Source organism: Halomonas sp. 11-S5 (assembly GCF_029889825.1).
Classification (GTDB): Bacteria; Pseudomonadota; Gammaproteobacteria; order Pseudomonadales; family Halomonadaceae; genus Halomonas.
Genome location: NZ_JARANW010000012.1, coordinates 1 through 81,928 on the forward strand (window position 1 = coordinate 1; position 81,928 = coordinate 81,928).

General features: G+C 66.5%; 79 protein-coding genes, 2 tRNA genes and 1 pseudogene. 29 read left to right on the top strand and 53 right to left on the bottom strand.

Annotated features, from left to right (window positions below; translation table 11 throughout):
• The first annotated feature begins 216 nt into the window (after positions 1–216).
• The 4 genes from OP497_RS10015 (at position 217) to OP497_RS10030 (ending at position 3,363) form a co-directional block, all read left to right on the top strand.
• Entirely contained in the window at positions 217–1,275 is a 1,059-nt protein-coding gene (locus OP497_RS10015) for a methionine ABC transporter ATP-binding protein (protein ID WP_280548072.1), read from the top strand.
• The gene (locus tag OP497_RS10020) at positions 1,256–1,909 is read left to right on the top strand and encodes a methionine ABC transporter permease (RefSeq protein WP_280548073.1); all 654 of its coding nucleotides are present in this window, start codon (positions 1,256–1,258) and stop codon (positions 1,907–1,909) included. The genes OP497_RS10015 and OP497_RS10020 overlap by 20 nt, the downstream gene beginning before the upstream one ends.
• Positions 1,910–2,008: 99 nt before the next feature.
• On the top strand, positions 2,009–2,818 hold the full coding sequence (locus tag OP497_RS10025) for a MetQ/NlpA family ABC transporter substrate-binding protein (RefSeq protein WP_280548074.1): 810 nt from the start codon (positions 2,009–2,011) through the stop codon (positions 2,816–2,818).
• Positions 2,819–2,904: 86 nt separating this feature from the next.
• Positions 2,905–3,363, top strand: a complete 459-nt coding sequence (locus tag OP497_RS10030; protein ID WP_280548075.1) for a GAF domain-containing protein — start codon at positions 2,905–2,907, stop codon at positions 3,361–3,363.
• Positions 3,364–3,409: 46 nt separating this feature from the next.
• Here OP497_RS10030 and OP497_RS10035 read toward each other — a convergent pair.
• From OP497_RS10035 to glpK, 3 genes are all read right to left on the bottom strand, one after another.
• Positions 3,410–3,486, bottom strand: a tRNA-Val gene (locus OP497_RS10035).
• Positions 3,487–3,517: 31 nt separating this feature from the next.
• Positions 3,518–3,594: transfer RNA gene (locus OP497_RS10040), tRNA-Val, on the bottom strand.
• A 218-nt stretch (positions 3,595–3,812) separates the two neighbouring features.
• A complete protein-coding gene (gene glpK, locus OP497_RS10045) occupies positions 3,813–5,297 on the bottom strand; it encodes a glycerol kinase GlpK (protein WP_280548076.1) in 1,485 nt (494 codons plus the stop codon).
• 388 nt (positions 5,298–5,685) lie between these two features.
• Between glpK and OP497_RS10050 the strand changes: the two genes are divergently transcribed.
• Together OP497_RS10050 and glpD are read left to right on the top strand one after the other, a co-directional pair.
• Positions 5,686–6,444, top strand: a complete 759-nt coding sequence (locus tag OP497_RS10050; RefSeq protein WP_280548077.1) for a DeoR/GlpR family transcriptional regulator — start codon at positions 5,686–5,688, stop codon at positions 6,442–6,444.
• Between the two features lie 97 nt (positions 6,445–6,541).
• Complete coding sequence (gene glpD, locus OP497_RS10055) at positions 6,542–8,119, top strand: glycerol-3-phosphate dehydrogenase (protein ID WP_280548078.1); 1,578 nt, start codon at positions 6,542–6,544, stop codon at positions 8,117–8,119.
• Positions 8,120–8,151: 32 nt separating this feature from the next.
• Here the strand turns inward: glpD and OP497_RS10060 are convergent, their stop codons facing one another.
• The gene (locus OP497_RS10060) at positions 8,152–8,739 is read right to left on the bottom strand and encodes a histidine phosphatase family protein (protein WP_280548080.1); all 588 of its coding nucleotides are present in this window, start codon (positions 8,737–8,739) and stop codon (positions 8,152–8,154) included.
• Between the two features lie 102 nt (positions 8,740–8,841).
• Between OP497_RS10060 and phnD the strand changes: the two genes are divergently transcribed.
• From phnD to phnE (OP497_RS10080), 4 genes are all read left to right on the top strand, one after another.
• Positions 8,842–9,846 carry a phosphate/phosphite/phosphonate ABC transporter substrate-binding protein gene (gene phnD / locus OP497_RS10065; protein WP_280548082.1) on the top strand — a complete coding sequence of 335 codons (1,005 nt, stop codon included), beginning with the start codon at positions 8,842–8,844 and terminating at the stop codon, positions 9,844–9,846.
• Positions 9,847–9,929: 83 nt separating this feature from the next.
• Positions 9,930–10,745, top strand: a complete 816-nt coding sequence (phnC, locus tag OP497_RS10070; RefSeq protein WP_280548083.1) for a phosphonate ABC transporter ATP-binding protein — start codon at positions 9,930–9,932, stop codon at positions 10,743–10,745.
• Positions 10,732–11,547, top strand: a complete 816-nt coding sequence (phnE, locus tag OP497_RS10075; RefSeq protein WP_280548084.1) for a phosphonate ABC transporter, permease protein PhnE — start codon at positions 10,732–10,734, stop codon at positions 11,545–11,547. Before phnC ends, phnE (OP497_RS10075) begins: the two co-directional genes overlap by 14 nt.
• The gene (gene phnE / locus OP497_RS10080) at positions 11,541–12,350 is read left to right on the top strand and encodes a phosphonate ABC transporter, permease protein PhnE (RefSeq protein ID WP_280548086.1); all 810 of its coding nucleotides are present in this window, start codon (positions 11,541–11,543) and stop codon (positions 12,348–12,350) included. Before phnE (OP497_RS10075) ends, phnE (OP497_RS10080) begins: the two co-directional genes overlap by 7 nt.
• A 36-nt stretch (positions 12,351–12,386) precedes the next feature.
• Here phnE (OP497_RS10080) and OP497_RS10085 read toward each other — a convergent pair whose 3' ends face one another.
• Positions 12,387–13,766, bottom strand: a complete 1,380-nt coding sequence (locus OP497_RS10085) for a class II fumarate hydratase (protein WP_280548087.1) — start codon at positions 13,764–13,766, stop codon at positions 12,387–12,389.
• 252 nt (positions 13,767–14,018) lie between these two features.
• Here OP497_RS10085 and OP497_RS10090 point away from each other — a divergent pair, with 252 nt between their 5' ends.
• The 3 genes from OP497_RS10090 (at position 14,019) to ehuB (ending at position 16,247) form a co-directional block, all read left to right on the top strand.
• The gene (locus OP497_RS10090; protein WP_280548088.1) at positions 14,019–14,387 is read left to right on the top strand and encodes a phasin family protein; all 369 of its coding nucleotides are present in this window, start codon (positions 14,019–14,021) and stop codon (positions 14,385–14,387) included.
• A gap of 126 nt (positions 14,388–14,513) precedes the next feature.
• On the top strand, positions 14,514–15,068 hold the full coding sequence (locus OP497_RS10095) for a carboxypeptidase-like regulatory domain-containing protein (protein ID WP_280548089.1): 555 nt from the start codon (positions 14,514–14,516) through the stop codon (positions 15,066–15,068).
• A gap of 312 nt (positions 15,069–15,380) precedes the next feature.
• Entirely contained in the window at positions 15,381–16,247 is an 867-nt protein-coding gene (gene ehuB, locus OP497_RS10100; protein ID WP_280548090.1) for an ectoine/hydroxyectoine ABC transporter substrate-binding protein EhuB, read from the top strand.
• An 87-nt stretch (positions 16,248–16,334) separates the two neighbouring features.
• On the opposite strand, the gene hda is transcribed toward ehuB, so the two are convergent.
• Positions 16,335–17,036, bottom strand: a complete 702-nt coding sequence (hda, locus tag OP497_RS10105; protein ID WP_280548091.1) for a DnaA regulatory inactivator Hda — start codon at positions 17,034–17,036, stop codon at positions 16,335–16,337.
• Positions 17,033–18,112 carry an AI-2E family transporter gene (locus OP497_RS10110; RefSeq protein WP_280548092.1) on the bottom strand — a complete coding sequence of 360 codons (1,080 nt, stop codon included), beginning with the start codon at positions 18,110–18,112 and terminating at the stop codon, positions 17,033–17,035. The genes hda and OP497_RS10110 overlap by 4 nt, the downstream gene beginning before the upstream one ends.
• Positions 18,113–18,243: 131 nt before the next feature.
• Here OP497_RS10110 and purM point away from each other — a divergent pair, with 131 nt between their 5' ends.
• Complete coding sequence (purM, locus tag OP497_RS10115; protein ID WP_280548093.1) at positions 18,244–19,317, top strand: phosphoribosylformylglycinamidine cyclo-ligase; 1,074 nt, start codon at positions 18,244–18,246, stop codon at positions 19,315–19,317.
• Positions 19,314–20,054, top strand: coding sequence for a phosphoribosylglycinamide formyltransferase (purN, locus tag OP497_RS10120; RefSeq protein WP_280548094.1), 741 nt, complete (start codon positions 19,314–19,316; stop codon positions 20,052–20,054). The genes purM and purN overlap by 4 nt, the downstream gene beginning before the upstream one ends.
• A gap of 145 nt (positions 20,055–20,199) precedes the next feature.
• Here the strand turns inward: purN and dcd are convergent, their stop codons facing one another.
• The 5 genes from dcd to OP497_RS10145 form a co-directional block, all read right to left on the bottom strand.
• Entirely contained in the window at positions 20,200–20,766 is a 567-nt protein-coding gene (dcd, locus tag OP497_RS10125; RefSeq protein ID WP_280548095.1) for a dCTP deaminase, read from the bottom strand.
• Between the two features lie 269 nt (positions 20,767–21,035).
• Complete coding sequence (apbC, locus tag OP497_RS10130; protein ID WP_280548096.1) at positions 21,036–21,839, bottom strand: iron-sulfur cluster carrier protein ApbC; 804 nt, start codon at positions 21,837–21,839, stop codon at positions 21,036–21,038.
• 149 nt (positions 21,840–21,988) lie between these two features.
• Positions 21,989–23,047, bottom strand: coding sequence for a kinesin (locus tag OP497_RS10135; RefSeq protein WP_280548097.1), 1,059 nt, complete (start codon positions 23,045–23,047; stop codon positions 21,989–21,991).
• Positions 23,048–23,184: 137 nt separating this feature from the next.
• Positions 23,185–23,598: an alternative ribosome rescue aminoacyl-tRNA hydrolase ArfB gene (arfB, locus tag OP497_RS10140; RefSeq protein ID WP_280548098.1), complete on the bottom strand. Its 414-nt coding sequence runs from the start codon at positions 23,596–23,598 to the stop codon at positions 23,185–23,187.
• A gap of 47 nt (positions 23,599–23,645) precedes the next feature.
• Complete coding sequence (locus OP497_RS10145) at positions 23,646–24,320, bottom strand: hypothetical protein (protein ID WP_280548099.1); 675 nt, start codon at positions 24,318–24,320, stop codon at positions 23,646–23,648.
• Between the two features lie 302 nt (positions 24,321–24,622).
• On the opposite strand from OP497_RS10145, the gene OP497_RS10150 reads away from it, so the two are divergent.
• Entirely contained in the window at positions 24,623–25,552 is a 930-nt protein-coding gene (locus OP497_RS10150; protein WP_280548100.1) for a YihY/virulence factor BrkB family protein, read from the top strand.
• Between the two features lie 53 nt (positions 25,553–25,605).
• On the opposite strand, the gene OP497_RS10155 is transcribed toward OP497_RS10150, so the two are convergent.
• The 17 genes and pseudogenes from OP497_RS10155 to OP497_RS10235 all read right to left on the bottom strand — a co-directional run bounded on the left by OP497_RS10155 (position 25,606) and on the right by OP497_RS10235 (position 41,925).
• On the bottom strand, positions 25,606–27,036 hold the full coding sequence (locus OP497_RS10155; RefSeq protein WP_280548101.1) for a phospholipase D-like domain-containing protein: 1,431 nt from the start codon (positions 27,034–27,036) through the stop codon (positions 25,606–25,608).
• A gap of 161 nt (positions 27,037–27,197) precedes the next feature.
• Entirely contained in the window at positions 27,198–27,374 is a 177-nt protein-coding gene (locus OP497_RS10160; protein ID WP_280548102.1) for a hypothetical protein, read from the bottom strand.
• A gap of 88 nt (positions 27,375–27,462) precedes the next feature.
• Positions 27,463–28,110: an urease accessory protein UreG gene (ureG, locus tag OP497_RS10165; RefSeq protein WP_280548103.1), complete on the bottom strand. Its 648-nt coding sequence runs from the start codon at positions 28,108–28,110 to the stop codon at positions 27,463–27,465.
• 9 nt (positions 28,111–28,119) lie between these two features.
• Entirely contained in the window at positions 28,120–28,836 is a 717-nt protein-coding gene (locus OP497_RS10170; RefSeq protein ID WP_280548156.1) for an urease accessory UreF family protein, read from the bottom strand.
• Complete coding sequence (ureE, locus tag OP497_RS10175) at positions 28,826–29,329, bottom strand: urease accessory protein UreE (protein ID WP_280548104.1); 504 nt, start codon at positions 29,327–29,329, stop codon at positions 28,826–28,828. The genes OP497_RS10170 and ureE overlap by 11 nt, the downstream gene beginning before the upstream one ends.
• Before the next feature lie 9 nt (positions 29,330–29,338).
• Positions 29,339–31,042 carry an urease subunit alpha gene (ureC, locus tag OP497_RS10180; RefSeq protein ID WP_280548105.1) on the bottom strand — a complete coding sequence of 568 codons (1,704 nt, stop codon included), beginning with the start codon at positions 31,040–31,042 and terminating at the stop codon, positions 29,339–29,341.
• A gap of 86 nt (positions 31,043–31,128) precedes the next feature.
• Positions 31,129–31,431: pseudogene (locus tag OP497_RS10185) on the bottom strand (urease subunit beta); the annotation flags it as partial.
• 10 nt (positions 31,432–31,441) lie between these two features.
• Positions 31,442–31,744 carry an urease subunit gamma gene (locus tag OP497_RS10190; protein ID WP_280548108.1) on the bottom strand — a complete coding sequence of 101 codons (303 nt, stop codon included), beginning with the start codon at positions 31,742–31,744 and terminating at the stop codon, positions 31,442–31,444.
• 212 nt (positions 31,745–31,956) lie between these two features.
• Positions 31,957–32,841: an urease accessory protein UreD gene (locus OP497_RS10195; protein WP_280548109.1), complete on the bottom strand. Its 885-nt coding sequence runs from the start codon at positions 32,839–32,841 to the stop codon at positions 31,957–31,959.
• Entirely contained in the window at positions 32,838–33,536 is a 699-nt protein-coding gene (gene urtE / locus OP497_RS10200; RefSeq protein ID WP_280548110.1) for an urea ABC transporter ATP-binding subunit UrtE, read from the bottom strand. Before urtE ends, OP497_RS10195 begins: the two co-directional genes overlap by 4 nt.
• Positions 33,536–34,381 carry an urea ABC transporter ATP-binding protein UrtD gene (urtD, locus tag OP497_RS10205; protein WP_280548111.1) on the bottom strand — a complete coding sequence of 282 codons (846 nt, stop codon included), beginning with the start codon at positions 34,379–34,381 and terminating at the stop codon, positions 33,536–33,538. The genes urtE and urtD overlap by 1 nt, the downstream gene beginning before the upstream one ends.
• On the bottom strand, positions 34,378–35,532 hold the full coding sequence (gene urtC / locus OP497_RS10210) for an urea ABC transporter permease subunit UrtC (protein WP_280548112.1): 1,155 nt from the start codon (positions 35,530–35,532) through the stop codon (positions 34,378–34,380). Before urtC ends, urtD begins: the two co-directional genes overlap by 4 nt.
• A gap of 3 nt (positions 35,533–35,535) precedes the next feature.
• Complete coding sequence (gene urtB / locus OP497_RS10215) at positions 35,536–37,134, bottom strand: urea ABC transporter permease subunit UrtB (RefSeq protein ID WP_280548113.1); 1,599 nt, start codon at positions 37,132–37,134, stop codon at positions 35,536–35,538.
• 189 nt (positions 37,135–37,323) lie between these two features.
• Entirely contained in the window at positions 37,324–38,637 is a 1,314-nt protein-coding gene (urtA, locus tag OP497_RS10220; protein ID WP_280548114.1) for an urea ABC transporter substrate-binding protein, read from the bottom strand.
• 323 nt (positions 38,638–38,960) lie between these two features.
• Complete coding sequence (locus tag OP497_RS10225; RefSeq protein ID WP_280548115.1) at positions 38,961–40,487, bottom strand: tripartite tricarboxylate transporter permease; 1,527 nt, start codon at positions 40,485–40,487, stop codon at positions 38,961–38,963.
• A complete protein-coding gene (locus OP497_RS10230) occupies positions 40,487–40,939 on the bottom strand; it encodes a tripartite tricarboxylate transporter TctB family protein (protein WP_280548116.1) in 453 nt (150 codons plus the stop codon). Before OP497_RS10230 ends, OP497_RS10225 begins: the two co-directional genes overlap by 1 nt.
• Positions 40,939–41,925 (bottom strand): tripartite tricarboxylate transporter substrate-binding protein, encoded by a 987-nt coding sequence (locus OP497_RS10235; protein WP_280548117.1) that lies wholly within the window; start codon positions 41,923–41,925, stop codon positions 40,939–40,941. The genes OP497_RS10230 and OP497_RS10235 overlap by 1 nt, the downstream gene beginning before the upstream one ends.
• 207 nt (positions 41,926–42,132) lie before the next feature.
• On the opposite strand from OP497_RS10235, the gene OP497_RS10240 reads away from it, so the two are divergent.
• From OP497_RS10240 to OP497_RS10255, 4 genes are read left to right on the top strand one after another with little or no spacing between them, the layout of a single operon-like run.
• Entirely contained in the window at positions 42,133–42,753 is a 621-nt protein-coding gene (locus OP497_RS10240) for a helix-turn-helix domain-containing protein (protein WP_280548118.1), read from the top strand.
• Positions 42,750–43,412 carry a response regulator transcription factor gene (locus OP497_RS10245; protein WP_280548119.1) on the top strand — a complete coding sequence of 221 codons (663 nt, stop codon included), beginning with the start codon at positions 42,750–42,752 and terminating at the stop codon, positions 43,410–43,412. The genes OP497_RS10240 and OP497_RS10245 overlap by 4 nt, the downstream gene beginning before the upstream one ends.
• A complete protein-coding gene (locus OP497_RS10250; RefSeq protein ID WP_280548120.1) occupies positions 43,409–44,782 on the top strand; it encodes a sensor histidine kinase in 1,374 nt (457 codons plus the stop codon). Before OP497_RS10245 ends, OP497_RS10250 begins: the two co-directional genes overlap by 4 nt.
• A complete protein-coding gene (locus tag OP497_RS10255) occupies positions 44,779–45,867 on the top strand; it encodes an ABC transporter substrate-binding protein (RefSeq protein WP_280548121.1) in 1,089 nt (362 codons plus the stop codon). Before OP497_RS10250 ends, OP497_RS10255 begins: the two co-directional genes overlap by 4 nt.
• A gap of 37 nt (positions 45,868–45,904) precedes the next feature.
• Here the strand turns inward: OP497_RS10255 and OP497_RS10260 are convergent, their stop codons facing one another.
• From OP497_RS10260 to OP497_RS10270, 3 genes are all read right to left on the bottom strand, one after another.
• Positions 45,905–46,291: a septal ring lytic transglycosylase RlpA family protein gene (locus OP497_RS10260; RefSeq protein WP_280548124.1), complete on the bottom strand. Its 387-nt coding sequence runs from the start codon at positions 46,289–46,291 to the stop codon at positions 45,905–45,907.
• Positions 46,292–46,340: 49 nt separating this feature from the next.
• The gene (gene cobA, locus OP497_RS10265) at positions 46,341–47,222 is read right to left on the bottom strand and encodes a uroporphyrinogen-III C-methyltransferase (RefSeq protein WP_280548125.1); all 882 of its coding nucleotides are present in this window, start codon (positions 47,220–47,222) and stop codon (positions 46,341–46,343) included.
• 133 nt (positions 47,223–47,355) lie between these two features.
• Positions 47,356–47,661: an MTH1187 family thiamine-binding protein gene (locus OP497_RS10270; protein ID WP_280548126.1), complete on the bottom strand. Its 306-nt coding sequence runs from the start codon at positions 47,659–47,661 to the stop codon at positions 47,356–47,358.
• A 138-nt stretch (positions 47,662–47,799) separates the two neighbouring features.
• Between OP497_RS10270 and cfa the strand changes: the two genes are divergently transcribed.
• Positions 47,800–48,951, top strand: coding sequence for a cyclopropane fatty acyl phospholipid synthase (cfa, locus tag OP497_RS10275; RefSeq protein ID WP_280548127.1), 1,152 nt, complete (start codon positions 47,800–47,802; stop codon positions 48,949–48,951).
• A gap of 203 nt (positions 48,952–49,154) precedes the next feature.
• On the top strand, positions 49,155–50,069 hold the full coding sequence (locus tag OP497_RS10280) for a sensor domain-containing diguanylate cyclase (protein WP_280548128.1): 915 nt from the start codon (positions 49,155–49,157) through the stop codon (positions 50,067–50,069).
• On the opposite strand, the gene OP497_RS10285 is transcribed toward OP497_RS10280, so the two are convergent.
• Positions 50,066–50,233: a hypothetical protein gene (locus OP497_RS10285; protein ID WP_280548129.1), complete on the bottom strand. Its 168-nt coding sequence runs from the start codon at positions 50,231–50,233 to the stop codon at positions 50,066–50,068. The two genes, OP497_RS10280 and OP497_RS10285, sit on opposite strands and share 4 nt — an antisense overlap.
• A 14-nt stretch (positions 50,234–50,247) precedes the next feature.
• Here OP497_RS10285 and OP497_RS10290 point away from each other — a divergent pair, with 14 nt between their 5' ends.
• From OP497_RS10290 to OP497_RS10300, 3 genes are all read left to right on the top strand, one after another.
• Entirely contained in the window at positions 50,248–52,209 is a 1,962-nt protein-coding gene (locus OP497_RS10290; RefSeq protein ID WP_280548130.1) for an ATP-dependent DNA helicase RecQ, read from the top strand.
• A 127-nt stretch (positions 52,210–52,336) separates the two neighbouring features.
• Positions 52,337–52,675 (top strand): 4a-hydroxytetrahydrobiopterin dehydratase, encoded by a 339-nt coding sequence (locus tag OP497_RS10295; protein WP_280548131.1) that lies wholly within the window; start codon positions 52,337–52,339, stop codon positions 52,673–52,675.
• Entirely contained in the window at positions 52,676–53,863 is a 1,188-nt protein-coding gene (locus tag OP497_RS10300; protein WP_280548132.1) for an amino acid aminotransferase, read from the top strand.
• Between the two features lie 124 nt (positions 53,864–53,987).
• Here the strand turns inward: OP497_RS10300 and OP497_RS10305 are convergent, their stop codons facing one another.
• Entirely contained in the window at positions 53,988–55,286 is a 1,299-nt protein-coding gene (locus OP497_RS10305; protein ID WP_280548158.1) for an MATE family efflux transporter, read from the bottom strand.
• Between the two features lie 118 nt (positions 55,287–55,404).
• A complete protein-coding gene (locus OP497_RS10310; RefSeq protein ID WP_280548133.1) occupies positions 55,405–57,231 on the bottom strand; it encodes an EAL domain-containing protein in 1,827 nt (608 codons plus the stop codon).
• A 294-nt stretch (positions 57,232–57,525) separates the two neighbouring features.
• Between OP497_RS10310 and OP497_RS10315 the strand changes: the two genes are divergently transcribed.
• On the top strand, positions 57,526–58,320 hold the full coding sequence (locus tag OP497_RS10315) for a 2OG-Fe dioxygenase family protein (protein WP_280548134.1): 795 nt from the start codon (positions 57,526–57,528) through the stop codon (positions 58,318–58,320).
• Positions 58,321–58,408: 88 nt separating this feature from the next.
• On the opposite strand, the gene OP497_RS10320 is transcribed toward OP497_RS10315, so the two are convergent.
• From OP497_RS10320 to OP497_RS10390, 15 genes are all read right to left on the bottom strand, one after another.
• Positions 58,409–58,993: a YceI family protein gene (locus tag OP497_RS10320; RefSeq protein ID WP_280548159.1), complete on the bottom strand. Its 585-nt coding sequence runs from the start codon at positions 58,991–58,993 to the stop codon at positions 58,409–58,411.
• Positions 58,994–59,033: 40 nt separating this feature from the next.
• Entirely contained in the window at positions 59,034–59,588 is a 555-nt protein-coding gene (locus tag OP497_RS10325; protein WP_280548135.1) for a cytochrome b, read from the bottom strand.
• Between the two features lie 159 nt (positions 59,589–59,747).
• Positions 59,748–60,944 carry an O-succinylhomoserine sulfhydrylase gene (locus OP497_RS10330; RefSeq protein WP_280548136.1) on the bottom strand — a complete coding sequence of 399 codons (1,197 nt, stop codon included), beginning with the start codon at positions 60,942–60,944 and terminating at the stop codon, positions 59,748–59,750.
• A gap of 10 nt (positions 60,945–60,954) precedes the next feature.
• On the bottom strand, positions 60,955–62,478 hold the full coding sequence (gene purF / locus OP497_RS10335) for an amidophosphoribosyltransferase (protein ID WP_280548137.1): 1,524 nt from the start codon (positions 62,476–62,478) through the stop codon (positions 60,955–60,957).
• An 83-nt stretch (positions 62,479–62,561) separates the two neighbouring features.
• Positions 62,562–63,155, bottom strand: a complete 594-nt coding sequence (locus OP497_RS10340; protein ID WP_280548138.1) for a CvpA family protein — start codon at positions 63,153–63,155, stop codon at positions 62,562–62,564.
• A gap of 2 nt (positions 63,156–63,157) precedes the next feature.
• A complete protein-coding gene (locus tag OP497_RS10345) occupies positions 63,158–63,772 on the bottom strand; it encodes an SPOR domain-containing protein (RefSeq protein ID WP_280548139.1) in 615 nt (204 codons plus the stop codon).
• 8 nt (positions 63,773–63,780) lie between these two features.
• The gene (folC, locus tag OP497_RS10350) at positions 63,781–65,124 is read right to left on the bottom strand and encodes a bifunctional tetrahydrofolate synthase/dihydrofolate synthase (protein ID WP_280548140.1); all 1,344 of its coding nucleotides are present in this window, start codon (positions 65,122–65,124) and stop codon (positions 63,781–63,783) included.
• 9 nt (positions 65,125–65,133) lie between these two features.
• Entirely contained in the window at positions 65,134–66,171 is a 1,038-nt protein-coding gene (gene accD, locus OP497_RS10355) for an acetyl-CoA carboxylase, carboxyltransferase subunit beta (RefSeq protein ID WP_280548141.1), read from the bottom strand.
• Between the two features lie 78 nt (positions 66,172–66,249).
• Positions 66,250–67,053: a tryptophan synthase subunit alpha gene (gene trpA, locus OP497_RS10360; protein ID WP_280548142.1), complete on the bottom strand. Its 804-nt coding sequence runs from the start codon at positions 67,051–67,053 to the stop codon at positions 66,250–66,252.
• A gap of 15 nt (positions 67,054–67,068) precedes the next feature.
• On the bottom strand, positions 67,069–68,283 hold the full coding sequence (gene trpB, locus OP497_RS10365) for a tryptophan synthase subunit beta (protein WP_280548143.1): 1,215 nt from the start codon (positions 68,281–68,283) through the stop codon (positions 67,069–67,071).
• 60 nt (positions 68,284–68,343) lie between these two features.
• Positions 68,344–68,988 carry a phosphoribosylanthranilate isomerase gene (locus tag OP497_RS10370; RefSeq protein ID WP_280548144.1) on the bottom strand — a complete coding sequence of 215 codons (645 nt, stop codon included), beginning with the start codon at positions 68,986–68,988 and terminating at the stop codon, positions 68,344–68,346.
• Positions 68,989–69,072: 84 nt separating this feature from the next.
• Entirely contained in the window at positions 69,073–69,984 is a 912-nt protein-coding gene (truA, locus tag OP497_RS10375; protein WP_280548145.1) for a tRNA pseudouridine(38-40) synthase TruA, read from the bottom strand.
• A 6-nt stretch (positions 69,985–69,990) separates the two neighbouring features.
• The gene (locus OP497_RS10380; RefSeq protein ID WP_280548146.1) at positions 69,991–72,786 is read right to left on the bottom strand and encodes a FimV/HubP family polar landmark protein; all 2,796 of its coding nucleotides are present in this window, start codon (positions 72,784–72,786) and stop codon (positions 69,991–69,993) included.
• A 265-nt stretch (positions 72,787–73,051) separates the two neighbouring features.
• On the bottom strand, positions 73,052–74,164 hold the full coding sequence (gene asd, locus OP497_RS10385) for an aspartate-semialdehyde dehydrogenase (protein WP_280548147.1): 1,113 nt from the start codon (positions 74,162–74,164) through the stop codon (positions 73,052–73,054).
• A 128-nt stretch (positions 74,165–74,292) separates the two neighbouring features.
• Positions 74,293–74,739, bottom strand: coding sequence for a universal stress protein (locus OP497_RS10390; protein WP_280548148.1), 447 nt, complete (start codon positions 74,737–74,739; stop codon positions 74,293–74,295).
• Between the two features lie 144 nt (positions 74,740–74,883).
• Between OP497_RS10390 and slyA the strand changes: the two genes are divergently transcribed.
• Genes slyA through OP497_RS10405 form a run of 3 tightly spaced genes read left to right on the top strand, consistent with a single transcriptional unit; the run spans position 74,884 to position 78,118 of the window.
• A complete protein-coding gene (gene slyA / locus OP497_RS10395) occupies positions 74,884–75,366 on the top strand; it encodes a transcriptional regulator SlyA (RefSeq protein WP_280548149.1) in 483 nt (160 codons plus the stop codon).
• 3 nt (positions 75,367–75,369) lie between these two features.
• A complete protein-coding gene (locus OP497_RS10400) occupies positions 75,370–76,560 on the top strand; it encodes an HlyD family secretion protein (protein ID WP_280548151.1) in 1,191 nt (396 codons plus the stop codon).
• The gene (locus tag OP497_RS10405) at positions 76,553–78,118 is read left to right on the top strand and encodes a DHA2 family efflux MFS transporter permease subunit (protein WP_280548152.1); all 1,566 of its coding nucleotides are present in this window, start codon (positions 76,553–76,555) and stop codon (positions 78,116–78,118) included. The genes OP497_RS10400 and OP497_RS10405 overlap by 8 nt, the downstream gene beginning before the upstream one ends.
• Positions 78,119–78,141: 23 nt before the next feature.
• Here the strand turns inward: OP497_RS10405 and leuB are convergent, their stop codons facing one another.
• The 3 genes from leuB to leuC form a co-directional block, all read right to left on the bottom strand.
• On the bottom strand, positions 78,142–79,221 hold the full coding sequence (leuB, locus tag OP497_RS10410; protein WP_280548153.1) for a 3-isopropylmalate dehydrogenase: 1,080 nt from the start codon (positions 79,219–79,221) through the stop codon (positions 78,142–78,144).
• 174 nt (positions 79,222–79,395) lie between these two features.
• A complete protein-coding gene (gene leuD, locus OP497_RS10415) occupies positions 79,396–80,049 on the bottom strand; it encodes a 3-isopropylmalate dehydratase small subunit (RefSeq protein ID WP_280548154.1) in 654 nt (217 codons plus the stop codon).
• A gap of 3 nt (positions 80,050–80,052) precedes the next feature.
• A complete protein-coding gene (leuC, locus tag OP497_RS10420) occupies positions 80,053–81,516 on the bottom strand; it encodes a 3-isopropylmalate dehydratase large subunit (RefSeq protein ID WP_280548155.1) in 1,464 nt (487 codons plus the stop codon).
• Positions 81,517–81,928 lie beyond the last annotated feature (412 nt).

Here is an 81,928-nt window from a genome sequence, read left to right on the forward strand (position 1 = left end):
GCGAGGTGTATACCAGACACAAATTTTTTTGTATCCTTTTTGACCAGTGCGTGGGGGCGCGTTGTTGGCGGACTGCCTCCCGAGGCAGTCCGCGACGTGAAGTGCAGCTAAAAGGGTGTGTCCAGCGTTGATGGCCACCCACCAGGGTGGCCTTTTTTATGCCGGCCCACTGCCCCGCCCGCCCAACCCTCGACCGGCGCCCCACCGGCGGCTGCGATGATTCGACTCCACGACGTTTCCAAGACCTACTACTCCAAAGGCCGGCGCAGCACCGCCTCGGCCGTGACGGCCCTCAAGCATGCCGACCTCCACGTGCCCCAGGGCCAGATCCATGGCGTGATCGGCCTCTCCGGTGCCGGCAAGTCCACCCTGATCCGCTGCGTCAACCTGCTCGAGCGCCCCACGACCGGCACCGTCACCGTGGACGGCCAGGAGCTTACCGCCCTCTCCGGGCCGGCGCTCAACCAGGCTCGCCATCGCATGGGCATGATCTTCCAGCACTTCAACTTGCTGACCTCGCGCACCGTCTTCGCCAACGTGGCGCTGCCGCTGGAGTTGATGGGCATGAAGCGGGGCGAGATCCGCGAGCGGGTCACGCCACTGCTTGACCTGGTGGGCCTGGCCGACAAGGCGAACCAGTACCCGGCACAGCTCTCGGGCGGCCAGAAACAGCGCGTGGCCATCGCCCGGTCGCTGGCCAGCCGCCCCAAGGTGTTGCTCTGCGACGAGGCCACCTCGGCACTGGACCCCCATACCACCGGTTCGATCCTGGACCTGCTGCGTGACATCAACCACAAGCTCGGCTTGACCATCCTGCTGATCACCCACGAGATGGAGGTGGTCAAGTCGATCTGCCACCGGGTCAGTCTGATCTCCGACGGCGAACTGGTCGAGGAGGCCGACGTGGGCGACTTCTTCACCGCCCCGCGCACCCGTCTGGGACGCGATTTTCTCAATGACTTCCTGGAGCTCGACCCGCCGCGCGCCCTGATCGAGCGCCTCGAGGAGACTCCCGGGCCACAAAGCCACCCGGTGGTTCGCCTGGCCTTCTCGGGCGATGCCGTCTCGACCCCGCTGATCTCGCGACTGGCCCGGGAGTGCGGCGTGGACGTCAGCATCCTCCAGGCCAAGGTGGAATCGATCCAGGAGCGCACCCTGGGGCTGATGATCGCCGAACTGATGGGCCCGGCGGAGAAGACCCGCGAAGCCCTCGACTATCTCGAATCCCACGACCTGCAGGTGGAGGTGCTCGGCCATGTCCAGCGCGATGATTGACCTGATCCTCAAGGCCACCCTGGATACGCTCTACATGGTGGGCGTGTCGGGGGTGATCTCGGCCCTGGTGGGCATCCCCCTGGGCGTGCTCCTCTATGTCACCCGGCCGCGACAGATACTGGCCGAGCCGACGCTCAACCGGGTGCTGGGGGCGATTACCAACATCGGTCGCTCGATCCCCTTCATCATCCTGATGGTGGCGATCATCCCCTTTACGCGGATGCTGGTCGGCTCGTCGATCGGCACCAATGCCGCCGCCGTGCCCCTGACCATCGCCGCCATCCCCTTCGTGGCGCGCCTGGTGGAGGGCGCCCTCAACGAGATCCCCCCGGGCCTGGTCGAGGCCGCCCAGTCCATGGGTGCCACGCCGTGGCAGATCATCACCAAGGTGCTGGTCCCCGAGGCACGCGGCGGCATCTTCACGGCGCTCACGGTGACGGCGGTCACCCTGGTCAGCTACTCGGCCATGGCCGGCGCCGTGGGCGGCGGCGGCCTGGGTGACCTGGGCATCCGCTATGGCTACAACCGCTTCAACCCCACCATCATGCTGATCACCGTGGTGATCCTTGTGGTGATGGTCCAGGGCTTTCAGAGCCTGGGGGATTATCTGGTCCGCAAGAGCGACCACAAGTGAGGCTTTCGGCTTGATAACCAGAATGCATTATAATTTTACTGGTTATTCCACTATCATCAGCCTTGAGTCTGCGACATCTTCAACGAGGAGAACCACGACATGCGCAAGAGCCTGATCGGCACCCTGGCGGCTTCCGCCCTTATTCTGCCCACCCTGGCCCTCTCCGCCGGCACCGCCTTGGCCGAGGAGCATTCCCTCAAGGTCGGCACCGTGGCCGGCCCCGAGACCGACGTCATGCAGGTGGCCGCCGAGATTGCCGAGCGTGAGTACGGCCTCGAGGTCGAGATCATCGAGTTCACCGACTACGTGACACCCAACGCCGCCCTGGCCGACGGTAGCCTCGACGCCAATGCCTACCAGCACGAGCCCTACATGCGCTCCATGGTCGAGGACCGGGGCTACGACTTCGCCATCGCCGGCTACACCTTCGTCTACCCGATCGGCGCCTACTCCGAGAAATACGACAGCATCGAGGCGCTACCGGAGGGCGCCACCATCGCCCTGCCCAACGATCCCTCCAACGAGGGACGGTCCCTGATCCTGATGCACAACGAGGGGCTGATCACGCTCGAGGACCCGACGTTCCTGGAAGCCACCCCGCTGGACATCGCCGAGAACCCCCACGACTTCGACTTCCGCGAGATCGAGGCCGCCCAGCTGCCCCGGGTGCTGCCCGACGTGGACATGGCCTTCATCAACAATACCTTCGCCCAGCCAGCCGGCCTGAGCCTGGACGACGCTCTGATCAAGGAAGGCCCGGAGTCTCCCTACGTCAACCTGATCGTGGTGCGCGGCGGCGACGAGGACCGCGAGGCCATCCAGCAGCTGGTCGAGGCCTACCAGACCGAGGAGGTCGAGGCCAAGGCGGAAGAACTCTTCGGGCCGCAGGCGGTGCCCGGCTGGAAGTGAAATAATTTCCCTATCCAGCTATCTGAAGATTCATGAGTTCGGGGCCGGCCGCTGTGCCGGCCCCTTTCGTTAAAGGAGCCGCCGCCATGACCCCGGACTATCCCCTGCTGGCCCGCCAGCTCGAGGCCCTGCTCGACAGCCGCGACTGGCTGACCAACAGCGCCCAGACCTGTGCCTTCCTGATGCAGGAACTGCCCGACCTCAACTGGGTCGGCTTCTACCTGCACCGCCAGCCCGACCTGCTCTGCCTGGGCCCCTTCCAGGGCAAGCCGGCCTGCCACCCCATTCCCTTCTCGAAGGGCGTCTGTGGGGCCGCCGCCCGCACGCGCGAGACCCAGCGCGTGGCGGACGTGCATGCCGTCGCCGACCATATCGCCTGCGATGCGGACTCCCGGGCCGAACTGGTGGTGCCCATCGTGGTGAATGACCGACTGTGGGGCGTACTGGACCTGGACAGCCCGAGGCGGGACCGCTTCAGCGACACCGACCATGCGGGCATCGAGCGGCTGGTGGCGGTGTTCATCGCGAAAACCGACACCCAATAAAGAAAAATGCCCCCGCAGCCAAGGGCTGCGGGGGCATTTCGGTATCTGGTAGGACCAGGCGGATTTGAACCGCCGACCTCCACGATGTCAACGTGGCGCTCTAACCAACTGAGCTATGGTCCTGAAGCTGGCGTCACCGGGCGGGATCTGGATCTGGTAGGACCAGGCGGATTTGAACCGCCGACCTCCACGATGTCAACGTGGCGCTCTAACCAACTGAGCTATGGTCCTGCCTCACCGCTGCGGCATCACTTCGCCGTGGCAACGGATGCGCATTTTACGCATCCGCCCCGGAAATGCAAGCTCTGATGGCTGCTGCGAGAGCTCGGCGTAGCCCTTGGGGTCTGACCCCCAAGTCGTTTACTGCTCAGTAGTATCAGAGGGTTGGCGTAATATGCATCTTCGGGGTCAGACCCCAAGGGCGCGGCACCGTGCCTGAAGCCCAAGGGCTACTGGGTGCGAACCCGCTCGACGGCCTCCTTCCAGCCGCTGTAGAGCCGCTCGCGCTCCGTCTCGTCCATCTGCGGCGTAAAACGCCGCTCGCAGCGCCACAGCTCGGCGATCTCCTCGAGGTCGCGATACCAGCCAAGCCTGAGACCGGCCAGGTAGGCCGCCCCCAGGGCCGTCGTCTCCAGCACCGTAGGCCGATCCACCTGGACGCCCAGCATGTCGGCGAGAAACTGCATCACCCAGTTGTTCGCCACCATGCCACCGTCGACCCTCAAAATGCCCGGCGATGCCGACATGTCATCATCCATGCAGACCTGCAGATCGCGGGTCTGGTAGCAGACCGCCTGGAGGCCGGCGGCGACGATCTCGGCGATACCGGTGTCGCGGGTCAGACCGAAGATGGCACCGCGCGCCTTGGGGTCCCAGTGCGGTGCCCCGAGACCGGTAAAGGCCGGCACCAGATAGACACTGTGACCGCTGCGCGTCTGGCATGCCAGGGCTTCGGTCTCGGCGGCATCGGCAAACAGCTTCAGGCCATCGCGCAGCCACTGCACCGTGGCCCCGGCCACGAAGATGCTGCCCTCCATGGCGTAGGTCGGCTTGCCGTTCAGCCGATAGGCCACCGTGGTCAGCAGGCGATTACGGGAAGTCTCGGCGGTCTCCCCGGTGTTGACGATCATGAAGCAGCCGGTGCCGTAGGTGCTCTTGCCCATGCCGGGCGAGAAGCAGGCCTGCCCGACCAGTGCGGCCTGCTGGTCACCGGCCACCCCGGCGATGGGCAACTCGCTCCCCAGCCAGCGGGCATCGACGTGGCCGAAGTCATCGCTGGAATCCTTGACCTCGGGCAACAGGCTTGCCGGGATGTCGAACAGGGCCAGCAACGCCTCGTCCCAGCGCTGCTCATGGATATTGAACAAGGCGGTGCGCGAGGCATTGGTGGCATCAGTGGCGTGGACCCGGCCGCCGGTCAACCGCCAGATCAGGAAGCTGTCCACGGTGCCGAAGGCCAGTTCTCCCCGCTCGGCCCGCGCCCGGGCATCGGGCACCTCTTCGAGCAGCCAGGCCAGCTTGGTGGCCGAGAAGTAGGGGTCGATCAACAGCCCTGTCCGCGCCTGGACGCCCTCCAGGTGGCCCGCCTCGCGCAGCTGCCGGCAGGCCTCGTCGGTGCGACGATCCTGCCAGACGATGGCGTTGTGCAATGGCTCCCCGGTGGCCCGATCCCACAGCACCGTGGTCTCGCGCTGGTTGGTAATGCCGACCCCGGCGATCTCCTCGGGCGCCACGCCCGTCTCCTCGAGCACTGCACGGCAGGTGGTAAGCACGGTTTCCCAGATATCCTCCGGGTCATGCTCGATCCAGCCATCATGAGGAAAGTGCTGCGGGAATTCGCGCTGCGCCGAGGCGACGCTGCGCCCCTGGCGATCGAAGAGGATGGCGCGGGAACTGGTGGTGCCCTGGTCGATGGCCAGAAGGTATGAAGCCATGGCAAGCATCCTGTTGTGGTTGTAGTGGCGTGCGGATTTCGCTTTTAAACGCTAATGTTCGTTTATGATCATCCAGACTACTCCAGCCGATCGCCCCGCTCAAACATCCGCACGCCGGAGCCACTACGACTTTGGATGGAGAAGTAGGCACCGCAGAGCCATTGCAGTTAGCTCTTTGGGCTCGGAGCTGATCTGGGAACAAGCCTCCAGGAGGCGCTGTGAACCCCTCCCTGGGCGCTACCGACGCCATCCCTGGCGTAGGACCTCCTATACGGCTTGTTCCCAGCGCTCCTCTAGGTCCTGCAAGTTCAACAGCCCTGAGATGCACGGCCCCATTCCTGCATCGGCCGAAACGATGTCGTAGAATCCGGGAAGCCAAGGAGATCCCATGAACCAGCAGCAACGCCAGGACGCCATCATCGAACTGGTGCGTCGCCAGGGCTATGCCAGCATCGAGCAGCTCACCGAGCACTTCACGGTCACCCCCCAGACCATCCGTCGCGACCTCAACACCCTCTCCGCCGAAGGGCGCATCCGCCGGGTTCATGGTGGCGCGGGCCTGGAGTCGAGCACGGTGAACACCGCCTACTCGACCCGCAAGACCCTCAACCTCGAGGCCAAGCAGCGCATCGCCGCCCTGCTCGCTCGTCACATTCCCGACCACTCGTCGCTGTTCATCAACATCGGGACCAGCAACGAGGTGATCGCCGAGGCGCTGCTCGACCACCAGGGGCTGGAGGTGATCACCAACAACCTCAATGTGGCGGCGATCCTCCAGCACAAGGAGGACTTCAACGTGATCATCGCCGGCGGCCAGGTCCGCTCTCGCGATGGCGGCATCATCGGCGAGGCGACCATCGACTTCATCAACCAGTTCAAGGTCGACTACGGCATCATCGGCATCAGCGGCATCGACGAGGATGGCTCCCTGCTGGAGTTCGACTACCAGGAAGTACGGGTCGCCCAGGCCATCATCCGCAATTCCCGCAAGGTCTTCCTGGCCACCGACCACTCCAAGTTCCAGCGCAACCCGGTAGTCCGCCAGGGCAACCTGGCGCAGCTCGACGCCCTGTTCACCGACCGCGAGCCACCCGAGGCCATCCTGCGTCAGCTGACGCAGCACGATGTGGCGCTGCATATCGCCTGATGTCGCGCCACGCCGGCGCCTTGATGTTCGTTTTGTTTTCGTCTATTTTCGATATCAAACATCATCGAGGCCCGGGAGAGCCGGGCGGGGAGATTCCATGAGCGACGAGTCGAACGGGGTCCTCGACCTCTTCGTGATCGGCGGCGGCATCAATGGCACCGGCATCGCCAACGATGCTGCCGGGCGTGGCCTGTCGGTCGGCCTGTGCGAGCAGGGGGATCTCGCGGGCGCCACCTCCTCGGCCAGCAGCAAGCTGATCCACGGCGGCCTGCGCTACCTGGAACACCATGAATTCCGCCTGGTGCGTGAGGCACTGCGCGAGCGCGAGGTGCTGCTCGCCAAGGCCCCCCACATCATCTGGCCGCTGCGCTTCATCCTCCCCTACCGTGCCCACCTGGGTCCGGCCTGGATGCTGCGTGCCGGCCTGTTCCTCTATGACCATCTCGGCAAGCGCGAGAAGCTTCCCGGATCACGAAGTATCAGGCTCACCGCGAACCAGGGCCTGGCCCCCGGCATCACCCGTGGCTTCGAGTACTCGGACTGCTGGGTGGATGACGCCCGCCTGGTGGTGCTCAACGCTATCCAGGCCCGCGACAACGGGGCCGAGATCCGGGTCCGCACACGCTGTATCGGCGCCCGCGAGGTCGACGACCAGTGGGAAGTGGAACTCGAAGAGGTCGATTCCGGCCAACGCCTGACCCGCCGCTGCCGGACACTGGTCAACGCCGCCGGCCCCTGGGTGGAGCAGGTGGTGCGCCGCCAGGCCAAGAGGCCATCGCGGTATGGCGTGCGCCTGATCCAGGGCAGCCATCTGGTCGTGCCTCGCCTGAACCACGACGAGCGAGCCTACATCCTCCAGAACACCGACCAGCGCATCGTCTTCGTGCTGCCCTACGAGGAAGACTTCAGCCTGATCGGCACCACCGACCGGCGCTACACGGGCGATCCGTCGCGCGTCGAGGCCAGCGAGGAGGAGATCGATTACCTGCTCTCGGTCGTCAACGCCCACTTCCGCACCCAACTCTCGCGGGACGCCGTGATCCGCACCTTCTCCGGCGTGCGCCCGCTGTGCGACGACGAATCGGCCGACCCCTCGGCGATGACGCGCGACTACACCCTCGACCTGGATACCCGTGGTGCCCCCTTGCTGTCGGTCTTTGGCGGCAAGATCACCACCTACCGCAAGCTCGCCGAGGCCGCCCTGGCGGCGCTCGAACCCCACCTGCCGACGATGGCCAAGCCCTGGACCGCCGAGACACCGCTGCCGGGCGGCGACATCGGTGACCCGGCCACCTTCGAGACGCAACTGCTGGAGGCCTATCCCTTCCTGGATGCCGCCCAGGCCCGGCGCTTTGCCCGCACCTATGGCTCGCTATGCCGGGAATTCCTGGATGGCAGAGACTCCCAGGCGGCCCTGGGCCAGGCGTTCGGCGCCGGACTGACCGCTGCCGAGGTGGTCTACCTGGTCGAGCAGGAATGGGCGCGCTCCCTCGAGGACATCCTGTGGCGGCGCACCAAGTTGGCCCTGCGCCTCACCACCGCCGAGACGCGGCACCTGGCGGTGTACCTGGACGAGCGGCTCGGCCATCCGGGGAGCCAATCCGCTCATCCTGTGGAAGCGCCCGCCAGAGTGCGTCCCGACGCGGCTCGATCCCAAACGCGACGCACCGCCTGAGCTGACGGGTCAAGCGTCACTCTCACACATGATCACAGGACAGTGATGCTGGCCGGCGCGAGCGGCGCCCGATCGCGGTGCCGGCTCAGCTCGCGGCCTTCCAGGGCCGTCAGCAGGATCTGCAACGGATCCCCGTGACTGACCAGCAGGATCGTTTCCCCCGCATGGCGCTGCTCCAGATCATCGACCAGACCCGCCATGCGTGCAGCCACATCAACCACGGCCTCGACGCCGGCATGCCGGTGCGCCGGATCATCGGCATCCCGAGCCCAGACCTCAGCATAGCGGTCGTCTCCCTCACCCTCGAACGCCCCGAAGTGGCGCTCCCTCAGTCGTGGTTCGGTCTCGAGCCAAAGGCCGAAGTGCCGCGCGATGCGTTCGGCCGTCTCGGTGGTGCGACGAAAGTCCGAGTGCAGGACCCGTCCGGGCGTCGCCCAGCACCAGTCGGCCAGCAGCCCGTCGAGTTGTTCGCGGCCAATGGCCGAGAGACCGAAGCCAGCCAGCCCACGTTCCGGCGAGCCGATGATCAGCCCCTGCTGGTTGGCCTGGCTGTGACCGTGGCGCATCAACAGGTAGCGGTTGTGTCGATGGCCTGACGCGGCGGGGAAAGTGTTTGACATGGTTTTGTCACGAACTCTAGATTGGAAAGAGTTATTCGGATTCGAGCATCGTCATGTCGAGATCCGAACGCCCTGCACAATAATAATCTCACGAGGCACGCCATGATCCATCATGCCATTCGTTCTAGAAAGCACCCGCTCACCACCCTCGCCCTCTCCTCGCTGCTGCCCCTTGCCCTGCTTACCGCAAGCCAGGTCCAGGCTCAGGACGACTGCGAGCGCGGCGCCCTGGACGACATCTACTGTGACGCGAACGGCGACATGGTCGCCGACCGCCCGACCGACGAATCCGAGTGGGTCGACCCCGACACCCTGATCTTCGCCTACACACCGGTAGAAGACCCTGCCATCTATTCCGATATCTGGCAGCCGTTCATCGACCATCTCGAAGAAGTGACCGGAAAAGACGTGCGCTTCTTCGCCGTACAGTCCAACTCGGCCCAGGTCGAGGCGATGCGCAGCGGTCGCCTGCACATCGCCGGCTTTTCCACCGGCCCGACGCCCTTCGCCGTCAACCTGGCCGGTGCCGTGCCCTTCGCGCTGATGGGCTCGGATGATGGACGTTTCGGTTACACCCTTCAGCTCTATACCCATGTCGATTCCGGCATCGACGAGATGAAAGACCTCAAGGGCAAGCGGGTCGCTCACACCTCGCCCACCTCCAACTCCGGCAACCAGGCGCCGCGAGCCCTCTTCCCCGAAATGGGCATCGTCCCCGGCGAGGACTACGAGGTGGTCTACTCCGGTAGCCACGACCAGTCCATGCTCGGGGTGGTGGCACAGGACTATGACGCCGCCCCGGTGGCCTCGGAAGTGGTCGAGCGCATGGCCGCTCGTGGCCTGTATGACCCGGAGGATGTAAAGATCATCTACGAGTCCGACAGCTTCCCGACCACCTCCTACAACTACGCCTATAACCTGCATCCGGACCTGGTCGAGAAGATCGAGGAAGCCTTCTTCAGCTTCGAATTCGCCGGCACCAAACTGGGGGAGGAGTTCGAGGGGGTCGAGAAGTTCATCCCCATCAACTATCAGGACAACTGGAAGGTCATCCGTACCATCCAGAATGCCAACGGGGTCAAGTACACTCCCGACAACCTCGAGTAATCCATGTTTGACAGCACGATGCCGGCCTTCGAGGGAAGGCCGGCATCGCTGTCTCGTTGACCCTCGCCCGCCTGGACCCACCGATGCTAGAAATATCCAACCTGATCAAGCGCTACGGTCACGATGAACCCGTGCTCAAGGGGCTCGACCTGAGCGTCGAGGACAACAGCGTGGTGGCCATCGTCGGTGCTTCGGGCGCCGGCAAGAGCACCATGCTGCGTTGCATCAACCGCCTCGTGGAACCCACCTCGGGGTCGATCAAACTCAACGGCACCGAACTCGTCAGTCTTCGTCACCGTGACCTGCGCCGAGCCCGGCGCAAGATCGGCATGGTCTTCCAGGGCTTCAACCTGATCGATCGCCTCACCGTGATGGAGAACGTGCTGGCCGGCCGGCTCGGCTACGTCAGCCTCTTCCAGGCCATCACCCGCCGCTATCCGGCCTCGGATATCGAGCGAGCCTTCGTGCTGATGGAGCGGGTGGGGATCGCCCACTATGCCAACAAGCGTGCCGATGAGCTCTCCGGTGGCGAGCGCCAGCGGGTCGGCGTTGTGCGCGCCCTGATGCAGGAACCGGAAGTCCTGCTCGCCGACGAGCCCACGGCCTCGCTGGACCCGCGCACCTCCGAGCAGATCATGGTGCTGCTGCAGAGCCTGGCCAGCGAACTGTCGCTGCCAGTGCTGATCAATATCCACAATGTGGCCCAGGCCAGGACCTACACCGAGCGCATCGTCGGACTGCGCCACGGCACCATGATCTTCGATGGCGCCCCCGCCGACTTCGACAAGGAGGCGCTGGACGCCATCTATGGCGGCATCGAGTCGCCGGAGGACGAGACCCCCACCCCGCAGGCTGAACATGGAAAGGCTGAAGGGGAGGTCCGCCATGACGCGACCTGACAGCCCCGCCACGCCATCGCCACGGACCTGGCGCAAGCCGCCCTTCATCGCCAACCCCCTGCTGCGCTACGGCCTGCTGGCGGTGCTGGTGGCCTATCTGGCCTGGGCCTTCGCCACCCTGCCCTTCAACTGGGAGCGCATCAGCGAAGGGTTGCCCCGCGCGGCGCGGATCTTCGGCGGCGGCTTTCCGCCGAACTTTTCGCGCTTCGACCTGCTGCTGACCGGCTTCACGGAGAGCCTGCAGATCGCCATCCTGGCGACCCTGCTCGGGGTGCTGCTGTCGATCCCCTTCGCGGTGATGGCGGCGCGCAACATCGCGCCCCTACCCGTCTATCTGCTGGGGCGTGCGGTGATCATCGTCTCGCGAAGCTTCCATCCGGTGATCGTCGCCATCCTCTTCGTCGCCGCGGTGGGCTTCGGTCCCCTGGCCGGCATCCTGACCCTGACCCTCTACTCCATCGGCTTCGTCGGCAAGCTGCTCGCCGAGGAGATCGAGGAAATCGACTGGGGCCAGGTGGAGGCCATGCGCGCCACGGGCGCGGGCTACCTGGCCACGCTCTACTATGCGGTCTTCCCGCAGATCCTGCCGCGCCAGGTGGGGCTCTCCATGTACCAGCTCGACAGCAACCTGCGCGCCTCGGCGGTGGTGGGGATCGTCGGGGCGGGGGGGATCGGCAGCACCCTGATGAATGCCTTCGGGCGCTACGACTATGACTTCGCCTTCGCCATCCTGCTGGTGATCATCGCGGTGATCCTGCTCAGCGAGGGCGTCAGCGGCTGGGTAAGGAAGAAGATATGGTAAAGGACGCCGACCTGCTGGCCGAGCGTATCTGGCGACGCCACAACCCCCGGGAGCAGCTCATCCGCTACGGCGTGCTGCTGGTATCACTGATGCTGGTCGTCTGGGCGGTGCGCGACATCGACATCTTCTGGCCCTGGGTATGGGATGCCCCCAACCAGATCTCGAGCCTGGGGGCACGCATGTGGCCGCCGGACCCGAGCCGCCTCGGCGAGATCGTCAATGCCATGCTCGAGACCGTGCATATCGCCACGCTCGCCACCATGCTGACCGTCTTCATCGCCCTGCCGGTCTCCTACATCGCCGCCCAGAACACCACGCCCAACCGTGCCTGCCTGTGGCTGGGGCGCTTCATCCTGGTCTCGAGCCGCTCGGTGAACACCATCATCTGGGCATTGCTGTTCGTGGCGATCTTCGGGCCCGGGGTGCTGGCCGGCATACTCGCCATCATGTTCCGCTCGGTGGGCTTCATCGGCAAGCTGATGGGCGAGGCCATCGAGGAGATCGACCGTCGTCCGGTGGAGGCCATGGAAGCCACCGGCGCCTCCAAGGCCAAGGTGATCGCCTATGCCGTCGTCCCCCAGGTGATGCCGGCCTTCTTCGCCATCGTCATCCTGCGTTGGGATATCAACATCCGCGAATCCACGGTGCTGGGGCTGGTCGGGGCCGGCGGCATCGGCGTGATCCTGCAGGGTTCCATCGATACCTTCGCCTGGCAGGCGGTAGCCACCATCCTGATCGCCATCATCGTGCTGGTGCTGATCGGCGAGGCGCTCACCGGCCTGCTGCGCCGCAAGGCGCTCTAGCACCCACGCTGACACGGGCCGGGCGCGGCATGCGCCCTACTCCGGGACGCCGCCTCGCGTCAGCGTGGCGGGATCGAGAAGGCGTTCGAGCTCCGCGCGGGACAGGTCGGTCTGCTCCTCGGCTACCTCGATGATTGACCGCCCCGCCTGGTAGGCGTGCTTGGCGATGGCCGCCGCGGCGTCGTAGCCGATCACCGAGTTCAGCGCCGTGACCAGGATGGGGTTGCGTGCCAGCGGCCCCGCGAGGTGGTCATCACGCACCTTGAAGGTGGCGATGGCGCGATCGGCCAGCAACCGCGTGGTGTTGGTCATCAGGGTGATCGAGGTCAGCAGGTTGCTGGCCACCAGCGGCAACATCACGTTGAGCTGGAAGTTGCCGCTCTGCCCGGCCACCGTGACCGCCGTGTCGAGCCCGATCACCTGGGCGGCGGCCTGGGCAGCCGATTCGGGGATCACCGGATTGACCTTGCCGGGCATGATCGAGCTGCCGGGCTGCAGGGCCTCGAGCTCGATCTCGCCGAGGCCGGCCAGGGGCCCGGAGTTCATCCAGCGCAGGTCGTTGGCGATCTTCATCACCACGCACGCCAGGCCCCTGAGCTGTCCGGAGAGTTCCACCGCCGCATCCTGAGAGGCAAGGCTCGCGAAGAAGCTGTCGTTGGGCGAGAACGACAGTCCCGTCTGCTCGCTCAGGTCGCTCGCCATGCGCTCGGCGAACTCGGGATGCGCATTGATGCCGGTCCCGACCGCCGTGCCGCCCTGGGCGAGGCGACAGAGCCGCACCAGGGCGCTGTCCAGGCGCTCGATGGCCTGACCTACCTGGCTCGACCAGCCACCCAGTTCCTGGCTCATGCGCAGCGGCATGGCGTCCATCAGATGGGTACGACCGGTCTTGACCACGTCATCGAGCTCCGCGGCGCGCGTGTCGATGGTCTCGCGCAGGTGCTCGAGTGCCGGACGCAGCTGGCTGGTCACCGCCAGCGCGGCGGACACATGGATCGCCGTGGGTATCACGTCGTTGCTCGACTGCCCCATGTTGACGTGGTCGTTGGCACCGACCTCCACCCCGTCGCGGCTGGCCCGCCTGGCGATCACCTCGTTGACGTTCATGTTGCTGGAAGTGCCGGAGCCGGTCTGGAACACGTCCACCGGGAACTGGTCGTCGAGATGCCCCGCGAGGATCGCCTCGGCGGCCGCGACGATCTCTCGAGACCGGGCGGCGTCGAGAAGGCCCAGCTCACGGTTGACCCGAGCCGCCGCCAGCTTGATGCGGGCGATGGCGTGGATGAAGGCCGTCGGCATCGGCTGGCCGGAGACCGGGAAGTTGTTGACGGCCCGCTGGGTCTGGGCTCCGTAGAGGGCCTCCCTCGGCACCTCTAGCTCGCCCATGCTGTCACGCTCGATGCGATGGTCGCTCATGTCGGGCTCCTCGTGTTCGGGATGGATGCTGCTCTCCTCAACATGGCGTCCGGCGGACGCCCTTGCAAGAGACCTCCTCTTCGGCCTGCCCCCGGCGGCCCTCGCTCGGGGCAACTTCAATAGAGATGACATAGAAAGAATGTTGCACTGCACAAACTGCTCTGCTATTGTGCATTGCAACAGAGACGCAGAAGGCATCGGCAGACCGCCACGGCCTTCGAATTGATCCGAAATCCCTGGGAGGGACTTACGATGCAAAACTTCGACACCAAGCAGTTCACTGAACAGTTCGAATCCATGTTCTTCGGCCCGGCTCGCACCTATGCTGCCCTGTCCGTGGACTACACCGAGAAGCTGGTCAACGCCCAGCTGGACGCCGGCAAGGCCTACACCGACACTGGCATGGCGCAGCTGCGCAGCCTGATGAACGTGAAAGATGCCGAAGGCCTGCGCACCTACATGGAAGGCCAGCAGAAGGTCGCCAAGGACCTGACCGAGCGCCTGAAGGGCGACGCCGAGAAGGTCGTCTCCCTGCAGCAGGACTTCGTCCAGCAGAGCCAGAAGCTGACCGAAGACAACGTCAAGCAGGCAACCGAGACTGCCACCAAGGCAGCCAAGTAAGCCTGATGGCGCCGGCCCTGCCGGCGCTTGCTTGAACGTATGAAGGGCCGCCGATCGATGATCGGCGGCCCTTTTGCGTTATGCTCACCGGGCACGGGGCATCGTCCACTACCCGGGAGACTGCAGATGACACGTTGGATACTTCCCGCCCTGCTGGGACTCTCGCTGGCCGGCTGTCAGATCATCGAGCCGCCCTATCCCGCCGGTGAGCGTCAGCGCGTCGAGGTGATCGAGCGCGGCATGGAGGCGCCACGCGAGACCCAACGGGCCGATCGCCCTGCCACGACCGGACGGGTGGCCCGCCAGGTGGCCTTCCCCGCCGAGGAGTATGCCGCGCTGGAGAAGAGCGGCAGCGGTGCAATCCGTGGTCGCCTGCTGCTGGGAGGACGCCCGGTGGCGAATGCGGGCGTCTCGGTCGCGCCGGTGACCACCTACTCGGCCGAGGCCGCGGAGCAGGCCCTGGCGGGCCGCGCCGTGGAGCCCGCCGATCCCCGGGCCCGCGCATACACCCACACCACCCGCACCGACGGCAATGGCGACTTCCGCCTCGAGGGCCTGCCCGCCGGAGAGTTCTATGTCTCGGGCAGCGGGCAAGATCCCTCCACCGGCAAGACCCGCGTGGTCATTCACCAGGTCAGCCTGGGCAACGGCCAGTCACGCAGCATCGAGCTCAGTCGTTGAGTTTCCTGCCACTTAGATCATGAGACGTACCCGTCGCTTGTAAGACATCGCCGACAGTCGTTGTCCGAGATCTTCGACAGAGACCGTCGGTGGCCAGCATCCTCTCAACGTCAGTTCTACGCTGAATGAGCCGCCATCGAGAAATGGCAGGCATATCACCATGATGGCGTCAATACGCAAACGCCATGGATCCTGGCCCATCACACACCGCTCCGACCCAACGGCTGCGGCACCACGGCCGATACCCGGGTGATCGTGACGCGACACGAGTCGGAACGACGCTATACGGGACTGACAACAATGACAGCAAATATGTATTCACTGGGCAGATCGTCCCTACTGGCCGGCGCTCTTGCCACCCTGCTGGCCATCCCCGGGCTGCAGGCCGATACGCTCGAGGAGATCCAGCAGCGCGGCGTGATCCGCATCGCCGTTGCCAACGAGAGGCCCTATGGCTACCTGAACGAGGAGGGTGAGGCGCTCGGCGTCGGCCCCGAGATCGCTCGGCGCATCCTCGAGGATCTCGGCATCGAGGAGATCGAGTGGGTGGAGACGGAATTCAAGAACCTCATCCCGGGGCTGGCAGTCGGTCGCTTCGACATGGCGGCGGCGGAAATGGCCATCCTGCCCGAACGCTGCACGCGCGTGCTCTTCTCGAACCCCAACACCTCCTATGGCGAGGGCTTGCTGGTGCTGGCCTCCAACCCCAACCGCATTCGGGCCTACGAGGACTTCGTCGAGCGCTCGGACACCATTCGGGTCGCGGTCCAGGAGGGCACGGTCACCCAGGAGATGTTCGAGGCCCTGGGGGTCGATCCAGACCGGATCGTCACCGTGCAACGCCTCCCGGAGGCCGTCGACGCCATCGTCCGTGGCAGGGCCGATGCCTTCGCCGCGACCGGCATGACCGTCGCATCCCTGGAGCAGGTGAGCCCACAGGTGGAGGCGGAATTCAACTTCACCGACCCGGTGATCGACGGTCGCGAAGTCCGCTACTTCGGCGGCTTCGCTTTCCCCCTGGATGCCGAGGACCTGCGGGACGCGGTGAACGAGGAGTTGAAGGAGGAAAAGCGCAACAACGACTGGCAACAGACGCTAGCGCGTTACGGCTTCCTGACGAAAGATATCGTCTATTCCTACCGCTTCAGTGCCGAGCAGCTCTGCAACGGCGCCAGCTAAGACCTGTAACACCAGTACCCAGAACGGGTACCCAGAACGTTAGCGAAACAGGGGGCTCGAGAAGCGGTGAGTTTGACACCAGGCCCGTTACCAGCCCAGCGCCTGCTTGACGAAGGGAATGGTCAGCTTGCGCTGGGCGGAGAGCGAGGCACGATCCAGGGCCTCCAGGGTCTGGAAGAGCGCATCCATGCGTCGCGGCCCGCGATGCAGGATGTAGCGAGCCACCTCGTCCGGCAACTGCATGCCACGCCTCCGCGCCCTCAGCTGAAGCGCCGTCAGGCGCCCGGCGTCATCCAGCCCCTGCAGGTGGAAGGTCATGCCCCAGGTGAGTCGCGAGGCCAGGTCGGGCAGCTTCACCGGCAGCTGTCGCGGCGGCGCCTCGGCGGCAATCACCAGTCGCTTGCCGGCATCCCGCAGGCGGTTGAAGGCGTGGAACAGCGCCTCCTCCCAGCGCTTGCGCCCCACCACGCGTTCGAGGTCATCGATCGCCACCAGGTCCAGGCGCTCGATCTCCTCGAGCATCAGCGGCGGGAAGTGACCGAGTTCCGCCAGCGGCAGGTACAGCGCTCGACAGTCGCGGTCGGAGGCCGCATGGCAGGCCGCCTGCAGCAGGTGGCTACGACCAGTGCCGGAGGCGCCCCATACATAAAGAAAGGGCTCGCCGTCGTCGTCGAGCTGGTGCACGAGCCGATCGACAAGGGTCGCGTTGGGCCCGGGGTGGAAGTTGGCGAAGGTGGCTTCATCGCGCAGCCCCACGCCCAGCGGCAACTGCGCGGGTGCCCGACTCATGGCGACTCCTCGTCGTGGGTACGTTGACGTCCGGCGTCATACAGAGTGCTGTTTTTATAGTGCTCGTGGAGATAACGCAACACCACCATCACCACGGCAGCCACGGGCAGTGCCAGCAACACCCCGGTGAAACCGAACAGCTGCCCACCGGCCAGCACGGCGAAGATCACGGCCACCGGATGCAGGCCGATCTTGTTGCCGAGCAGCTTGGGCTGGAGCACCACGCTCTCGACCAGCTGGCCGAAACCGAACACCGCCGCGACGCCGAGCAGGATCAGCCAGTCGCCGAACTGGAAGAACGCGACCACCCCCGCCACGGAGATGCCCACGATCACCCCGAGATAGGGCACGATGCTGGCCAAGCCCGCGAGCAGGCCGATCAGCAGGCCGAAGCGCACGTCGAGCAGGGTCAGCCCCAGCGCGTAAATCACCCCCAGGCAGAGCATGACGATCAGCTGGCCGCGCAGGAAGGCGGACAGCACCTCGTCGCCTTCGCCGGCGAGGCGCACTGCAGCGGGCTCCCAGCTGCGCGGCAGCGAGCCGCGCACCTTGGCGACCAGGATGTCCCAATCCAGCAGCAGGTAGAAGGTGACCACGGGGATCAGCGCCAGGTTACCGATCCAGGCGACCAGCGCCAGGCCGGATCGCGAGGCCTGGGCCAGCAGGCTGGCCGCGAAGGTCCCGGTCTCCTTCCAGTTGTCGACGACCGCCTGGCGCATCTGGTCGATATCCGTGGAGAGGTCCATGCCGGTCAGCGACTGAATACGCGGCACCACGGTCTGCTGCAGCCAGTTGAGCACCGCCGGCAGCGATTCGATCAACTGGCCGAGCTGGCGGCCCAGTATCGGCACCACCAGCAGCAGGGTGAGCACGATGGCAAGCGAAAGCAGCAGGAAGACCAGCGAGACCGCCAGGCGCCGCGAGAGGCCATGAGCCTCGAGGCGATCGGCCAGGGGGTCGCCCAGGTAAGCGAGGATCATGCTGACGAAGAAGGGCGTCAGCACCGGCTCGATACTGATCAGGAACCACAGCCCCAGTGCCGCCACCGCGGCCATCACCCACCACTGCCTGTGCATCGCCCCCTCCCTGTGTCGGCGCGGCCGGCAGGCTGCCAGCCGCGCGCCGTGATGCTACAATCCGTACCCCAACGTTGTGCGTCGCCCTGTGCAGCAGGCATCGCGACGGCCATTCTCCTACAGGAAGCGTCATGACCGATTCCACCCATCCCCCGAGCGGAGCATCGCTCAGTTACAAGGACGCCGGGGTCGACATCGATGCCGGCAATGCCCTGGTCGACCGTATCAAGGGCGTCGCCAAACGCACGTCTCGCCCCGAGGTGATGGGCGGCCTGGGCGGTTTCGGGGCCCTGTGCGAGCTGCCGACCGGCTACCGGGAGCCGGTGCTGGTCTCCGGCACCGACGGCGTCGGCACCAAGCTGCGCCTGGCCATGGACCTCGGCCGCCATGACACCATCGGCATCGACCTGGTGGCCATGTGCGTCAACGACCTGGTGGTGGCCGGCGCCGAACCGCTGTTCTTCCTCGACTACTATGCCACGGGCAAGCTGGACGTGGATATCGCCGCCGATGTGGTGACCGGTATCGGCGAGGGCTGCGAGCAGGCCGGCTGCGCCCTGGTGGGCGGCGAGACCGCCGAGATGCCCGGCATGTACGAGGGCAGCGACTATGACCTCGCCGGCTTCTGCGTCGGCGTGGTGGAAAAATCCGAGATCCTCGACGGCAAGCAGGTCGGCGAGGGTGACGTACTGCTGGGCCTGGCCTCCTCCGGCCCCCATTCCAACGGCTACTCGCTGATCCGCAAGATCCTCGAGGTCAGCGAGTCCTCGCTGGACACCGCCCTCGATGGCCGGCCGCTGGGCGAGGCCCTGCTCGCGCCCACGCGCATCTATGTCAAGCCGCTGCTGTCGTTGCTCAAGGAGACCGACATCCCGGTGCATGCCCTGTCGCACATCACCGGTGGCGGCCTCACCGAGAACCTCCCCCGCGTGCTGCCCGAGACCCTGGCGGCGCGCATCGACGCCTCCAGCTGGACGCGCCCGGCCATCTTCGACTGGCTCCAGAAGCAGGGCAACGTCGAGGAGCAGGAGATGTACCGCGTGCTCAACTGCGGCATCGGCATGGTGATCGTGGTCCCGGCGGACAAGGCCGATCAGGCCCGCGCTCACCTGCAGGCCCTGGGCGAGACGGTCCACCGCATCGGCGAGATCACCGCGCGGGGCGACGCCGAAGAGCAGGTCCAGCTGGAGAACCTCAAGGCATGAGCGGGACCGACTACCAGAGCGACACCCTGAACACCTTCACCCCCGAGCCCAGCGAGACACGGCGGGTGGTGGTGCTGATCTCCGGCAACGGCAGCAACCTCCAGGCGCTGATCGACGCCCAGCGCCATGATGCCCTGGGCGGCGAGATCGTTGCGGTGATCTCCAATCAGCCGAATGCCTACGGACTGAAGCGTGCCCGGGATGCCAGCATCGATGCCGTCGCCCTGCCCCATCGCGAGTACGACAGCCGCGACGCCTACGACGGCGCCCTGATCAAGGTCATCGAGCGCCACGAGCCCGACCTGATCGTGCTGGCCGGCTTCATGCGCATTCTCACGCCGCGCTTCGTCAACCGCTTCCTGGGCCGGATGCTCAACATCCACCCCTCGCTGCTGCCGGACTATACCGGCCTGCATACCCATGCCCGCGCGCTGGCCGATGGCGTGGCCACGCACGGCTGCAGCGTGCACTTCGTCACCGAGGAACTGGATGGCGGGCCGATCGCCCTGCAGGTCGAGGTGGCCATCACCGAGGACGACACGGAAGACAGCCTCCAGGCCAAGGTCCAGGCTCGTGAGCACCTGATCTACCCGATTGCCGTGCGGTGGTTCCTGGAGGGGCGCTTACAGCTCAAGGGCGACAATGCCACCATGGACGGCGTCGCCCTGCCGCCTACCGGCATGCGGCTCTCCCATGCCGATGCCGCCGAGGAGCTGGACGAGGGCGTCGAGGAGTAAGCGGCCAAGCGGCCAAGCGGCCAAGCGGCCAAGCGGCCAAGCGGCCAAGCGGCCAGCAATGTTTGATGATCTCGTGCAAAAGAGAACCCCGAAGGTCTCGGCCTTCGGGGTTTGCTTGTAGCTCGGCGCTTTCAGCTCGGCGCTATCACGTCCTTGGCAAGGTCACGCCGCGCTGTCCCATGTACTTGCCGCCGCGGTCCTTGTAGGAGGTCTCGCAGACCTCATCGGACTCCAGGAACAGCATCTGCGCCACCCCTTCGTTGGCATAGATGCGCGCCGGGAGGTTGGTGGTATTGGAGAACTCCAGGGTCACATGCCCTTCCCACTCGGGTTCCAGCGGGGTGACATTGACGATGATGCCGCAACGGGCATAGGTCGACTTGCCCAGGCAGATGGTCAACACGCTGCGCGGAATGCGGAAGTACTCCACGGTGCGCGCCAGGGCGAAGGAATTAGGGGGAATCACGCAGGCATCCCCCTTGATGTCGACGAAGCTCTTCTCGTCGAAGCTCTTGGGGTCCACCACCGCGGAGTGAATGTTGGTGAACACCTTGAACTCGTTGGCGCAGCGCACATCGTAGCCGTAACTGGACGTCCCGTAGGAGATCACCCGCCGCTCGTTCACATAGCGAACCTGGTCGGGCTCGAAGGGCTCGATCATGCCTTCCCGCTCGGCCATGCGGCGTATCCACTTGTCGGCTTTGATGCTCATCGAAACGTCCTGAACTGTGTCTGGGGAAACCGGAGAAAGAAAACCGGGGCCACATCATAGCGGCCCCGGCGGGGAAGGTCACGGGATGCGCCCTCTCACCCAGGGCGATTGCTGAGGGATCTATCACTCGAGGCAAGCCCGGCGACAAGCCTGCAAGGAGGCGCTGTGAACCCATCCGTGGGCGCTACCGACGCCATCCATGGCGTAGGACCTCCTCTTCGGCTTGTCCCCGGGGCCTTTCGCTGTGCGTAACAGAATGGCCTGGCATCTCACTCGCTGAAGGAGATCTCCGGTCCCTCGGTGCCCTGGCCGCGGATCTGGTCGGCGACCTGGCGCGCCATGTCGCGGAAGGTGGCGGTCACCTCGCCCTCCGGTTCGGCCACCACGGTGGGCCGCCCGCCATCCACCTGTTCACGGATCGACAGGGTCAGCGGCAAGCGACCGAGCACCTGAGTCTCGTACTCCTGGGCGATGCGCTCGCCCCCGCCCTCGCCGAAGATCGGCTCGCTGTGGCCGCAGTGGGAGCAGATGTGCAGACTCATGTTCTCCACGACCCCAAGCACCGGCACGTTGACCTTGCGGAACATCTCGATGCCCTTGCGCGCGTCCAGCAGGGCGATGTCCTGGGGGGTAGTGACGATCACCGCGCCGTCCACCGGCACCTTCTGGGCCAGGGTCAGCTGGATGTCGCCGGTGCCCGGCGGCATGTCGATGAACAGATAGTCGAGATCGTCCCAGACGGTCTGGGTGAGCATCTGCTGGAAGGCGCCGGCGACCATGGGCCCGCGCCAGACCATGGGCTCGCGGATGTCGACCAGAAAGGCCATGGACATGGCCTGGATGCCATGGGCCTCGAGCGGCTTGAAACGATTCTCGCCCGCGGACTGGGGACGCACGCCCTCGCCCACCCCCAGCATCTGGGCCTGGCTGGGGCCGTAGATGTCGGCATCCAGGATGCCCACCCGATAGCCTTCGGCGGCCATGGCCAGTGCCAGGTTGACGGTGACGGTGGACTTGCCTACCCCGCCCTTGCCGGATGCCACGGCGACGATATGCTTGACCCCTTCGATCACGATTCGCTCCTTATGCAATTGGGGTTGCCACGCAAGCGGCACGAAGGCTCAGTATACCCGGCGGGTCGCCCTGCCATGCAATGCCTGCCAACGCGCGACGGCGAGCCAAGGGCTCGCCGTCGTGAATGCTAGACCATTCCGCGAAGGGATCAGTCGGTATTGCCGTCTTCATGGGCTTCGGATTCCTGCTGGGCAGCACCGTCATTGCCATCAGCTTGGGCATCGGCCTGTTGTTGAGCGGCAGCGTCGTCCCCCGCCTTGCCCTGCACGCTGTTCTCCAGACGGGACAGCTCGTTGCGCCAGGTCTCGAGCTGGCCTTCCAGGCGCTCGAGCTGGGTCTGGCGAGACTCGACCTGAGACTCGATTTCGGCGACTTCCTCACGGCCGACCTTGATGGCGACCTCGAGGTCCTTGAATGTCTCGCGAGCCTGGTCGACCTGTGACCGGGCCTCTTCCATCTCACTGCGGGTCGCCTCCAGCGCTTCGCTCGCCTCGCTGCGGCTGGCCTGGAGCTCGCCAATCTCCTGCCGAAGGGCATCGCGCTCTTCCTGACTGGCTGAGATCTGCTTGTTGATGCCGGCCAGGTTCTCCTCGGCCGAGGCGATCTCCTGCTGCAGGCCCTCGAGTTCGGCACGGGCCTCGTCGCGAGCGGCAACCGCGTCGCTGCGCTCCTGCTCGGCCTGTTGGCGGGCCTCTGCGGCTTGCTGGCGTGCCTCTTCGGCGGCCTGGCGTGCCTCCTCGGCTTCCTGACGCGAGGCCTGAGCCTCATCGCGGACCTGGGTGACCTGCTGTCGCTCCTCTCGGGTGGTCGCGAGGGCTTCCTCGGCAGCCTCGAGCTCACTCTGGCGGGCTTCCAGGTCGGCCTGCACCGTCTCTACCGAGGCCTGGGCCTCTTCTAGCTGAGTGCGAGCCGTGGCAACCTCGCCTTTGGTTTTCTCCAGTTCGGCCTCGGCGGCCTGCTGCTGCTCCTGGAGATCGCTGCGCTGCTCTGCCAGGTCATCAATGTTCCCGGCGGCGCTCTGAAGCTCCTCGACGCGCCCCGACAAGGACTCGTTCTCGGCCTGCACGTTCTCGAGTCGCGCCTGCAGCGACTCACGGGCCTCGTTGCTGGAACTGACGCTGGACTGGGCAAACAGGGCCCAGATGATGGCAACCACCGCTACGGCCGACAGGCCCTTGACGCGGTTGTCCTTGAAAAGCTCACTCATCGACGTATCTGCCATCGATGTATCCCCCTGCGTGGTTGGATGTCACCGGCCAAGGATGGCCAGCCTTCGTCGTCACGACTTTCAGCATACACGCCCGGAGTGGAGTCGCCACCCGATCATCGACGCCACAGTCAACGTCAGGTCTCGACCTTGCCGCGCAACGCCTTGTGCCGGCCGCGTTTCTTCTTGCTGTCCAGCCGACGCCGCTTGGCGCCCTTGCTGGGGCGGGTCGCGATGCGCTTCTTCGGTGCATACATGACGCTCTTGATCAGCGCCTTCAGCCGCGCCAGGGCCTCGGCACGATTACGCTCCTGGGTGCGGTGGCTCTGGGCCTTGATGATCACCACCCCGTCGCGGGTAATGCGCTGGTCACCCAACGCCAAAAGCTTCTCCTTGAAGCCCTCGGGCAGGCTGGAAGCTTGAATATCGAAGCGCAGATGGATGGCGGTGGCCACCTTGTTGACGTTCTGTCCACCGGCCCCCTGGGCACGCACGGCCTGCATCTCGATCTCGTGGTCGGGAATGCTCACCTGGCGAGAGAGTTCCAGCATACTTTGGCCTTTCGGGGTGAAGGGTGAGTGATGAAGAGTGAGGGGACTCAGTATGCCAGCCAGATCCGGTGCTTGGCCCCCTTGCCGGGGCGATGGGCACGCACCGTGATCTCCTCGACCAGCATCCCGACTCGCCGCAACCGCTCGCTGAACGCCGGGTCCTGACCGGCCGACCAGACCGCCAGAACACCCTCGGGTCGCAGCGCCTGCTGGGCCGCGGCAAGCCCGCGAGGCGAGTAGAGCCAGTCATTCTCTCGGCGCGTCAGCCCCTCGGGACCATTGTCCACATCGAGCATGATGGCGTCGAAGCCATCGGGGTCGTGGCGCAACAATTCGCCGACGTCGCCCAGGCTGATTCGGGTACGGGGATCGTCGAGGGGACGACCGGCGGCATCACCCAGCGGCCCCCGGTTCCAGTCCACCACCCCCGGCACCAGCTCGGCGACGACGACCTCGGCGTCCTCACCCAACGCCTTCAGCGCCGCGGCCAGGGTAAAGCCCATGCCCAGCCCGCCGACCAGCACACGAACCCCGGAGCGATCGGCGAGTCGCTTGCAGGCCAGTTCGGCCAGGGCATCCTCCGAGCCGTGCAGGCGAGTGTTCATCAGCTCTCCGGCCTTGCCGGCGATGCGGATCGAAAACTCGTCATTACGCTGCAGCAACCGCAGCTCGCCGCCCTGCCCGGGAATGCTCGCCGTGCCGATCTCCTCGAATTTGGCCATGATTTCTCGCTGTCGTGTCGGGGTGTGACGGGGCGCGCATTATGCGGTGGTCGGCGGCGACATGCCATCCGGCAGCGTCCATGGCTGCCATGACGCGGCAACCGGAACGCTGGCCGGCATCACTCCAGCCTGTGCGCCAGCGCCATCAGGTAGAGAGCGAGCGCCAGGGCTGGGAATCCGGATCCATGGTTCTCTCCGCGTGTGTTCAGGACCATCGAGTGGGGCATCACCGGGAACGGGGTTTGACGGAGCGAGGCCGGATACGCCTATGATGGCGCAAGCACTCTCGCACGGCAGCCCCAATGACATCACCGCCCGTTCGCTACCGACGCCTGATCCTCACCCTGCTGCCGCGCATTCTGCACTTCCTGTGGCGCGTGCTGTGCGCGTTCCTGCGCAACCGCGGCATCCTGCTGGCCGGTGGCGTGGGTTATAACATCCTGCTCTCCATCGTGCCGCTGTTCGCCCTGATGGTGGTGCTGTTGGCCGGCGTGGTCGACCAGCAGCACCTGCTCGAGGTACTCACCATCCAGGCACGCCACCTGGCGCCCGCCCATGCCGAGGTCCTGCTCGATGCGGTGCGCACCCTCCTCGACTCCCGGGACGTGATCGGCATCCTGGGCTTTCCCGTGCTGCTGCTGTTCAGCTCCTTCGCCTTTCGCATGCTCGAGGACGCCCTGGCGATCATCTTCCACGCCCCGGATACGCACCATCGCCGGCGCAGTGCCTGGGTCTCGGTGCTGCTGCCCTATGCCTTCATGCTGGTCCTGGGGGCGGGCCTGCTCGCCCTGACCCTGCTGGTCAGCCTGGTCAGCACGATGAATGCCCTGTGGGTGGCCCTCTTCGAGCGCAATCTACCACTGGCGGGCCTCTCCGAGCCGATGCTCAACCTGACCAGCTTCCTCGGCGTCTTCCTGCTGTTCAGCGCCATCTACAAGTTCCTGCCAGTGGTAACGATCGCCCTGCGTCGCGCCGTGGTGGGTGGCTTCGTCGCCGCCCTGCTATGGGAGGGCGTGCGCCTGCTGCTGGTCTTCTACTTTGCCAATATCTCGCTGGTCAACGCGGTCTACGGCTCCCTGGCCACCCTGGTGGTGGTGCTGCTGAGCCTGGAGGTGGGCGCCATCATCCTGCTGCTCGGGGCTCAGGTGATCGCCGAGCTGGAGCGCAATGCCCGCCTCGGCCTGGCCTGGCACGTCGACCCCCTCCGCCAGGCCGTGACCCACGTCGACTAGCTATGCAAGCCCAGCGGGCCATTCACGCTCAGAAGGTGGAGAGCCACCCGCCGTCAGAACGTTGAAAGCCCCGTCGCCTCCATGACGCGATAACGCAGCCGTTGCCAGGCCGTGGTGTCGTCGTGAGCCTCGAAGGGCTCGCTGGTGATGTGCTGCGGGGTCGACTGCCAACGGCGCTCGAAGAAGGCCGCGGCGTCTCGCAGGGCCGGGGTCTCGGCGGGCCCGGTCAGGCGCACGCTGGTCTCCAGGTTGAGGTCGTCCAGATTGCGCCGTGTGAAGTTCGCCGAGCCGAGGATCATCTCCGCCTCGGCGCCGGCCTCGGCGGGACGGCGCAGCAGCAGCTTGCTGTGGCACTGCTCGCCCCGGCTGGCACACCAGCGCACCGGGATGCCGGCCTCATGGAGTTCGCGGGCCACGGGTCGGTTGGGGATCCCGCCCTTCTCCAGCCCGAAGGCATCGCGGTTGGGATCGAGCAGCACACGAAGGGCCACCCCGCGAGCGTTGGCCGCCACCAGCGCGGCGATCACCTCCCGATGGGCCAGGTAGAAGACGGCGATGTCCAGCCGATCCCCCTCGCCGCTGGCCGCGATGGCCGCCAGCAGGGCATCGCGGATCGCACCCTCGTTCAGCACCTGAAGCCTGGCCCGCCCGGGAGGCTCCACCGCGACGTCGGGCGGCGCCGGTCCGGCCAGGCTCACCCCCGACCAGCCCGCCACCGGGCGTTCGGAGGCCAGCAGGTCCAGCGCCGCCGTCCCCTCGAAACGCAACGCCACGTTGCCGTGCAGGCTGCTGGCGTCGTGGGGGTTGGCGGAGGTGACCAGGCCCGCCCAGCCATCGCCACGGTCTACTACCAGGGTCTTGCGATGGTTGGCATTGAAGTTGAGCAAGGCCAGGTAGCTGCGCAGCGGCACGCGCCCCGACCCCAGGGCATTGGGCAGCCAGCCGCCATCGCTGCCGTTGCCGAGCCAGCGCGGGCCCAGATGCCAGCCCCCGGACCAGAGCGGGTTGGAGGCCCGCAGTCGATTCAGGTCGGTGATCACCACCCGCACGCCGGCATCTCGCAGGGCCTGAAGATGGTCGAGCTCCAGTCCCCCGTAGAGGGTGTTGAGCGGATCGGTGATCACCACCGCCTCCAGGCCGGGGTGACGCCGCTTCTGCTCGATCAGGGCATCGCTGACCTCCGCCGATAGCGGGCGGAATGCCTGGCCATCGGCGGCCCCGGCGAAGGCGTTGAAGAGGAACATGTCGAGCACCACCAGGCGCCGGGCCCGGCCGATCAGCGTCAGCACCTCGTCGAAGATCTGCCGCCGGGTGTGGCGCTCCCCCGAGGGGCTATACCAGGTCTCGTCGGCGAGAAAGCGCACCTCGGCGGCGGCGCGTGCCGGGAAGGCCCGGGACACGCCCTCGGGCAACGGCTTGTAGCGCTGCCAGGCGGCCATGCCGGCCCAAGCCATCAGCAACGCCATCAGGATCCATGGCCACATTCGCCGCCTCCCCTGCCCCAGCTTGTGTATACCGTGCATGGCGTCCTCAGTCGGCCGTGCCACCCCATCGGGCGACGTTAACGGCCAGCATAGCGACAGGCCTTGCAAAAAGCAGTGCACCCGGCCGAGGCCGGGTGCACCTTGTGCTGGCTCAGGGCAGCTCAGGCCTGGCGGCGCAGCCGATGGCGCCGCAGGATCAGGCGCACCAGTCCCGCCAGGGAGGCCACGCCCAGGGTCACGATCCCGAGCACGACCAGCATCGACGGGCTGCCGGTATGGGCATGCACCGAGGGGGCACCGTGTCCGGTGTGCGCCAGGGCCATAGTGGTCGGCAGCATGACAGCTGCCGAGAGTCCGGCACGGATGGTTGACGAAAATCGAGCGTTCATGAGGCGGGCTCCTTGGTCAGGCGAAGGATGGATGAGGTCAGGCGGTGGCAGACGCTGTCAGTCGCTCGGGCGGCCGGCGCTCCGGCAACATGCCCCGATCGAGAATGAAGCGGATGATCTCCTCCCGCCCGACACCGTCGTAGAGGTTGGTGAACACGAAGGGACGCTCGCCGCGCATCGTCTTCGCGTCACGCGCCATGACGTCGAGCGAGGCGTGCACCTGCTCGGCGATATCGATCTTGTTGATGATCAGCAGGTCCGACTTGGTGATGCCGGGCCCACCCTTGCGCGGGATCTTGTCGCCGGCGGAGACGTCGATCACATAGAGGGTCAGGTCGGACAGTTCGGGGCTGAAGGTAGCGGAGAGGTTGTCGCCGCCGGACTCCACCAGCACCAGCTCCAGGCCCGGATGGCGTGCCTGGAGATCGTCGATGGCCGCCAGGTTCATCGAGGCATCCTCGCGGATGGCGGTATGCGGGCAGCCCCCCGTCTCCACCCCCAGGATGCGATCCGCCGGCAGGGCCTCGTGCTTGAGCAGGAAGTCCGCGTCTTCGCGGGTGTAGATGTCGTTGGTCACCACGGCGATATCGTAGTGGTCGCGCAGCGCCCGGCAGAGCTGCTTGAGCAGGGCCGTCTTGCCGGAGCCCACCGGGCCGCCGACGCCGATACGCAGGCAATGTGTCATGTCGTTCTCCTAACTCCGGAACAGTCGTGAGTATTGGGTCTCGTGCAGCGCACTGGCCAGGGCCAGCCCGGGCAGTACCGGGCCGAGTGCGTCATCCTCGAGTGCCAGGGCCTGGTCCACGGCGGCCACCAGTGCGGGGCGAAGTCGTTCCACCAGGCGCTGGGCCGCGGTATGGCCCAGCGGCAGCGCCTTGCAGGCGACGGCCAGCTGGTTCTCCAGCCAGGCCCAGGCAAACCCCAGCAGCGCCTGGCGTCTGGGTACGCCGCGGGCATGGGCCGTCCAGGCGAAGACGGTCACGTAGCCGGCGCCCGCCGGCAGGGCCGGCGACTCTCCCGAAGGGCCAGGGGGGAGCAGCCCCAGGCTGCCCAGCAAGCGCGCCAGAGACGCACCCAGCCGAGTGTCTTCGGCGGCGAGCTCGGCGGTCTCGCGGTTGGCGGCAAGCCAGCCGTCCCACTCGACCAGCGTCGCATCATCGCCGTCCGCCCAGGCCGCCATCAAGCGGGCCAGTGCCGGCAGCTCGCAACGGGTCAGGCCATCCTCCAGCACGCCGTGGAGCCACTCGCCAAGCATGGCCTCGTCGGTCACCCAGCCCAGCTCGAAGGCGCTCTCCAGCCCCTGGGAGAAGGCGAAGGCGCCGATGGGCAATGCCGGGCTGACCAGCTGCAGCAGGCCCAGCAGCGCCAGGTCATCGCCCTGCCCCGCCGTCTCGTCGGTCTCAATGTGCATGCTCTTGCTCACGATCAGGCTCATGGTGGTGATCATGGGAATGACCATGGCCGCTGTGGCTGTAGGCCCCCGACTCCGGGTCGAAGGGCGCCTGGTGATGGGCCAGGCGAGCCCCCAGCCGTTCGGCGAGCTCCTCCAGCACATGGTCCGGCGGGAAGCGCACGAAGCCGCCCTCCTCGTCCTCGCCCAGCGCCAGCTGCACGTGACGGTTGCCCAGGTGGTAGGCCAGACGCGCCAGGGGCAGCCCAGCGGCAATCCGCGCGGTGACCACCGGCTCGACGGCCGCCCGGACACGCACCACCTCGCCGTTCTCGGCGCGCAATCCCTCGCCGTCGCGTAGCACCGGGCCGCGGTCGAGGAAGAGGCCTAGCTGACAACCCGCATCGCTGACCGCCTTGAGGCGACCCAGCACGCGCTGATCGAAGGGCAGGGTCAGGGTGTCATCCGCCTGGCTCGCCGTGATGGGCCCCAGGCGTTCGGTCAATTTCAACATGTCGAGCTCCTAGAAGAGGTGATAGCGCTGCGCCAACGGCAGCTCGGTGGCCGGCTCGCAGGTCAGCAACTCGCCGTCGGCATGTACCTCGTAGGTCTGGGGGTCGACGCGGAGCTCGGGGCAGGCCGCGTTGAGCTTCATGTCGCCCTTCCTGACCTGCCTGACATCGCGGCAGGCGCTGAGCGTGCTGCGCAGCCCGAGCCGCTCCCCGACCCCCGCCTCCAGCGCTGCCCGGCTGACGAAGGTCAACCGAGTCTGGCTAGCCGCCCGGCCGCAGGCGCCGAACATGGGGCGGTAATGGACCGGCTGGGGCGTGGGAATCGAGGCGTTGGGGTCACCCATGGGCGCGGCGGCGATCATGCCCCCCTTGAGGATCAGCGCCGGCTTGGTGCCGAAGAAGGCCGGCTTCCAGAGCACCAGGTCGGCCAGCTTGCCGACCTCGACGGACCCCACCTCATGGCTGATCCCGTGGGTGATGGCCGGGTTGATGGTGTACTTGGCGATGTAGCGCCGGGCCCGGACGTTGTCGGCCCCCAGGGCCGCGTCCTCGGGCAGCAGGCCGCGTTGCACCTTCATCTTGTGGGCGGTCTGCCAGGTGCGGCACACCACCTCGCCGACACGGCCCATGGCCTGGGAGTCGGAGGCGATCATCGAGATCACGCCCATGTCGTGGAGGATATCCTCGGCGGCGATGGTCTCGCGGCGGATGCGCGAGTCGGCGAAGGCCACGTCCTCGGGAATCCTCGGGTCGAGGTGGTGACAGACCATCAGCATGTCGAGGTGTTCATCGATGGTGTTAACGGTATAAGGCCGCGTCGGATTGGTCGAAGAGGGCAGCACGTACGCCTTCGAGCAGGCCGTGATGATATCCGGCGCATGACCACCCCCGGCGCCCTCGGTGTGGTAGGTGTGGATGCAGCGCTCCTTGAAGGCCGCCAGGGTATCTTCGACGAATCCCGACTCGTTCAGCGTATCGGTGTGAATGGCCACCTGGACGTCGTAGGCGTCTGCAACGGAGAGGCAGTTATCGATGGAGGCCGGGGTGGTGCCCCAGTCCTCGTGCAGCTTGAGCCCCATGGCCCCGGCCTCGAGCTGGGCCTGGAGCGCCTCGGGCAGGCTGGCATTGCCCTTGCCGAGCAGGCCGATGTTCATGGGCATGTCGTCGACGGCCTGGAGCATCTTGCCCAGGTGCCACGCCCCGGGGGTGCAGGTAGTGGCATTGGAGCCTGTCGCGGGGCCGGTACCGCCGCCCAGCATGGTGGTGATGCCACTCATCAGCGCCTCCTCCACCTGCTGGGGACAGATGAAGTGGATATGGGCATCGATACCGCCGGCGGTGAGGATCTTGCCCTCCCCAGCGATGATCTCGGTGCCGGGGCCGATGACGATCGCCACGTCGGGCTGAGTGTCGGGGTTGCCGGCCTTGCCGATGGCGGCAATGCGTCCTGCCTTGAGACCGACATCGGCCTTGACGACCCCCCACCAGTCGAGGATCAGGGCATTGGTGATCACGGTATCCATGACCGCCTCGTCATGGCGCTGGCTCTGCCCCATGCCATCACGAATCACCTTGCCACCACCGAACTTCACCTCGTCGCCGTAGTGGGTGGCGTCGCGCTCCACCGCGATCCACAGCTCGGTGTCGGCCAGGCGCACCCGGTCGCCCACGGTGGGGCCATACATGTCGGCATAGGCCTGACGACTGATCTTCATGACGGCTCTCCCTGATCCGAGTCACCGGGTTGCGGGGATCGCGCGCCTTGCGCGGCCTCGGGCGCATTAGCAGGCGGCGCGGGTGACAGCGCGCCCATGACGGCGCCGCGAAAGCCGTAGATATGGCGGCGACCGACATAGGGGATCAGCGTCACCTCGCGCATCTGGCCGGGCTCGAAACGGATCGCCGTGCCGGCGGCCACGTCGAGACGATAGCCGAGCGTCCTGTCACGATCGAAGGTCAGGGCGGGATTGGCCTCGGCGAAATGGTAGTGAGAGCCAATCTGGATGGGACGATCGCCGGTGTTGGCGACCTCGACGCTGATCCGCTCGCGCCCTTCGCAGAGCGCGATATCGCCGTCCTTCAACTGATATTTACCGGGAATCATCGCGCACTCCTCACACTATGGGCTCGTGGACGGTCACCAGCTTGGTGCCATCGGGAAAGGTCGCTTCCACCTGCACTTCGTCGACCATCTCGGCCACGCCCTCCATGACGTCATCGCGTGTCAGGATCTCGCGGCCGTAGCCCATCAGCTCGGCGACACTGCGCCCGTCACGGGCGCCCTCCAGGATCTCGAAGCTGATCAGCGCCACCGCCTCGGGATAATTGAGCTTCAGCCCGCGCGCGCGGCGCCGTTCGGCCAGCTGGGCCGCCGAGAAGAGCAGCAGCTTGTCCTTGTCTCTGGGGGTCAGTTCCATGGCGGTTGCTCCCTGATCATGTCGTTTGTGTTCGAGTTTGGGGCAGACGCTGGGGCTCGAGGGAGTATCGCCTGATGCGAGCACGGTGACGCGCCCTTGGGGTCTGACCCCGCTGCTGCCAATCACGCCAATCCTCTGATATCACTGAGTCATCAATGACCTGGGGGTCAGACCCCAAGGGCTACTACCGACCCGCTAGCGGGCTCGGCCTCCTACGTCAGCCAGATGCGCGGCGTGTGGGCCTCGCGATCGATCAGTAATGGCCGCAGGATTTCCCAGGCGTGGCGACACAGGTCCCAGGCCTCGTTGCGCTCCTGGCCCAGGTAGCGCAGCAGCAGCACCCCGTGGCGCACCGTGACCGCGTACCTCGAGGGCGCCACGGGCAGGCCTTCACGCAGGGCGTCGATGGCCTCGTGCTCATCCTCGAGTCCCACCGCCCAGAACGTGGCCTGGACGCTGGCGCCGCCCTGCCCCCAGGGCCCAACGAAACGCGGGTGGGCCGGATCCAGCGGCTGTCGCTCCAGCCAGAGCGGCCGGCCATCGAGGGTCAGGCGGAAGCGCTGCTCGATGCGCCCCGTCGTGAAGGGCAAGGCACTCGCCGGGCGTCCCAGGGACATCACCTCCCAGCCCAGGCAACGAGCGCTACCCTCGAGCTCGATGGCCGTGGACTGCTCTCCCCGTGAGCCATCGAAGGCCAGGGTCTCCTGTGGCAACCACTCGAGAATGCCGCCATCGGCCACCCCGAGTCGGGTCTTCTGGCTCCAGGCCACCCCATGGCTGTCGGCCTTGTAGAGCTTATTGGCGGCCGGGGTGGTCAGCAGCACATGGGCATTCGCCCCGACCCCGGCGGTGATCGACAGGGCATCGCCGCTGACCAGACCACCGGGCGGGTGCAGCAGATAGACATGGCAGGCACCGGGGCGGCCTTCGGGGTAGAAGGGACGCTGGACGCGCAGCGGGCCCAGATGACGGGATCGCGTCATGCGGGTCACCCCGTCGCGGGCGGCAAAGCCGAGCTCGAGGGAAGCCGCCCAGCGTCGCCCAGCATCGAAGCGATGGCCGGAGAGCCCGGGGATCGTCGTCTCGAAGGCCGTCATACCGTCAGGTGCTCCTTGATCAGTTCATCGGTAAGGGCATCGATGTCATCGTTGGCCACCGGCCGACCACGATCCATGATCACGAAGCGGTCGGCATACTGGCGGGCGAAGGGCAGCTTCTGCTCCACCAGCAGCACGCTGAGGCCATCCTCCTGGATCAACCGGCGAATGACGGCGCCGATCTGGGCCACGATATTGGGCTGGATGCCCTCGCCCGGTTCGTCGAGGATCAGCAGGCGCGGTTCGAGCACCAGGGCGCGGCCGATGGCCAGCTGCTGCTGCTGGCCCCCCGAGAGGTCACCGCCGCGACGATGCTTCATTTCCTCGAGGACGGGAAAGAGCTCATAGACACGCGACGGAATGCGCTTGAGCCCATCCGTTCTCGCGGCCAGACCGGTGCGCAGGTTCTCCTCCACGGTGAGCAGCGGAAAGATCTGGCGGCCCTGGGGTACGTAGCCGATCCCCAGCCGCGAGCGCTCCTCCACCGGGCGCCGGGTCAGCTCGATGCCATCGTCATAACGGATGCTGCCCGAGGCGAGTGCCACCTCGCCCATGATGGCCTTCATCAGGGTGGTCTTGCCCACCCCGTTGCGGCCCATCACGCAGGTGCACTCGGCGGCGGGCACCTCGAGATCCAGATCCCAGAGGGTGTGGCTCTCGCCGTAGAACTGGTTGAGCGCGTCGATGGTCAGCATCAGGCGGCCTCCTCGTCGGGGTCGGCCCCCAGGTAGACCTCGACCACCTTCGGATCCCGTGAGACCTGGTCCATGCTGCCCTCGGCCAGCACGCTGCCCTGATGCAGCACCGTCACCGTGCGGGCGATGGAGCGCACGAAGCCCATGTCGTGCTCCACCACCACCACGGACTGCTTGCCCTTGCCGGCCAGGCCGGTCAGCAACTCGGCAGTCCGCTCCATCTCCTGCTCGGTCATGCCGGCCACCGGCTCATCCACCAGCAACAGCCGCGGACGCTGCATCAGCAGCATGCCGATCTCCAGCCACTGCTTCTGGCCATGGGAGAGGATGCCCGCCGGCCCCTGGCGCAGCTCGGTGAGACCGATGGTCGCCAGCACCTCCTCGATGCGATCACGGACCTCGCCGGTCATGCGGGCGGTGAGCGTAGGCAGGATGCGCTTGTCGGCCGCCATGGCCAGCTCCAGATTCTCGAACACCGTCAGCGCCTCGAAGACCGTGGGTTTCTGGAACTTGCGCCCGATGCCGAGGCTGGCGATCTCGGGCTCATTCATGGCCAGCAGGTCGTGGCGGCTGCCGAACCAGACCGAGCCGCTATCGGGGCGCGTCTTGCCGGTGATGATGTCCATCATGGTGGTCTTGCCCGCGCCATTGGGGCCGATGATGCAGCGCAGCTCACCGTCGTCGATGGTCAGGTTCAGGTCATTGATGGCCTTGAAACCGTCGAAGCTGACGCTGACGTCTTCTAGATAGAGGATCGGGCCGTGGCGAACATCCACCGGCGAGGTGGCGGGGACCAGGAAGTCGAAGACGCGATCACGATCGGCCAGGGAATGCAGGAAGTTCATGCAGAGGCCTCCCGAGCAATGGTGGATGGGTCAGCGGGCTGGCGCTGGAGGCGCCGAGGTTTCAGGCGATAGGCGAGCAGGCCGGCGATCCCCTTGGGCAGCAGCACCGTGACCAGCACGAAGAGCCCACCCAGGGCAAACAGCCAGGCATCCGGCATCACCCCGGTGAACACCGTCTTGGCGTAGTTGACGAGAATGGCACCTAGGACCGCCCCGTAGAGGGTGGCCCGTCCGCCCAGGGCGACCCACAGCACGATCTCGATCGAGAAGATCGGCGAGAACTCGCTGGGATTGATGATGCCCACCTGAGGCACATAGAGCGCGCCAGCCACCCCGGCGAGCATCGCCGAGACCACGAAGATGAACAGCTGAAAGCGCTCGACCCGGTAGCCGAGAAAGCGCGTGCGCGCCTCGGCGTCGCGGGTGGCCACGCTGACGCGCCCCAGCTTGCTGGCGACGATGGCCCGGCACAGCACATAGCCCAGCCCCAGTGCGATGCCGGTGGCGAGAAACAGCCCCAGCCGAGTGGCATCACTGCGCAGGTCGAAGCCCAGCAGCTCCCTGAAGTCGGTCAGGCCGTTGTTGCCGCCGAAGCCCATCTCGTTGCGGAAAAAGGCCAGCATCAGCGCAAAGGTCAGCGCCTGGGTGATGATCGACAGGTACACGCCGGTGACCCGCGAGCGGAACGCCAGGAAACCGAACACCAGGGCCAGCAGCCCAGGCGCCAGCAGCACCATCAGGAAGGCGAACCATGCCATGTCGAAACCCAGCCAGTACCAGGGCAGCGACTCCCAGTCGAGGAACACCATGAAATCCGGCAGCAGCGGATCGCCATAGGTCCCGCGGTCGCCGATCTGGCGCATCAGGTACATCCCCATGGCATAGCCCCCCAGGGCGAAGAAGGCGCCGTGCCCCAGGCTCAGGATGCCCAGATACCCCCATACCAGGTCCACGGCCACCGCCAGCAGGGCGTAGCTCAGGTACTTGCCGAGCAGCGTCACGGTATAGGTCGAGACATGCAGCGGGTGTCCGGCCGGCAGCGCCAGGTTGAGCAGCGTCACCGTGGCCAGGGCGGCCAGCAGGATGCCCAGGAAGAGCTGCGTTGCAGGTTCACGAAAGGGTCTTGCCAGCCAAAATGTGGACGAATGCATGAATCAGCCCTCCGCCGCCCGGCCCTTCTGCGGAAAGAGTCCGCGGGGGCGCTTCTGGATGAACAGGATGATGAACACGAGCACCAGGATCTTGGCCAGCACGGCGCCCGCCCAAGGCTCGAGGACCTGGTTGATCACGCCCAGCGACAGCCCGGCCACCAGGGTGCCCCACAGGTTCCCGACGCCGCCGAAGACCACCACCATGAAGGAGTCGATGATGTAGTTCTGGCCCAGGTTGGGCCCCACGTTGGTGAGCTGGGAGAGCGCCACGCCGGCGAGCCCCGCCACGCCGGAGCCCAGGGCGAAGGTCATGATGTCCACGCGGGTCGCCCGGATGCCCATGGCGCGTGCCATGGCGCGGTTCTGGGTCACCGCCCGCACCTCGAGTCCCAGGCGCGTTCGCCGCATCACCAGCATCAGGGCGGCGAACACCACCAGCGCAAAGCCCAGCACGTAGAGGCGGTTGAGGGTCAGCGAGAGCCCCTCGTTGATCATGATCGAGCCACTCATCCACTCCGGGGTGACCACGGTGCGATTGAGCGGCGAGATCACGGTGCGCACCAGCTGCTGGAGGATCAGGCTGACACCGAAGGTGGCCAGCAGGGTCTCCAGCGGCCGTCCCTTGAGGAACTGGATCACGCCGCGCTCGATGGCGATGCCGGCCAGCGCCGCCACCAGGAAGCCGGCGGGAATCGACAGCACCATCGCCAGGCCGGACTGGCCGGGCAGCAGCTGCTGCATGGCCCAGGTGGTGTAGGCGCCGAGCATGATCAACTCGCCATGGGCCATGTTGATCACGCCCATGACGCCGAAGGTGATGGCCAGCCCGATGGCCGCCAGCACCAGCACCGAGCCCAGCGAGAGGCCGAAGTAGAGCGTCTCGAGGCCGCGGTTGAGCTTCATCTTCTGCTCGATGTCGGCCAGGGCCGAGGTCGCGGCGGCGGCGAGCTCGGGATCCTCGCTGCGCGCGGCGGTGTTCAGGGCGGCCCTGACCCGATTGTTGAGGCTGCCCTGCAGGGCAGCCACGGCCTCGACACTGCCCTGCTCGAGGCGATGGATGGCCAGCCCCTGCTCCAGCAGTCGGCGCACCTCGGCATCCTCCTCGGCGTCGATCACCACCGCCAGTGGCTCGGCCAGGCTGGCATCGACGTCGCCGAGCAGTTTTCGTGCCGCCTCGCGGCGCTCCCGGACGTCAGTAACGTGCAGATCGAGCACCGCCAGGGCACTCTGCAGCTGGCCGCGCAGGGCGTTGTTGATGCCGAGTCGGTCGAGCTCGCGGCGCGACATCTCGCCGGCATCCTCGAAGCTCAGGGCATCGACCACCGGCCAATTGCGGCCGCGGTTCTCGAGAACAATGACGACCTGACCGCTATCCTTGTGGCGCTGCAGCTTGCCGTCGAGCAGCGCCTCGAGCCAGCGGCGGCTGCGCTCGTCGCCGCTTTCGATGATGGCCTCGATGGCCTCGGCCTTGTCGGCATAGGAGGCAGTATCGAGGGACTCGAGGAGCGGCTGGCCGTCATCATCCTGCGCATTGGCCGCCAGCGGCAGACAGGCCAGCAGGCACAGGACCAGCATCCGCCCGAGACAGGGGGGGATCTTCATGAGAATTTCCTGAGAAGGTTCGTCGAGTGGCGTGTCATGGAGTCGATGGCGGAGAGCTTTACGGCGACAGGACTCCGCATGGGCGCTGTAAACCCTTCCCTGGGCGCTACCGTTGCCATCCCTGGCAAAGGACCCATGCTTCGGCCTGTCCCCGGCGCTCATCTTCGCCGAGAGTATGAAAATGAGCGCTTATTCGGACGCGCCCTCTGCCTCGCTGCCGCCGCAGCTGCCCTTCACGACGTTGTAGTTGCCGCATTCCATGGGCTGGCGCCAATCGCTGATCAGGTCCCTGGAGCCCTCCAGATAGTCGGACCAGGCATCGCCGGCCACCGTCGACGGGGTCTCCCAGACGATGGAGAACTGGCCGTTGTCCTGGATCTCGCCGATCAGCACCGGCTTGGTGATGTGGTGGTTGGGCATCATGGCCGCATAGCCGCCGGAGAGATTGGGCACGCTGACCCCGATGATCGCGTCCTTGACCGCGTCGACCTCGGTGGTACCGGCCTTGCGCACGGCCTCGGCCCACATGTTGAAGCCGATGTAGTGGGCTTCCATGGGATCGTTGGTCACCGCCATCTCGTCGCCGGTGTATTCGATCCAGGCGTCGATGAAGTCGTAGTTGGCATCGGTGTCGACGCTCATGAAGTAGTTCCAGGCCGCCAGATGCCCGACCAGCGGCGCCGTATCGATGCCGGTGAGCTCCTGCTCGCCCACCGAGAAGGCGACGACGGGAATATCGGCAGCGTCGATGCCCTGGTTGCCGAGCTCGCGGTAGAAGGGCACGTTGGCGTCGCCATTGATCGTCGAGACCACGGCGGTCTTCTTGCCCTCGCTGCCGAAGGCCTTGATCTCGGAGACGATGTTCTGCCAGTCGGAGTGACCGAAGGGCGTGTAGTTGACCATGATGTCGTCGTCGGCCACCCCGTGCCCCTTGAGATAGGCCTCGAGAATCTTGTTGGTGGTACGCGGATAGACGTAGTCGGTACCGGCCAGCACCCAGCGTTCCACGCCGACGCTGTTCATCAGGTAGTTCACCGCAGGGATTGCCTGCTGGTTGGGCGCCGCCCCGGTGTAGAAGACGTTCTCGGAGGACTCCTCGCCCTCGTACTGCACCGGATAGAAGAGCAGGCCGTTGAGCTCCTCGACCACCGGCAGCACCGACTTGCGCGACACCGAGGTCCAGTTGCCGAAGATCACGTCGACCTCCTGCTGGGCCAGCAACTCGCGCGCTTTCTCGGCGAACAGCGGCCAGTCCGAGGCCGGGTCTACCACCACGGCTTCCAGATCACGCCCGAGCAGGCCGCCCTGGGCGTTCTGCTGCTCGATCAGCATCTCGACGGTGTCCTTGAGCACCGTCTCGCTGATCGCCATGGTGCCGGAGAGCGAGTGCAGGATGCCCACCTTGATGGGGTCTTGCTGGGCCAGGGCGGGCGTGGCGACAACCGCGCTCAACAGCGAAACGGCCAGCCAGCGGGGAGTACGATGAACGTTTGACGGGATCATGGGATCTCCTTGCGATCGATGTTGTGGTCGATGAGTCCAGCGAGGAAGGCCATCGCAAGATGCCTCTCACTGCTGTCGCAAGGGATGTGCCATATCGGCAAAATGTCCGATTATTTCTTTCTATTCAGTCAATTGGACACTGGGTCCCGGAAGGGAGAATGCACCAGAAGGCAACATCCTGGTGCAAGGAGGAAACCGCCCTGCCCCAGGATCGTCTTCGCCTCTGGTGCAGTGCACCGTCGTGACGCAGGGCGGCCGAAACAGAAAACGGGGGCGCCGGCTCGGCCGACGCCCCCGCTGGGCAGTAGCGATGGTCGCGAGGCTCAGTCGCCCTCCGGACCACCCGTGCCGGTGGTGACCCGCATCCGACGGCGCAGGATCGGGCCGACGATATAGGGCAGGATCAGCCCCATTCCGGCGAACACCCACAGGCCGATGGCCAGGCCGCTGTCCCACAGCACCATCCAGTTACCATCGCCGATGTCCATGGCATGGCGCAGGTTCTTCTCCATCTCCGGCCCCAGCAGCAGGCCGAGAATCACCGGCACCAGCGGGATCTCCAGCTTGCGGAACAGATACCCGGCGACGCCGAAGGCCACCATGAAGTACAGATCGAAGGTGGTGTTGCTGATCGAGTAGATGCCCACGAAGGCGATCATGGTCACCACCGGCAGCAGGTACATCGGCGGCACCGAGAGCAGCTTGACGAAGATGCCCACCAGCGGGATGTTGAGCACCAGCAGCAGGAAGTTGCCGATCAGCAGCGCGGCAATCACGCCCCATACCACGTCGGCGTGTTGGGTGAACATCAAGGGCCCCGGGGTGATGTTCAGCGAGATCAGCAGCGCCAGCAGCACCGCGGTGGTGCCGCTGCCCGGCACGCCCAGCGTCAGCATGGGCACCAGGGCCCCGCTGGAGGCGCCGTTGTTGCCGGCCTCGGGAGCGGCCACGCCGCGCGGGTCGCCCTTTCCGAAATAGCCCTTCTTGCCCACGATCTTCTTTTCCAGGGTGTAGCCGATGAAGCTGCCCAGCGAAGCCCCGGCGCCGGGCAGCACGCCGGCGATGAAGCCCAGCACCCCGCCACGCAGGCTCGACGGCAGGATGTTGCGGATGTCGGACCAGGAAAGCGTGAGTTTGTTGACCATCATCTTCGCCTTGCCGCCGCCGGCCTTCTCCTCGATGAAGAACAGCAGCTCGGAGATGGCGAAGAGGCCGACGATGGCGATGATGAAGTCGATGCCCTCGTAGAGCTCGAGCACGCCGAAGGTGTAGCGCTGCACCCCGGTGTTGTCGATGCCCACGGTGGCGATCATCAGGCCAATGGCGGCCGCCACCACCGTCTTCATGGGGTTCTTGCCGGTGATGCCGCCGAGGGTGGCGAAGGCCAGCAGGAAGAGTGCGAAGTACTCGGCGGGGCCGAAGGTCAAGGCGAAGTCCGCCAGCAGCGGCGCCAGCAGGATCAGCCCGATGGTGGCCACCAGGCTGCCGATGAAGGAGGCCACGGCGGAGATCGCGAGCGCCTCGGCCGCCTTGCCCTGCTGGGCCATGGGGTAGCCATCCAGGCAGGTCATCATCGCCGGCTCGTCGCCGGGAATATTGAGCAGGATCGACGAGATCCGCCCGCCGTACATCGCGCCGGCATAGACCGCGGTGAGCATGATCATCGCGGTCTCGGCAGGCAGCCCCAGGGTGAAGGCCAACGGAATCAGGATCGCCACGCCGTTGGCCGGCCCAAGGCCCGGCAGCGCACCGATCAGGGTACCCAGGAAGGCGCCCAACAGCGCGAACATCAGATTCTGTGGCGCCAGCGCTACACCGAAACCGTCGATCAAAAAACCTAGGGTCTCCATCAGCTCACCTCCAGAAACGAGAGCAGACCCAGCGGCAAGGCCAGATCAAGGGCGAAGTTGAACACCAGGAACACCACCACGCCCGATACCGCACCGGTCAGATAGGCCCGCACCGGCGCCGACCCCATGCGCCAGCACAGGGTGCCGACCGCCAGGGTGGTGCTGAGGATGAACCCCAGCGGCTGGAGCAGCGCCGCATAGAGCACCAGGATCACCACGGCGACGACCAGCTCGACGCCGGTGCGGCTCCAGGGCCAGGCGTTGTCGGGATCGGGGCGCACGATCATGTAGAGACTGGAAAGTCCCAGCACCACCGACAACAGCAACGGGAAGGTCTCGGGCCCCACGGCTTCGCTGCCGCCGAAGGGCGCCGGAAGCTGAGTGGCGCCCCAGCCGTACGCGACGGCCAGGACGATCATCAGGATGCCAAAGGTACGGTCGTTGTAGGTCATTACTGGATCAGCCCGATATCCTTGGAGAGCTGCTCGATGTCGGCGATCTGGTCCTGGACGAAGGACTCGAACTCGCCAGCGGTCATGTGAAAGGGCATCAGGCCGTTGCTGGTCATCTGCTCCTTCCACTCGTCACTCGCATAGACGCTATCCATGGCATCGATCCAGTACTGCTTGGCCTCATCGGAGATATCGGCCGGCATGTAGAAACCGCGCCAGTTGGGGCCCAGTGCCTCGATGCCCTGCTCCATGGCCGTCGGGATGTGATTGAAATCCCCCGGCAGGCGCTCTTCCGCCAGCACCGCGAGCACGCGCAGGTCGCCGGACTCCATGAAGCCCTGGGCCTCGGAAATATCACCGGTAAAGGCATCGACATGGCCACCGACGACCTGGGTCATGGCCTCGCCGCCGTTGTTGTAGGACAGATAAGGGATGCGCGGCAGCTCATCGACACCCGCGGCGTCGGCGGTGATCAGCACCTTGAGGTGGTCCCAGCCCCCCTTGGCGCTGCCCCCGGCGAACTTGACGCTGCGCGGATCCTCGTCGATGGCTTGCATCAGCTCGTTCAGGTCGTCGTACTCGGAATCGGCCGACACGGCGATCACGCCGTAGTCGGCCCCCAGGGCCCCGATCCAGTTGACCATGTCGGCGGTCATCCCCGGAAACTGGCCCTGGGCTAGGCGGGTGGTGGTCGCCGTGGAAGCGGCCACCAGCAGCTGCTCGTCGCCGGCGCGCTTGCTGACCACGTGGGCGTAAGCGACGCCGCCGCCGGCGCCGGCCATGTTGAGGGTCTGGACGTTACCCGGCACCAGGTCGAGCTCCTGGAGCACGTTGCCGACGCTGCGGCAGGTGAAGTCCCAGCCGCCACCCGGGTCGGAGGGGGCGATACATTCCACCTTGCCCTTGGGCTCGAAGGCAAAGGCCGAAGCGGCGGTAGTCGCGAGCACGGCGACGGCAACCAGCTGGACGGGGCGCTTGAGAGTCATGGCGGCATTTCTCCTGATGTCATGCTTGTGTGATTGTTGACTTGCGGAACCTGTCGGCCTTCCTTACAATTCTGTAAGGCAGAACATCATTCCTCAGGATGGAAAGTTAGGCCCGGCGACGAGGGGCGTCAACGCCCGAGGTCGCGATTACGACCAAAGTTCAACGCACCGCTGGTTCAATACAACACAAGGAGGCGCGCCCCTTCGATGGCACAGGACCGCGTCGAAGCCGTGGAGCGAGCACTGACGGTGCTCGAGGCATTCGACTCCCCCCAAGAGCACTTCACCCTGGCCGAGCTGGCCCAGGCCACCGGCTATTACAAGAGCACCCTGCTGCGGCTGCTGGGCTCGCTGACCCGCTTCGACTATGTGCAGCGCGACGAGCAAGGCCGCTGGCACCTCGGCCATGCCCCGGTACGCCTGGCACGCCGCCACCTCCCCGGCCGACACCTGGCGACCCGGATCCAGCCCCTGCTCGTCCGCCTGGCGGCCGATAGCGGCGAAACCGCCGCCCTGCTCGAGGTGGAGGACGTCATGGTGGAGGACGGCATGGTGGAGTGCCGCCTCGTCACCCTGCCCGACACCGCCCTGCGTCATGACCTGCGCCCGGGGGACCGCTGGGCTGCGGCAGCGGCGGATGACCCTCGCCCGCTGCTGCCCGGCGGCGTGATGGTGTGCCAGCCACTCCCCGGGGATGCCATCGAGCCGCCGATGTGGCTCGCCCTGTCGGGCCCCGCCGGACGCCTGGACCCGCAGCAGGCGCATCGCCTCCTGGCCGATGCCGTGGCGACGCTCGCGGCCGGCCCGACCCGGGAGGCAGGCCCATGACCCTGCTGCTGGTGGAGGATGACGCCCTGCTGGCCGAGACCCTGGTCGACACCCTCGGCCTCGAGGGCCACGACGTCTGCCACCTCGCCGACGGCGACGCGGCGCGGGCACGCCTCTCGGTGCCGGGGCATGGTGCCGCGCTGGTGCTGCTCGACCTCAATCTGCCGGGATGCAGCGGCCTGGCGGTCCTCGAGGCACTGCGCCGTCACGACCGGGACACCCCGGTGCTGATCCTGACCGCCCGGGGCGCCGTGGAGGATCGCGTGCGGGGCCTCGACCTGGGCGCGGACGACTACCTGGCCAAGCCCTTCGCCCTGGATGAACTCGAGGCCAGGGTTCGCGCCCTGCTGCGGCGCCGCAGTGCTGATCCGCAGCTCAGGGTCGGCGCCCTCAAGCTCGACACCCGGCACCAGCGTTTCACGCTCGAGGATGCGCCGCTCGCCCTTCCGCCCCGGGAACAACGCCTGCTGGCCTGCCTGATGCGCCATGCCGGCGAGCCGGTGGACAAGGCCCGGCTCGCCGAGGAGGCCTTTCAGGGCGATCCCATGGGCGATAACGCCATCGAGGTCTATGTCCACCGCCTGCGCAAGCGACTCGGTCACAGCGGGGCGGCCTTGCGTACGGTACGCGGTCTGGGTTACCTGCTGGAGGAGCAGTGAAGCGAGGTGACAGCCTCTATCGGCGCCTGCTGGGCTGGTTGCTGCTGCCCCTGCTGGTGCTGGGTAGCCTGATCCTGATCCAGGCCTGGGTGGACGCGCAGCGAACGGCCGACCGCGCCTTCGACCGGCTGCTCGAGGCCGCCTCCCTGGCGATTGCCGAACAGGTACAGTGGCAGGACGATCGACTGTGGCTCGACCTGCCCCCGGCGGCCCTGGACATGCTGGCCACCGATGCCGAGGAGCGGGTCTTCTACAGCCTGGTCGACGGCCAGGGTCGCCTGATCACCGGCAATGCCGACCTGCCCGGGGATCCGCGGCAAAGCCTCGGGGGCGCGGACACCCTGCTCTATCGCCACCTCGACTGGCAGGGCCTGTCGCTGCGCCAGGGGATACGCCGCACGCGCCTCGAGGACTGGCGAGTACGCGAACCCTTCGAGGTCCGCGTCGCACATAGCCGCGAGGGTCGTGATGCCCTGGCCGCCGAGCTGTGGCGGGCCAACCTGGCGATGATCCTGGCCATGGCGGCGCTGGCGACGGTGGGGTTGCTGCTGGCGATCCGTGCCGCGCTGACGCCGCTGACCCGCCTGCGCCGCGCGATCCGTGCCCGCGACCCGCGCACCCTGGCCCCCCTGGAGCTCTCCCTGCCGCGGGAACTCGCCGAGCTTCGCGATACCGTCAACGAGCTGCTCGCCAGGATGCGCCGCGTGCGCGCCAACCAGGAACGCTTCATCGGCGATGCCTCGCACCAGTTGCGCACCCCCCTGGCGGGCCTGTCGGCCCGGGCCGAGCTAGCCCTTCGCCAGGACGATCCGGCACGCTGGAAGGAGGCCCTGGTCGCCATGCAGGCGACCAGCGCGCGCACCGCCAGGCTGGCGGTGCAGCTACTTTCATTGACCCGGCTGGCCAACCCCGAGTACCGCCCGGACCTGGTACCCCTGGAGCTCAACGCCATCGCCCGCCAGGCGGTACGTGACCACTGGGCATCCTGCCACCGTCAGGGGGTCGACCTGGGGGTGGAGACCACCGGGGGCGAGGTCTGGATCCCGGGCCTCGACTGGCTGCTCGCCGAGGCCATCGGCAACCTCATCGACAATGCCTGTCGCTACGGCGGGCGACGGGTCACGGTGCGGGTCGAGGACGGACCACCCCGCCTGGTCGTGGAGGACGACGGCCCCGGGATCCCCGAGTCGCGACGCTTGCTGATGCTTCGCCCCTTCCACCGCGACCGCGACGACGCGGAAGGATCCGGGCTGGGGCTGGCCATCGTCGATGGTATCGCCCGAACGCATGGCGCACGCCTGCAGCTGTCGTCCGGCCATGACGGCCGTGGACTGCGCGTGGCACTGCAATTTCCGGGAGAGGCCCCATGAATATGTATCGCCCGGGTCGGCTTGTCTGTCGCTGGCTGCTGCTTCTCAGCCTGGTTGCCACGACTGCCGGCGCCGACCAGACCCTGCACGTCCCCGCCACGCCCGGCAGCGGGTCCGGCGCATCGCTGGTGATCCATGGCGCCCTGGACCTGCCCCAGATGCGCCCTCTGCTGGCGGGCTTTCACCGCGAGCATCCCGACCTGGAGGTGCGCTACCGCAACCTCACCACCCTGGCGCTGCACGAACGCTTCATGGCCGCGCCGGACGAGGCCGATGTGCTGCTTTCCTCGGCCATGCCCTGGCAGTACCGGCTGGCCAATGCTGGCCATGCCCGCTCCCTGGAGAGTTCCGCCGCACGGCGCTGGCCGGCCTGGGCACGCTGGCGTCACGAGCTCTTCGCCATCACCTTCGAGCCCATCGTCATGGTCGTGAACGAGGCGGTCATCGAGCGCTTCGGGGAGGTACGTGGCCATGCCGACCTGCTCGTCCTGCTGGAGCGCCATGCAGAGACCCTGAAGGACCGGGTGGTGACCTATGACCCGGCCACCAGTGGCGCAGGCTATACCTATGCCATCGAGGAATCACGGCTCTCGCCACGCTACTGGGATCTGGTGGCGGCCCTGGGCCAGGCCGAGGCCGAACTGGTGGAGACCACCGGGGAGATGCTGGATGGACTGATCGAGGGACGCTACCTGGTGGGCTACAACCTGCTGGGGAGCTATGCCCGGGACCGACTGGCCGACCAGCCACAGCTGAGGATCGTGGTGCCTGAGGACTATGCCCTGGTGACCCAGCGCCTGGCCCTGATTCCGCGCCAGGCGCCCCATCCCGCGGCGGCCGAGCGCTTCCTCGACTATCTCATCGGCGAGACGGGGCAAGCGGTACTCGCCCGCCAGACCACCCTCGGCGCCATCCATCCTGCGCTTGAGGGGCCAGGCACGGCGACGTCACTGCGCCAGGAAAGAGGCGAGGCACTGCGGCCGATCACCCTGGGCCCCGGCCTGCTGGCCACCCTGGACGATCTCAAGCGTGAGGCGCTGCTGACCCGCTGGCAGCGCGAGTTCTCGCGCAGGGAGGCACGCTGACCGATGCGCCGATGGAACATCGCCCGCCAGGGTCAACTCACTGCACGTAGGAAATTTCCACCGGGACGGTACCGCGACGCAACATGCCGAGCGCCTTGGCGGCGCGCTTGGAAAGATCGATGATGCGCCCCTTGGCATAGGGGCCCCGATCATTGATCAGCACTTCGACCTCGCGGCCGTTGTCCTCGCGGGTCACCACCACCTTGGTCCCGAACGGGAGGGTCGGATGGGCGGCCGTGAGGGCCTGCTGGTCGAAGGGCTCACCACTTGCCGTGGTCCGGCCCTGGAAGCGGTCGCTGTAGAAGGACGCAACACCCTGCTGGGTCTCTTCCGTCGTCTCGTGGGCCTGACCCTTGCCGGCGCAGCCGGTCATCAGCAGACCCGCCAGGCAGCAGGTCAGAATCAGGCGGGATCGTGTCCCCATGCAATCACCTCATGACTTACCGTGGTGCGCCGACGTTCGCGTCCAGCGATCAGGCGCCATGATCGGTTGTTGACGGCGCGGGGTGCTTGCCCCGCAGCCAACCCGAACTCGTGGCTCTGCCCTGGTCAAACCAGGCGAGCCGGTCGTGCAATGTCACGACACTGCCGACGATGATCAAGGTCGGCGGTCGGATAGTAACCACTTCGCCTGTCGGCGGCAACTCTTGCAGGGTTCCGACATGTACCCGCTGGCGTGCCGTGGTGCCCTGCTCGATCAAGGCCACGGGAGTCTCGGGGGGCAATCCATGGCGCTGAAGCTGCTCGCCGATCAATGCCAGGCTGCCCAGCCCCATGTAGAACACCAGCGTCTGGCCAGGGCCGGCCAGCGTCGGCCAGTCCAGGTCGCTGCTGCCATTGCGCAGGTGCCCGGTGACGAAACGCACCGACTGGGCATGATCGCGATGGGTCAGCGGGATGCCGGCATAGGCGGCACACCCCGAGGCCGCGGTGATGCCGGGGACGACCTCCACCTCGATGCCGGCCGCCACCAGGGTCTCGAGTTCCTCGCCGCCACGGCCGAAGATGAAGGGGTCGCCGCCCTTGAGCCGGACCACCCGCTTGCCGGCCCGGGCCCAGTCGACCAGCGCCTGGTTGATGCCATCCTGGGGCACGCTGTGACGCGAGCGCTCCTTGCCCACGTAGAGCCGAGACGCCTGCGGGGCCGTCAGGTCGAGGATCTCGTCGCTGACCAGCCGATCGTGCAGGATCACCTCGGCGGCCTGCAGGCGGCGCAGCGCCTTGATCGTCAGCAGTTCCGGGTCGCCGGGACCGGCGCCTACCAGGCTGACGCCACCGGTGGGAAAGGCTGAGCCGGCCGGCAACCTGACGCCCGGGTCGAGCGGGCCGCCATCGTGTGGGTGACCGACCTGCATATTCCGAGATCTCCAGTAATAAATAATATCTATTCGTTATGGTAATTAAACGACGCGCCGCATGCCACTACCCCCTCGGCACAAGCCGATAAACAACCGCGCGCGCCAACGACGTCGCCCCCCGGGGCGGGGGCTAAGAGGGATCTAGCAGGGCCTCGACGCTGGCCACCTTGTCATCCATGTGCTGGTCGCGATCGGTGCGAGTCCCGAGCTTGAGCGTCGTGGTGATGCGCGGTGCTCCCATCTCGTGCACGACCTCGTGACAGCGCTTGACCACCGCCATCACCTCGTCCCAGGGTCCCTCTATGTTGGTGCCGTAGGCATGCATGCGGTGCTCGAGGCCGGACGCCTCGATCACCCGCTGGCAGGCCGCGATATGCGGCGAGACCGACACCCCGACGCCCAATGGCACCACACAAAGATCGATGATCACGTTCATGGCTCTCTCCTTCGTGAACCCGTTGAATACACGACATATGCATGCTGGTCTATGCTGATTTGCAATAGTGACATTGCCGCTGAGCCGTGCCCGGCGCGTTCGCCAGCCTGACATCCATGACCGGACCCGGAGGACGCCATGACCAGCGAACCACGTATCGGCCCTATTGCCTTACCCGATACCCGTGCCCGCCGGATCTTCGGCCAACTACTCGAGGGGTCGGGGATCACCCTCAACGGGGATGCGCCCCAGGATATCCGCGTGCTGCATCCCGACTTCTTCTCGCGGGTGCTGCATCAAGGAACCCTGGGTCTCGGCGAGTCCTACATGGATGGCTGGTGGGAGTGTGATCGCATCGACCAGCTGGCCGCCCGACTGCTGCTCAACGGCCTCGGCGAGCATGGCCGCTCGACCACAGAGCGCCTCAAGTACCGCCTGCAGGCCGGCTTTCTCAACCTGCAGAGCAAGGCTCGCGCCTATATGGTGGGTGAAGCCCACTACGACCTGGGCAATGACCTCTTCGAGCGCATGCTCGATCCTACCATGTGCTACTCCTGCGGCTACTGGAAGGCGGCAGATGACCTGCACCAGGCCCAGCGAGCCAAGCTGGAACTGGCCTGTCGCAAGCTCGACCTCAAGCCGGGCATGAAGGTCCTCGATATCGGCTGTGGCTGGGGAAGCTTCGCCGAGCATGCCGCCCGCCACCACGACGTCGAGGTCACCGGCATCACCATCTCTCGGGAACAGGCCGCCCTGGCCAGGGAGCGCTGCGCCGAGCTGCCGGTGGAGATCCTGCTGCAGGACTACCGCGACCTGGATGGACTCTATGACCGCATCGTCTCCATCGGCATGTTCGAGCACGTGGGACACCGCAACTACGCCACCTACTTCGAGACGGTGAGGCGCCTGATGCCCGCCGATGGCCTCTTCCTGCTGCATACCATCGGCTCCAACCGCTCCGAGATCACGGCGGATCCCTGGATCAATCGCTACATCTTCCCCAATGGCGTCCTGCCCTCGGCCATGGATATCGCACGGACCAGCGAGGATCACCTGCTGATGGAGGACTGGCAGAATTTTGGTCCCGACTATGACAAGACGCTGATGGCCTGGCTGGCGAACGTCGACGCCCACTGGCACGAAATCGCGCATCGCTACAACGAGCGCACCCACCGCATGTTCCGCTATTATCTGGCGATCTGTGCCGGTGCCTTCCGCGCCCGGCACCTACAGCTCTGGCAGGTGGTCTTCTCGCGCGAACGCCCGGGGCGCTACGACGCCCCGCGATGATGCCTCACTTTCTTGACTCAGGTCATGCCTAGATCCGGCTTGTAGGCGATCTCCTACATCGCAGGGAGGATGCCGCAACCACATTGACGGCGTATCATAATGTTCTTCACCAAGAGGCGCCCAGCGTCCGATACCTGCCGTCTCCATGTCGCAGGACAATAACGATGAACCACCTGTTCGCAGCAGGGAAAAAGGATACCCGCATGCCTTCCAACGACGCCATGGCGGGTGGGGAATCGCCACAGCCGGACTGGATCCTCGAGTTGACCGAGCAATTGCCCGGGGTGATCTTTCAGCTGCACCGGGCCCCAGACGGCCGGCTGCACTTCCCCTACCTGGCCGGCAGCGGTACGCAACTGACCGGGGTCGACCGGCGTGACCTGGCGCAGAATGCCCTTCCGGCGCTCGAGCGCCTGGACGAGACGGATTACCCTCGCCTGATGGCCGCCATCGAGCGTTCCGCCCGCTGGCAAAGCCCCATCACCACCAAGTTCCGACTGAGGATGGCCGATGACCGCCTGAGCTGGATCGCCCTGCGCGCCCAGCCCCGCAAGATCGACACCGGCATCCTCTGGCACGGCATGATGATCGACATCAGCGAACAGATGGCCGAGGAGCACCGCCTGCGCCGGCTGTCCGACACCGACGACCTGACCGGCCTGGCCAATCGCCGCAAGCTGATGAAGCGCCTCGACGAGGAGATCTCGCTGAGCAACCGGCACGCCCTGCCGCTGTCGCTGATGATGCTCGACCTCGACCACTTCAAGACGATCAACGACACCTGGGGGCACCTTCAAGGAGACCAGGTACTGACAGAACTCGCCGAGCTCTGCCGTGAGATGCTGCGCGAAGAGGACCTGGTGGCCCGGCTGGGGGGCGAGGAGTTCGCCCTGCTGCTGCCGCTGACCCCCGAGCTTCACTGCCGACAGCTGGCGGAGCGCCTTCGCGAACGGATCGCCGCCCATGACTTCGGTATCGGCCCGGGACGCATCACGGTCAGCATCGGCATCGCCGAACACCGCATCGGAGACTCCCGCGAGACCCTGATCCAGCGTGCCGACGACAGCCTCTATGCGGCCAAGCACGGTGGGCGCAACCAGGTGATGGTAAGCGCCTAAAGATGGTGGTCGAAGAACCAGCGCGCGGCATGGGCCTCGACCTTCTCCAGGGTACCGGGTTCCTCGATGAGGTGGGTGGCGCCCGGCACGATCATCAGCTTGCGCGGACGAGGGCCGACGGGCACGTTATACTGGACATAATCCCAGTCACTCTCCGACGACACGGCAGGACCTGCCCATGATCCAGCAGACGCTCCAGGAGGTCTTCGGCTATGACGACTTCCGCCCCGGCCAGCGGCCGGTCATCGAGGCCATCGTGGCCGGCCGTTCCGCGGCGGCGATCTTCCCTACCGGTTCCGGCAAGTCGCTCTGCTACCAGCTGCCGGCCCTGCAGCTGCCGCACCTGACCCTGGTGATCTCGCCGCTGCTGGCCCTGATGCAGGACCAGCTGGCCTTCCTCGGCCGTCACGGCATCCCTGCCGCCAGCCTCGATTCGGGCCAGAGCCGTGAGCAAGCGGCGGCGGTCATGGAAGGCGTCAAGCGCGGCGACATCCGCATCCTGATGGTCTCGGTGGAGCGCCTCAAGAACGAGCGGTTCCGCGCCTTCATCAGCCGGGTGCCGATCTCCTTGATGGTGGTGGACGAGGCCCACTGCATCTCGGAGTGGGGCCACAACTTCCGCCCGGACTACCTCAAGCTGCCGGACTACCGCCGCGACTTCGCCATCCCGCAGGTGCTGCTGCTCACCGCCACGGCCACCCCGCGGGTGATCGACGACATGCGCACGCGCTTCGACATCGCGCCGGGGGATGTCACCGGCACCGGCTTCTACCGCGCCAACCTCGACCTCCAGGTGACGCCGGTGCCCGCCGCCGAGCGCCCCCGCCGGCTGGTCGAGTGGCTGCGCCCGCGGTTCGAGCAGAAGACGCCCGAGTCGACCATCGTCTATGTCACCCTGCAGCAGACGGCGGAACGACTGGCGGCCTACCTGGCGAAAGCGGGCCTGCCGGCCACCGCCTACCACGCCGGGCTCGACGGCGAGCGGCGCGAGGCGATCCAGCGGGACTTCATGGCCGGCCACACGCCCTGCATCGTCGCCACCATCGCCTTCGGCATGGGTATCGACAAGGCCGATATCCGCAATGTGGTGCACTTCGACCTGCCGAAGTCCATCGAGAACTACAGCCAGGAGATCGGCCGTGCCGGCCGCGACGGCCTGCCCTCCCGCTGCCTGATGCTGGCCGGGCGCGACCATCTCGAGGTGCTGGAAAACTTCGTCTACGGCGACACCCCCGAGCATCACGGCATACGCCGGGTGATCGACGATCTGCGCGCCGCCGGAACGCAGTGGGAACTGATGCTCAATACGCTGTCGCGGCACAGCAATATCCGCCCCCTGCCGCTCAAGACCCTGCTGGTGCAGCTCGAACTGCGCCGCCTGATCGCGCCTCGCTACAGCTACTTCGCCGACTACCGCTTCCGGCTCGAGTCCGAGCCCGAAGCCCTGCTCGACCGTTTCCAGGGCGAGCGGCGGGCCTTCGTCCAGGCGATCCTGGACGCCTCCTCCCGCGCCCGTACCTGGTACAGCCTGGACTTCGCCGCCCTGGAGGCCCTCGGGGCCGAGCGTGGCCTGGATACCCGTCGAAGCCGGGTGATCACCGCCCTGGACTACTTCGTCGAGAAGGGCTGGATGGTGCTGGAGAGCAAGCAGATGACCGAGGTCTACGAGGTGCTCTCGACCGAGATCGACCCCGTAACGCTGACCGACGACCTCTTCGCCTACTTCCGCGACAAGGAGCGCGCCGAGATCGACCGCCTGCAGACCATGCTCTCGCTCTTCGAGAGTGACCGTTGTCTGAGCCGGCGACTGGCCGACTGGTTCGGCGATGCTCGCGCCCCCGAGCACTGTGGCCACTGCTCCGCCTGCCGTGGCCAGGTGGCACGACTCCCGCCCGGCGAGCCGGCGACGCCCTTGGCGACCCGAGACGTCGATGCCCTGTGCCGTCCCTTCCTGCAGCGGCTGGCCGAGGCCGGCGAGGGCCACCCGGCCACCGCGGACCTGCTGACGCGCTTCCTGTGCGGGATCACCACCCCACTGTTCGCCTCCATGAAGGCGCGCAAGCTGGAGGCGTTCGCCGCCCTGGAGGGCTATCCCTATGCCGAGGTTCGCCGGCGCGTCGCCGAGCACCTCGCCGGCTGACCGGGTCAGCCGCGACGTTGACACCACCGACCAAGACTGATCGAAGGGCCCCTGGACCCGGTTGATGTGGCGTTCCACCTCGCCGAGAATAGTGGCCAGCGACCCATCGAGACGGCAAGGAGATACCATGAGCCAGTTATCCGAACAGCAGTGCGAGGCCTGCAGCATCGACGCCCCCAAGGTGTCCGAGGCCGAGATCGAGCAATACAAGACCGATATTCCCGAGTGGCAGATCGTTGATCGCGATGGCATCATGCAGCTGGAACGGACCTTCAAGTTCCGAGACTTCAAGCAGGCCCTCGACTTCACCCAGCGAGTCGGCGAGATCGCCGAGCAAGCCGATCACCATCCCGCGATCCTCACCGAATATGGCAAGGTAGCCGTGACCTGGTGGTCACACAAGATCAAGGGCCTGCACCGGAACGATTTCATTCTTGCCGCCAGAACCGACGAGGTAGCGAAATAAATGTTCGAGAAAATTGAGCGGGTTCCCGGGGACGCCATCCTCGGTCTGATCGACGCCTTCAAGAAGGACACCAACCCTCAGAAGGTCGATCTCGGCGTCGGCGTCTACAAGGACGACCAGGGCAACACTCCGGTGATGCGCGCCGTCAAGGAAGCCGAGGCCCTGCTGCTCAAGAACGAGACCACCAAGACCTACATCGGCTCCCATGGCGCGCCGGCGTACGGCGAGGTGATCCTGCCCATGGTGCTGGGCGAGGGATCGCCGGTACTGGAGTCCAAGCGTGCCAGCGCCACCCAGTCACCCGGCGGTACCGGCGCCCTGCGCCTGGCGGGCGACTTCATCGCCCACCAGCTCCCCGGCAAGGACATCTGGGTCTCCGACCCGACCTGGCCGAACCACCTGGGCATCTTCCCGGCCGCCGGCCTGACGCTGCACAAGTACCCCTATGTGGATGCCGAGAACCGTCTCGACTTCGACGGCATGCTGGCGGCACTCAAGCAGATCCCGGAAGGTGACGTGGTATTGCTGCACGCCTGCTGCCACAACCCCACCGGATTCGACCTCTCCCGCGACCAGTGGCACCAGGTGCTGGAGGTGGTGCGTGAGCGCCACCTGCTGCCGCTGATCGACTTCGCCTACCAGGGCTTCGGCGAGGGCCTCGAAGAGGACGCCTACGGGGTTCGCCTGATGGCCGAGAACCTCGACGAGGTCATCATCACCAGCTCCTGCTCCAAGAACTTCGGCATCTACTGCGAGCGTACCGGCTGTTTGATCATGGTGGCGAAGAACCAGGAGCAGATGGAGAACGTCCGCTCGCAGATCGCCATCGTGGCCCGCGAGAACTACTCCAACCCGCCGGCCCACGGCGGGTCCATCGTCAGCGAGATCCTGCACTCCGCGGAGCTCGCGGCCAGCTGGCGCGAGGAGCTCACCGAGATGCGCGACCGCATCAATACGCTGCGTCGCGACTTCGTCGAGGCCCTCAAGCCCTTCGGCCTGGACCAGAAATATGCCTGCGTGGCCGAGCAGCGTGGCATGTTCTCCTACACCGGCCTGACGGCCGAGCAGGTCGACCGCCTGCGCGACGAGTTCGGCATCTACATGGTGCGCTCGGGCCGCGCCAACGTGGCCGGCTTCTCCCACGAAAACCTGCCCTACCTGGCCAAGGCGATCGCCGCGGTCAACTGATCTCGGCACCCTCGGAATCGACAACGCCCGGGTCATCGGCCCGGGCGTTGTCGATTCTGGCATAGTCGATATATTGAAGATTTGCCGGAAACATCAGGCCATTACCCTGTATCAGTCATAATATCTACAAGATTGCACTATCCATCTTCCCTGGCTGCCGGCGGGGGCTGGCGAGGATGCGTCGCAGCACCTGCCAGGCCGCCAGACCCGCCAGCAGATTACCCAGCGCCGCGCCCATGGCCAGGCCGAGCAGCTCCCCCAGCCAGGCTCCGGCCCAGAGACAGGGCAGGTAGAAGACAAACAGCCGGGCGGCCGACATCAGCATGGCGCGCAGCGGCCAGCCCAGGGCGTTGCCCGCCGAGACCACGATCATGCAGACTCCCAGCGCCGCATAGCTTGGCAGCAGGAAGCGAATCAGCGTCGCCAGGTCATCACGCACCTCGGGATTGCCGGAAAGCGCGAGCGCCACCCAGGGAGAGGCCAGGGCCATCAGGATCCCCAGCGACAGCTGCCAGACCACCACCACCCGGAGCGCCAGGCGCATCAGCCGGTGTATCTGGTCCCAGTCCCCGGCGCCGTAACAGCGCCCGAGCCAGGGCGGCAGCGACATGGTCATGGCCAGCACCACCATCAGCGAGAGGGTTTCCAGGCGACTGGCCAGCCCCCAGGCCGCCACCTGAGCCTCGCCGAGGGAGGCCACCACCGAAATGGCGAGCATCGCCGCCAGGGGCGGCATCAGCTGGCTGATCATGGCCGGCCCGGCAATGCCGGCGAAGGGCACCAGTGAACGGCGCAGCTCCCCGAGCAGTCCCTCGGCCGCCAACCAGCCCATGCCTGCCAGCCGACGGCTCAGCACCAGCAGGCCCGTCGCGAAGGCGATCGAGGTGGCCCACGCCGCCCCGGGCAGACCCAAGCCCGGCCAGGGACCGACACCGAAGATCAACAGCGGGTCGAGGACCAGATTGACCAGGCTGGTGATCACCATCATCTTGCCGGGCAGCCAGGTGTCCCCATGGGCCCGGAACAGGCTATAGCCGAAATAGAGCAACGCCCCCAACCAGGCCGCCAGCAGCTGGGGCGCCCAGTAGGCTCGGATCAGCTCACGGGTGGACTCATCGGCCCCCAGCAGGGCGAAGACGGGCGCCTGGATGGCCCACAGCAGCAGCACCAGCAGGGCGATGGTGACGGTCCCCACCAGCAGTACCAGACTGCCCAGTCGTCGTGCCCGGGTGGACTCCCCTGCCCCCAGGGCACGCGATATCAGCGCCGCGATGGCGATCCCCATGCCGACCTGAACGCCGATGACCAGAAAGGACAGCGGGAAAGTGAAGGACTGGGCGGCCAGCGGTGCCGTGCCGAGTCGCGCGATGAAGGCACTGTCCACCAGCTGGAAGCCGAGCAGTGCCAGCACGCCGATGGCCATGGGCCAGGTCTGGCGCCAGAGAGTCAGGCCAAGCGAGGAACGGGATTTGTCGGGGGGATTCACAGGGGCTCCGTGGTCGTTCGGAAGGCTGGCATTCTACGCCAAGCGGGCGCCAGACTCAGCCCGACACCCCCTGGTGTCCCGTCACCAGCCCTCCCAGGACGCGCTCCATTTCCAGGGCGGGCATGGGACGGAAGAAATAGAACCCCTGGACCAGGTCGCAGCGCAACTCCCGGATCAACGTCAGCTGTTCACAGTTCTCGACGCCTTCGGCCACGACCTCGAGGCCCAGGCGATGGCCGATGAAGATCGCGGCCTCCATGATGGCCCGATCCTCGGGCTGGTCCGGGGCATCCCGCACGAAGGTTCGATCGATCTTGAGTGCCGTGACCGGGAAGTGCTTGAGATAGCTGAGCGACGAGTAGCCGGTGCCGAAATCATCGATGGCGATGCGAAAGCCCAGTTGGTGGAGCCGGTGTAACCCCTCCAGGATCCTGTCGTCGGCCTCGATCAGCACATTCTCGGTGAGCTCGAGACCGATATGCCGGGGCCCGAGACCATGGCGTGCCAGGCAGGCCTCGAAGCGCTGGAAGACGTCGGGCCGGCTCATCTGCCGGCCGGAGAAATTGATATCGATGCGCTCGAGTGCCAGGCCGGCATCACGCCACAGCGCCCGCTGATGGCAGGCGGTCTCCATGACCCAGTCACCGAGACGATGGATCAGGTCGGAGCGTTCGGCGAGGGGAATGAACTCGGCCGGCGAGATCGGCGGACCCTCCGCCGGCTGCCAGCGCAGGAGCGCTTCGAGGTTCTCGATGCGACCGCTGACGGGAGATACCTGGGGCTGGTAATGCAGCGAGAGCTCTCCACTGTCCAGGGCCTGCTCCAGTCGGTCGACGAGGCGATGCTGGTGGAGCAGCTCGTCGTGGAGTTGCTGGTCGAAGAACCACACGCTGCCGCGGCCATCCAGCTTGGCCCGGTTCTTGGCCACATCGGCATTGCGGATCAGTTCGCGCGCCGTATCGCCGTTGTCCGGATAGAGACTGACACCCAGGCAGGCCGTCACGTGGCGTCGGGAACCATCCATCAGGAAGGGAGCACGCAGCACCTGCTGGACCTTGTGGACCAGCTGCGAGAGCACATCCTCGCGCTGGAAGCCCGGGAAGGCGATCACGAACTCGTCGCTGGAGAGTCGAGACATCAGGTCGGAGGCTCGCGTCGCCCGATGCAGCCGCCGGGTCAGCTCGACCAGCAGCCGATCACCCTGCTCGTAGCCCAGGGCGTCATTGATCTCCACGAAGTGGTCGATGTCCAGGTAGACCAGGACCAGCCCGGCGTCCTGTCGGCGACAGTCGGCGATGGCCTCGTCCAGCTGCGCCTCGAAGGTCTGGCGATTGGGCAGGTGGGTCAGCGAATCGAAGCGCGTGGCGAAATCCAGCTCACGATGCGCCCGCTTCTGGTCCGAAAGGTCCACGTCGACACAGAACATCAGCGGGTCATCGGTGTGCTCGCCGAGCATGACATGGTGAGAGAAGACCGGGACCAGCTCCCCGCTCTTGTGCTGGAGCTCGAGCTCATCGGCAGGAATCTCGACGCCTTCCCGCACCCAGGCCCGGTGCGCCTGTATCACCGGCTCGCGCATCGGCGCCGGGATGATCAGCTCTTCCAACAACTGGCCCTGGGCCTCCTCGGGGGCATAGCCATAGAGCCGGGTGCTGGCCTCGTTCCAGTAGATCACGCGCCGCTCGTGATCATAGCCCTGGACCGCCACCTTGGGCAGGCTCTCCAGCAGGGCCCGGAAGCGTTGCTCGCTCTCCAGGTACTGGCGGCGCACGACCTCGACATCGTCCCGGACGCTATCGTCCCGGGCATCGGGCCTTCTCGCTCTGACCTCTTGCCACCGACGTGCCAGCCAATGCCGGAAGCCGGTATCGCGACCGCTCATTCGCACCCTCGTCTTTGGAAGACGATACCGCCTCTCATCATGAGGCTGGATGGCCCCATCGTGCGACATCGTGAACCCTCATCCTACCTGCATGTGTAGGAAATATCCTACACGGCATGGCGGGTCGGCCAGGCGTTGGCCTCCGACGTTTCAATGAAAGATCCCAGCCGACCAGTAGGACAAGTCTCGTACATTTTTTGACATTTCGTTGCAAATCTTCTCTTTTTCCTAGGTTGCCCGGGCTTTCGGGCAACCACCGGGCAATCACGCCCACGACCCAATGGAGAAGACCCCATGAAACTCGATACCCTCAAGTACGGCTTCGATCCCGCTACCATGCCCCTCGACCCGGTAGCCGACTACTGGTCGCCGGATGTCACCAGCGCCCTGCAACGGCAGGACTGGGCCAGGACCGAAGTGCGCTCCCGGGTGGATCTCGAGGCCTGGCAGGCGTCTATCGCCGACCTGCCCCGAGACCCTTACGTCAACCGTCGCTGGAAGCGCATGTCCTGGCTGACCCTGGATGAGCGGGGCGAGGTCTATGATATGGGCCATTGCCCCATGGCGCAGGGTGGCGCCTTCAATGATGCCGAGAGCATGGCGGATCGCCTGCGCTACTATGAGCCGCTGACGCCCGAGTTCATGGCCCGCCCGGATGTGAAAGCCTTCGTGCGCGCCTGGGCCCGGCTGTGGGACCTGAAGCCCAACGAGCCCATCCTGATGCAGATCACCGGCGTTCGCGGCGAGGGCATGGTCGATCCCCTGCAGGGCCAGGGTATCCATGCCGACGGCTGCAAGGCGCTGAGCATCCTGGTGCTGAACCGCCACAATGTCGCCGGGGGCGATAACCACCTCTATGCCGACAAGGCGGGAACTCAGCCCCTGGTCGACACGACCCTCGCCCCTGGCGACATCCTGCACCTGCGTGACGACCGCCTCTACCACAGCGTGGACGGCATTCACCAGGAAGATGCCGATGCGCCCTTCGAGCGCTTCATCATCATCATCAACAGCCGCTTCGTGGATGAGTTTCAAAACCGCATCCTGCGTCGACACTTCCCCGAAGCGGTGCTCAACGAGACCCGCTGACTCCCACCGCTGACCCCGCAACGAAACGCCCCCCGGAGATGCTCCGGGGGGCGTCTTACTGCCTGCGGGAGAAGCCGCGGGGTAGGCCTTACTGGCGCACCCCCTCGAAGGTCACATAGAGCTCGAGCTCGTGCATCACCTCGGGGAAGTCGCCCATGTCGATACCGTAGTCGGCCAGTGTGAGGGTGGTGGAGCCCTCGAAGCCAGCACGATAGCCCCCCCAGGGATCCTCGCCTTCACCCAGCAGGGTGACCGGCATCTCGATCTCGTGGGTCTCACCGTGCAGGGTCAACTCACCCGTCAGCACACCTTCGTTGTCGCCGGTCGGTTCGAAACCGGTGGAGTTGAAGGTAGCGGTGGGATACTCGCCCGCGTCCAGAAAGTCCTCGCTTTTGAAGTGCTTGTCACGCTCGGCATTATTGCTGTTGAGACTCGTCACGTCGACTTCCACGCTGGCGGCCGCGGCCTCCAGGTTCTCGGGGTCGTAGCTGAAGCTACCGGAGAACTCCTCGAAGCTGCCGAGGATGTAGGAGTAGCCCAGGTGGCTGATCTTGAACTGCACGAAGGCGTGCTGGCCATCGGTATCGATGGCGTAGTCAGCGGCCTGGGCCTGGCTGGCGCCGATCAGGGCGGCGGCACTCAACGCAGTGGCGATGGCGGTCTTCTTGGTCATCATGTGTCTCTCCTTACGGGTCATGTCAGGGGAAATCGCCTCAAGGACGACGGGAACGGCGCGGGTCGACCATGCGCCACAGGACGTCATTACGATCGACCCAATGGTGTTTCAGGGCGGCCAGGGTATGTCCCGCCGCCAGGAGGATCAGTGCCAGGGCGCTGTACCAGTGGATCTGGCCGGCCACGGTGGCCTGCTGGGGCAGACCGCTGATCAGCGCGGGCACCACGAAGGCGTCGAACACGCTGATGCCCTTGCCATCGGCGGTGGAGATCAAGTAGCCGCTGACCAGCACCACCAGCATCAGCCCATAGAGACCGATGTGGCCGAGATGGCCGGCCAGGCGCTCGAGGCGATGCCCCTTCGACACCGGCGCCGGGGTGACGATGCGCCACACCACACGGATCAGGGTGACGAACAGCAGCAACATGCCGATGGAGCGATGCCACCAGGGCCCCAGGTTGTACCAGTTGTCATAGTAGCCGAGCCCGGTCATCCACCAGCCCAGGGCGAAGAGGCCAAGGATGGCCAGGGCACTGATCCAGTGCAGCAGGATGCTGACCAGCCCCCAGCCGCTGCGGGTGTTCTTCCACATGTTCAGATGCCTCGGTCCGCGTCGTATCAATCGCAACAGCTTACCGCAGCGCATCATCGCCATCCGCTGAAAAAAGCCGAACGCACCGTTCGGAAAAACCACATGCCGCCCGCCACGGCAGTCATGGCGGGTGGCAAGGTAAACCACGGCGAATCGAGCTCACACCAGCGCGTCGAGCCCGCGGGCCAGGTCGGCGCGGATGTCTTCCATGGCCTCCAGGCCAACCGCCACGCGGATCAGTGCCTCGGTGATGCCGGCGGCGTCCTTCTGGTCCTGCGAGAGGCGTCCATGGGTGGTGGTGCCGGGATGGGTGATGGTGGTCTTGACGTCCCCCAGGTTGCCGGTAATGGAGATCATGCGGGTCGCATCGATCACCGACCAGGCCGCCTCGCGTCCGCCCTTCACCTCGAAGCCCAGAACCGCCCCGTAGCCCTGCTGCTGTCGGCTGGCGAGCTCGTGCTGTGGATGCGTGGCCAGGCCGCTGTAGTGGACGCGCGCCACCGCGGGATGCCCCTCCAGCCACTCGGCCAGGATCCGGGCGTTCTCGCAGTGCGCCCTCATGCGCAGGTTGAGCGTCTCCAGGCCCTTGGTGAAGATCCAGGCATTGAAGGGGCTCAAGCAAGGGCCACAGGTGCGCACCACCCCGAACACCTCCTCGAGCTCCTTGTCACGCCCCACCACGGCACCGCCGATCGCCCTGCCCTGGCCGTCCAGGTACTTGGTGGCGGAATGGATCACCAGGTCGGCGCCCAGGGCAATCGGCTTCTGCAGCGCCGGGGTCAGGAAGCAATTGTCGATGGCCAGCCACGCCTCATGGCGCCGGGCGATCCTGGCCAGCATCGCGATGTCCACCACCTCGGAGAGCGGGTTGGACGGTGTCTCGGCAAACAGCAGCCGGGTGGCCGGCGTCATCGCCTCCTCCCAGGCCTCGAGGTTCGACAGCTCCACGTAGCGCGTGGTGATGCCGAACTTGCCCAGGTACTTGTCGAACAGGCTGACCGTGGAGCCGAACAGCGAGCGTGAGGCCACGATCTCGTCGCCCGACTGGAGCAGGGCCAGCGCCGTGGCCAGGATCGCCGCCATGCCGGAGCTGGTGGCCACGCAGCGCTCGCCCCCCTCCATGGCCGCCAGGCGCTGCTCGAAGGTACGCACCGTGGGGTTGGTGAAACGCGAGTAGATGTTGCCTGGTTGCTCGCCGCTGAACTTGGCCGCCGCCTCGGCGGCGCTGCCGTAGACGAAGCTCGAGGTCGGGAAGATCGGCTCGCCATGCTCCTGCTCATGGGTACGCTGGTGGCCGGCACGGATCGCCAGGGTCTCCAGCTCCCATTCCTGCTGCGGTGTCTGATCCTGCTGCATGACGTGCCCCTCAGTCGTCGATGTCATCTTCCTGGTTGTGCATCCCCACCAGGGCATGGTCGCCGGCGCTGCGTTGCTGCTTGGCGTCATCGCTGCGCGAGGCCTCGAGGTCCGACAGGTAACGCTCATCGATATCGCCGGTGACGTACTTGCCGTCGAACACCGAACAGTCGAAGGCCTCGAGTTCCGGGTTCACCTCACGACAGGCGGCCTTCAGGTCGTCGAGATCCTGATAGAAGATCCGATCGGCGCCGATCAGCTCGCCCACCTCGGCCTCGCTGCGACCGTGGGCGATCAGCTCGCTGGCCGCCGGCATGTCGATGCCATAGACGTTGGGATAGCGCACCGGCGGCGCGGCCGAGGCGAAGTAGACCTTGCGCGCGCCGGCCTCCCGGGCCATCTGGATGATCTGCTTGCAGGTGGTACCGCGCACGATGGAGTCATCCACCAGCAGCACGTTCTTGTCCTTGAACTCGACGCCGATGGCGTTGAGCTTCTGGCGCACCGACTTCTTGCGCTGGGTCTGGCCCGGCATGATGAAGGTCCGCCCGATGTAGCGGTTCTTCATGAAGCCCTCGCGATAGGTCACGCCCAGGTGCTGGGCGAGCTCCAGGGCGGAGGTGCGCGAGGTGTCGGGAATCGGGATCACCACGTCGATGTCGTGCTCCGGCCACTCGCTCTGGATCCGGTCGCCGAGCTTGCGGCCCATCTGCATGCGAGTGCCGTAGACGTAGGCACCGTCGAGGATGGAGTCGGGGCGTGCCAGGTAGACGTGCTCGAAGATGCAGGAGGCAAGCCGCGGATGATCGGCACACTGCTGGGTATGGATGGCGCCGGTCATGTCAACGAAGATCGCCTCGCCCGGGGCCAGGTCACGGTGCAGCTCGAAGCCGCCGACGTCCAGCGCCACCGACTCGGAGGCGATCATCACCTCCTGCCCCTGTCCTTCGTCGCGGGTGCCGAACACCACCGGACGGATGCCGTGGGGATCGCGGAAGGCCACCAGCCCCACGCCGTTGATGATCGCCACCGCGGCGTAGCCGCCCCGGCAGCGACGATATACGCGTCGCACCGCGTCGAAGATGTCGCCGGGCTCCAGGTGCAGGCCCTGCTTGCCCAGCTCGTGGGCGAAGACGTTGAGCAGCACCTCCGAGTCGGAACTGGTGTTGATGTGGCGCAGGTCGGAGGAGAACAGCTCCTGCTTGAGCTGGTCGGAATTGGTCAGGTTGCCGTTGTGGGCCAGGGTGATGCCGTAGGGCGAGTTGACGTAGAACGGCTGCGATTCCGCCTCGCTGGAGGAGCCCGCGGTGGGATAGCGCACATGGCCGATGCCCAGGTTGCCCTTGAGGCGTGCCATGTGGCGGGTGTGGAAGACGTCACGCACCAGGCCGTTGCTCTTGCGCAACAGGAAGCGGCCCTCATGCCAGGTCATCATGCCGGCGGCATCCTGTCCGCGATGCTGGAGCACAGTCAGGGCGTCATAGATGCCCTGGTTCACCGCCTGCTTGGCCATCAGGCCCACGATACCGCACATTCTACCTTACCTCGCTTGCCTGGTAATTGCCTTGAAGAGTCGGGACGGGACCGTGTCCGGCCCGCCCCGGGATTCGTATTTGGTCAGGGGGGCATCGCCTCGGTGGCGTCGTCCGGTGCCGACTCGAGCTGAGTGGCCGGCGGCTGGTCCGGACGCGGCAGCGAGAGCTCGCGCAGCGACGCCGGCGTCTCGGGCAGGCGCCCTTCCCAGCCTTCGAGATGGCTCACCGCCCAGTCGCGCAGCTGCTCGAAGCTCGGCCGCAGCTCGGCCTCCTGCCAGGCCTGCAGCTGCACCAGCGGCGTCAGGCTGAGCAGGATGGTCGCCAGCACCAGGATCGCCGCCCCCTTGGCCATGCCGAAGGCGGCACCAGTCACCCGGTTCAGGAACCCCATGCCGACCCACTCCACGGCGGCATGGACCAGGCGGATGATGATGCCGGAAAGCAGAATCACCGCAAAGATCACCAGCACGAAGGCCAGCACTAGTCGTCCATCGGGATTGTCGATCACCTCGGAGAACAGGTCCGCCACCGGCTCGGCCAGCAGCCGCGCGGCCAGCAGGGCGATGATCCAGGCGGCCAGCCCTAGCGCCTCGCGGATCAGCCCGCGCAGGAAGCCGGTCAGCCCGGTCACCACCAGCACCGCCACGAAGAGCCAGTCGATCCAGGTCAGCGCCATGCTCAGTTGCCCGCCCGCACCAGCAGGCCCTGGAGATTGGACTCGGCCTTGAGCTTGGCCATCACCTCCTCGCCCTCGCGGGAGGTCGCATAGGGGCCGACATAGACGGTCATCAGACCATTATCGCGGACGCGGCTGTAAACGGGCAGCCCCTGCGCGGACAGGTTCGATTCGAGACGCTCGGCGTTGGCCGGCTTTCCGAAACTGCCTACCTGGACAGCCCACTGGCCCTCGGGGGCCGGCTCGCGGTTCGCTTGCTCAGCCTGGCTCGACAAGCGCTGATCGGCGGCACGCGCCAGCTCGGCGATGGGATCCTCGGCGGGCACCCCGGACGCCCCCTCGGCGACGGCCGCGACCGCCTGCTCGGATTCCGGCTCGCCCCGATCCTGCGCGGCCTCCTGGCCAGGCGACGACACCCCATCGGGCGACTGGATCTGCCCGAGGCTCGACGGCGGCTGCGGGTCGGGCACGTCACGACGCTCGACCTCCACCGGCTGCTCGATGGTCATCACCGGCCGGGGGCGCTCGCTGCGCGGTGCAGGATCGTCGAACAGCATGGGGACGAAGATCACCGCCAGGGCGATCAGGATCACTGCTCCGCTGAGACGTTCTCGCATTCCGTATTTCATCTCGCTCCCTCGTCGATGAGCGTATCTTCCCCTGCAGTCTGATCCGATGCCAGCCGCCATTCCAGCACCTCGGCCACGGTGAAGAAGGAGCCGCAGACCAGCACCCGATCCTCGGGCGCGAGCCGAGCCGCCAGCCAGTCGGCCGCCTCGACCGGCGAGGCGCCGCGGTGCCATACCTCGCCGCCGTAGCGGGCCAGGCGCTCGGCCAGATCCTCCGCCGTGCGGGCACGCTCCCCCGCGAGGCTCACCGGCACCCAGGCATCCACCACCGGCGACAGGACGGCGATCACGCCATCGGCATCCTTGTCGGCGAGCATGCCCAGCAGGGCGATGGTGCGTCCCGTGCAGGGGCGCGCCGTCAGGCGCTGGGCCAGATAGCCAGCGGCATGGGGGTTGTGGCCGACATCCAGGCACCACTGTCCCAGCCACTGCAGGCGCCCCGGCAGATGCACACCGGCAAGAGCGCGGCGACAAGCGTCCGCGTCCAGATCGACACCGACCAGGCTCAGGGCCTGTAGGGCCGTGGCGGCATTGTCCAGGGGTAGGCCCGGGTCGGGGAGATCGGAAAAAGAAGGGCCACTTGACTGGGGTCTGCCCCCAAAAAGGCTCCGAAAGCTCCAAAAGCGCCAGCCTTCACCTTCTCCCTCACGGCAGAACGACTCATCCAGGGCATAAATGGCGGCGCCGAGTTCGCTAGCCACCTGGCGCACGCTGTCCGGCAGCGTCGTGCTGCCCAGCACCGCAGGCCGACCGGCACGCAGGATGCCAGCCTTCTCGCGGCCGATGCCCTGCAGGTCGGTGCCGAGGAAGGCGGCGTGATCCTGGGCCACAGTGGTGATCACCGCCACGTCCGGGTCGATGATGTTGACCGCATCCAGCCGGCCGCCGAGACCGACCTCGAGGATCGCCAGGTCCGCTCGCCCTCTGGCGATGGCCCACAGCGCCCCCAGGGTACCCACCTCGAAGTAGGTCAGGCTGACGGGCTCGCCCGCCAGACGCGCCGCCTCCACCGCCTCGAAGCCAGCGATCAGCGTCGCGTCATCGGCCTCCTGGCCGTCGAGACGCAGGCGTTCGTTGTAGCGCAGCAGGTGGGGCGAGGTGTAGGTCGCTGTGGGGAGACCATGGGCCCGGGCCAGTGCCTCGAGCATGGCCACGGTCGACCCCTTGCCGTTGGTACCGGCCACGGTGATGACCCGGCCGGCAAGGGGAGCATCGAACAGGCCCATGCGACGCGCGACCTCGGCCACACGCTCGAGGCCGAGGTCGATGCCGACCGGGTGCGCCGCCTCCAGCCGCGCCAGCCAGGCCGGAAGCGTATCGGGAAGGGCGTGATCGCTCATGCCGATCGATCAGCGCGCCGGATCGGGGCGCTCGCCGGCCTGCTCGACATCGCTGTCGACCTCCGGCTCAGCGGCCTCCGCCGCGGCGGCCGACGACGGGCCGGTCATCGCCAGGCCCTCTTCGTGCTCGGCCTGCTCGGCCGCCTGGACGAGATCGGGCTCGTCGCCGACGTCAGCGCCCTGCCCGGCCACCGGCCAGTGGCTGAGCTTGCGCAGCACGCCGCCCAGTCGCTCGCGCATCTCGCCGCGCGGCACGATCATGTCCACGGTGCCGTGCTCGAGCAGGAACTCGCTGCGCTGGAAGCCTTCCGGCAGTTGCTCGCGGACCGTCTGCTCGATGACCCGGGGCCCGGCGAAGCCGATCAGCGCATTGGGCTCGGCCACGTTGAGGTCGCCGAGCATCGCCAGGGACGCCGAGACACCCCCGAACACCGGATCGGTCAGCACCGAGATGTAGGGCACGCCGGCCTGCTTGAGCTTCTCCAGGGCCGCCGAGGTCTTGGCCATCTGCATCAGCGAGAAGAGCGCCTCCTGCATCCGTGCGCCGCCGGAGGCGGAGAAGCAGATCAGCGGGATGCCCTCCTCCAGGGCAACGGTCGCGGCACGCACGAACTTCTCCCCCACCACGGCCCCCATGGAGCCACCCATGAAGGTGAACTCGAAGGCCACCACCACCACCGGCAGCCCCTCCAGGGAGCCGCGCATGGCGATCAGCGCATCCTTCTCGCCGGTCTCCTTCTGGGCCGCCGCCAGGCGGTCCTTGTACTTCTTGGAGTCGCGAAACTTGAGGCGATCCACCGGCTCGAGGTTGGCAGCGATCTCTTCGCGGCCCTCCTTGTCCAGGAACCAGTCCAGCCGCTTGCGGGCGGTCAGCCGCAGATGGTGGTCGCACTTGGGGCAGACGTTATGGTGCTTCTCCAGCTCGGGGAGATAGAGCACCGCCTCGCACTTGGGACACTTGCGCCACAGGCCATCAGGCACGCTCGCCCGGCGATCCTTGCGCTGGATGCGGCCCACCGAGGGCACGATCTTGTCTAGCCAGCTCATGTCAGAAACACTTCCGTATAGGCTGATGCCCCCGGCGGCGCCGGGGGCAGGGTCGATTCGGTTGGCGACGGGCGCGGATCAGGCGTCCAGGGCCTGGCGCATCTCCCCCAGTACCGCCTTCAGGGCGGCCGGGATCGCCTCGGGACGCTCCGCATTCTCGGCGATGCGGTTGACCAGCGCCGAGCCGACGACCACGCCATCGGCCACCTTGCCCACCTCGGCGGCGGAGGACCCGTCGCGGATGCCGAAGCCCACGCACAGCGGCAGGTCGGTCAGCTCGCGCAGCGGCGCCAGGTGCTCGGCCACGTCCTCGGCATTGAGGGTCGCCGAGCCGGTCACGCCCTTCAGCGAAACATAGTAGATGTAGCCCTCGCCGTGGGCACATATTGTAGCGGCCCGGGCGCGAGAGGTGGTAGGGGCGACGAGGAAGATCGAGGCCAGCCCGCGGGCCTTGAGCAGCGGCCCCACCTCGTCGGCCTCCTCGGGCGGCATGTCGACGATCAGCACGCCGTCGACGCCGGCCTCGGCGGCCTGATCGGCGAAGGCCGCAAGGCCGATGCGCTCCACCGGGTTGAGGTAGCCCATCAGCACCACCGGGGTCTCACCATCGGTCTGGCGAAACTCGCGCACCATCTCGAACAGGTGGGAGAGCCGCACGCCGTGCTTGAGGGCACGCTCGCAGGCCTTCTGGATCACCGGCCCATCGGCCATGGGGTCCGAGAACGGCACCCCCAGTTCGATGATGTCGGCCCCGGCTTCCACCAGGGCGTGCATGAAGCCGACGGTATGCGCGGGTGCCGGGTCACCGGCGGTGATGTAGGGAATCAGCGCGCGGCGGCCCTCGGCCTTGAGCGCGGCGAAGCGTTGGTCGATACGATTCATGGTCTGGGCCGTCATCTAGAATTCGATCCCGTCGATCTTTGCCACGGTCATGATGTCCTTGTCACCGCGGCCGGAGAGGTTGATCACGATGTTCTGGTCGGGACGCATGGTGGGGGCCAGCACCTTGGCATAGGCCAGGGCATGGGCGGACTCCAGGGCCGGCATGATGCCCTCGACGCGGGTCAGCTCGCGGAAGGCCTCGAGGACCTCCGTGTCGTTGGCGGCGACATAGTTGACCCGGCCCACGTCCTTCCACAGCGCATGCTCGGGACCGACGCCGGGGTAGTCCAGGCCCGCCGAGATGGAGTGGGTGTCGGAGACCTGCCCTCCCTCATCTGACATCAGGTAGGTACGGTTGCCGTGCAGCACGCCGCGGGGCGCGCCGGAGGCCAGGGGCGCGGCATGGCGGCCGGTCTCGACGCCATCGCCACCGGCCTCGACGCCGTACATGGCGACGTCGTCATCCTCGACGAACGGATAGAAGAGGCCCATGGCATTGGAGCCACCGCCCACGCAGGCGATCAGCGCATCGGGCAGCTTGCCGAACTCCACGAAGGACTGCTCACGCGCTTCGCGCCCGGCCACCGCATTGAAGTCGCGCACCAGCATCGGGTAGGGATGCGGCCCGGCCACGGTGCCGATGATGTAGAAGGTGTCGTCGACATTGGTCACCCAGTCGCGCAGCGCCTCGTTCATGGCGTCCTTCAACGTACGGGTACCGGACTCCACCGGGATGACGTTGGCTCCCAGCAGGCGCATGCGGTAGACGTTGAGCTTCTGGCGCTGCACGTCCTCGGCGCCCATGTAGACCTCGCACTTTAGCCCCAGCCGCGCTGCCACGGTGGCCGTCGCCACGCCGTGCTGGCCGGCGCCGGTCTCGGCGATGACCCGCGGCTTGCCGCTCTTCTTGGCGAGCAGCGCCTGGCCGATGGTGTTGTTCACCTTGTGGGCGCCGGTGTGGTTGAGGTCCTCGCGCTTGAGCCATATCTGTGCCCCGCCGAGCTGCTTCGACCATCGCTCGGCATGGTAGAGCGGTGACGGGCGGCCCACGTAATGGGCCAGGTCATAGTCGAATTCCGCCTGGAAGGCCGGGTCGTCGCGAAGACTCAGGTAGGTCTTCTCCAGCTCATCCAGGGCGAAGCTCAGGGTCTCCGAGACGAACCGACCGCCGTAGGCGCCGAAATGGCCGCGGGCATCCGGCAGTCGGGTCAGGTCACTGAACTTGCTCACGAAAGACACCTCATAGGGTCGCCAGAAGGGGTGTAGGGGAAACGGGGTGAAGCGAACGGCTCAGGCGCCGCAACGCGCGTCATCGGCCCGGCGCACGGCCCGCTGGAAAGCCGCCATGCGCGCGGCATCCTTGACGCCGGGGGCGGCCTCGATGCCGCCGGAAACATCCACGGCGAAGGGGGCCACGGCCGCGATCGCCTCGGCCACATTGTCCGGCGTCAGGCCTCCGGCGAGGATAACAGGTTTTGCCAGGCTTGCGGGGATTCGCGACCAGTCGAAGGTCTCGCCGGTGCCTCCCGGCACGCCCGGCCGGTAGGCGTCCAGCAGCAGCGCCCGCGCCCCGCCGTAGGCCTCGGCGGCGGCGTGGAGATCGAGGCCATCGCGCATGCGCAATGCCTTGATCCAGGGGCAGCCGGCGGCCATACAGGCCGCGGGGGACTCGTCGCCATGGAACTGCAGCAGGTCCAGGTGCTCGGCGCAGCGTGCCACCAGTGCCGGGGCCGGGTCGACGAAGAGACCGACCCGGGTGACGAAGGCCGGCACCCTGGCGCAGAGCTCGGCGAGGCGCTGCTCGTCGATGGCACGCTTGCTGCCCGGCCAGAGCACGAAGCCCAGGGCATCGGCACCCGCGGCCACGGCGGCATCGACATCCTCGGGACGGGTCAGGCCGCAGAACTTGATGCGGGTACGAAGCGGGATCGACATTACGGCAACGGTCTCCGGATTTTTAAGGGAACTCAATCGCGCCGCAAGCGGCGCTCCCACAGCGCGGCTCCGGTCAAAGCACGGTCAAGCATCGGCGGCTACAGGCCTGCCGCGGCGAAACTCGACCATCGGGCAGTCGGGCAACGGCCGCTCGCCTGTCCATTCGCCGAGGAAGGCCAGCAGGTTGGGGCCCAGCGGTTCGCGGGGCAGCCCCCACGCCTCGTCGTAGAGCGAGTCGACGAAGTGCAGACCACAGGCCGGGGCAGTCACGTCGCCGAGCCGCCGGTCCTTCAGGGCCATCAGCTCGGTCAGGTAGTCGTCGCCACGCTCGCCGCGCCCCACCGTGACCAGGGCACCGACGATATTGCGGACCATGTGGTGCAGGAAGGCATTGCCCTGGACGTCGACGACCACCAGCGGGCCGTGACGGTGTACCTCGATGAAGTGGAGGTGGCGCCAGGGGGTCTTCGACTGACAGCCGGCGGCACGGAAGCTCGAGAAGTCATGCTCACCCACCAGCGCCTGGGCGGCGCGATGCATGGCCTCGGCATCCAGGGGGTCGCGACACCAGGTGGCGTAGGCCCGCTCCAGCACCGGGCGGCTCGGCTGGTTGAGAATCACGTACCGGTAGCGCCGAGCCAGGGCCTTGAAGCGGGAGTGGAAGCTGTCGGGGACTGACTTCACCCAGCGAACCGCGACATCCCGGGGCAGGTTGGCATTGACGCCGAACACCCAGGCCTTCTGCGAGCGAGGCACCGGGGCATCGAAATGGATGATCTGGCGGGTGGCATGGACACCGGAATCGGTGCGACCGCTGGCATGCACGGTGATGAACTGGTTCGCCACCTTGGCCAGCGCCGCCTCCACTGCCGCCTGCACCGAGGGGGCATGCCTGAGGCGCTGCCAGCCGCAGTAGGCGCTGCCGTCGTACTCCACCCCCATGGCCAGGCGGCCGGTCAGGGGATGGTGGTCATCGAGGGATCGGAAAAGGGTCATTCGGCCTCATGGCGGGGTTTGGTCCAGCAATTCGCGGGCCCCCTGTCGGGTATCCGGGTCGTCGGACTCGTCGATCAGGCTCTCGAGCAGCGCACGGGCCTGGCCGGCCTCGCCGGCGTCCAGCAGGCGCCGCGCCTCGGCCAGGGTCGAGGTAGAGGAAGCCACCGCGGAAAAGTGGGCATTATCCCGCGACAGCGGCGGGAAGGCCACCTCCTCGACGTCCCAGTCCTCGGGCATGTCGCGTTCGGCCCTGATGCCGGGCATGGCATCCGCTGAGCCGCCATCCCCGGCCCCAGACGAGGTGAACTCCACGCTGGGCTGCATGGGCGTCTCCTCGCGGGGCGCCGGGCGCTCCTCCAGGGTCGGGGGACGATAGTCGATGATCTCGCGTCCATTATCCGCCTGGTGGGTGGCCAGAGGCTCTGCCGGCAATTCATCGGCCCCTTTGGGCTCCTGCTCGGGCAAAACCTCGTCGAGCGCCTCGCCATCCGGATCGGACGACGCGGCGGCATCCGGCCAAGGGGCCTCATCCTCCTGCGGCTCCGGTTGCGGATCTGGCTCCAGCTCGGGCGGACGATAGCGCGCCAGCGGATCGGCCGGCTCTCCGGCCGAGGCTGCTGCGTCGGGCACCGCCTGGCTAGCCGACGCCTCCTTCGGCACCTCGCCGGAGGGGGTGTCGCGTGCTTCCTTCGGTGCCTCAACCGAGGGGGTGTCACGAGAAGGCGCTTCGTCCGTCGCAGCGTCGTCCTGGGCGTGCGGGTCGTCAGGCGCGTCGGGGTCATCGAAGCGCCGCGGGGGAAGCTCGTCGGCCTTGGGGAAGATGGCCCGGTCGGCCGGCGTATCCGCCACGGGCGCTGCCGCAGGGGCGGCCGGGGCGTTGCGGACATGGCGCTCCATCAGCTGGGCGACCTGGGCCTGGACATCCGGGTCCCCACCCGCGCGCAGCTGCTCGGCCTGGCGCGCTGCCGCCGCATGATCGCCCTGCTCCAGCTGCACCCGCAGCAGTTTGAGCCTCAGGTCATCACGGCCGGGCTCCCGTGCCAGGCTGGACTCCAGCAGTTCACGCGCCTGGTCGTAGCGCCCGTAGGCGATGAAGATGTCGGCCTCGTTGATCGCCTCGGCTTCGGGCATGGACGCGCGCACCGGCGCCGCCCTGTCGTCGCCGTGGACATCGGCCTCCTGCGCCTGGGGGCCGCCCGGCACCACCACGCCACTGGCCGCCGGGTCCACCGGGCGCGCCTCGTTGAACACCGGCGCCGGCTCGCTCTCCTCGCGGCGGCGGCGGCGCACCAGGGCCCACAGCGCCAGCAGCAGTGCCAGCCCGGCGCCGCCCAGCATCAGGTTGCGGTCGGTACCGCCCTGGTAGAGCGCGCCCCACCAGGACGCCTGCCGGGCAGGTTCCGGCTCGCTGCCGGGGGCCACCACGCCACCGCTGCCCGGGGCATCTGCGCCCTGCCCGCCGGCACTTATCGCGGCCAGCTGGTCACGCATGGCGTCCAGCTCCTCGCGAAGGTCACCGAGCTGGGACTGCAGCTCGTCACGCTCGCTGCGAACCGCCTCCAGGGCCTGGCGATTCTCGAGCCAACGCGCCTCGAGGCGCAGCAGCCGCTGGTCCTCGGTCAGCTCGCCGCCACCCTGGATCAGCGCCAGCACCTCGGGGTCGATAAACGGCCCCTCCCCTGTGGCACCCGAAGGCATGGCCAGGGAGGCTGCGGCAGCCTCCTCCCCCGGCGGCGCCCCGGCGGACGACTCAGCCTCCTGCTGATCCGAGACGCCGTCGATCGGCACCCCGCCCTCGGCGGCCACCTGGGCATCGCTGAGCAGCGTCAGCCGCTGCCCCTCCGCGCTGGTCGCGTCCTCGCCACTGGGGGCGGCATCGCTGGATGCCGCCTCGACCGCCTCTGGCGGCACCTCGTCCGCAGGCTCCGCCGAGGCCCCCTGCTGTGCCGGGGCGCTGGCCACGGCCGATGCCGGGGCGTCGGAGGGACCGCCCAGTGCCACTCGCGCCGGCGCACCGCTGCCGCGATTGGCCCAGGCCTGGTTCATGGCCTGGACGACACGGTCGGCCTCGGCGGAGGCGCGTGCCGCGATGGCCTCGCGGGACGGCACCACCAGCGTAAAGCCGGCCCGCATGGCGTTGATGTTGCCGGAAGGAAAGACCTCCGGGTTGGCCTCCACCAGGGCGACCATCATCTGGTTCATGCTGATGCCGCTACCCGGCCTCAGCCGGCCGGCCACCGCCCAGAGGGTGTCGCCGCTGCGCACCCAGGCGGGGTTGCCCGCGCCCGCGTCGGAGGTGCGGGCCAGCGGGCGGGAGGAGGATTCTGCCGCCGGGGCAGACGCGCGAGGCGCGGAAACGGCTTCCCGCGGCGCGGTCGAGGACGCCGCGACCAGGGCCGGGAGCTGGTCATAGTCCGGCGGATCGAGCAGCAGGGTCACTTCCCGCAGCTGCTGGCCACCCGGCCAGTCGAAGCGCAGCAGCAGATCGACCCAGGGCTCACGCACGGCCCGCTCGGTGGTCAGGTCGACAATCAGGCGCCCCTGCCGTCGTGTCACGTCCATCTTCACGCTGGCCGCCAGCGGGGTACGGGGCAGGCCGGCCGCCGAGAAGGCGCGCTCATCGGCCACCGAGACATTGAGCAGATCGGCCTGCAGGCCGCTGCTGTCCGTCAAGGGGATGCTCGCCCGCAGCGGCGCATTGAGCGTCGAGGTGACCTCGGCCTCCCCCAGGCCGAGGGCCAGCGCCAGCGGGCTGGCGGCGGAGAGCGAAAGCAGCATGGCGAGTGTCAGCTTGCGTTTCATCGGGTTCCCTTGCGTCGTTCCACTGCGCCCCGCCGAGCCCCGGCGGTGGCCTGGTAGTATTTTCTTAGTGATTATGGTGACTATGTATCACATTCCCTGCGCCGGCGCCCTCCCGGATCATCACCGGCCATCGTACTCGCAACATAAGCCATTGATCGCTAAACGCGCGAATCCTGGCTGACCAACGCCCAACGACCAACGGAAAGCGGGACGCCACATGGGCGTCCCGCTTTCGTTCATGCGGTCATGGGCAACCGCACGTGGCTTACTGCTCGCGCAGGATCTTCAGCATCCGCTTGAGCGGCTCGGCCGCCCCCCACAGCAGCTGGTCACCGACGCTGAAGGCGGAGAGATACTCGCCGCCCATGGCCAGCTTGCGCAGGCGACCCACCGGCACGCTCAGGGTGCCGGTGGCGGCAGCGGGCGTCAGGCCATCGATGGTGGCGTCCTTGTCGTTGGCAATCACCTTGACCCAGTCGTTGTGGCGGGCCAGGCGATCCTCGATCTCGTCGATCGGGACGTCCTTCTTGAGCTTGATGGTGAAGGCCTGGCTATGAGAGCGCATGGCACCGATGCGCACGCAGAGCCCATCGATGGGAATCGGGTTGTCCTGGAGGCCGAGAATCTTGTTGGTCTCCACGGAGCCCTTCCACTCCTCCTTGCTCTGGCCATTGTCCATGGGCTTGTCGATCCAGGGCAGCAGACTGCCGGCCAACGGGGCACCGAAGTTGTCGGTGGGGAAGTCGCCCGAGCGCATCGCCGCCGTGACCTTGCGATCGATGTCGAGGATGGCGCTGGCCGGATCGGCGAGCTCGTCGGCCACGCTGTCACGCAGGCTACCCATCTGGTTGAGCAGTTCGCGCATGTGCTTGGCGCCGGAACCGGAGGCGGCCTGGTAGGTCATGGAGGTCATCCACTCGATCATATCCGCCTCGAAGAGGCCGCCGAGGCCCATCAGCATCAGGCTGACAGTGCAGTTACCGCCGACGAAGGTCTTGGCGCCCTTCGCCAGCTGGGCATCGATGACGTGGCGGTTGACCGGGTCGAGGACGATGGTGCCCTCGTCCGCCATGCGCAGGGTGCTGGCGGCATCGATCCAGTAGCCCTTCCAGCCACCCTGACGCAGATCGCCGTAGACCTTCTCGGTGTACTCGCCGCCCTGGCAGGTCACGACCACGTCCAGTGCCTTGAGGGCTTCCAGGTCGAAGGCATCCTTGAGCGGAGGCACGTCGACGCCGATGGCGGGACCGTCCTGGCCGACCTGGGAGGTCGTGAAGAAGATCGGCTCGATGCCCTTGAAATCGCCATCCTCGAGCATCCGCTGCATCAGCACGGAACCCACCATGCCACGCCAACCGACAAAACCGACTTTCAACATGTGAAGCCCTCCAGAAATCGAATGTGGCAGACATTATACAGAAAGCCGCGCCGAGCGCCGAGCGCCGGGGCACAGGGGTCAGACCCTTAAGGGTCTGGCCCAAAATTAAAATTAGGGCGCGCAGCGCATCAAGCGGGCCTTGTGCCCGAAACGGCCACCAACAAGCTGCATGGCGTGTGGGCAAGCAGCGAGGCGCCGACGGAGCCACGCCACCACCGGGCCAGCGCCGTCTGTTCGCGGTGACCGACCACGATCAGATCCGCGCCGACCTCAAGGGCCATTCGGCCGATCTCCTCGGCCGGGTTGCCCATGCTGATACGCGTTTCCACGGACAGTCCCGCCCGCCGCAATCCTTCAGCGCCTTCCGTCAGTACGCGGTGCACTTCCTGATATTCACGCTCCGGCAAGTCTTCCGAGGCTGCCACCGCTTCAGCGAGTGCGACACCCAGCTCATGGGCGACGACGGCGAGGAGATAGACACGGGCCCGGCAAAGCGAGGCCAGCTCGGCCCCCTGAGCCAGCGCCTCACGGCCTTGCTGGCTGCCGTCATAGGCCAGGAGGATCGTCTGGTACATGTGCGGTTCTCCTTCAATAAGCGCCATGAGGGGCCTTCCCGGGCAGGCTGCGGACAGAACAGGCGGCGGGGCTTGATCCTGCCTCTAGACATTTATTAGCTAGCTACCTATCATAATAACAAAGGAAACCATTCAGGCAATAAAATGAAGCGGTCTCTCAACGATCAGGAACAATTCGGCCTCCACCTCGGGCTGGTCGCCCGGTTATGGCGCGCCGAGATCGACCGGCGGCTGGCCGCCTTCGGCCTCACCGACTCCCGCTGGTTGACACTGTTGCAACTCTCTAGGCTGCCCCATGCGGCAACCCAGCGCGAATTGGCCGAGGCGGTCGGGGTGCGGGGGCCGACCCTTGTGCGCACGCTGGACCGACTTGAAGCCGAGGGGCTGATCGAACGCCGAACAGAAGCTGCCGACCGCCGCACCAAATCGGTTCACCTGCGCGCGAAGGCCACTCCCATTCTGGAACAAATCGAAGCAACCACAGCGGCGGTTCGCGCGGAAATCCTCTCCGACATATCCCCTGCGGAGGTGACGACCTGTCTGAAGGTCTTCGAGAAGATCGCCGGCAAGCTGGGTGGCGCGGAAACGGCGATGCAGCTTACGCATGAAATCCCGATAGACAGGTGAGCCATGGACCAGCGAGTGAACCGCCCGGAGCGCCAGAGCGACGATCCGGAAATCAATCTACGCACGGCCCCCGACAAGGAGACGCAAGCTGCGTCAGAGGCGGTTTCCCCGCCTGGCCGCGCCCGGCCACGGCGACTGTATGGTGCGATCCTGGCGGCGCTGATCGTTATCGGGGCCGGCGGCTGGTGGCTTTGGCAACAGTTTACCCATGTCTTTGTCACGGATGCCCGCGTTGCAGCCGACATCGTCGCCATAAGCAGCCGGGTGCCCGGCTGGGTCACCGCCGTTGACGTCATTGCGGGCGATGCCGTTCACAAAGGGGACGTGCTGGTCCGGATCGACGAGCGGGAGAGCCACCTGCGCGCTCAGGAACTTGACGCACAACTGGCAGGTGTCGCCCGCCGCCGGGAGGAAATTGAAGCCCGCATCGTGCTCACCGACCATCAGACACAAAGCCGTATTACCGCCAGACAGGCAGCGGTAAGGGCTGCGGAAGCGGCGCTGGCCGCAGCAAAGGCGCAACGCAATCTGGCGAAAACGGAGAACGCCCGGGCCGAAAAACTGGCGCCAGGCGGAGCGATCACCCGCGCGTATCTGGACCAGACGCGGGCGGCACTGGAAACAGCCAGGCAACAGGTGTTGAGCGCCCAGGCAGGGCTGGAGAGTGCTCGCGCCGCCGTTGCCGAGGCCGAGGCCGCACGCGGGGAACTCGCGGTGCTCCAGCGCCAGTTGGCCGAGCTCGGTCCGCAAGAACAGCGGCTGCGCGCACAAAGGGAGCGTGCGGCCCTCGATCTCGAAGATCGCACCATCGCCATGCCGTTCAAGGGGGTAGTGGACCGGGTCTTCGTGGATGCTGGCGAATACGTCACGCCCGGCCAGCGTCTGCTGATGGTGCATGATCCGGACAGCGTCCGCGTCGAGGCAAACGTCAAGGAGACCGACATCCGCTTCTTCCGGCCCGGAAAGACGGTGACGATCACTGTCGATGCCCTGCCGGGGCGGCGCTTCGAAGGCACGGTCACGCGGGTGGGCCAGGCTGCCACCAGCGAATTCGCGCTGCTGCCCAACCCCAACCCGAGCGGCAACTTCACCAAGATCACCCAGCGCCTGCCGGTACGCATCGCCGTGCAGCAGGACGACGGCGAACTCAAGCCCGGCATGATGGTAGAGCTGGAGGCCACCACTGGTGACTGACGCGCCGCACCCGGACAGTATCGAGGGGCTGTTCGCCCGCTTCGGCCCGGCGTATCGCTGGCTGGTTACGGGAACGGTCATGATGGGCACGATCGCCACCATCCTGACCGCGACCATCGTCAACGTGGCCCTGCCCGACATCATGGGTGCCTTCGGTATGGGCCAGGACAAGGCGCAGCTTCTGTCCACAGGCTTCCTTGCCGCGATGACCGGGACCATGCTGCTGAACGCCTGGATGGTCGATACGCTCGGCCAGCGCTTGACGTTCATGCTGGCGGTGACGGTTTTCATCGCCGCCTCCGTGATGGGCGGGCTGGCGCCGGCGGGAGGGGTGCTGATCCTGGCCCGCGTGCTGCAAGGCGCCGCCGCCGGTATCCTCCAGCCACTCGCCATGCAGACGATCTTCCAGGTCTTCCCGCCGGAAAAGCGCGGCTCGGCCATGGGCATCTATGGCATCGGCGTGGTCCTGGCCCCGGCGCTCGGCCCCACGCTGGGCGGCATCATGGTGGACAACTTCAGCTGGCGCTATGTGTTCTTCATGGCCGTGCCATTCGGCGTTGTTGGCCTGTTCCTTGCTACCATCTTCATGCCGGGGCGGTCGACTTCGGGACCGGCGCGCAAATTCGACTGGATCGGTTTCGGGCTGATGACGGTGTTCCTCGTGACCCTGCTCAACGGCCTGTCGAATGGACAGCGTGATGGATGGTTCTCCGATCCCATCCTGCGCGACTTCGCCGTCGCCTTTATCTCGGGCACCGGCTTCATCGCCTGGGAACTGTACACGCCCTCGCCCATGCTCAACCTCAAGCTCTTCACCAACCGGGTCTATGCGGGCGCCTCTGTCGTGGCCTTCATCTTCGGGGCCGGGATCTTCGGCTCGACCTTCCTGATTCCGCTGTTCGTGCAGACGATTCAGGGCTATACGCCGACCCGTTCCGGCCTGCTGCTGATGCCGGCGGGGCTGATCCTGGGGCTCGTCTTCCCGATCGCCGGAAGACTGACCGACAAAACGCCGGCCTATGCAACGGTCATGTTCGGACTGATACTCTTCGCGTTATCGTCGTTTCTGATGACCGGCGTCGATACCGGCACGTCCTTCTGGCTGTTTGCGTGGTGGATCATGCTGGGCCGGATCGGACTTGGTTTCATCATGCCGAGCCTGAACGCCGGCGCCCTCAAGGCGCTCCCCATGACGCTACTCGGCCAGGGCTCCGGCGCGATCAACTTCGTGCGCCAGCTCGGTGGGGCGTTTGGCGTCAACCTGCTTTCCATCGCTCTGGAACGACGGTCCCAGCTCTACGTAGACAGCTTCACGGCGGCGCAACACGCCGGCAACAGCACAACCACCGGCTTGCTGCGCGATGTAACCGGCTTGCTCGCGCAGGCCGGTGTGCCGGAGGCGATTCGCCAGGCCGGGGCGATGAACTATCTCGGCCGCATGATCTACAGCCAGGGCAACATGTTGGGCTATCGCGACAGCTTCTTTATTGTCGGTGCGTTTTTTCTGGCTGCCCTTGTTCCGGCGCTGATGATGCGCCAGAGGGGCCGTGGGTCCTGAATAGTTATCATTGAAATTAGACGTTAGAGCGCCTCAAAAGCCGCCAGCACGGCATCGCCCATCTCGGCGGTGGTGACCGTGCGCGTGCCCTCGGAGGCAATATCGGCGGTTCTCAGGCCGTCGTCCAGCACCTTGCCCACGGCCGCCTCGATGCGCTCGGCCAGGGCCGGCTCGTCCAGGGAGTAGCGCAGCATCATGGCCACCGAGAGGATGGTGGCGAGCGGGTTGGCGATGCCCTGACCGGCGATGTCCGGCGCGCTGCCGTGGCAGGGCTCGTACATGCCCTGACCGCTCTCGTTGAGGGAAGCGGAAGGCAGCATACCGATGGAGCCGGTGAGCATGGCGGCGGCGTCCGAGAGGATATCGCCGAACATGTTGCCGGTGACCACCACGTCGAACTGCTTGGGGGCACGCACCAGCTGCATGGCGGCGTTGTCGACGTACAGGTGGGAGAGCTCGACGTCCGGATACTCCGGCGCCAGGCGCTCCATCACCTCGCGCCACAGAATGGTGACCTCGAGCACATTGGCCTTGTCGACGCTGCACAGCTTCTTGCCGCGCTTCTGCGCCATCTCGAAGGCCACGCGACCGATGCGCTCGATCTCGCTCTCGGAATAGACGTAGGTGTTGAACCCCACCCGCTCGCCGTTACGCTCCTCGATGCCGCGCGGCTGGCCGAAGTAGATGCCACCGGTGAGCTCGCGCACGATCATGATATCCAGGCCGGCCACCAGCTCGGGCTTGAGGCTCGAGGCAGAGGCCAGCTGGGGATAGGTGATGGCCGGGCGCAGGTTGCCGAACAGGCCCAGCTGCTTGCGCACGCCGAGCAGCCCCTTTTCCGGGCGCTTGCCGAGATCCTCGATCTTGTCCCACTGGGGACCACCCACGGCGCCCAGCAGGATGGCACGGGCCGCCCTGGCCTTCTCGAGGGTCTCGGCGGGCAGCGGCTCGCCGTGAGCGTCATAGGCGGCACCACCCAGCAGTCCCTCCTCGACCTCGACGTCGAGGCCACGGGCCTGGCAGGCCACCAGGATGCGGCTGGCCTGGGCGGTGATCTCGGGACCGATGCCGTCGCCCGGCAGTACCAGAATCTTCTGTGTCATCTTCGCTTCCTTGTATTGCCGCCCCACCAATCGGGGCTTCCCCGGCGACAAGCCTTCGAGGAGGCGCTGTGAATACCTCCCTGTATGCTACCGACGCCATCCCTGGCGTAGGACCTCCTCTTCGGCTTGTCCCCGGCGCCCCTCGCCATGGCAAGGGCAGCCAGATCTATGTCATCAGGCCTGGGCGCTGTCGCGGAACAGCCAGGGGCGCGCGGCGCGGTGCTTCGCCTCGAAGTCGCGGATGGCGTCCTCGTCCTTCAGGGTGATGCCGATGTCATCGAGCCCCTCCAGCAGGCACTGCTTGCGGAAGGCGTCCACCTCGAACGCGATGATCTCGCCGGAGGGCGTGATCACCCGCTGGTTCTCCAGGTCCACGTCGAGCCGGTAGCCCTCGTTGGCCTCGACCTCGGCGAACAGGCGGTCCACGGTCTCCTCGGGCAGGGGCACCAGCAACAGGCCGTTCTTGAAGGCGTTGTTGTAGAAGATGTCGGCAAAGCTCGGCGCAATCACCACGCGGAAGCCGAAGTCTTCCAGGGCCCAGGGCGCGTGCTCGCGCGAGCTGCCGCAACCGAAGTTGCGACGGGTCAGGAGCACGCTGGCCCCCTGGTAGCGGGGCTGGTTGAGCACGAAGTCGGGGTTGACCGGGCGCTGCGAGACATCCTGGCCGGGCTCGCCCTCGTCGAGGTAGCGCAGCTCGTCGAAGAGGTTGACGCCGAAGCCGGTGCGCTTGATCGACTTCAGAAACTGCTTGGGAATGATCAGGTCGGTGTCGACGTTGGCCCGGTCGAGCGGTGCGACGAGGCCTTCGGTGCGTTCGAACTTCTTCATGGTTCAGGCCTCCTGTGCCTGGGCATCGTCATTGGCGGCACCGTTGTTTCCCAGCCCCCTCACATCCACGAAGTGGCCAGCGATCGCCGCGGCCGCGGCCATGGCCGGGCTGACCAGGTGGGTGCGCCCGCCGAACCCCTGGCGACCCTCGAAGTTGCGGTTGGAGGTGGAAGCACAGTGCTCGCCGGCTCCCAGCTTGTCGGCGTTCATGGCCAGGCACATGGAACAGCCCGGCTCGCGCCACTCGAAGCCCGCCTCGATGAACACCTTGTCGAGGCCCTCCGCCTCGGCCTGGCGCTTCACCAGGCCGGAGCCCGGCACCACCATGGCGAGCATGATCGAGTCGGCCACCTTCTTGCCGCGCGCCACCTTGGCCGCCTCGCGCAGGTCCTCGATGCGCGAGTTGGTGCAGGAGCCAATGAAGACCTTGTCGAGGCGGATATCGGTGATCTTCTGCTTCGGTGCCAGCCCCATGTACTCCAGGGCCCGGGTGTAGCCACGCTGCATGGTCTCGTCGCCGGCCTCAGCCGGATCCGGCACCTCGCCGGAGATGCCGGTGACCATCTCGGGGCTGGTACCCCAGGAGACCTGCGGCTCGATCTCGGCGGCATCCAGGGTCACCACCTTGTCGAAGGCGGCGTCGGCATCGGAGACCAGGTTGCGCCAGTTGGCCACTGCGGCGTCCCACTGCTCGCCCTTGGGGGCGTAGTGGCGGTCATGCAGATAATCAATGGTGGTGTCGTCCACGGCGATCAGCCCGACCCTGGCCCCCGCCTCGATGGCCATGTTGCAGACGGTCATCCGGCCTTCCATGGAAAGCTCGCGGATGGCGCTGCCGGCGAACTCGATGGCATAGCCGGTACCGCCGGCCGTGCCGATCCGGCCGATGATCGCCAGCACGATATCCTTGGCGGTGACGCCGGTGCCGAGTTCGCCCTCGACGCGCACCTGCATGTTCTTCATCTTCTGGGCCAGCAGGCACTGGGTGGCGAGCACGTGCTCCACCTCGGAGGTGCCGATGCCGTGGGCCAAGGCGGCGAAGGCGCCGTGGGTGGCGGTATGGGAGTCGCCGCAGACCACGGTCATGCCCGGCAGGGTGGCGCCCTGCTCCGGACCCACCACGTGGACGATGCCCTGGCGCGGGTCGTTGATCTTGAACTCCTCAATGCCGAACTCGACGCAGTTGTCGTCGAGGGTCTGCACCTGGATCAGTGACACCGGGTCCTTGATGCCGGCGTTGCCCTCAGCGCGTTCCTTGAGGGTGGTGGGCACGTTGTGGTCCGGGGTAGCCAGGTTGGCATCGATGCGCCATGGCCTGCGCCCCGCCAGGCGCAGCCCCTCGAAGGCCTGGGGAGACGTCACCTCGTGGAGCAGTTGGCGGTCGATGTAGATCAGCGCGGTGCCGTCACCACGCTCCTTGACGAGGTGCTGCGACCACAGCTTGTCGTAGAGTGTCTGGCCTGCCATAGCTTTCTCCCGGGCTCGATGGCCCTTGATGTCATGTCCGGTCTCGGAATTGCACCACCACCGCGGCTTTGCGGGGAGCAGACCTCCAAGGAGGCGCTGTGAATACTTCCCTGTACGCTACCGATGCCCTGCTTCGCTATTGCGTCCCGCTTCGCTTGCAGGGCCGGTGCTGGCCATCCATGGCCAGCCCGTTCGGAGCAATGCTCCTCACCCCTGGCATAGGACCTCCTTTCCGGTCTACCCCCCGACGCCGCTCAGCCATGCAGTGACTATTGATCGTGGCTTTTGGGGCGTTGGCCGCTTGGCCGCTTGGCCGCTTGGCCGCTTGGCCGCTTGGCCGCTTGGCCGCTTGGCCGCTTGGCCGCTTGGCCGCTTGGCCGCTTGGCCGCTTGGCCGCTTGGCCGCTTGGCCG

Coding starts and splice junctions, on each gene's coding strand:
- OP497_RS10400 (WP_280548151.1), top strand. CDS start 75,370: ATGGACCAGCGAGTGAACCGCCCGGAGCGCCAGAGCGACGATCCGGAA.
- OP497_RS10340 (WP_280548138.1), bottom strand. CDS start 63,155: ATGGCGCTGACCTGGATCGACTGGCTCTTCGTGGCGGTGCTGGTGGTG.
- OP497_RS10015 (WP_280548072.1), top strand. CDS start 217: ATGATTCGACTCCACGACGTTTCCAAGACCTACTACTCCAAAGGCCGG.
- OP497_RS10135 (WP_280548097.1), bottom strand. CDS start 23,047: ATGAGTGAGCTTTTCAAGGACAACCGCGTCAAGGGCCTGTCGGCCGTA.
- OP497_RS10290 (WP_280548130.1), top strand. CDS start 50,248: ATGATCCAGCAGACGCTCCAGGAGGTCTTCGGCTATGACGACTTCCGC.
- folC (WP_280548140.1), bottom strand. CDS start 65,124: ATGAGCGATCACGCCCTTCCCGATACGCTTCCGGCCTGGCTGGCGCGG.
- purM (WP_280548093.1), top strand. CDS start 18,244: ATGACCGATTCCACCCATCCCCCGAGCGGAGCATCGCTCAGTTACAAG.
- trpA (WP_280548142.1), bottom strand. CDS start 67,053: ATGAATCGTATCGACCAACGCTTCGCCGCGCTCAAGGCCGAGGGCCGC.
- urtE (WP_280548110.1), bottom strand. CDS start 33,536: ATGCTGACCATCGACGCGCTCAACCAGTTCTACGGCGAGAGCCACACC.
- phnD (WP_280548082.1), top strand. CDS start 8,842: ATGATCCATCATGCCATTCGTTCTAGAAAGCACCCGCTCACCACCCTC.
- leuC (WP_280548155.1), bottom strand. CDS start 81,516: ATGGCAGGCCAGACACTCTACGACAAGCTGTGGTCGCAGCACCTCGTC.
- phnE (WP_280548084.1), top strand. CDS start 10,732: ATGACGCGACCTGACAGCCCCGCCACGCCATCGCCACGGACCTGGCGC.
- OP497_RS10280 (WP_280548128.1), top strand. CDS start 49,155: ATGCCTTCCAACGACGCCATGGCGGGTGGGGAATCGCCACAGCCGGAC.
- OP497_RS10295 (WP_280548131.1), top strand. CDS start 52,337: ATGAGCCAGTTATCCGAACAGCAGTGCGAGGCCTGCAGCATCGACGCC.
- OP497_RS10020 (WP_280548073.1), top strand. CDS start 1,256: ATGTCCAGCGCGATGATTGACCTGATCCTCAAGGCCACCCTGGATACG.
- OP497_RS10230 (WP_280548116.1), bottom strand. CDS start 40,939: ATGACCTACAACGACCGTACCTTTGGCATCCTGATGATCGTCCTGGCC.
- dcd (WP_280548095.1), bottom strand. CDS start 20,766: ATGAGCATCAAAGCCGACAAGTGGATACGCCGCATGGCCGAGCGGGAA.
- OP497_RS10030 (WP_280548075.1), top strand. CDS start 2,905: ATGACCCCGGACTATCCCCTGCTGGCCCGCCAGCTCGAGGCCCTGCTC.
- arfB (WP_280548098.1), bottom strand. CDS start 23,598: ATGCTGGAACTCTCTCGCCAGGTGAGCATTCCCGACCACGAGATCGAG.
- glpK (WP_280548076.1), bottom strand. CDS start 5,297: ATGGCTTCATACCTTCTGGCCATCGACCAGGGCACCACCAGTTCCCGC.
- hda (WP_280548091.1), bottom strand. CDS start 17,036: ATGAGTCGGGCACCCGCGCAGTTGCCGCTGGGCGTGGGGCTGCGCGAT.
- OP497_RS10155 (WP_280548101.1), bottom strand. CDS start 27,036: ATGTGGCCATGGATCCTGATGGCGTTGCTGATGGCTTGGGCCGGCATG.
- OP497_RS10160 (WP_280548102.1), bottom strand. CDS start 27,374: ATGCTGCCGACCACTATGGCCCTGGCGCACACCGGACACGGTGCCCCC.
- cobA (WP_280548125.1), bottom strand. CDS start 47,222: ATGCAGGTCGGTCACCCACACGATGGCGGCCCGCTCGACCCGGGCGTC.
- urtC (WP_280548112.1), bottom strand. CDS start 35,532: ATGCATTCGTCCACATTTTGGCTGGCAAGACCCTTTCGTGAACCTGCA.
- OP497_RS10085 (WP_280548087.1), bottom strand. CDS start 13,766: ATGAGCGACCATCGCATCGAGCGTGACAGCATGGGCGAGCTAGAGGTG.
- OP497_RS10225 (WP_280548115.1), bottom strand. CDS start 40,487: ATGGAGACCCTAGGTTTTTTGATCGACGGTTTCGGTGTAGCGCTGGCG.
- OP497_RS10195 (WP_280548109.1), bottom strand. CDS start 32,841: ATGACGGCCTTCGAGACGACGATCCCCGGGCTCTCCGGCCATCGCTTC.
- OP497_RS10240 (WP_280548118.1), top strand. CDS start 42,133: ATGGCACAGGACCGCGTCGAAGCCGTGGAGCGAGCACTGACGGTGCTC.
- OP497_RS10170 (WP_280548156.1), bottom strand. CDS start 28,836: ATGCACATTGAGACCGACGAGACGGCGGGGCAGGGCGATGACCTGGCG.
- urtA (WP_280548114.1), bottom strand. CDS start 38,637: ATGATCCCGTCAAACGTTCATCGTACTCCCCGCTGGCTGGCCGTTTCG.
- OP497_RS10235 (WP_280548117.1), bottom strand. CDS start 41,925: ATGACTCTCAAGCGCCCCGTCCAGCTGGTTGCCGTCGCCGTGCTCGCG.
- OP497_RS10090 (WP_280548088.1), top strand. CDS start 14,019: ATGCAAAACTTCGACACCAAGCAGTTCACTGAACAGTTCGAATCCATG.
- OP497_RS10345 (WP_280548139.1), bottom strand. CDS start 63,772: ATGCGAGAACGTCTCAGCGGAGCAGTGATCCTGATCGCCCTGGCGGTG.
- OP497_RS10310 (WP_280548133.1), bottom strand. CDS start 57,231: ATGAGCGGTCGCGATACCGGCTTCCGGCATTGGCTGGCACGTCGGTGG.
- phnE (WP_280548086.1), top strand. CDS start 11,541: ATGGTAAAGGACGCCGACCTGCTGGCCGAGCGTATCTGGCGACGCCAC.
- OP497_RS10305 (WP_280548158.1), bottom strand. CDS start 55,286: ATGGCCATCGGCGTGCTGGCACTGCTCGGCTTCCAGCTGGTGGACAGT.
- OP497_RS10330 (WP_280548136.1), bottom strand. CDS start 60,944: ATGCAGCAGGATCAGACACCGCAGCAGGAATGGGAGCTGGAGACCCTG.
- OP497_RS10110 (WP_280548092.1), bottom strand. CDS start 18,112: ATGCACAGGCAGTGGTGGGTGATGGCCGCGGTGGCGGCACTGGGGCTG.
- OP497_RS10260 (WP_280548124.1), bottom strand. CDS start 46,291: ATGGGGACACGATCCCGCCTGATTCTGACCTGCTGCCTGGCGGGTCTG.
- OP497_RS10150 (WP_280548100.1), top strand. CDS start 24,623: ATGACATCACCGCCCGTTCGCTACCGACGCCTGATCCTCACCCTGCTG.
- OP497_RS10060 (WP_280548080.1), bottom strand. CDS start 8,739: ATGTCAAACACTTTCCCCGCCGCGTCAGGCCATCGACACAACCGCTAC.
- OP497_RS10315 (WP_280548134.1), top strand. CDS start 57,526: ATGAAACTCGATACCCTCAAGTACGGCTTCGATCCCGCTACCATGCCC.
- leuB (WP_280548153.1), bottom strand. CDS start 79,221: ATGACACAGAAGATTCTGGTACTGCCGGGCGACGGCATCGGTCCCGAG.
- phnC (WP_280548083.1), top strand. CDS start 9,930: ATGCTAGAAATATCCAACCTGATCAAGCGCTACGGTCACGATGAACCC.
- accD (WP_280548141.1), bottom strand. CDS start 66,171: ATGAGCTGGCTAGACAAGATCGTGCCCTCGGTGGGCCGCATCCAGCGC.
- OP497_RS10255 (WP_280548121.1), top strand. CDS start 44,779: ATGAATATGTATCGCCCGGGTCGGCTTGTCTGTCGCTGGCTGCTGCTT.
- purN (WP_280548094.1), top strand. CDS start 19,314: ATGAGCGGGACCGACTACCAGAGCGACACCCTGAACACCTTCACCCCC.
- OP497_RS10325 (WP_280548135.1), bottom strand. CDS start 59,588: ATGTGGAAGAACACCCGCAGCGGCTGGGGGCTGGTCAGCATCCTGCTG.
- OP497_RS10025 (WP_280548074.1), top strand. CDS start 2,009: ATGCGCAAGAGCCTGATCGGCACCCTGGCGGCTTCCGCCCTTATTCTG.
- OP497_RS10050 (WP_280548077.1), top strand. CDS start 5,686: ATGAACCAGCAGCAACGCCAGGACGCCATCATCGAACTGGTGCGTCGC.
- slyA (WP_280548149.1), top strand. CDS start 74,884: ATGAAGCGGTCTCTCAACGATCAGGAACAATTCGGCCTCCACCTCGGG.
- truA (WP_280548145.1), bottom strand. CDS start 69,984: ATGACCCTTTTCCGATCCCTCGATGACCACCATCCCCTGACCGGCCGC.
- ureE (WP_280548104.1), bottom strand. CDS start 29,329: ATGTTGAAATTGACCGAACGCCTGGGGCCCATCACGGCGAGCCAGGCG.
- OP497_RS10095 (WP_280548089.1), top strand. CDS start 14,514: ATGACACGTTGGATACTTCCCGCCCTGCTGGGACTCTCGCTGGCCGGC.
- purF (WP_280548137.1), bottom strand. CDS start 62,478: ATGTGCGGTATCGTGGGCCTGATGGCCAAGCAGGCGGTGAACCAGGGC.
- OP497_RS10370 (WP_280548144.1), bottom strand. CDS start 68,988: ATGTCGATCCCGCTTCGTACCCGCATCAAGTTCTGCGGCCTGACCCGT.
- ehuB (WP_280548090.1), top strand. CDS start 15,381: ATGTATTCACTGGGCAGATCGTCCCTACTGGCCGGCGCTCTTGCCACC.
- OP497_RS10380 (WP_280548146.1), bottom strand. CDS start 72,786: ATGAAACGCAAGCTGACACTCGCCATGCTGCTTTCGCTCTCCGCCGCC.
- glpD (WP_280548078.1), top strand. CDS start 6,542: ATGAGCGACGAGTCGAACGGGGTCCTCGACCTCTTCGTGATCGGCGGC.
- asd (WP_280548147.1), bottom strand. CDS start 74,164: ATGTTGAAAGTCGGTTTTGTCGGTTGGCGTGGCATGGTGGGTTCCGTG.
- OP497_RS10300 (WP_280548132.1), top strand. CDS start 52,676: ATGTTCGAGAAAATTGAGCGGGTTCCCGGGGACGCCATCCTCGGTCTG.
- leuD (WP_280548154.1), bottom strand. CDS start 80,049: ATGAAGAAGTTCGAACGCACCGAAGGCCTCGTCGCACCGCTCGACCGG.
- cfa (WP_280548127.1), top strand. CDS start 47,800: ATGACCAGCGAACCACGTATCGGCCCTATTGCCTTACCCGATACCCGT.
- OP497_RS10245 (WP_280548119.1), top strand. CDS start 42,750: ATGACCCTGCTGCTGGTGGAGGATGACGCCCTGCTGGCCGAGACCCTG.
- ureC (WP_280548105.1), bottom strand. CDS start 31,042: ATGAAGATCAGTCGTCAGGCCTATGCCGACATGTATGGCCCCACCGTG.
- ureG (WP_280548103.1), bottom strand. CDS start 28,110: ATGACACATTGCCTGCGTATCGGCGTCGGCGGCCCGGTGGGCTCCGGC.
- OP497_RS10145 (WP_280548099.1), bottom strand. CDS start 24,320: ATGGCCAAATTCGAGGAGATCGGCACGGCGAGCATTCCCGGGCAGGGC.
- urtB (WP_280548113.1), bottom strand. CDS start 37,134: ATGAAGATCCCCCCCTGTCTCGGGCGGATGCTGGTCCTGTGCCTGCTG.
- OP497_RS10270 (WP_280548126.1), bottom strand. CDS start 47,661: ATGAACGTGATCATCGATCTTTGTGTGGTGCCATTGGGCGTCGGGGTG.
- OP497_RS10320 (WP_280548159.1), bottom strand. CDS start 58,993: ATGACCAAGAAGACCGCCATCGCCACTGCGTTGAGTGCCGCCGCCCTG.
- urtD (WP_280548111.1), bottom strand. CDS start 34,381: ATGAACTTCCTGCATTCCCTGGCCGATCGTGATCGCGTCTTCGACTTC.
- OP497_RS10190 (WP_280548108.1), bottom strand. CDS start 31,744: ATGGAACTGACCCCCAGAGACAAGGACAAGCTGCTGCTCTTCTCGGCG.
- OP497_RS10390 (WP_280548148.1), bottom strand. CDS start 74,739: ATGTACCAGACGATCCTCCTGGCCTATGACGGCAGCCAGCAAGGCCGT.